The following is a 115343-nucleotide window of genomic DNA, read 5'->3' as shown; positions in this document are numbered from 1 at the left end:
CAATGCCAGCCGGGCGGCCTCACCAATAGGCGCAATTCGGCTGGGCAGCTCATCAATATCAATAATCGAGCCGTCGATACCGAAACGGATGGGGCCTTCCTCGGCATCGGCATACGCCACAGTGCGCAGTGAGGTCACCGGCACCGCAATGGCCGGGTGCCCGTACACCACGGAATGCTCACCGATGAGGATGGCCTTGGCGTGGGCTTCACCGACGGCGTGACTGCAATCCGTCGTACAGTCATCGGCGGTATCGCCATGCACGGGGGGTTCGACAGTAGTCACTGGGCACCACCGGACTGGGACGGAGACTTCACATCAGCACGGCGGGCGGCGACGACTGCTTCCTCGGGCCCATCAATGCCATCAACACCGGAGATATCGAACCCGTAGCGGGCGAATTTTTCCGAACCGATCGCCCAGACGTGATTGAACCAGCGCGTAAACGGTTCCGCGGCGCGCAACCGGGCCAGTTCTTCCGGGTCGGCGAAGACAATCTCATCGACCTCAGCCGGGTCCGGGTCAAGCGTGTCGACGTCAACATAACCGGCGTAGACGTGGTTGTACTCGTGCTCGCTGAGGCCTGTTCGATCATCGTGGACCTGGTAGATCACAATGCCCAATTCGGCGAGGTCGCTGACAGCGCAACCAAGTTCCTCCTTGGCGCGACGACGCACCGAATCCACCACCGGCTCCCCAGGCCGCGGGTGCGAACAGGTGGAGTTCGTCAGCAGCAACGGCGAATGGTACTTCTCCTTCGCACGTCGCTGCAGCAACATTCGCCCCTGCTTATCGAAAAGGAACAGGGAGAACGCGCGGTGCAGGATGCCGGGCGGCATATGTGCCTGCAGTTTGCTGATGGTGCCTTTCACATTGCCGTCGCGGTCGACTGTTTCAACCTGAATATCGGCTTCGCCGGGGGCGAAGCGCTGTTGAAAATCAGGGGAATCCGGCATCTGGCACCTCTACTGCACAAAACGGGACGGTGGGGCTTCTGTCGGCCCTTAGTTTACGGAACCGGCAATCACGCCGAGGCGACCACCGCAGCCAGGCGGCCCGCAATACGCCGGGCGGTCTCCGCATCGGCGGCCTCAACCATGACGCGGAAAAGCTCCTCAGTGCCCGACGGGCGCAGCAGCACCCGACCAGTATCGCCGAGTTCCTGCTCAGCTTCAGCGATAGCACTGGTCACATCAGGGTTCGACGTGATGGTCGTCTTATCAGAAACCGGCACGTTAATCAGGGTCTGTGGCAGCACATTCATCACAGAGGCCAGCTCGGCGAGACTATTGCCGGTCACTGCCATCCGGGCCATCAGGTTCAGGCCGGTCAAAGTGCCATCACCAGTGGTGGCGAAGTCGGGGATCACAACATGGCCAGACTGCTCGCCGCCCAGGGAGTAGCCACCGGCGGCAAGGTCAGCTAGCACATAGCGGTCACCAACCTTGGTGGTGCGCAGTTTGATGTCGTGGGCGTCCATCGCCAGCTTCAGGCCAAGGTTAGACATCACAGTGGCCACGAGAGTGTTGTGATGCAGCAAGCCCTCTTCCTTCATCGCCACCGCCAGGATCGCCATGATCTGGTCGCCGTCGATGATGGCACCGGAGCTATCGACTGCCAGGCAGCGGTCCGCATCACCATCGTGGGCCAGGCCCAGGTCCGCGCCGTGTTCCAGAACGGCCTGCTGCAGCACGTCGATATGGGTGGAGCCGCAGCCGTCATTGATGTTGTAGGCGTTGGGATGATTGTGGATGGCGATCACATCGGCACCGGCGGCCGCGTACGCCATTGGGGCGGCCTCGGAGGCGGCACCGTTGGCGCAGTCAACAACTACCCGGATGCCGTCGAGCTTGCGGGGCACAGCCCGGGATAGGTGGAATAGGTAGCGGTCCAGGCCGTCGGGAGCTTCCTCAATAATGCGGCCAACGCCGGTGCCGGTCGGGCCGGTTTCATCAAGATTGTCCAGCTCAAGCTCGATCTCTTTCTCTACCGCGTCATCGAGCTTGGTGCCGCCGGCAGAGAAGAACTTAATGCCGTTATCGGGCATTGGGTTATGCGAAGCCGAGACCATCACCCCGAGTTCGGCGCCGTAATCGTCGGTAAGGAAAGCCACCGCCGGGGTGGGCAGCACGCCGACGCGCAGCACGTCGACGCCCTTTGCGGCCAGGCCTGCAGACAGTGCTGCGGCCAACATCTCTCCGGACACGCGCGGGTCGCGGCCGACCACGGCAAGCGGGCGGCGTTGGGACGGGCTGGAACCGCGGGTGAGCACCGTCGCAGCGGCAGCACCCAAGCGCATTGCCAGCGGTGCGGTGAGGGTCCGGTTCGCCAGACCGCGAACACCATCAGTTCCGAATAAACGGGCCATCAGTGGCTGCGCCTCCTAGGGCAGGTAGTGCCATTCATTGCTAATTTAAGGATCTATTGTGCCACTGCTGCGGGCACTCTTCGCACTATCGGGTTAGAGCAATTCACCATTGATGTGTCCCAGGCCACAAATCAAGGATCTGGTGATAACCCTCACGAGCGACTTTTATAGAGTGTTGAGAAGTTTCTTACGCTCCTAGCCCGCTAAGGGGGACCCAGCATGGCGGATTCTCTGGCTCACCGCACGCGGCGAACGCGCCACACATCCCGGCGCATTCTCGCAGCTATATGCGCTGTTTTGCTACCAGCAATGGCGCTGACCGCTTGCTCGACAAACCAACAAAATGTCGCTGAGGGCGTTATCGTCGCTTACGGCTCCGAACCACAAAACCCGCTGGTGACCACCAACACCAACGAAACTGGTGGTGGCGAAATCCTCAAGACGCTCTACTCCGGCTTGGTTCGTTATAAGGCCGATGGCGAAATCGTCAATGATCACGCAGAGTCCATTGAAGCCAATGACGACTCCACCGAATTCCGCATCAAGCTCAAGCCGGGCTGGACGTTCACCAATGGTGAGCCGGTCACCGCGCAGAGCTACGTCGACGCGTGGAATTTCGGCGCCTACGGGCCCAATGCCCAGTTCCAGCAGTCCTTCTTCGACATCATTAAGGGCTTCGACGAGGTTTCGGCTGTTGACGCCACAGACTCGACCATGTCGGGCCTGAAGGTCATCAATGACCGCGAATTCGTCGTCCAGCTCTCCCGGCCCGAGTCAACCTTCCCACTCCGGCTGGGCCATTCCACCTACATGCCGCTGCCTAAGGTGGCCTTTGAGGACATCGAGGCTTTCGGCGAACACCCCATTGGCAATGGCCCGTACAAGCTGATCGACGGCAAGGCGTGGCTGCACAACAACTCGCTCACCGTGACCCGTAACGACGACTACGCCGGTGAAGTAAAGGCTCAGAACAACGGGGTGAAGTTCCAGTTCTACTCAGACCTGGATACCGCCTATGCGGACCTGCTTTCGGGCCGTCTCGACACCATCGGCAACACGGTGTCCCCCAACGCACTGGCCAGCTTCCAGACGGACTTCCCAGAGTCGTCCCAGAACGACCCGACCGCCTCTAACCAGGCATTCATCATCCCGGAATGGTTGCCGCACTTCAGTGGTGAAGAAGGCCGTCTCCGCCGCGCCGCCATTTCACAGTCCTTCGACCGTGACCTCATTACCGAAAAGATCTTCTTCGGTACCCGCACCCCGGCAGTGGAGTTCACGGCCCTGACGCTGGGCGATGTGGAAACGGACATCCCGGGCAAAGAAGTCCTGACCTATAACCCCAAGCGCGCCAAAGAGCTCTGGGAGCAGGCTAATGAGATCGCGCCGTGGGAAGGCGACTTCATCATCGCGTACAACGCCGATGGTGGGCACCAGACCTGGGTGGAGGCAGTGACCAATATGATCGGCGCCACCCTGGGTATTGAGTCACACGGCAAGGCCTACCCGACCTTCAAGCAACTGCGCGACGAGGTCACCAACGAAACCATCACCACCGCATTCCGTTCCGGCTGGTTGGGTGACTGGCCCAGTGTGAACAACTTCCTCGACCCGCTGTATTCCAGCAATGGGGCCTCCAATGACGGCAACTACCAAAACGAGGAGTTCGACCAGCTGCTGCAGGACGCCGCCGCGGCACCTAATGAGAAGGAAGCGGCCGAGATCTACCGCCAAGCCCAGGCCATTTTGATGCGCGACCTGCCCGCCATCCCGCTGTGGTACCCCAACGCCTCAACGGCGTGGAACCCGGAAGTCGGTGGCGTGGAAATCAGGTGGGATGGCTACCCCTCCTACCAAAAGATCACGAAGGACTAGGCCTCATGCTGTGGTACATCGGACGACGAATAATGCAGATGGTGCCGGTTTTCTTCGGTGCCACCCTCCTCATCTATGCGATGGTCTTCGCCATGCCCGGAGACCCCATCGCCGCCTTGGCAGGCGATAAACCCCTGCCGCCAGAACAGGTCGCGGCCCTTCGGGCGCAATATCACCTCGACGACCCGTTCTTCACCCAGTACTTGGAGTACCTGAAGGGCGTGTTCACCCTCGATCTTGGTAACACGTTCTCGGGCCGCCCGGTCTCCGAAGAGATTGCGCTGGCCTTCCCAGTGACATTCAAGCTGGCGATTATGGCGATCATTATTGAAACCGTGCTCGGCATCGGTATCGGTGTTGTCGCCGGTATGCGCAAGGGCGGCTTCTTCGACTCCACCGTCCTGGTGGTCTCCCTGCTGGTTATCGCCACCCCGACCTTCGTGCTGGGCTTCGTTGCCCGCTACCTGTTCGGTGTGCGCTGGGAACTGGTCTCCCCCACCGTCGGCGGTGACGCCACCGTGGCCAAGCTCATCCTGCCGGCCTTCGTGCTGGGCTTGGTGTCGGTCGCCTACGTGCTGCGACTGACCCGCTCTGAGGTTGCCACGGCTCGCCACGCGGATTTTGTGCGCACCGCCCGCGCTAAGGGAATGCCCGCCGGCGAGGTCACCACAAAGCACATCCTGCGTAACTCCCTCATCCCGGTTGTCACCTTCATTGGTGCCGACCTGGCCGCACTGATGGGCGGCGCCATCGTGACCGAGGGCATCTTCAATATTCCCGGTATTGGTGGCCTGGTCTTCCATGCCGTTCAGATTGGTGAAGCCCCCACTGTGGTCAGCGTGGTGACCATCCTGGTGATTTTGTACATGCTGGCCAACCTGATTATTGACCTGCTCTACGCCGCTCTTGACCCGAGGATTCGCTATGCCTGATAACACCACTGGAAACGCTTATCCCCGCACGGGCCGCTACGTCGCCCCGATTGATGACCGCGACAACGCCATCGCGGCAGAACGCGCCGGCCAGGCCATGCCAGAAGACGCACCCCCAGCCGGCCTGTGGCGCAGTGCATGGCGTGACCTGCGACGACGCCCACTGTTCTGGGTCTCGGCGGCCATCATTGTGCTCGTGGTCCTCGTCGCCGCCTTCCCCGGCTTGTTCACCAGCACCGACCCCACAGAAGCGGACCTGGTGCGCTCCCTGGACCCGGCTAGCCCCGGGCACCCGATGGGCTTCACCCAGCAGGGTTATGACGTCTATTCCCGAGTAATCTACGGCGCCCGCGCTTCGGTGATTACCGGCATCGGCGTCACCTTATTGGTGACCCTGTTCGGTGTGATTATCGGTTCTATAGCCGGGTTCCTCGGCGGCTGGTTCGACACCATCCTGTCCCGCATTACCGACGTATTCTTCGCCATCCCGCTGATCCTGGCCGGCATTGTGCTGATGCAGCTGTTCACCGACCGCACGACCGGTTCGGTGGTGCTCGTGCTAGCGGCCTTCGGTTGGCCGCAGATGGCGCGCGTGGTGCGCGGCGCGGTTATGAGCGTGAAGAACGAGGAGTACGTCACTGCCTCCCGCGCCTTGGGGCTCAGCCAATTCGGCATCCTGGTCAAGCACGTACTGCCCAACTGCTTAGCCCCGGTCATTGTTATGGCCACCACGTCGCTAGGCATCTACATCGTCGCCGAAGCCACCCTGTCGTACCTGGGTATCGGCCTGCCCCCAACCACTGTTTCGTGGGGCAATGACATCTCCGTGGCGCAGCAGGTGCTGCGACAAGCCCCGCACAACCTGTTCTGGCCGGCAGCAGCGCTGGCATTAACCGTGTTGGGATTCATCCTGATGGGTGACGCCCTGAAGGATTCCCTCGACCCGAAGGAGCGTCGTCGATGAGCGTGCCACTCAGCACACAATCAGCCACCGACACCAATGAGCCGCTGCTGAGCATGCGCGATGTCAGCATCGCCTTCCCCGGTGAGCGCGGCAAACCAGCCACCGAAGTGGTCAGCCACGCAGACCTTGAGGTCTACCCCGGGGAAACGGTTGCCATCGTCGGCGAGTCCGGTTCCGGTAAGTCCACCATCGTTTCCGCGGCAATGGGCCTACTGCCGCCAGGTGGCGCTGTGACCAGCGGCACCATCCGCTTCGATGGTTCAGACATCACCCACGCCAGCGAACGCGAATTCCAAAATATTCGCGGCAACGGCATCGGCCTGGTCCCCCAGGACCCGATGACCAACCTCAACCCGGTGTGGACCATCGGCGCCCAGGTCCGCGAGTCCCTGCGGGCCAATAACATCGCCAGCGGCTCCGCCGCCCACGACAAGGCCGTCGAACTGCTCGAGCAGGCAGGCCTGGAAGACGCGAAAAGCCGCGAAGGCCAGTACCCGCACCAGTTCTCCGGCGGTATGCGCCAGCGTGCACTGATCGCGATGGGCCTGGCTGCCCGCCCGAAGTTGCTGATCGCCGATGAGCCCACCTCCGCGCTCGACGTCACCGTCGCTAAGCGCATCCTGGACCACCTCAGTGGCCTCACCAAGGAACTGGGCACCTCTGTGGTGCTGATTACCCACGACCTTGGTTTAGCTGCCGACCGTGCCGACCGCCTGGTCGTCATGGAACGTGGCCGCATCGTCGAATCCGGCCCTGCCGCCGACATCCTCTACGACCCACGGCACCCCTACACCAAACGCCTCATTGCGGCCGCGCCGTCCTTGGCGGCCCGACGTGGCGACCGGGTGGTGAGCACCCCGACCCGGCCGGATGAAGAATGCGCCAAGATGGTGGTGGCCAAGGACCTGCGCCGCGAGTTCTCCGTGCCGGGCGATAAGCCGTGGCGCAAGGACACGTTCGTCGCCGTTGATGGCGTGAGCTTCACACTGCGCCAGGGCCGCACCATCGGCATCGTCGGCGAGTCCGGTTCCGGTAAATCCACGGTGGCCAATATGGCCCTTGGCCTGCTTGAGCCGACCGCCGGTGAAGTGCTTTTCGACGGCGAACCGGTCCACGGCCGCAACCGCAAGCAGGAACTGGAACTGCGCCGCCGGATTCAGCCGATCTTCCAGAACCCGTACGCGACGCTGGACCCGATGCGCTCAGTCCACGCTGCGATCGAAGAACCGCTGAAGATTCACGGTGTCGGTAACCGTAAGGAACGCGCCGAACGGGTCGCCGAGATGCTCGACCGAGTGGCGCTGCCGAAGGCAATGGCCCGCCGGTTCCCGGTGGAACTATCTGGCGGCCAGCGCCAGCGTGTGGCTATCGCCCGCGCCTTGGCCCTCAACCCCGAGGTTGTGGTGTGTGATGAGGCGGTGTCTGCACTGGACGTGATTGTGCAGGCCCAGGTGTTGGAGTTGCTGGCCGAACTCCAGGAGGAGCTTGACCTGGCCTACCTGTTCATCACCCACGACCTGGCGGTGGTGCGTCAGGTCGCCGATGAGGTCATTGTGATGGAGGCCGGCAAGGTCGTCGAGCACCGCGAGACCGACGCTCTCTTCGACGCCCCGGAGCAGGAATACACCCGCAAGCTGCTGGATGCTATTCCTGGTGCCGAGTTCGACCCGGGTCGTTAAACCCCGCACACACCCGGGTCGGTGTAGTCCCCCTCAACCCACTGGTCAAGGGCGTCGCGAATGGCCCCGACATAGGCCAGCGCCCCCGGTGGGGTGGGGTGGACAAGGTCTGCGCGCAGCCGGGTCACGTCTGCTTTGGCGGCGTGGCACCAGTCTGCGATAAAAACATTGTCGTATTTCTTCCCGGCGGCGAGGATTTCCTCCTCAGCCTCAGGCATGTACCACCGGTCCCCATAGGGCAGCACCAGCACAATGACCCGGTCCGGGCCGAGTTGCTCAATGATGTCATCCAGCAAGCCCTCGTACGCCCCTGATGATGGTCCATTGGTGCCAAAACCCAGCACCACAAACGGGTCTAGGGTGCCGTTGGCTTCCATTGCTTGGGCAATAGCAGGCACTGATTCCCAGTGCCGGGAGACATCACCGTCAACATAAATGCCAGGAAACTCGGTTTGTAGCGCGTCCAGACTGGCCAACATCACCGAGTCGCCGATGGCTGTGATCTGGTCGCCGTCGGGGAACTCCCGGTCCTCGGTGACCGCAAGGTCATCGGCCTTATCTGCGTTTTGTTGTTGTGCTGCCGCCGCGGCAAGGTCGCGTTCCAGCGTGGTCTGCTGCGGGGCAGTCAGGATCGACGCCCCGGTGGCCAGCACCGCAAGGGTGGCAACAGCGGGGACGGCGAACCGGATCTGGGGCCGCGCGGCACACAGCTGAGCCAGCACAGCGCGGTAGCCATGCCGACGAATCGGGGTTTCGATCCACCGGTACGACCATGCCGACAGCGGCAGCGAGATCACCAGCGATGCCACACCAGCAAGGGCCGGAACATCACGAAGCGGGCTGCGCACCAGCACCGCTGAGACCAACACCATGACCGGCCAGTGCCACAGGTAGAGGCTGAATGAGCGCTCCCCCAACCAGCGCAGCGGGGCGAGAGCGAATAACCCAGCCGTGGGGCCAGCACCACGAACAACGGCAAGCAACAAACCGGCGGTGCATACCGACGCGAGGAACAGGCCACCCCGGTAGGTGATGGTGGCGGTGTCTGGCAGCACAAAAAACAGGGCGATAAGTCCGAGCAGCCCCAGGATGCCCACTACTGCTGCAAGGGCCTGGTTTTGGGCTGGGCCGCGGTCGAATGGCCAACTGTCCGCAATGGGCGATGGCGCCCGCGTCGTTAACGCAAAAGCAAGGGCCGCGCCGAGACCAAGGCCGAAGATATGCGTATCGGTGCCGTAGTAGACGCGGGTGGGGTCTTCGCCGGGGATGTGGAGCCAGGCCATCCATAGCGCAGCTGCCACAGAAAGCACCACGGCGAATACGACAGGTGCCCGGTCTGGGTTGGCCCCACGGCGCCGGATAATGGCGTAGAGCGCGATCAGGGCTAGTGGCCAGATGATGTAGAACTGCTCTTCTACCGCCAGTGACCAGTAGTGGGCGAAAACTTGCACACCCTGGTCAGCGAAATAGGACTGAGATTGGGCGATCTGGGTCCAGTTGTTGACGAAGAATAGTGAGCCGAAGAACTGGGCCCCCAGGCCCACTGCGGGGTCACCGCCGACGAGCCGGGCCGCAATGACACCCACAATAAGGACGAAGGCTGCGGCTGGCAGGATGCGGCGCACCCGTCGTTTCCAGAAGGTGGCCAGGTTAATGCGGCCGGTGGTGGCGTGTTCGCGCACCAGCAGTGAGGTGATGAGGAACCCGGACAGCACGAAAAACACATCGACGCCGAGATAACCGCCGGGCAGTAGGCGACCAAAGAAGTGGTACAGCACGACGGCGGCGACGGCGAGTCCGCGCAGTCCATCGATAGCTGGGACGCGCCTAATGCGACCAGGGCGGACTGCTGCGGTAGGTGTCGTCTGCGCAGACGTCAATGTAGCCAAAGTGGGTACCTCTTGGTGGGCTCGGCAGGGATTCCCTCAATATAGAACCGGTGTGAATTTGTTGTAGCTGCGGCTCCTAGAAAGGCCAAAACGCCCCATCCACAATGAAGTGGACGGGGCGTTTTCGCAGTAAATCGAGGATTAACGCTTCGAGTACTGCGGTGCGCGACGGGCCTTGTGCAGACCGGCCTTCTTGCGCTCGACGGCGCGGGCGTCGCGGGTGAGGAAGCCGGCCTTCTTGAGCTGGCTGCGCTCCTCGGGGTTGTACTCGTTAAGAGCACGGGCGATAGCCAGGCGCAGGGCGCCGGCCTGGCCGGAGGGGCCACCGCCGTGAATACGAGCACGGATGTCGAACTGGTTCTCGCGCTCCAGCAGGACCAGCGGGTCCTTGATCTCCTGCTGGTGCAGCTTGGACGGGAAGTATTCGTCCAGGGCGCGACCATTGCATTCGATCTTGCCGGTGCCGGCGGTCAGGATGACGCGAGCGACGGCGCGCTTACGACGACCGACGGTCTGGATGGGGTTTTCCAGGGTGGCCGGCTGAACCTGGGCGATGGACTCCTCGGCGGGAGCCTCTTCCTCGGCGACAACATCGCCGATGGTCGAGGTCAGGTCCTCGGTGGCGGAGGCGGCAGCGGCCTGCACGTCATCGAAGGTGGCCTCGGTGTTCTCTTCGGCGCCGGCGCCGTTGTTCTCGGGGTTGGTCACTGGGACACCGCCTTGATCTCGTAGTTCTCGGGCTGCTGACCGGCGTAGGGGTGCTCGCTACCGGTGTAGATGTGCAGCTTCTTGATGGAGGCACGGGACAGCTTATTGTGCGGCATCATGCCTTCAATGGCTTCGAAGATGACGCGCTGCGGGTGAACATCAAGGGAACGACCGAGGGTCATGGACTTCAGACCACCCGGGAAACCGGAGTGGCGGTAGCGCATTTCCTTAGCGCGCTTGGAGGCCGGGACGTCGACCTTATCGGCGTTGATGATGATGACGTGGTCACCGCAGTCAACATTGGGGGCGAAGTAGGGCTTGCGCTTACCGCGCAGCAAAGAGGCGGCGTGCGTAGCCAGACGGCCGAGGCGCACATCAGTGGCGTCGATGACGTACCACTTGCGCTCGATGTCACCGTCCTTGGGGTGGAAAGTAGTCACATTGACTCCTTCTTTTGCAGGTACTGCCGGCCAGGCATACAGTCCAACCTCACCCCGGCGGCCGGTGGAGACCCGAGAAAAGGCGTGCGCAATGACCGGTACCGGCCATCGCTTCCTGTACGCAACTCCACCAAGGTACACCGCCTGCCCGGATGTACCAAAGTCTGGGCGGATTGGGCTACGAAGCGACAGAGACGGAATCACGCCACCGCGGGGCTACGTATAGCTTCCGTCCCGAGGCGCACTTCACGACTACTGCACCAACTCCCCCGACCAATTCCCAGCCCCTGGGGTAAACGCGGACTTTTCGGGCGCCTGCGCTCGACATGGTTAGTGCTATGAACACACCGACAGGAATGATAAAGCTGTTATAAGCGCGTGTGACAGCCGACTGAGGCAGGAGATGCGACTGGTGTGCACAAGGGTCTATCCCCATCGATGAGATCCGCGCCGTTTCACCTGCCTCGTAACGGCTAACAAGCCGTAGTTGCCTTCCACGCCAGGAATTACGTGCCGTTCTCTACTAACTACAGCGAGGAAGGACATCTCCGAGCGCATGGATAGAAAACCCGCAACGGCCCTACTCATTGCTGGCGTTATCGCTACCGTCATCAGCTTCATCCCATGGCCTGATGTCGACTACGAGACACTGCCGGTATTCCACATGATCGCGCTGCACCTAGGTGTTGGCGCGATACTGGGGGCGCTGTTCGACGTCGTCCTGCGAAAAGTACCCACCAAGTACTTCCTGTTCGCACTCCCAGTTGTCATCATCACCGGTTTTTATCTGGTGTACTGGTATCTCGAGCACATGGCTGAGCCCTATATCTTTGCGCCATCGTTACTGCTGTACCCGTTGGTTGGTTTAGCGCTGGTGCCGCTCGCACGAGCAGCCACGCAGTCGAACTAATTACCTAGCTGCCCCACAACAAAGCGGCAGAGCGGTGAAACCGCTCTGCCGCTTCAGCACTAACGCTAGGCCCAGCTTGCTGCGGCCTGGCGGTTGATATCGGCCATGCGGTCATTGCCCTCGCCGACGACGCGGGCGATGGATTCCAGGATCAGGTTCAGTTCAGCTGCTGCAGTATCCCAGCGGTGCTGGGCGTCCTGGTAGGCGGTGGCGGACTCGCCTTCCCAGGTGGCCACCATGGGCTGGATGCGGGCCTTGAGTTCATCAAGCAGGCCCTGGATGCGGGCTGAGGTGCCGCGGATATCGTCGACGCCAGCGGCAATGCCGCCGAAGTTATAGCGGATGGTGTCAGACATTATTATTCTCCCCCGATTTTTGTGACTGGTGCTTAGAGGTTGAGCAGACCGGCCCCGCCGGCTGCGACTTGATTGACATCGGCAACACCGGCGTCTTCACCGGCGTCGAAGGACCGTGAGTTCGCCCGGATGGTTTCTGAGATATCCCCCAATGCCCCGGAGAGCTGCTGGGCTGCCATATCCCACCGCACCATCAGGTCATCGAAGGCGGTCTTGGCTTGGCCCTGCCACTGACCGGCGAGACCGTCGACAGTGCCGCGCAGGCGGTTAAGTTCCCCCTGGACCTCGGCGTTGACGCCGTCGACGGCCCCGGCGGTGGTGACCATAGTGCTGGTTTCGCTGGCAAAGATTGCGTTGCTCACGCGTTCCCCCCTTTCTTCCCGGAGTCTGCCCCCGGGCTCGTGTCAGCGCCGGCTTTTCCGGGCTGTCACTTCTTTGACGCCACGAGTGGGGTCAACGGTTCCGTCTTTTTCCCGCCACTACCCCTGGGCTACCCCCGGCGTGCTGAGCGTGCCGCCTCGGCGCAGACGGTGCGTTGTTCCGGGCGCACTGCCCCGCGCACCTGGCAACCCACGCTGACCTGCACCCCATCGGAGATGTGGTTATGCCACAGCACCACGGTGTCATCGCCGGGCCGTTGGTCGTAGAGCACCATCGGCATCCCGGTTACTGTCGCTGCCCGTACCGCCGAGACCTCCGGGTCACTATCGGCGCGTCGTGAAAGCTCACTGCGCAGCACATCGAGGTCCACATCAGGCTCAATATCGGCGACTGAGACAGCAATGCGCATATCCCCGCCGTCGTGGACTACCAGCATTGCGTCGATCGCCCCGGGAACAACATCCCAGCCCTTCGGCATGGTGATCACTGCCCCGGCCCCACGCAATTCCACGGTGCGTGGCGGCACTGGAGTGGGTTTTTGGGTGGTGAATGTGCTTGCCGACGTTGTGGGCTCCGGTGCGGCTTCGGCCACAGCAGCATCGATGGCTCTATCGGGTACTCCCGACAGCACCGCCCACACCCCAATAGCTGCCACAACCACGACTGCGCCGACAGTAGCCGCCACCGCGATAGTTGTGTCGCCCCGCTCTGTTTGGTGCTTGCCGGCGTTTTCAGCGCGCCGGCGCAGTTGGTCAATATGTTCATCCGGATCGGCCGGTTGCAGATCATCTTCCAGATCCTCTTCAGCGATGGTGGCAATCTCGTTGACACAGCCCACAGCGTCGGCAAGCACATCTGTGGGCACGGCATAGACCAGCAGATTCCGCCTGCGCAGCTCGTCGACCACCTGGGGCGGACCAGCGATGATGTACTCCGCGTCGGCATCGTCGACGAACTGCCGAATAATATCGGCGGGCCGGCCGGTGTGGTGCAGCAGTGTGGACTGGTTGGTCCCACCGTCGTAGTCGAGCTCAGTGATACAGATGCGGTGCGGCTCCACCTCGGCGAGCACGCTGCGCTTCGCGATAGGTGCTTCCAGCCTGCTCAGCGCCTCGGCCAGGGGCACACACGGCACCTCGTCAGCGTCGATGTGCTCATGTAATGCAGCCTGCAGCAGCTCGGTGCGGTGTCGGCCCCAATACGACGGGGTGATGACCACCCGCACAGCACCACAGCTGCGCAGCGCACGGGCGATGGCCTCGTCGTCCCCATCCGGGTCGCTGGTGTGTGGCCCCCAATAATGCAGCACACCGGGTGCGGTGCCGGTCATGATTTCTCCTCCGCGGCAGGCTCATCAGTAGCGACCTGAACCACCACCGGCGGGCGGCCATGGGCGACCCACCGCCCCCGGCCCGGCGGGCGGGCATCTGGGTTCACACCGAAGATCGGGCCATCCTCCCGGGTGCCGTCCAGCACCAGCGCCACAGCACCCTGGTTGCGCACCCCGCCGAGCACCTGGTCATGCAGCGCACGCACCGCGCCACCAATCCGGCGGGCAATGATGAGGTGCAGCCCAATATCGGCAGCGTGGGCAATGCACTCCGCTAGTGGGGCGAGCGGGTTGCGGCCAAAACCACTGACCAGGTCATAGTCATCCACCACCACGGCGATCTCGGGGCCGTCCCACCAGTCCCGGGCCGCCAACTGGGCTGGGGTGATATCCGGGCCAGGCAACCGATCCCGCAGCACCTGGGCGAGCTCAGCGATCATCGGCTCGGCCACGGCAGCTGAGCCGGCGTACCCGGCCAGGCGGTCGGCGGGCACGGTCTCCAGCAGGCCGCGGCGATAATCGACAACCACGCACTTCACCGATGGTGTGGCCTCGAGCAGGCCAGCAATCACCGTACGCAGAGTGCTGGTGCGGCCAGACCCGGCGGAGCCGACAATAATAAGGTGTCGGTCCGAATCGGGGCGGAAGAACACCGGGGCCAGGGCCGCCTCATCCAAGCCGATGGGTACCACTGCCGTCGTCTCGGCCACGTCGGCCACGTCGGCATGCCCACGCACCTCCACGAGACCCACATACTCAGGCAACATCCGCAGCTGTTCGACATCCTGGTCACCGCGGTCGCGGCAGGCCTGCGCGGTCTGTTGGCTATCCGACGGGGTGGTCTCGGCGACGAGCATCGCCAAACCACCCTCGGCCAAGCCCCGGCCCGGCGACTGCGGCACCGCGCGGGCCCGCTTGCGGTCGTAGATGGAGTCGATCGCCTCGGCCTGGCGCAGCTCAAGCCGGGTTCCCAGCAGGTCGCGGATTGCTGGGCGCAGCTCTGTCCACCTGTGCGCGGACACCGCAATATGGATGCCGACCGCCAACCCGTCGGCAATGATCCGCTGCACCCGGTCAGCCAGGTCCTGGTGGTCCGTGCGCAGTGCCGGGAAATTATCGATGACCAGCACAATGTCACTGACCCCGGCGGCGCGGGCAGCTGCAGCGCTATGCCACCCGTTCTGCCTATTGTGGCTCTCCCGCTGGGCGATGCGGGCATCGATGGCGGCGATGGTGCGGGTGATGCGGTCGGTATCACCGCGGTGGGCAACAGAACTGACATGCGGCAGGGCCTGCAGGTCCGCCAGCCCGCCCGCACCGTAGTCAACGATGTGCATCTCAAGGGCATCAGCGCTGGTCGTTCTGGCCATTGCGAGCATGAGTGTGCGCAAGGTGGTGGTTTTGCCGCTGCGGGGCGCACCGACGACGGCAACGTGGCCACCGGCACCGCGCAGGTCCACAATCCGGGGATCTTGGCGCTGCTGCAGTGGGTTGTCGATCATGCCGATAGTGGCGGTCAGCGGCGCCTCATTCGGGTCCGCGGGCAGTTCGTCGAGACTGACCGAGTCCGGCAGCGGCGGCAGCCACACCTGGTGGGCACGGTCCTGGTAGTGCTGCATGGCGGCCACTGCGGCACTGAGGGTGGTGGTGTCGTCCTTTGCTGCGTTGCCGGGCGCGACCGGCGCGGGCGGTGCGGGCGTGGTGTCCGGCGTATCAGCGGTAGGCAGCACGAAGGGCACCACCCCGACTGTGCCGTCGGCATCGCCACCGCCGCGTGGCCGCACCCCCACCGGCGGCGGGCCGGAGACATAGGCGGCCCGGAACCGCACTGGGTTATCGGCATCGGTTTTGAGGAAGCCCGCACCTGGTTGGCTGGGCAGCGTGTGCGCATCCGGCACGCCTAAGACGGTGCGGGATTCCGCTGCGGAGAAAGTTTTCAAACCAATGCGGTACGACAGGTGCGAGTCAAGACCACGCAGCCGCCCCTCCTCCAGGCGCTGTGAGGCCAACAATAAGTGCATATGCAGCGAACGGCCCAGTCGGCCAACGGCGACGAAAAGTTCGGCAAACTCTGGGCGGTGGCCCAAAAGTTCGGAGAACTCATCGACCACAATGACCAGGGCGGGTAGTGGCTCAAGATCGGTGCGCCCGGCGCGTCGGGCTGCCTCGTATTCAGCCACACCTGCAAAGCCACCGGCGGCGCGGAGCACTTCTTGGCGCCGGGTCATCTCACCGGTAATGGCGTCGTGCATGCGGTCTACCAGGTCGAGTTCATCGGCCAGGTTTGTTATCAGCGCGCTGACATGCGGCAGGTGTTCAACGCCAAGGAAGGTGGCGCCGCCTTTGAAATCGACGAGCACAAAATTGAGTTGTTCGGGCGGATGTGTGCTGGCCAGAGCAATAACAACGGTGCGCAGGATCTCGGACTTGCCGCTGCCGGTAGCTCCGATACACAGCCCGTGCGGCCCGACGCCGCCTTCGGCCGCTTCCTTCATGTCCAGGTGCACCACTGAACCCTCGGGTGTGACACCAATGGGGATGCGCAGCCGGTCGCGGCCAAGGCGTGCGGGCGCATCGATCTGCGGCGGCGGTGGGTCGAGGCCCAGTTCGGCAAGTACGGGTTCGCGCCTGGGGCCTTCATCGGTATCGGTCGTGGTGTGCCGGCCGCATAGCCTGCGAGCGAGAGCTTCCGCGCTGGCTGGCCCGAGGGTATCGGCGGCGGCGATATCTTCATCGCCGGTTGCGGTGGCGACGATGATGCGGCCGTCGGCAAGCGTGATTGCCAGGCCCCGGTCGATGGCGGCATCCCAGAGTGCACCGCCGCTGGCGCTGGTGTGGATTATCACCCACCCGGGGCGGTTCAAGGTAGCGCTCAGCAGGGCGTCGGCGTCGGCATCGCCATCGACAATAACCACCGTGAGCTGCGGCGCGGCACCTTTGCGCACGAGTTCCACACCAGCCTTGGTCGGCCGCAACGGGTGGTAGTGCGGCGCCCATTTCAGCCACTGCCAGTGTTCAGAACCACCCCAGGTACTCACCGCACAATCATCGGGGTGGTGGAAGGTGAGCAGGTGCGCGATGACAGCATTGGCCACCTCCCGGGTATCGGCCGGGGCGCCGGCGAAAGCGATGACCGGAAAGTCCGGCAGAGCAACAGCAATCGGCAGGTCCGGCACTGAACGTGAGGACCGGATGATGCGGCGCAGCGCCACCGCGCCAACCGGGTCGAGTGTGTCCGGGGCAGCAATATCCGGGGCGACAACCGGGGTGGCCGGGGACATCACACCGCGACCGACACGCACCTGGCCGAAGCGATCATCGCCGGCCCTGCGTTCCCACAGCCGCTGGGTGCCAGTAAGACTCCACAAGTCCCCCGGGTCTGGGTGGACATGTGCCATATGGGTGCGCTGCGCGTTGACGGCCTGCACAATTGCGCGCCGCACGGACACCAGATGCCGCTGGTAGTCGCGCCGGATCGCCGATAAGTCAGTGCCGCGCTGCGCTCCACCTGCGAGCATGCCGACGGTGGATACCACCATGAGCACGGGAAACAGGAAGGTCATGGGGTTGCGCGCCGCCCCGGAGACCACCATCACCGCAACCATGCCGCCCACACCGACGAGCATCACGATGGGCAGCAGAATCCGCACCAACGGGGTGCGTTGCGGCTCTGGTGCCTCCGGTGGCGGCTCAGGCCGGATCTCCCCATCGACAAGCGGTGGTGGTTGTGGGCTCAGTGGTGCTGGTCGGCGTAATTCGGCCGCGCCGGAGTCGGCGCCCCGCTCCCCTTCGCCGAGTCGCGCGTGTTGCTGCTGACTGACCGCCACGGTGTACCCCCCATATATGCCCCGGTGGACGTCGCAGACAGCATAAGTCAGCATGGTGGGGTGTGCGCGCCATAAGGCAGGCACCGGGGGAGGCAGGTCTGTACCGCAGACCATTGATAACGGGGGATCTTCGGGGGATTTTTCACCATGCTGGAACACGCTGTGCGCGTCCGTATTGACGTATGTATCAAGCCAGGGCATACCCGCCGCGCCGATGCGGTGGTACCCACCGATAGTGCGGTGGCTGATGTGGTCCCAGAGCTGCTGGACGTAGTCGGGGTGGGTGGCGCTGACCGGCCTGCGGGCGCGCGGTGGCGGCTGCGGCTTCCCGACGGCAGCATCGCCGATCCCGAACGCAGTCTCACAGCAGCTGGTGTGCGCGACGGGGACCGACTCATTATCGTCGACGACCCGGTGGCAGTACCTGCTCCCCTGGTCACCGATGTTGCCGACGCCCTCGCCGATGCGGCCCCGGGCATAGGTGCCGCTGACGCACCAGTGGCCCGGGTCATTGCGGTGGTGGCTTTATTACCGGCACTGGCCGCAGTGCTGTCAGTATCGCCCCAGTATCCCCTGGCAGCTAGTGGCCTGGCCATGCTGATTGCGCTGGTATGCGCGGCCGGGGTGCGCATTTGTGTGGCCCGGCAGGCTAGCCCGGCCACGGCGCTGGCGCTGTGTACTCAGGTCATTGCTGCTGCCGCGGTTGCCGGGGTGGCAGTGGCCGGTACCCGGGAGTTGGTGTGGCCGGTTGCTGCTGGTGGGCTGATCGGTTTCGCTGTGGCAGCAGTGCTTATCAGCATTGCTGGTATTGGTGCTGATGGGGCGATAGCTAGGGTGGTGCGCGCTAGTGTGGCCGCGCCCATTGGGGTTGCTGCCGTGCTGTGCGTTGGCGCCGGTGTGCTGGGGCTCACCGATGATCTGCGCACCGCTGCGGCCACGGCGTTGACTGTGGCCGTGGTTGCTCTCATCGCTGCCCCAGCTCTCAGTGTGGCCGCAGCCGGGGTGCGTGTCCCTGCAGTCCCTGCCGCTGGTGAACCATTTGTCGATGATGCGCCCACAGCGCCTCCGCACACAGCCGCAGCGAAAGCCGAAGCACTGCTCGACGGTGCGGTCCTCGGGATCAGCGCGGCCACGGTGGGCGCGGTCGGCTGCCTGGTGATTGCTGGGCCAACCGGGTGGGGGTATGGCCTCATCGCCGCTGTTGGGGTGGTGTTGCTCATCCAGTCTCGCGGCCACGCCCATGTGGTGCCCTCGGCGGCGACCGCGTCGGCAGCTGCGGCTTTACCCCTGTTGGTGGGCTGGGCGTTGTGGAATGACGGGTCGGCCATATGGGCTGCGGCCTTGGTGCTTCCGGTGGTCGCGGCCACGGCGCTGGTGGCCGTGCCGGTGGGCCGAATAACCCCCACTGCACGCCGGGTGGTGGAGTTCACTGAGGCGGTGGCTATTGCCGTGGTGCCGGCCCTGGCGGCGGTGGTGTCTGGTGTGGTCACGGCGGTGCAGGCGGTCACCCAATGACGCACGCGCACCGCATTGCCGCCGTCGGCTGTCTGTGTGCGGTACACGCACTGTTCGTGCCTGCCCCTGGGGCTTGGGCCCAGGGGCACCAATGCCCGGACACCGCCCTGAGCACACCGGCGGCCGCCGAGGCCGATGATCCTGCTGCGCTGCGGTTGGGGTGGCGCAGCGCGTGGCCGCTTGCCGACGGCTCCGGCGTGACTGTTGCTGTTATTGACACCGGGGTGGCCCCGCACCCACGCCTGGGGCAGGTCATTGATGGTGGTGACCTCATCAGCGGCGGCAGCGCTTTTGCTGATTGCGCAGCACACGGCACTGTGGTTGCTGGCCGGATCGCTGCCCGACCAGGTGGGGACGCTATTGCCGGGGTCGCCCCAGGTGCTGAGATTTTGGCGATCCGGCAAACCGACGGTGAATCCGGCAACCTGCACACCCTGGCTGCCGCCATTGACCAGGCAGTTGCCGCCGGTGCACGGGTGATCAACATGTCGGTGACCGCCTGCGCCCAAGCCGGTGTGCGCCCCGACGGCGCCGATGCGGTTGGTCGGGCCGCCGCGGATGCTGTTGCCGCCGGCGTGGTTTTAGTAGCTGCGGCAGGCAATGCCGGGGCAGAGTGCACCGAAGACGCAGTGGCCTGGCCCGCCGTCGTGGACGGCGTTATTGCGGTGACTGCGGTGGCGACAGCGGAGGCAGCTGAGACTGCGGCTGAGCCGTGGGCGCTGCGCGGCAGCTGGGTGGACTTGGCCGCCCCTGGCGGGCCGGTGGTGGGGCTTGACCCACGTGGCGATGGGGTGGTGGATACCCTGGTCCAGGGCCAATCTGAGCAGCCGATTATGGGCACGAGTTTCGCAGCGCCGGTGGTGTCCGGGACCGCGGCTTTAGTGCTGTCTCGGTACCCACACCTGGGCGCCACACAGGTGCGCAAGGCACTGATGGACAGCGCCTCGCCGATCGCTGGTGCAGAAAACGTCGGTGTGGGCGTGGTCGACCCGGTCGCCGCGGTGAGCTGGCCGCAACGCAGCGCCACATTCTCCGCTAGCCCGGTGCCCACACCCGCCCCTACTGCCGCACCGGATCGTGGCCCGGTGCGGCGAATCACGGTGGTCGCGATGGTTGGTGTCGCCGCGCTCGTGATCGGTGTGCTGGTGGCCAGCGGATGGCGTCGGCACGCACCCGAGACTGAAGCGGCTAGTCAGTAGCCAGGGCGGCGGCGCGAGTAAGTTCTGGTCCTTCACGCAGGGCTACCAGCACTGACCAGGGCAACGTTGTGGCCTCCGGGTACCCCAGGGCGGCAGCACTACGACTGGTGTGTACGCGGTGGCGGATACCAGTAGCGCTAATCAGGTGCACCCCATCGTTGGTTCGCGCCGCGATGGTGCTGCGCGGGCCGATATACCCATCCAGACCAGGGCGCGCGCCGTCAGCACTGGGGGTTGCCACAATTGCGGATTCTCGTGGCGCGGTGGTGCTCAGGCGCACGGTCGTGGCCCCAGTATCAGCACATAACCACCCCTCACCAGCCACCCACTGGGGTGTTTTCGCAGGCAGCGAACCAATACCGAGAGGTTTCGCCACCGGGATGGTCGACAGGCTAGTCTCTGGCGCTTCCGCACTACCGGCAACTGCGGCCAGGGCCCGGGCCACCACGGGTGGCACATCAACTGCTCCTTCAGGCAACGCCACCACGTCACGATCCCCGACGTGCACCACCCGACCAATCCGGTCATACGGGGCCGGCAGTCCTGTGGGTTTACCCAGATCCGGGATACCCGGCACTGCCACCGCGGCGCGCTCCGGGATGGCCCGCAGCAGGTCTGCGCCGATCGGGCGCACCGGGGCTTGGCCGAGCTGCAGTGCCCTGGCCAGTACCGGGTCGGCAGGGTCGATCCGGGCCCGGGTGCCGGCAGTAATAAGCCAATGCCAGTCACCGTCAAAACCCAGTACCGCCGCGCTATCGCCAATATCGAGCCGTTGCGGCGGCAACGAGCCCAGGCGCACAATACTGCGCTGCACCCGGTGCGCACTGTGCGCCGAGTTCGCGTCGGCAGCTACCTCTTCACACACCCCGGCCGCTGGTGGAGTCGGGGTTGGTTGTTCGGCGGCAACGTCGGGAGCACCAGCAATCCCAATCCGGGGCCCCATCGGCGCACCGCGCAGCGCCTCCTGCCCTACCCGGGCAGGCACCACCGCCCGGCCCAACGCCAACCGTGCCGACGCCAGGTTCGCCGCGGGGTGCATCGTGCCATCGAGGCGCACGTACACCGCGCCACTATCGCGGACCAGCACAATATCCTTATCGGCGGCTGCAGTTGCCGCGGGGCGCACCAACCCCAACACCGCAGCGCCCGCCACCACCAGTACTGCCAATACGGCGCCGGTGGCCAGTGCCCGCACCCGGGTGCGTAGTGGGTCATGCAGCATTCGCGCATCGGCGCGCATCAAGGCGTGTTCGACTTGGCGGACCAAAAACCGGTGCCCACTGACTTGGGCTGGTGTTGTTGGTGTCCGTGGCATGGTGTCCCCCTTCACCGTTATTACCGGGCAGCCTAAACGCAAGGCTGCTAGCCTGCGCGGCAGATGCCAGGCGGGGGCTTGGGCATCGTGGAAAACCAACACGGGGGGATATCTGGTGGATCCTGCATGGGCAATTATTGGTGCAACACTCGCAGCACTCGCGGCGGCGCATATTCCAGTGCGCGGGGTGAGCCTGCGGCAGCGCTGGCACACCGATGACCAGCAACCACACCTGGGCCTGCGTCTACTGCCGGATACGGATTGCACGCTGACTCGCGCCGATCTGGAGGCCCTGGCGGCGGACTGCCCAGTGCGGATTAGTGCCATCTCGGTGCACCAGCAGTACGCCGATATCCCCGGCGAGTTCGCCTACCTGTATCGCACTATCGCCACCCGCTTGGGGCTGGGGGTGGGTACGTGGGCCAGTGTGGTGGTCCGACTCGACACCAACACCGAAACCAATCGGAGTACTGCCACGGGTTTTCTGCGCCACCGCCTGGGCTGTCTCGGTGTGGCCAGCAGGGCGCTGAGCCATCCCGAATGCGCAGCCGCTGTGCAGCTGCCGCCGCTGGCCCAGTTGGCCAGGCGCCGGTCGGGGCATCATCAGCGCAGGCCCTTGGTGTGGGTTTGTGGTGGCGATTGCGCGATTACTGCGGTGGTGGACCAGATCATTGGGGTGCGCACTGATGGTTCGGCCGTAACGGTCTGCCTGCCGACATCTGAGCAGCTCAGCATTGCCGGCAACCCCGAACAGTTAGTGGGTTTGATCGGGCATTGTGTGGTCACCGGGGCGACAGTGGCGGTGCGCACCCACCGGCCCCGCCAGTTCGCCGCATTGCTTGAACTCGGCGTTCATCTCATCGGTGCTGATACAGAAGTGCGTGCCGACGTTGTCCTCGTCGACCACGGCGGTGCCCCCAGCGTCGGCACGCTGCCAGGACCGCACCCAGCGATGGTGCGACAACCCGCCGATACCGGGTCGGCGGTGGTTGCCCTTGTGCCGCCTGGTTCGCCACGCAGGCGTGGTACCCAGATCAGTCTTGGTACGCACACGTGGGTCATCGCTGATGGTGCACAGCGCACCCGGATTCGGCCTGTGCAACCAACGGATTCGCAGTCGATGGCTGGTGCCGGTGCTGCAATGAATAAACCCCGGCCCTAAGAACGAGGGCCGGGGCACAAAGCCCAGGTGCGGACTATTCTTCCGCTTCGGACGGCTGCGCGCCCGCTTCCGGCGGCGGTACCTCAGCGCCAGTGACCGTGCCATTATCAATCGACGCGGTGCCCTGCGGGCCGGTGCAGGCCACCGAGGCGGCACCATTGGCGGTGCAGGAGAACCCGAAGGACTCCAGGGTCTCGCCGGCATTGAGGGTCTTCGGCTGGTACCCGGTATCCGGGAAGACCAAGGACTGGTAGTAAATGCCGTCCGGGGTAAAGGAAATGGCATTAGCCGGGACTTCGTCCCCGTCGGGGCCAACCACGTTCGGCGGGTTAGTGAAATTGCTCCGGCAGCTTAAGTAATTCTCCGCACCGAGCTGGTTGTAGAAGCAGGAGGTGTAGCCGTCGGCAAGCACGAAAAGACGTGCATTCGGGCCATCCGGCGGGGTGAAATCAGCCTCGTCGACAACGCTCGGGCCGGCCGGTTCGGCCGTGGTCGACGATGTTTCGGTCTCGGTCTTCGTCGTCACCGTCGTGGTGGTCGACGGCGGCAGAGACTGGTCATTCGACGTCGGTTCATTGGGCTCTTGGTCACCGGAGCAGCCGGAAAGAGCGGTCAGGGCCGCTACGGCGACGACGAAACTAATGCGCATGCCCAATGACTCTACTACGCCTAATTCCGGTCCTTTTTCAACGCCGCGGGGCTGTCTTCATCCACCGCATAGATCGGCGGGCGCGGCGCTGCCGGTGGCGGCAATTCCTTACGCAACCCCGGCACCGGCGGGTTATTTTTCGGGGGCTCACCAGGCATGAACACGTACGACATGGCGGCATCAGGGGCACCGGGCTCAGCCACTGACGCCTCTTCGCGGGTGGGCAGGGCCGGCATCGGTTCGGGGGATTCGGCCCGCATCCGCACAATGGCCTCACGTCCCACCATCCGGTTGACGGCAACAATGCCCACCGGCCCGTCCTTATACACCGGGGTGGTTCCCGGCGCCCACCACACACCATCCAGCATTGGCCAGATGTAGTCAGTGTCCTCCCAGTAATTCGGTGGGGAGATGTAGTAGAACGCCACATCGAGGTGTTCGACGGCCTCATCAAGTTTATTCAGCGCCCAGGGGTCCCCCGGCACCCCGGCACCGATCTTGTCGGCATGCCAGAACAGCAAGGTGAGGTCAGATTTTTTCCGATCCACCGGGGGCCACAGGTTATGCCGGAACGCACTATTGAGGTTATTGCGCGGGTACATCCACCCAGATCCCTCATTGGGATTGATGAAGATGGTGTGCTCGGTAGCTTCAGGCTGCTTCGCCAACCAGTCGAAGGCCCGCAGGTCAGCTTCCCCCACAACCCGGCCGTCGTATTGGGCACTGATACTGAAGTCTCTGGCCACAGTGGTGCGCTCCAGGGACCACCAAATACCGGCGCTGCCGACGATGAGGGTCAACACCGCGAGAACACTTGCCCCCACCCCCGTGCGGTGCTTGCCGACGTAGCACACGACCAGCCCCATAATGGCGGCGACGGCCACGCCACAACCAGCGGCGTAGAGCAATGCCTCAGGCATGACGAGGCGGTGCGGAGTGGCATAGTGCAAACCGGTGTACGCGGAAATAATCGTGCCCCCAATACCGCTGAACGGCACCAGGCCATGCACCACTGTGATGACACACACCAACCAGGCCAGCGGCGCCCATACCGAACGCCACCACACCGCGGCGATAATCAGCCCCACCCCGCCGATGAGCAGCAGCGGCCACACCGGGTTGAGTTCCAGGGCATGCCGGGTGAGCATGAGCACCGCCTGCCGCCACGATTCGGTACGACTTACCGCAACAGTGGCGTCAACGCCCTGAATTTCCTCACTCTGTTTAGCGGTGAACAGCACATACCACTGCGGGATGACGAAAACCGCAACGAAGAGGAACGGCGCGGCCAACAGCGCCATATCGCGCAGGCGAGCCCGCACTGCCCCAAGCTCTGGGCGGGCCGGGGACCACAGCATGGCGAATAGCCAGTAAATACCGGACAGCATCGCCACCAGCGGCAGCGCAGAGGGGTGCACCACAGTTGCGCCGAGTAGTGCACCAGCGGTGGCCAATAGTCGGGAGGGGTGCCGGGGCACACTGACCACAAGCGTGAAAACAATGACCGCCAGGGCCACCGCAACCTGGTACGGCCACGCCCCCACCCCAATACCAATGGGGTACAGCGTTGGGGCGGCCACCGTGGCCACGGCGGCAATAGCTGCGGCCACACCACGCAGCAGGCCAGGCCGGTCGCAGATCCGCCACGCGAGGCACCCGGCAGCAAGCGGCGTCAGCACCGCCGGCAATAACAACCCGCCGGTATTGACCGCCTCGACGGGGTTGGCGCCACTTATCTGGGCGGCCAGGCCCACCAGGGCATGCCAACCCGTCGGGTAGAACAGCGCGAACCCGTTCTCAATATCGTTGAGCTCCCCCATCCGCGTCGGCGAGACCACCTCGGTGTTATCGAGGAAACGCAGCACGGAGGCATGCCAGAGCACATCCCATTGCTGCGGTACTGACTCCGGCCCGCCAATGGCCGCAAGCCTGCGCCAGGCCGGCACGAACAGCGCTAGCGCGGCACCGGTCACACCGGCCGCCGCAATCGCCCAGGACTGCCACTGCTGGCGGCGTTGCTGTTGTTGCAGCTCGGCGACATCAGCGTCGGCAAGCGTGTCAGCCGAAGCGACAACGTCTGCTTTCCGACGGGATAAGCGCCGGGCTAGGAACCGGGCGGCGGCCAGCACGATGGCCAGCAACACAAAACACAGCAGCACCGTGGTGGGGGTAAACGGCAAACCGAAACCGAGCACCCAGGCCGCAGTGCCGACCAAGCCGATGGACATGGCTGGGGCCGCTGCGATGGACCAGTCCCACCCCATCCCGGCAATGCGGGCGAGAATAAGGCCAGGCACAAACAGAACAAGGAGTAAAACCGCGGCGGTGGCGCTCATAGGCGGAAAGCCTCCCTGGGGATAGTGCGGGACAACAAATGCGATTAGGACATCGTAATGCCCACGATCGTAGCCCCGATATAGCTACCTTGCGGGTTAATCCCCCGTGGGTATTTCCCGCAAACCCCGTGTCTGCTCAGCGCGTGCCGCCAGGTCCGCATCCGCCGGATAATCCACACCGGTCAGAGTGAGCCCATGAGCCGGGGCCACCGGAACCATCGGGGACCGTTGGGTCTCCCCCAGCATCTCAGCGGTGAAGGAAGCGGCGCGCTTGCCTTCGGCTGTGGCCAAACACGCGCCCACCATAGAGCGCACCATATTCCAGCAAAAAGCGTCGGCGACGACGGTGGCCTCATAAGTCGCTGGTTCTTCATCGGTGGAGACATCTGCCCAGCTAAATACTTGCAGGTCACGCACCGTCGTCGAGTGCGGGCGGGGCCGGCAAAACGCTGCGAAATCATTGAGCCCAATCAGTGCCTCAGCTGATGACTGCAGCAGGTCGACATCGACTGCTCGGCGGTGGTGGGCGGTATCTCGGGCCCGGGTGGGCAGCGGTCCAGCTTCGGCGGTGGTGACCCGGTAGCGGTAGCGGCGCCGCAGCGCCGAAAAACGGGCATCGAACCCGTCCGGGGCTTCGGTGACGCTGCGCACGGAAATATCGTCGGGAAGCAATCGGGATAACCGCCGCACCAACCTGGTGGGGTCCCCGGCAATGGAGCGCTGGTCGAGGGCTTCTTCGGCAATATCGAGGTGGGCGACCTGGCCGGTGGCGTGCACGCCGGCGTCGGTACGCCCCGCCACTGTCAGACGGGCCTCATCGCGCAACACCATGGACAGGGCTTCTTCGACGGTGGCCTGTACGGTGCGCAGGCCCTGGGTGGGTTGGGCGGCCCAACCATGAAAGTCGGTGCCGTCATAGGCGAGGTCTAGGCGGAGGCGCATCACGCCGGTTAACAATACCGGGCGCAGGAAAAGGCCCCGCACACTCACAGTGATGAGAGTGTGCGGGGCCTTTTCAGCATTGCACCAGCGGGCTAGTGCGAGGGTGGGGGCAGAATTACTTCTGCTCCTCCTCGGCGTCAGCCTGCTCAGCCTCAGCGGTGGCCTCGGCGTCGGTGGCCTCGTCGGCCTCGACCTCGGGGGCTTCCTCCTCGGCTTCCTGCTCCGCGGCGGCCTCTTCGGCCTGGCGGGAAGCAGCAGCGCGGGTGGCGCGGGTGGCTTCGGTGGAGACGGTGTCCTCGGTGACCAGGGCGATCATCGAGATGGGGGCGTTGTCGCCCTTGCGGTTACCCAGCTTGATGATGCGGGTGTAGCCACCGTCGCGGTTGGCGAACTTGGGGCCGATCTCGTCGAACAGCTGCTGGACGGCGAAGTTGTCATTAAGCAGCTTCGCGGCGTTGCGGCGGTCGGCGAGGGTGCCTCGCTTGGCCTTGGTGATCAGCTTCTCTGCGTAGGGGCGCAGCAGCTTGGCCTTGGTGTCGGTGGTCTTGATCTGGCCGTGCTCGAACAGCTGCTTGGCCAGGTTGGCCAAGATCTTCCGCTGGTGGGAAGCGGAGCCGCCGAGACGGGCGCCCTTCTTGGGCTTAGGCATTATTTCTCCTCGTTGATTCTGAAGTCGCGGGTCTACTCGGGGCGGCCCGGGCTACTCGGTGTAGCCCTCTTCGTTCCCGCCGGACCATTCGACGCCACCGAAGTCTTCAGTGGCATTGGGGTCGAAGGAGTCCGGGGAATCCTTCAGGGACAGGCCCAGTTCTGCCAGCTTCTCCTTGATTTCGGTGATCGACTTCTCGCCGAAGTTACGGATATCGAGCAGGTCGGACTCAGTGCGTGCGGCCAGCTGGCCGACGGTGTCGATCTGCTCACGCTTGAGGCAGTTGTAGGAGCGCATGGAGAATTCCAGGTCCTCGATCGGGGTGGAGAACGCAGCAACGTCCTCCTGCTCCGTCGGCGAGGGGCCGAGCTCGAGGCCTTCGGACTGCTCATTGAGCTCACGCGCCAGACCAAACAGCTCGACCAGGGTCTTGCCTGCCGACGCCAGGGCGTCGCGGGCGGTGATCGAGTTCTTGGTCTCAACGTCGATGATCAGCTTGTCGAAGTCGGTGCGCTGACGCACACGGGTGGCCTCGACCTTGTAGCTGACCTTGAGCACCGGGGAGTAAATCTGGTCGACCGGGATACGGCCGATCTCATCACCGTCAACAGCCTGGGCGGGCACGTAGCCACGACCGGGCTCGACGACCATCTCAATCTCGAGACGGCCCTGTTCGTTGAGGCTGGCGATGTGGTGATCCGGGTTGTGGATCTCCACACCGGCCGGGCACTCGATATCGGCGGCGGTCACCTCGCCTGCACCTTCGCGGCGCAGGTAGATGGTGGCCGGCTCGTCGAAATCAGTGCTCAGCACCAGGCCCTTGATGTTCAGGACGATATCGGAGACGTCTTCCTTCACACCGGTGATGGTGGTGAACTCGTGCAGCACGCCGTCGATACGCAAGCTGGTCACGGCTGCGCCCGGGATGGACGACAGCAGGGTGCGACGCAGCGAGTTGCCGAGGGTGTAGCCGAAACCCGGCTCCAGCGGCTCGATGGTGAAGCGCGAGCGCGAGGAGTCGATGTAATCCTCGGTCAGCGTGGGGCGCTCGGTAATGAGCATTCGGGATAATCCTCCAGGTGGCGACCGCTATATGACGCCATAGGGAACGAATGGGGACGAGCCCGAAAAGGTGGGCTCGGGTTGTCTACTTCGAGTAGAACTCGACGATGAGCTGCTCCTGCAGCGGCACGTCGATCTGAGCGCGCTCGGGCAGCTGGTGCACGAGGATGCGCAGGTTTTCCGGAACGACCTGCAGCCATGCCGGCACAACAGCGTCGGTCAGGTTTTCCTGAGCCTCTTCGAACCAGATCATCTTCTTCGACTTCTCACGAACGTCGATGATGTCGTACTGCTTGACCTGGTAAGAGGGCACGGTGACCTTCTTGCCGTTGACGATGAAGTGACCGTGCGAGACCAGCTGGCGGGCCTGACGACGGGTACGTGCCAGACCAGCGCGGTAGACAACGTTGTCGAGGCGGGACTCCAGCAGAATCATGAGGTTGTCGCCGGTCTTGCCGTCGCGGCGGTTAGCCTCGGCGTAGTAGCGGCGGAACTGCTTCTCCATGATGCCGTAGGTGAAGCGAGCCTTCTGCTTCTCCTGCAGCTGAAGCAGGTACTCAGATTCCTTGATGCGAGCGCGACCTGCCTGCCCCGGGGGGTAGGGGCGACGCTCGAAGTTCATGTCGCCACCGACAAGGTCGACGCGCAGTCGACGGGACTTTCGGGTTACGGGACCGGTGTAACGGGCCATTTTTCTCTCCTAGCCTTCCTCTTAGACGCGACGACGCTTCGGCGGACGGCAGCCGTTGTGCGGCTGCGGAGTCACGTCGGAGATCGAGCTGACCTCGAGGCCGGCGGCCTGGAGGGAACGGATGGCGGTCTCGCGGCCCGAACCCGGGCCCTTAACGAATACGTCAACCTTCTTCATGCCGTGCTCCTGCGCCTTACGCGCAGCGTTCTCGGCGGCCATCTGGGCTGCGAACGGGGTGGACTTACGAGAGCCCTTGAACCCGACGTGACCGGAGGATGCCCAAGAAATAACGGCACCCTTCGGGTCCGTGATGGACACGATGGTGTTGTTAAAGGTGGACTTGATGTAGGCGTGGCCCTGGGCCACGTTCTTCTTTGCGACGCGGCGGCCAGTACGGCGGCTGCGAGTCGGCTTCTGAGCTGCCATGGTTTACTTCTTCTTTCCGGCGATCGTCTTCTTCGGGCCCTTACGCGTACGCGCATTGGTCTTGGTGCGTTGACCACGCACGGGAAGACCACGGCGGTGACGCAGACCCTGGTAGCAACCAATCTCAATCTTGCGACGGATATCGGCCTGGACTTCGCGGCGCAGATCGCCTTCGACCTTCCAGGAACCTTCAATCACGTCACGAAGAGCGGAGACCTGCTCATCGGACAGTTCGTCGGTGCGGAGATCCGGGGAGATTCCGGTCTTCTCCAGCAGCTCAGCGGAACGGGCGGGGCCAATTCCGTAGATGTAAGTGAGAGCGACCTCCATGCGCTTATTGCGCGGCAGGTCAACTCCAGCAAGGCGTGCCATACGGCAGTTTCCTTCCGGTTGGTGCGGTGGTGTCCTCCCCTACCTTCCACGCCGGATCTGTCTGCGCCCGGTCGGGTGCCGGGCCGAACTGATCCATTGGCGAGGCTTCGGCCACCGTTGCCGAAGGTGAGCTCACACGAAGGACCCGATCAGATTGCCGGGCGACCGCCGCATAAGGCGGTGCCCGACGAAGGTCCTCCGCGCCAGGTCAGAGGAGGTGATGTCTTATTTACTTGTAGCGGTAGACGATTCGCCCACGTTCCAGGTCGTAGGGAGAAAGCTCCACGACGACCCGGTCTTCGGGGAGGATGCGGATGTAGTGCTGACGCATTTTGCCGCTGATATGGGCGAGCACCTTGTGCCCGTTGTCCAACTCCACACGGAACATTGCGTTGGGTAGGGGCTCGACGACGCGGCCCTCAACCTCGATTGCGCCTTCCTTCTTAGCCATATCCTCCACGTTTCCCCGGCTGCTCTAGCCGGATGGGTGATGTCTTGCTACTGGCGCTGCAGACAGGTGTCCCGCGCCAACGGCTAATACTACACGCAACCTGCAACAACCCAAAACGGCGCGGGATGTACCCGCGCCGCTTCAGTGTGGTTGAGCTCTTAGGCCTTCGCCATGATGTCCGGCGACTTCTCATTATTGATATCGCCCTTGGCGAAGCGGTTAATCACCATAGCGATGGCGCCGTCACCAGTGACGTTGCAGGCAGTACCGAAGGAGTCGATGGCGATATAGGCCGCGATCATCAGCGCCACCTGGCCTTCGTCGAAACCAAGCTGGGTCTGCAGCAAACCAACAGCTGCCATAATCGCGCCGCCGGGCACGCCGGGGGCGGCGACCATCATGATGCCCAGCAGCAGCACAAAGCCGGCTGCCTGCCCGAATGTTGCCCCACCGGTGGTCATGTACATCACGGCGAAAGCGAATAGGCCGATCTTCATCATCGAACCCGACAGGTGCACGGTGGCACACAACGGCACCACGAAGCCGGCCACAGATTCAGTAACCCCGTTATTGCGCACGCTGCGCAGGGTGACCGGGATTGTCGCGGCCGACGAGGAAGTGCCCAGGGCGGTGAAGTATGCGGGCAGCATATTCTTCAGCGCGGTGAACGGGTTCTTCTTCGCGATTGCACCAGCGATGAGGTACTGCATGAGCAGGATGACGACGGTCATGATGGTGGCCAGCAGCAGCACCTTGAGGAACATCGACAGGGTGAGCTTGAGGTTGCCGTTCATGCCCATCGCCAGGAAGATGCCGAAAATGTAGACCGGCAGCAGCGGGATGATGAATTTCTCAATGACGCGCATAATGACCGAGCGCAGTTCGTCGGCACCGGCCCGCAGCGTCGGGGTGCCAATAGCGGCCATCGCCAGGCCCACGGTGAAGGCCAGCAACAGCCCGGACATCACGTCGAACGGCGGGTTCATCTCCACCTCGAAGAACGGCTCGAGGGCGCCTTCACTGATATCGACGGCCTCGCCGACCTTCTCCGACTGCAGTAGCGAGGGGTATGCCAACGAGGCGACGAGGAAGGCAAGACCACCAGAGACGATGGTCGAACCGTAGGCGATGCCGACGGTGGCGCCGAGCCACTTACCGGCACCTTGGCCGAGGCTTGCGATGGCCGGGGTGATGAGAGCGAAAATCAACACCGGCACAAAGAAGCTCAAGAAGCCGCCGAAGAGACCAGTGAAGGTCACAAATACTCGCGCTAGCCAGTCTGGGAAGAAGAAACTGCACACAATACCCAGCACGATGGCGAGGATGATGCGCGGCAGCAGCGACGAAAAAAGGCGCTTGAGGTTCATGGCAGGTCCATTCATGGAGCAGGTGGCGTTGCGATGCTCGCGACATCGAAACAACATGTCCCTATTAACCTAAGGCACGAACCTTATTCAGTGGTAGTTAACCCACAAATAATTCAGCAGGCCTATGAATCGTGGTCGACTGACTAGGCCTGCTCATTGCGGTCGGTAAGAATCTGCGGACCATGCTCGGTAGCAGCAACGGTGTGCTCCCAGTGCGCCGCAGGCTGCCCATCGACAGACACCACGGTCCAATCGTCGTCAAGCACCTTCGTGTCGACCTCGCCACCGAGGATGAGCATCGGCTCAATCGCCAACACGGAGCCTTCCACAATCTGCGGTCCCTTATTCGCAGCGCCCTCATTGGGCAGGAAGGGGTCCATGTGCATTTCGCGGCCGATCGCGTGACCGCCATAGCCGTCGACAATGCCAAGCTCGATGCCGTGCCGGCGCTCTGCCTGGCGGGTGGCTACCTCAAGAGCGTGGCTAATGTCGGTGAGTCGGTTGCCGGGGATCATCGCGGCGATACCTGCGGCGAGCACCTCTGCGGTGGCGTTATTGAGCTTATGCACATCGGGGGCGAGCTCGCCGACGCCAAAGGAAATGGCGGAGTCCCCATGCCAGCCGTCGAGGATGGCGCCACAATCGACGGAAACCAGGTCACCTTCAGACAACACAATGTCCTCGGTGGGGATGCCGTGGACAACGACATCATTGACGCTGAAGCACACGCTAGCGGGAAAACCGTGGTAGCCGAGGAAAGAAGGGGTCGCCCCTGCGGCACGAATGGTGTCGTAGGCGATGGCGTCGAGTTCCGTGGCGTTCACTCCGGGCTTGGCCGCGGCACGCACCTTCTTCAGGGCTTCGCCGACGACCGCGCCCGCTGCGGCCATGGCGTCGAGCTCATCGGCGGTGCGGGCAGGAACTACAGATCGCTTGCTACGGAAATTGAACACTGCGCGGAGTCTACGCCCTGCTCTGGAAAACTTAAAGAGAACCTGAAGGCAGTGCACAACGCCCCCGAACCGAAGTCCGGGGGCGTGCCAAAAGAAGCGTGGTGTAACGCCTAATTGAGCTTGTCCAGCTCTGCCATGGTGCGCTCGTTGATCTCTTCAACGGTGCCCTCGGCGGTGATGGTGATGAGCTTATCGGAGTAGTAGTCCAGCAGCGGGGCTGTTTCCTTCTCGTAGACGTGCATGCGGTTGCGGATGACGTCCTCGGTGTCGTCGGCACGGCCACGGGCAAGCATGCGCTCAACGACGACGTCTTCGCTGACGTCGAACTGAACGACTGCGTCAAGCTTCTGGTCGAGGTCGCCGAGGATGCGGGCGAGCTCGTCGCCCTGTGAGGTGTTGCGCGGGAAACCGTCAAGCAGGAAGCCGTTCTTGGCGTCGTCTTCCTGAATACGCGATTCGACCATGCGCACGGTCACGTCGTCGGGCACGAGATTGCCGGCATCGATATACGACTTAGCTTCAAGACCAAGCGGGGTGCCTTCGCCGATATTGGCGCGGAACAGGTCGCCAGTGGAGATATGAGGCACGCCGAGCTTGTCGGAGAGGATGGCAGCCTGGGTGCCTTTGCCGGCACCGGGAGGACCAAGGAGTACGAGACGCGTCACTTGAGGAACCCTTCGTAGTTACGTTGCATCATCTGGCTTTCGATCTGCTTGACCGTGGTGAGGGCCACGCTGACAAGAATCAGCAGGGCGGTACCACCAAACATGCCGCCGCCAGAGCTGCCGGTTGCGCCGCCAACACCCAGATCCAGGGCGATATTAGGAACAACGGCAATAAGTCCAAGGTACAACGAACCAACCGTCAGCAAGCGCGTAATGACATATCCGAGGTATTCCGCAGTGGGACGTCCCGGACGGTAGCCGGGGATGAAGCCGCCGTACTTCTTCATATTTTCCGCCTGCTCGTTCGGGTCGTACTGCACCGAGACGTAGAAGAACGAGAAGAACACGATGAGCAGGAAGAAGAACAGGATGTACTGCCAGCTCGAAGGGTTGAGCAGATAAGCGATGACATTGCGCTGCCACCAGTTATCGAGATTCGGGTTGTCCTGGCTGGACTGAATGATCTGGGTGATGAGCACCGGAACGTAGATCAGCGAGGAAGCGAAAATCACCGGGATAACGCCGGCCTGGTTGACCTTCAACGGCAGGTAGGTGGAGGTGCCGCCGTACTGGCGGCGGCCCACCATACGCTTGGCGTACTGCACCGGGATACGGCGCTGACCCTGCTCAATGAAGATGACGCCCACGATGAGCACCAGCACCGCCAGCATGACAAGGCTGAACACGAGCGGACCGGACTGCTGGTAGACGTTGAAACCAGTCGCTGGCATCTGCGCAGCGATACCGGCGAAAATCATCAGCGACATGCCATTGCCGACGCCACGGTCAGTGATGAGCTCACCGAACCACATCACCAGCACGGCACCACTGGTCAGGACAACGACCATGACAAACATGTCCCAGATGCCGGCGTTTTCCACCAGCAAGGACTGTCCACCACCAAGCAGCGCACCGCGGTCAGCCATAGCAACAATGCCGGAGGACTGCAGCAGAGCCAACGCCACGGTGAGGTAACGCGTGTACTGCGTCATCTTCGTCTGGCCGGTCTGCCCCTCCTTCTTGAGCTGTTCGAAGTGTGGGATCACCACAGTGAGCAGCTGCACAATAATGGAGGCGGTGATGTAGGGCATGATGCCGATGCCAAAAATGGCGATCTGCAACAGCGCACCACCAGAGAACAAGTTGATCAGGTTGTACACGCTGGACTGATCCTGCGTGACGGCCTCCAACTTCGCTGTCACAAGTTGGTAGTCAACGCCAGGGGTCGGGATTTGCGCGCCGATCCGGTACAGGATGATCATGCCCAAGGTGAACATGATCTTCTTGCGAAGATCGGGGTCGCGCAATGCCGCCAGAAAGCCGGTTGGCACGTGCATCCTCCTAGGAGCCCCACCCGGGGCGGGGTTCAGGAACAGTTAGGTCGGTCGTATTCGATGCGAGTCTAGCAGCGTACACCGTAACAGTCCGGCAACGGGCGCATTGTCAGAGCCACCCCAGAATGAGCCCCCACTTACCAAATCATAGAAGGTATCGGTAACCTACATATGGAGAGTGATTTCTTCTCCACAACCATCCGCTACGCAGAGGAATTTTCCATGACCAGAACGCTTTCCCGCATGGCCCTTGCGGTCACGGCCGCCACCGCCCTGATCCTTACCGGATGCTCTGGCGAGGACGGATCGGACGGGGCCGCATCCGAGAACGAAACCCGCACCGTCACCCACGAGGTAGGTGAGGCCACGGTACCGGTAACGCCTACCAAGCTCGTCGCCTTCGACGAAAACGCCGGTATCGCCGCACTCGCTGCCGGGCTAGAACCCGCTATCGTCTACACCTCATCGTCGGACGAGGGGACCGCTGGCATTCTCGAGGCCGCCGGGGTCGAACTACGGGAGGCCGGCGCCGTGGAGCTACCTCCTCTAGAGGAGGTCGAGTCTCTGGAGCCCGACATGTTGCTGGGCACTGGCCCGGAGGGTCCGACCGGAATGGAATTCGACAAGCTCTCCGATATTGCCCCCACCGTAGTGCTCCCGATCACGGGAAGCTGGCGTGAGCTGACCGAGAAGAATGGCGAGCTCCTGGGCACCGAGGAGGGACGCATCGAGCGGCAGATCACAGCCATCGAAAAACGCCTGGAGGCAGCGTCCCGCGACGCCGATGACCGCACGCTCTCCCTGCTCGGCAACACCTTCGGGTCGATGAACTTCACCATGCCGCCGAATGCTCCCAGTTCAACGCTGATCGCGGACGCCGGCTTCGAACGCCCCGAGTTTCAGCAAAAGGATGCCGACACCGCGTGGGTGGATCTTTCCCCGGAATTAATCCCGGAACAGGATGCAGATTTGATCGTGCTACCCGAGGGAGCTTTCTATACCCCGGATTCACTGCTGGAACTGCCCACAGCCAAGGAACTCACCGGCGAGCAGATTCGTACGCTTGGTGAGCTGTGGTTCGTCTCGACCCCATTCTCCTTCTTCGGTACTGCGACCGACCTGGAAGCAATCGCTAAGGGCACGGAAACCACCACCAAGGAGACCATCGGCGATCTCTGGAAGACCTTCCTCTCTGAAATCGAAGGCTGATCCGGTTCCCACTTCACTTGTGGCTCCGAAAGTGAATGATCCCGCACCACCGTCGTTTGGTGCGGGATCATTCATTTCCGAGTTCTCATACGGGATGGTCCTCTCCCAAAGCGCGAAGAATCACCTTCAAAGTCTCAGCACGACGCTCCAAATAGCCGAGGTGTCCCGCGTCCGCGATCTGGTGGTAGTGGGCCGAGCGAAGCCGCGCGGCTAGAGAGGCCACCCGCTCGGGTGGGGCGATGATGTCATCGACGTAACCGATTACCCACACGGGGCAGCCGATCTTCCCGAGCATCGCGCACGTGTCTGATGCATCCTCTGCCATGTCGAAATGGGCAGTCGATCCTCGTGGAGGATTCGAGATGCTGAGCATGTCAATGAAATCCCGGCTCCGTATCGGGTTCGACAACGTAGCTGGGGACAACGCCAACGCTTGGACTGCCGCCCATACATCGGGGGCGATCACCGTTTCGACACAGCCACGCACCGCACGTGCGTACAGCTCTCCGGCGGGGGTCACCCGATCACCAAGTGCGAGCAGGACGAGCATGGAGATCGCCTCAGGTCGGCGGGCTGCCAAGTGCAATGCGACCCGAGCCCCCATCGACGTGCCGACGATCGCAACTGGAGCCTGTCCCATCGTGTCCAGCACGGACAACGCATCCTCCACGCACGACGTCCAGGATTCTCCCGGGTTCCAGGCGGCACTGGCGCCCGTGCCGCGCCAGTCGAGGACCCAGGTCGTGTACCCAGAGGACCGCAGGGTAGAGGCGTAATCGACCTCCCACACCTTCCCAGGTGCCCCGGCTCCCATTAACATCAGCACCGCCGGACCAGTGCCGCCCACCGCGACGTGAAGATCCCCTCGAGGTGTGGACACAATCATGACGTCTCCTCGATATCGGCTAGAAGCCGCAATGCTGTGAAAAAGACCTCGCGCAGCTCCCGTACCTCCTCATCGGTGACCTGCTCCTGCCATCGCCAGATCGCCGATACCTCCCCCTCAGAGCCTGCACCGACGCGGTCCATCCCAGACAGGTCTACTCCGATGCTGACCTCCACGAGATGGGGGCAACGCATCGCAGGAGCAGTCACGGTCGGCAGAGAGAGGATCATTTCCGGGTCCACGACTGGCGCGATGGGTCCGGTAGTGCGCAAGGCAGAGGAGGTTCGGCCTAAGAACACAACCAGAGATTGCGCCGGAGCCCAGCCGTCTCGCTCCTTCAATATTCCCGAAGACCACGCACCAGGGACCTTCGACTCAGCCAGGTCCCGGGACCGTCGTACCTGGTTGAGCCACTCCCGGGCCATCGTTCGATCTTGGAGATCTGCAATGGTCGGGGGCTGACCGTCCCCAATGATGTGCGGGAACATCGTGCTCAGCCACCCGACGGTACGACCGACATCTAATCGCGTTACATCCGCGTCGGCCAGACCGGATCTCCCGTGTGTCTCCAGGATAACCGGGACGCCGCCTTCCGAAGCTCCCATGACGCTGGCCCAAGCGCAGGCGTAGGCCCCCAAAACGATAGCTTCATCGCAGCGCATAGCCGCTTTCAGCGGTAAACGTTGTCGGTCTGCGTACTCCGGGAGTTGTCCATAACAGACGGGCTCCTGATCCGGCGTTGAGTCTGGTAGGTCTGCACCGACGGCGTCCCAGTACCCCTGCATCATTTCGAGCTCATCCGCCGAGGGGGTGGTGTCCGCTGCCCACTGGAAGGGCGTCACTTCCTCCATTGGCACCGGTGCTGCCGGATCCAACCAGGCCATCCGTAAATCTTCTAAGAGGACCCGGAGGGAATAGATATCGCAGGCGAGGTGGTGAACACCCAGGATCAACAGCAGTTCTCCCCGAACCCGAACGAGACAACCAGCCAGCATGATTCCGGACTCGGGATCGAGTTCCGCGAGCGCGGCTTCCACTCTCCTCCCCAATTCGTCTAGCCCCACTTGGCCCGCGTTATGCACAGGTACATGCGGTTCTATGGAACGAACACGCCAACCACCATCGTCCAGCGGCTCCCAGCGAACAGCCAGCCCAGGATGAGCCCGGGCGACGACGGCGAGTCTGTGCTGCACCTGCTCCTTGTCAACATCTGCGCGGATGCGCAGAGGAAGCAGCATCGCGTAGCTCCTCCAATCACCCCGATTTCGCAGCCAACGGAGCATCGGCCCATCGATCTGCCCAGCGAGCGCAGCTGTCGACGTATTCGAGGCCTCCGACTCACCGAAGGTGAGTTCCTCAGCTATCTCCTCCACCGTCTCCGCCTCCCACGCCTGCCGGATGGTGATAACTGCACCGTGGCTGCGTAATGCCGCGATGAGGGTTGCCACCGAGATGCTGTCGATGCCAAGTCCCCGCAGATCATCATCCAGGCCGATGTCCGGTATCCCGGTCACATCACTGATGGCATTGGCCACCAGGCATTGAGCGGCGGTACGCGGTTCCCGCCGATTCCGGGGCTGTTCCTTCGAAGTTTCGATGATTTCGGTTAGGCGAGTCTTCCCGTTGCCGTCAACAGGAATTTCGCTAACCGGAATCAGTCGGTCCGGAACAAGGTAAGCAGGCAACCTGGCGGCAGCAGATTCATGGACGCGGTCGACAGGCACGTCAGCCACAACCACGCCGACAACTCTGCTGCCCAACCGGTCCTCGACTGTGGTCACCGCCGCGTCACGCACACCTGGGCATCGCCGCAACCCAGCCTCTACCTCCCCCAGCTCGATCCGGTACCCCCTCACTTTGACCTGCCGATCGGCGCGCCCGAGGTAGGACAGACTGCCGTCCGCGTCGATCTGACGGACGATGTCCCCGGTCCGATACATACGGCATCCGGGGTATCCGGGCTCCGCAACGAAGTGCCCAGCAGTTCGTGAGCCATCATCGAGATAACCGGAAGTCACCTGCGGACCACCGATATAGAGTTCCCCGGGCCAGCCAGCTGGCACCGATGCAAGGTCAGGACCGAGTACGTATGTGCGTGTACCAATCCCTGGTCTCCCGATATTCGGTCGAGTACCGCGTTCGAGGCGAGCGGAAGTCACTTCGACGGTGGTTTCGGTCGGACCATAGAAATTATGTACAGTGACCGATTCCCGCTCAACCAGCTCATCCCACACATCCGGCGGGATGTCCTCGCTTCCGAGAGCCAGAATCCGGAGACCACCGCTATCGAGCAACCCCGCAGTATGCAAAGCCTTGAGCATCGACGGGGAGGTATCGATCATGTCCACGTCCAGCTCCCGCAAAGCCGCTACGACCAGTTCGGGATTTCGGCGTGTTGTGTCATCAAGGAGCACCATTTCGTGTCCCGCTAGAAGGGCGAGCTGGGGCTGCCAGGCGGCGTCAAAGGCGAAAGACCAGCCGTGGGCCACCCTCAAGTGCTCTCCGTGTACCAAGGCAGGTCCGTAGATTCGGCGTACGTGGTTAGCGAAGTAGACAAGTACGCCGCCATGGGTGGCGACAACCCCCTTCGGGGTCCCGGTGGATCCGGAGGTGAATACCACGTAGGCAGGATCCTCAGCGGTGACCCAGGTGCAGGCTTCCCCGATAGTCGCAGCGGGCGAAACGTCGCCAATCCGGAGGCACGGAACCCGGCCATTCGCCAACCCGTTATCTCCGGATCCTAGGTCTCCATCGTCGATGATCACAGCCCGTGCCGCGCTCCTAGAGAGAATCAGATCCCGACGTGCCAAAGGAGCCTCGGGATCCACCGGGACGGCGACTGCCCCCAAGTGCAAGACACCGAACAACGCGGCGAAGTACTCTGCGTGCCGGGGCAACTGAAGCAGCACTCGCTCTCCGGCCGAGACACCGTGGGCGTTGAGGTGCAGGGCAATACCCCGGGCCAGCAGAACAATCTCCCGGTAAGTCCACCAGCGTCCCGAGTCCCATACCGCTCGCGCCTCCGGCTGCGCCACGGCCTTTTCCCAGAGCAAAGCGGCTATATTTCCGGTAATCTCGCCGACTCCGGAGGGCTCACTGGTGATCTCTCGAATCTGGCCTCGGCCACGGTAATCACCTCTCGGGTCTGCACAGATGCTGGCAATCAGGTCCCGCAGCTGGCCCAAAACCTCTTCCGGGTTGAATCCGTCAGGCAGTAAATCGGCCCGGTCGTCGAGGGCCAGGTACCACCGCCCTCCGATCTTTCCGGGAGCGCAGACCAGCGGATAGTGAGCGTAAGTGTCATGCTCCACGGAGTTCCACCGAGTTCCGTCGGGCAACACGATCTCGCCATCGTCGAAACGCGGTGCGTTGTGCATGATGATTGCGGTGTCGAAGAGGGGGCCCGCGCCACCCGTCTTCTCTATGTGATGCAGGGGCAGCGTCGCATGCTCAGCAACCTCAGCCAGATCTGCGTGTGCACGCTGGCACGCCTCGGCGAGGGACTCACCCGGATTTAGCCGGATCCGAAGAGGAACGGTAGTGGTGAAGGCGCCCACCATCCGGTCGATGTCCGTAACCTCGGCGGGTCGACCGGATACGGACACCCCAACTATCACGTCGGATTCGCCGGTCATCCGCGCCAGCAACAGCCCCCATGCCACCGAAATCAAGGCTGCAGAGGTGATTCCCAGGGAGGCTGCAGTGGCAGTAAGATGCTCCCCCTCCGCCGCGTCAAGAAACTGCACCGTAGTGCGCGGGATAACCTCCCGATCCGCGGCACGCAGGCCGACTAGCGTCGGGCCAGAAATTCCATCCAGATAATGCTCCCACCACGCCCACTCCCGCTCCATCGAACGCGTACCCAACCAAAATGCGTAGGACCGCAGCGCCGGAGGTGGGGTAAGGTCCTTGGTGCCATCTGCGTATATGGAGAGAACCTCCTCCACGAGGACGGCCAAAGACCACGCGTCGATGACGGCATGATGGAAGCTGAGAATCAAGCGATGCGTAGAGTCGTCCACCCGCAACAGATCGAAGCGGTGGGTAACTCCGTTTCGCAGGTTCCAGTCCCCCTTCGCACACCGGGAGCTGATCTCGGCCAAGTTGCTCGGGTCGACGCCCATGCAATGCCAGTTCAGTACTGGGGTGGACGGGACCAGCAGCACCGGGTTGTCTCCAGCCGGACGCCGGAAACGGGCACAAATCTGGGGGTGGCGCCGGAGAACGGTGCTGCAGGCGGTCTGCAACCGCATGCTATCGAGCGGGCCGGCCACATCGACCATGGTCGCTACCGTGTAACCGTCCTCCCCTCCCATGATCTCATGGAGGGCGACAAGACCGACCTGGAGAGGGCTAGCACGCAGAACCTCCGGGCGTTCACTCATCTGAGCCGTCACCGCCCACCGCGACGCTACCCGGCGGATCCGTCCACTCATCCTCTACCAGCGCCAGGGCATCGTCCCTGGAAAGGTCGCGACCGCGAACCAGCCACCCTCGGGGCACCTCCGCGAAATCGGGCCACAGAGAGTATTCACCGCGGTCGTTGCGCAGAACCAGGAAACGACCATCGGGATCGTCGAAGGGGTTCATCGTCCGTCCTTTTCATCGGTGATCGGGTTATCTTCGGCAATGCTGGCGCCCTCCGCGGCCGCGATATCTTCTGGGGTGGGCGCTGGCAGTCCCCTGAATGCGAACCATAGAAGCACCAGACCCACGGCGGATAGCGCCGCACCAGCCAGAGGCAACGCTCCCACCGGAACCACAGCGAGCAATGCCCCGCCAAGTGCTGCACCGGCGGCGACACCGACCGCCCCCAGAGAACTGTTCAAAGCCAATGCCTGGGAGGTGTACGGGCCAGCAAGCTGGTGTAGTCGCACCTGGATCGCCGGAGCCGACCAATAAGTGAACACGCCCCAGAGCACGACCAGGGGAATAAAAACGACCAACCCAATGGGCCGCATCCACCAGGCGGCGGAGAACCCGAGAAGTACCGCGATATAGGCCCCGAGTCCCAAAAGAATCGTGCGATTCGGTCCGAGGGAGTCGCTCACCCAGCCGCCAATCAGGGTGCCCACAGTCGCCGCGATCCCGAAGACCAGGAAAGCCAATGGGCGCATGTCCCCGCGACCGAGGGTCTGCTCAAGGTAGGGGGCAACGTAGGTCACCACGGTAAGCGCGCCCATGATGGCCACCGCACCACCGACGAGAGCCAGCGATATTCTCCGCTGGCCGAGGATCTTCAACTGCACACGCAAAGGCGTCGGCGGCTGCGTCGGGGCGCCCCGGAAAGTCATCGCCACCAGCACAAGGCTGAGCGCACCCAGCCCAGCCATTGCAACAAAGGTCGCATGCCAGCTGAGCTGGGAGGCGATCCAGACACCAAGCGGCACCGCGAAGGCCATCGCGGCGGTCGCGGCCATTGAGAGCACTGCGAGATAGCGTCCGCGCTCCTTGTCTGGGGATAAGTCGGCGGCGGCCGCGAAAATAGCTGGCATCGCCGAGGCCGCAGCAACGGCGCTGACAACGCGGAGGAGCACCGCGACAGCGTAGGTGGTCGTCACCGCCATGGCGAGGTTGGCCACCACGAACACCGCCAGCGCGGCCGGGAAAAGCACCCGCCGGGACGTACGGGCGAAAACGACTGCGGCCACCGGGGTTGCCAGCGCCATAGTCAGGGAGAAAACAGTCACAAGCTGTCCGGCGGCTGCCTCGGAAACCTGCAGCCCCTCGGCGACCTCGGGCAGGATGCCGGCGATGATGTAGTCGTCAGTGAAGAAGGTCAATAGGGCTATCGTCAACCCCAGCAGCCACCAGGGCCGCCCGGGTGCTTCACGTGCGTCATGATTCGTCATGTGGTTCTCCTTATTCTCTTTCGGTGAATGGAACCGTCCTACCCGACAGACACCGGATCAGTGTTTCCGTCAGCGGCGTAGTCCGCGGCAAGCGCCTCAAATTCCTCGGCATCTGCGGTCTCCCGCAACAACACGGCACAATCTGCGGGAGTGGCGCCAGACAGCAGGACTCGTATCCCGATTGGTTGGTCCGGGGCGAATATCTCGCGCAGCACGGCCACAACGCGCAACGCACCAAGCGAATCGCCCCCGGCCTGCAGGAAGGAACTGTCGGGTGTAGCATCCTCGAGTCCCGCAGCTTCGGCCCAGATATCAACAATGAGACCGGTGAGAGGATCCGGCGGCATTATGATCTTCCCGGCATCTGTGGCTCGGGCGAGCAATCGTCCGATTTCGGTACGGTCTATCTTTCCACTGGGAGTCCTGGGCAGCTCCGCCAGCTGGAGAAATCGCCTAGGAACCGCGTGGGCAGGCAGCATCTCCTCAGCTGCTGCGCGAATCCTCGCCATATCGGGACCTCCCACATAAGCTGCGGCTAGTGCCCGTACCCGAAGTTCCTCTACTAGTGGCACAACAGCCGCGGAACGCACTCCGGGAACGGTAAGCAAGGCAGCCTCAATCTCAGCGGGCTCAACGCGGTAACCCCGGATCTCGACCTGGCGGTCGGCGCGGCCGAGGAATTCAATAAGACCGGGTACACGCCATGTGCCGCGATCTCCGGTGGCGTACCTGCGGAGGACCGTGCGCTCAGCCGACTGTATATCCGGCAAATCCTCGTCAAGATAACCGAGCATGACCCCGGGCCCGTCGACGACCAGTTCTCCTTCGACACCAGTCGGCCGATCATCACCACGCTCATCAACGATCCGGTAACGGGTACCGGGCAGGGGCTGACCGTACGGTACAGAGCCCCATCCCTCCGGAAAGGCTTCGCCAGGAACCTCATAGGCGATATTCCACGCGGTGGTCTCGGTCGGACCTCCAATGCTCCAGATCCGAACCCCAGGGGAATGCTCACGCAACCTCCGCACCAGTTCGGGCGGTACCCAGTCCCCGCCGGTCAGCACGATCCGCAGGGATGTGAGAGAGGCACCGCTGAGTCGTGCACCCTCCAGGAGTAACTCCACCGCAGCTGGTACCCCGCAGACGACCGTGGCACCGTTCCGTACCACTGCCTCGGCCCAGCCCTGACCGTCCGACGTAGGTGGGGAAAGAACCGTGCCTCCTACTAGTCCCATCAGGTAGACGTCCAAGCTCGCCATGTCGTGGTGCGGAGGGGATATGAAGAGAGAGCGATCTGTGGCGGTGATCCCGCACATCCGGATGGTTTCGGCGATGCATATTTCCAGGCCCTCCCGAGGCACCCGGACTCCCTTCGGCTCACCCGTTGTGCCTCCGGTGAACAGGATGGTCGCACAGGGCCCTTGGGGCGTCTGCGGCATCCCTAATCTGAGGCTTTCGGCCCCTTCTTCGCAGAAGAAGTCTCGAGGACGAATACAGGATACGGGCAGATCCGACCCCTTCGGAAAGTCCCCGATAAGCAGGTCTGCTCCGCAGCGGCGGATTAACTGCACCAGCCGCGTTCGGGGGACATCCGGGTCAATAGGTACAACCACCCGGCCGGAGTGCACGACAGCGAGGATAACCGTGATGGCTTCAGCACGGTCGGACACAGCCACCGCAACCGGGGCCGCTGCATCAGGCCCTTCTTCCGCCAGGTACTTCACGCCCGCAGCGACACGCTCAGCCAGGTCTCGATAGGTGATCTCTCGCTCCTCAACGATGCACCAGATATCCCTGGAGTCGGCTCGCTCGGCAATCCACCCGGTCAAAGGCTTTCTGGGAGCCACGGGCGCACCTCCGTCGGCACGTTCCATCAGTGCGAGGCACGTCGTAGCTGGCGGTGGGGACAGCAGCCATCCAGATGGGTCACCGAGACCGTGGATGATGTCCAGCAACGTCCCCCACAGGCCTTCCACGACGGCATCGGGCAGTCTCGCATCGAGGATATCGAGGCGCAGCGCCACCGAGCCTCGATGATCGGCAACCTGAAGATCCAGATCTACCTGGGGTGTCTGACTAATTGCCCAGATCTGCCGCAAAGCACCGCCGGCTAGGTCCGCAAGATCAGCTCCGATACCCAGTTCGCTGGTGAAAACGCAGGGGGCAACCGGCTCCCCCGATGAGCCGCGCTGACGGAAAAGCTCGCGAAGCACTTCCATACCGGACACCGAACCATGGGCAAGATCCTCATGCAGCCGTCGTTGCAGCGTGCGGGCGGCAGCGACGAAAGTACCTGGATCGCGAACGTCGGTGTCGAGAAGAGTGAAAGAAGCAAATTCCCCAATTACCCGATCCAGATCGGGGTGACTTCCCGCCCTTCCGAAGCGGGGCACGTTGAGGGTGAACCTACGCTGCCCCGACCAGTTAGCCAGTGCGCAGGCGTAGGCGGTAAGCAGAATCGTTGAGGGCGTGAGCTTATGAGCCCGACCGTACTTGGTTATCTGCCTCCACAAGTCAGCTGGAACCTCATACCGACGATGCCGGAACCCCGCAGTCCTAGACACCCCGGACGTCCGCGGCAGCGCGGGGGGCGGCGGCAGTTCCGCAACCACCCGCGTCCAATAATCGAGATCTCGGCGCCGCGTCCGCTCCCCGGCGCCCATGCACCAGCGACGATGTGATTCCACATAGTCTTTGAAACCGATGGCAGGCGGCGGTGCAGCGACGTCGCCCGACGCGTATGCCTCATTCCACTCCAGTACTAGAGTATGGATACTCCTGGCGTCGGCGATCAAAGCATCGACGTCGATACAGACCCGCAATTCCGATTCGTCGCGGACGACGACCACATCCAATAAGGGAGCGTGCCGAGGATCCCGGACCTTGGTGGCAAGCTTGCCGCGAACCTGCGTCGCCGCCTGCTCTGCGCACGGTGAGTCCAAGATCTGAACTTCGAACCCAGCGAGATCGGGGTCCGGCTCCTGTAAACCACGATCTGGATCAATGCGGATTCCAAAGATCGGATGCCGGCTCATAACCATTCGCAATGCCTGAATTAGCGTCGTCACATCCACGCTGGATCTCGGCCCCGCGTACTCCAGGTAAAGGTGGCAAGCTACGCTGCCGCCGTCGAGGGCATCGTCTCTACCGATTAGGTACGCCTGCTGTTGGTCCAGGAGTGGATAGGGAGCATCAGGGCTGCCGACTGCGGGGAGGATCTCCAGGACTTCACCGCAGTCGTCTGTTCCCACGCTGAGATGCTCTTCCACCGCGTCGACTCCACCAAGGCTGAGTACCTCGGAGATACTGATCTCCTTGCCGGTAAGCATCCGAAGCCGCAAAACAAGGCGCATCGCAGTCAGTGAGTCACCACCGAGTTCGAGGAATCCTCGCGAATCCTCGGGATCACAGCCGAGCGCCTCCGCCCAGGCCTGGCGGACCGCGGAGTGCTTCGTACCAATTGGTTCCGCTGTGTCGCTTCGGGGTTGGGGCTGCGCTCTCCGGTCGAGTTTCCCCGTAGCGGTTCTGGGGATCCGTTCCATAATCACGATCTCCCGTGGCACCGCGTAGTCAGGCAACCGTTCTGCCAGGTATTCCCGCACCCGCTCCTCTGTCACCGTCGCAGGTGCCTCAACAAGCGTCCGCAGCCCAAGGGAACCAGCACCGTCGCCAGTTCGCCGCACTGCGGTAACCACCTGCCGCACTCCAGGAATTTCGTCTACAACAGCACTGACCTCGCCGAGCTCCACCCGATGCCCACGGATTTTCACCTGGTCATCGTCACGACCCACGATCTCCAAAACCCCGTCGGCACGGCGCCGGGCCAGATCCCCGGTGCGGTACATCCGACCACCAGGTACCTCCGGATCTGCGACAAAGGCGGTCGCCGTCCGCGCAGCGTCCCTCCAGTACCCGGCGGCGGCATGCCCACCACGAAGGTAGATCTCGCCCACGACTCCAGGCGGGACCGGCCGCAGTTGCTCATCGAGGAGGTACCCCCAATCTTCGCCGAGAAAGTCGCCCAGGGGTACCGCCCCGGGTACTAGTCGATTACTAGAATCGACGATCATGTCCGTAACGACGTGAGTCTCCGTAGGGCCGTACTGGTTACGCAACACTATCCCCGGATTCGCCTCGAGGAGGCTGATCAAGCTCTCATTGAGGATCAGCGGCTCGCCGGCATGAATTAGCCGACGCAGCGACCTCAGTGGCCGCCCCTCTGCCACAGCTGTGGCCGCCAGTTCTCGCAATACAACCGCTGGGCTGTACACCGTGTCGATTTCGTTCTGGGTGATCCAGTCGCAGAACCTTCCGGGATCCCGCCGGATGTCCTCCGGAACCACATGGATGACGCCCCCTTCGGCGAGGGTGCACATGATCTCCTGGTAAGCGACATCAAATCCTGAGGCCGCGAACTGCGCGACGTTTGGCTGGGGTACCACGCCCGGCTGTCCGCAATGCCAGCCGACGAGCCCCTCGATGCACCCATAACGCATCGCAACCCCCTTGGGCTCGCCCGTCGATCCGGAGGTAAAGAGGATAAACAGGCAATCGTCCGGCCTCCACTGATACCAGTCGTCATCGGGAACCGTTGATGCGTCCGGGTTCCGTACAGCAACGGCCATTGCATCCTGCAGGTTGGGGATCGGATCACCGAGGATGTGGCGGGCTCCACTGATCTGGGCGATCCTCCGGATTCGGTGCTTGGGTAGAACAGGATCGACGGGAACGTACACAGCCCCCAGCCGAAACAAGGCGAGTACCGCAATGACCAGGGGTACCCCTCTGGGCAGGTGTACTAGTACCGGTACCCCGGGATGCACTCCGGCTATGCGCAACCGGGCCACTAGGTCTCCGACTGCTTGATCAAGCTCCGACGCTGAGCACGATTCCGCCTCGTCGACGACGACGAGACCATCCCCGCCCTGTGCGATCCGAGCCTGGATACGCTCCCGAAAATCCACTACCGGCGGCTTATCAGCGCCCTCCTCAGTGAGGACGCAAGCCCATTGGAGGGCCTGTCGCCGGGTTAAATAAGACCGCGAATACTCCAGCACCCACTGTCCGCGACTATCGCGGCGAATAACGGCAGGTGTCCCGGACACGGGACCGAAAGAACAATGCAAGATGGCATCATCCCCAAATCCGAGGCCCCAACGCGCGTCGACTACCGAGAGCCCGGTCTCTCCAGCGCCACGTACCCAATCCAGCCGACGACGCAACTCATAAGCAGTCACCGATTCCGATAGTGGAAGTGGTAGGACATCCCGCCTAGTACTACCCCGTACCTGCTTCAAGACCTCTGTTCCGGGCTCTCCAGGCATGGCTGGCAGTACGGTGCGGGCCTTCTCCCAGACCTGCGCGGGCGTATCCGCAACGAAAATGAGCACACCATCGCTCGAAACCTCGCTGTGGTTCGCGTGCTTCATCTCGTCTGTTGAGATGCGCCATCGAGTGATTTCCGACCGCATCCGGTCCTGCCATGACTCAAGTTCACCACGTATTTTTCGGGTCTCTGGGTCTACTGCGACTACCAGGACGGCAGGATCAAGGACCTGTCCCGCCATCAGTCCTCCTCGGCGAGCAAGGCTTCTAACTGCTCTGGGTCCAGTCCCGAAGCGCTCGAATCATCCGTCTCCGTCAAGACCTGGTCCGCTGACTCTCCCTCAACGAAGGAAACCGCCAAAGCAGCCACCGTCGGATTGAGCAGTATCTGCTTGGGACTGAGCGGAAATCCCTTGTTCCGCAGTGCGGAAGCCATGGAGATGGCACGGACGCTATCCAGGCCTAACGCGAATAGGTTGTCACGGCGTCCAATCCGATAGACCCCGGTGCATTCCGTGGCGGCCGCTGCAATAGCCTCCTCCACCTCACCAGTCGGCGCGTCAATGGTCCCCGTAGGTATCCCGGAAGGTTCTGGGAGTCCGTCGAGGACCACTTCGCCGGCGCCATCGCGGGGAATCCGGTCTATTGGAAGCAATACGGCGGGGCAATCGGCAGGGTTATTCCACTGGATCGCGTATACCTCATCGGCGATGTCGACGGCCGCGGCGCTATCGGCCACCACTACCCAAGCGACGATAACCTGCCCAGCATCGGTATCGCGGTATTCGACGAGAGCCTCGGCTACTCCCGGGCATTCGCAAAGCCTTTGTTGGATCCGTGCCTTGTCCTCGATGGGCATCGTAGTCATGGGAAAACCTCCGGTTTTTCGTTGGTCTGGGACAGCCGGGTGAAGACCACATCGTGCATCTCCTGTGCTGCACGGTCGCTGACATTGCGGCGGTCGTAGATGAGCTCGAGTACTGCGCCGTCCGGGGATAGCTCGAGATCCCATGCGGTGTCATAAGCCGCATCCTGCGGGGGCAAGGGAATCATTCGCCAGGAGAGGCCGCCAGTGTTTCGCGGCGGCTGGGATGCCCGGGTTTGGGCAATATGCCGGACCAGGGGGCGCTCCCCGGCTACACGCCCCGAGCCATGAGCCCGAACTATGGAGTCAAAGCCACAGCGGCCATGCTCAATAGCCTCAGCCAAGGCTCGGAACACGGTCCGCCTGCCCGCAGGATCATGCCGATGCGGCTCCCGGAGTCGCACCGGCACCAGATCGGTGTCCAGCGCAACCATCGAATCGTCCGCTCGGGAAACGGGAACCCCGACGACAAGCTCCGAACGGTCAAGATATCCGGCAAGCACCGCGCCCACCTCGGCCAGAAGGGTGGCGAAGGGGGTCACCCCCTCGGCGGAGCATGTCGCCTGCAGAACGGCGACCTCCTCCGGGGAGATCAGCTTGCGGATCACTCCGGCACAAGGAGTCGCGGTCAGATCCCGCTCCCCGGGCTCACACAGATCCTGATACCCGGAGAGCTCCTCCGCCCACCAGCGCTCATCGGAAGTGAACCAGCCTTCACGCCGCAACCGGCGCTCCAGGATTGCGCGCTCCCGCGGCTGCCGCACATGGTCGGACACTAATTTGCTGCCGACACATCGCTGTGCATACGCCTCTGCAATGTCATCGAGGAGCCGTTCCAGGGCAGCGTGATCCGCCACGATATGATGCATACTCACCACGAGCAGCGTGCGTTCTTCAGGAGTCGCCAGGGCCTCAAAGCGCACCGGAGGGCCTGCGGAGAGGTCCCACCGACCACCCAGACTCCGCGCCAATTCGCGAGACAGATCCTCGGCTGTGCACCGCCGGTACCGCAAACCCGGCCCCCGGGAATGAATTCGCTGCACCGGGGCCCCGTCAACCACAGGAAACGACGTCCGCAGCCCTTCGTGCCGTGCTACTACATCATCTACAGCGTCGGTTAGCGCCCTCGGCTCAAGCTCCCCGCGTAACATCACCGCGATACCTATTCGGTAAGGATCGTCGGTGACCTGGTCGATAACCCACATCCGCCGTTGTGCCTCGGTCAGTGGGATTTCTCCGGAAGCTTCAGATACCTCTGACTCTGGCTCTGGCTCTGGCTCGAGAGTCCTAGGGACGGTATCGCCTTCGGCATCAAGTCTCGATTGGAGCAGCTCAGCCAATCCAACCGGCGTGGGATTGTCCACTACGTCCCGCATTGTCACCCGGACCCCGATGTCCTCGAGCTTCCGGACCAGTCGAAAAACAAGCAGTGAGTGTCCCCCGAGAGCGAAGAAGGAATCCTCCTCCGAAACCGGGCCACCTAGGCAGTCGGACATCATCGCAGCAATCGGTGCGGCCAGACCTTCTCCTTCAGCATTACGCCGAGGGTTCGCCACGTTCCTTCGAGCCAACGCCTCCCGATCTGGTTTTCCATTCCGAGTAAGAGGAAACTCGGTCAACGCCTCGACGGTGGCTGGGACGATGGCCTCTGGAAGCCGTCGGGCGGCATACTCACGTAGATCAACGCGAGGCCCGTACCTCCCCGAGCTGACGACGAAGGCCCGCACCACGTCATCATTCAGGATGATCGCGACGTCCCGGACGTCCGGGTGATCAAGCAGCGCCGCGGCAACATCATCAGGCTCGAAGCGCACTCCCCGAATCTTCATCTGGTCGTCAACCCGGCCGTGACAAACGAGTCCGGCGTCGGTCCAAGAGGCACGGTCGCCAGTACGATACCTACGCCCTCCTCCCGGAGCCGCAACGAATCGATTCGCGGTTTCCGCGGGCATGCCGCGGTATCCGCGGGCCAGGCTGTCTCCAGAAAGATAGAGTTCACCGATTTCCCCCCTGCTCACCGGTTGCAGGCGCTCATCGAGAATCTCTGCCGTAAGTTCGGGCCGTGGCTGTCCGATAACGATAGCCATCGAGGGGTTTCCCCGGGACAGGGGAGCCATCGTTGCGGCGAGGGTTGTCTCCGTCGGGCCGTAGCAGTTAGCAACGGACACGTCGGGAGCCAGACGGCGCAGCCGACGAAGCAACGGGCTGGGGAAGCGGTCACCGCCAACGAGGATGCAGCGTATCCCCGACAGTGAGTCCGTGGGCCGGAACTCCGCCTCCCGGACAAGTCCATCAACCACTGCAGGAACGCCATGCAGGACGGTCGCGTCGGCCGACGTGGCCTCATCCAGGAGGAGATCCGGTGAGAACTCCACCCCGGGTCGGGCGCAGCAGACCTCACCACCAGCAGCGAGGGTCATAACGACTTCGCCGACGGAGGCGTCGAAACCGGGCGGGGCAGCGTGCAACAGACGTATCCCGTCATCAGGGAACCTTCCGCGGAGCGCCCATTCAGCATGTCGGGCGAGACCTCGATGAGTTATTTCGACCGGTTTCGGCACGCCCGTAGTACCAGAGGTATGCACGATGATCGCAGTTTCCGAACCAGCTGCTGACTGCACCGTGACCGCTTCTCGGTTGGCCGCGGCGGTGGTAATTTCGTCGAGATCCCAGAGTGGTACGAAATCCCGACACGCTGCAGATACCTCTTCCGGTAGCTCCCCACCGTGGATCACGGCTCCGACTTCTGCTGATTCAAGCATCTGACGCAATCGCGCATCCGGAACGCGGTAGCTCAGCTCGACCACGGGGATGCCGGCGTACAGGCAGGCGAGCAGTACCAGCACCGCATCTCCTCCGCGAGGAACCGCGTAGGCCAACGGCTTATATTTGGGATTGCGGCGCAATAGCTCACCGGCAATCCCCCTGGACTCTTCCACCAGTCGCCGATAGGTCCAGTGCCTACTTTGATCCCGCAGCGCGGGGCGCTCTGGATGGGTCAATGCCCACCGATCGATGAGTTCAACCGGGGAGTCTGCCGATTCCTCAGATACGGGAACACTAGACTCGATGACCAGCGCTGCGGGTTCTGTGTCTTCGTATCGGACCAGTCGGCTGATGCCACGTTCGATTCTCCGGGCGAAAGAGTGCGCAACCCCAGCAGCAACCCGCTCCGGCTGGTAAGCCACAGTCATCACCACAGCACCGGACACAGCCGAAACCCGGACCGTGATGGGTTCGGCGGTGATACCAGTACGGAGTGCTGTTCCCTGTGCCCCGCACGGACCCACCGTCTCCATATCTTCGACCACCAGTGATATCTCGGGCGGTGCCTGCACCCAGTGGCTTAGAACTTCTGCGATATCGATGTCCGCAGTTTCCAACGCCCCGGCGATAGCATCGGCGGCAAGATGCATCGAAGACTCGCTAAGTGGGGCTGGATCCACCTGCACGATGACACTGTTCCCGAAGTAGCCGAACCCGGCTTCGACGGAGTCTGTCCCGGCGCGCAGCAGTACTGGCATAACGACCGGCACCGGAGTGTCCCCGGCAGGCACCGCCCCAGCAATTGCGGCGAGCACCAGAGCACTGATCCCCACGTTGTTGTCCTTGCACCAACGCTCAATCCGAGTGGCGATGGCGGTGTCACTGAATAGGGGGATTTCAATCGAAGATGAGGGACCCCATTCCGGAACATCTGCGAGCCCCAGCGGGCGAGCTATCTCAGGCTCCGGTCTCTCCAGTTCGGCGATCTCCTCGGTTCCGGGTGCTCGGGTAGGCTCCTCCCGGGGAATCTCGCGTCGCGGTAATTCGGCGCCAGCGAGAGCTCGATCAAGGTCCCGGGCGAACAGGTCCCAGCAAGAGTCATCCCACCAGAGGTGGTGGGCGATGACTGCGAACCGTCGCACATGCCCGTTTCTCGCCCCGAGTACCAGGCGAAGCGGAGCGTCCTGGTCAAGTCTCCATTCCGTGCGGAGCACCCGGGCACATGCGTCCTCAAAATCACCGTCATCGACAGTTTCCGACACTGCCATCTGACTGTTGCGGACGACAACCCCTATGGGATCAGAGTCCAATTCGCTGGAAGTTCGCAAGGTGGACCTCAAACACGGGTTGGCTGTAATGACCATCCCGACTGCGTCATCGAAGGCAGTCACATCAGGACCATCGTCGATGACGTAGCTCATCCCCACAGTCAAGGCGCGTCCGGTGGGATCCGTCTGGTGTGCTGCAAACAGTCGTCGTTGTGCCCGAGAAAGCTGCACTGCCCGGGTTTGACTATCGCTCCCACCTCGCCGCCGGCGTAACCGGGACAGGCGCTCCGCTCGTGTTAGGTTCGCCATGCCACACCAAATTAGAGGAAGGCAAGGCAACCCTCAAGAGAAAATCTTGAAGTAGCAGCCATGCTCTAGAATCCGGAGCAAACCCAACAACGAGAGGGAGAGACCATGCCGGAGCGCGGGCTCCACGCGGCTCACGTGACCGTCACATATGGAAAAGAAGCGGTCCTGACAGACGTGACGACCACGTTCCCCGAGGGCAAGCTCACCGCAGTGGTTGGGCCGAATGGCTGCGGGAAATCCACGCTGCTGAAGGCCTGCAGCAGGCTGCTGCCAGCAAGGAGCGGGCAGGTGCTCCTGAACGGCGACGACCTTCACCGACTCCCCACCCGGCGGGTTGCGCAGCTGCTGGGTATGCTCCCGCAATCCCCGGTCGCACCGGAAGGCCTGTCGGTCCGAGATCTCGTGGCACTCGGCAGGCACCCCCACCATACGGTCACTCGACAATGGTCCAGTGCGGACGATGACGCCATCGCTGACGCCCTAATGCTCACACACCTGAGCGAGCTAGCAGATGCCCCTGTCGATGAGCTGTCTGGAGGGCAACGTCAGAGAGCTTGGATAGCGATGGCTCTGGCGCAGGACACCCCGACACTGCTTTTGGACGAGCCCACGACGTACCTAGATCTCGCCACCTGTATCGAGGTGCTTGAACTCATCGTCATGTTAAGCCGCGTCCGCGGAAAAACCGTCATCGTTGTCCTCCACGATCTCTTACTCACTGCGCGCTACGCCGACGAAGTGCTAGTGATGCATGAGGGGCGCGTCGTAGCCAAGGGGCATCCGCGGGAGGTCTTCACCGTGGAACTGCTACGCCAGGTATTCCGCCTCGAGGCTGTTCTCCTCGACGATCCGGCCGGAGACCGACCCCTCATCGTCCCTCTCGGTCGCGCCTAGCCGTACACGGCCACGCGCCTTAGATGCTCCAGCCAGCCGCAGACTCTGTGGACTCCAGGAACCGCCGGTAAACGGCACTGCCCTCCCTCAGGGTCTCGTCATCGCCTACGGCGTCGATACCGCCTTCACCGTCGAAAACAATGAACCGGTCACAGTGCCGCAGAGCCGAGGCCCGGTGAGCGATCATGATCACCGTGCGGGAGCGCGCCAGCTCGGCGATGCCATCGAGAATGAACTGCTCATTGAATGCGTCGAGGGAGGCCGTCGCCTCGTCGAGCAGCACGATAGGCGCATCTTTAAGTAATGCACGCGCAATAGAGATACGCTGGCGTTCACCACCGGAGAGCATCCCTCCCCCTTCACCCACGGGGGCGTCAAAGCCCCCGTCGAGCCGCCCAGCGATTTCGTCCACTCCAGCGGCATGCGCCGCAGCCAGAATCTCCGTCTCAGATGCATCAGGACGTCCGACAGCAATATTGTCCCGCAGTGTCCCCTCAAACAAGTACACGTCCTGGAACACGACCGACAACTGCGCCATCAGAGTATCCGCATTGTAGTGGCGGACATCATGACCAGCGACCCGCACCGAACCGCTCTCGACGTCAACGAACCTTGCGATCAGCTTCAGCGCTGTGGTCTTCCCGCATCCGGAAGGCCCGACGATGCCGACAACTTCACCGGGTGCGATGCGAAAGTCGACTCCCTCCAGAACAGGCAGTCCCGAGTGGTATCCGAAGGTCACATCGCGGAATTCGACCGTGCCCTCCTGCTCAGGCACGGCGGATTCTACGGGGTCGGGCAGGGAGGGAGCATCGAGAATTTCCCGCACCCCGCGAAGTTTGCTCGCAGAGACCCGTAGCGCGCTGGAGAGCCCAACGAGCTCGGTGATGGGCCCAGTGAACCTCGCAGCCAGTGCAATGACTGCGAAAGCCGTCGGACCATCAATGCGGTTTCCCGAAAATCCATGGATTGCGAGCACAATGACTGCCGACAGTGTCGTCTGCACGAGCACCCCGCTGAGGACGGCAGCAACCGTCGCCCGGCCACCCTCGCCCCTACTAACCCGTAGCTCCTCATCGAGGGACTCCGCGACCGGAGTGAAGGCCCGAGCGTCGACCCCGGCCGAGCGCAGCACCGGTTGATGCCGGGCGAAATCAAGCACAGCCTCCTGCACCGCGAGCTGTCGGGTATGGGTAGCCTGCTCGCCGGAGTCGATCACCGCCGTCGACCACCGAGCGGCACCCCAGACCACTAGCGCACCGATCACCAGGGCGACCGCCAGACCGGCATCAGCGAAGGCAACAACAATCGCCACCGTTGCTGTCGCCGCGAAAGTCGACAGCACAGGAGACAACAAATGAGCTACGGACATGCCGACCACGGTGGTCCCTGAGATCATGGTGTCTGCCACCGAGGCCGCCCGCTCCCTCGTACACCACTCGAGGGGGACGTCTACCAAAGCATCGGCCGCTCGCCGATGCATGCCCGCCACGATCTCTAACGAGGCCGCGTTCATTGCAAGCGTCTGCACATAATGGAGTACAGCCGCCCCTGCGACCACTCCAGACAACGCCGCAAGCCACCCTCCGGCGGTACCGTCATCGGCGGCAAACGATCGAGTCAGGGGGAGCAACAGTCCCATAGCTGCCCCGGCCAGTACCCCGTAGACCACTGCGGCGAATAGATAAAACGCAAGCCGCACGCGCCGTCGACTCTCGACGATCCCAAACAATTCCCGAATCATCGAATTCCCTCTTCCCTGCCGATGGTCGATCTTTGCCATAGGTCCGCGTAAATACCCCTCATCTCGAGGAGTTCATCATGGGTGCCCACCTCAGCGACTTCGCCACCATCGAGGACGACGATTCGATCACAGTCGACTACGGTACGTAAACGGTGCGCTATGAGGATCACCGTGGCTTCTTCGGTGAGCTCATCCAGGGCGGCCTGTACCCGGGCCTCTGAATCAGGGTCAGCGAACGAGGTAGCCTCATCCAGGACGACGATCGGCGCGTCGCGCAGGATCGCCCGCGCAACCGCAATCCGCTGTTGTTGTCCTCCGGAGAGCCCGTGATCGCTGGTGACAAGCGTGTCGAAGCCCTCAGGAAGCGCGAAGATATCTTCTGCGACCTGGGCGCGACGGGCTGCTTCCACGACCTCGTCATCACTGGCCCTAGGGCGGCCGAGCCTGATGTTGTCCGCAATGGATATGCCCACCAGACCGGTGTCCTGCAGCACGAACGAGACAGTGTCGTATAGCTGACGCGGTGGGATCTCCCGGACATCGACTCCGCCGATCCGAACCTGACCACGCGTTGGATCGTCAAACCGTGCAACTAGGCCGGCCAACGTGGACTTCCCGGCACCGGAGGCCCCCACCAGTGCGGTAGTGGTGCCAGCTGGGAAGTCGAGCGAAATCCCCTTTACAGCCAAATCACCGTTGCTGTAGGCGTAATCGACGTCGGCAAGCTCGACATCGGTACCGGTGAGCTCAACCTCCTCGGCCGCTGCGGGCAGCCCAGGGATGTCCAGGATGTCCGTGATCCGCTCGGCAGCAGCCTCCGCCTGACGCCGGAATTGCGCGCTAAAACCAAGGGATACGACGGTTGAGGGAATCACCATAGCGATCAGCGCAGCCGCGATTACTTCAACCGGGTGACACCAGCCGGCCCCAATGAACCAGAACCCGAACCCCAGGGTGAGCAGAAGGATAACCGGCGCTGATAGCAGGACCCCAGCCAGCGCGGAACCCCGGGTCAAGGTTCGTGCCCAGGCTCCGTAGGTGTCCTGATAATCTTCAGCAGCCCGGATGAACCTATCGTGGGCTGTCCTCCGAGTGCCAAACACTTTTACCACGGCGATGCCGTGGACGAATTCCGTGATGGCCGCGCTCATCCGACCAAGCGCGGCGGCGATTTCCTCCATGACTGAACCGGCGCTGCGCATAGCAATCCAGGACAGAAGGCCGTAGGCGACTAACGGCAGGGCCGCAACGATAGCCAACCGCCAGTCAAGGAGGGCGCACCAAACCAATCCAGCTATAGGAGTAACTACCCCGGCTACCTGCTCCACTTTTGCGTGTGCAACCAAAAAATGTAGTTCAGCGACATCATCGTTCACCGCCCGGCGAACGGTACCGGACGGGGTCGCACTGAACCAGCGCAGTGGAACCCGAGAGAGCACATCGACAATACGCCACCTGAGGTGATGCTGCAGTCTGACATCTGCATCATGGGATATCGCCAAGGCCGCGGCCTCTGCAAGCACTCGAAGGATCAGGGCCCCGGCCACAGCCGCAACCAAGCCGCCTCCCGGTGGACGCTCTTCGAGAAGATCGCTTCCTATCATCCCAATCAAAGCCAAGGGCGCGATGGCCGCCACCGACGCGACGACCTGGAGCGCGGCTGCGGCGCGGAGAGAGCCCGATACCGGACGGATCAACTCGGCCAGCCTAGCTGCAGATGTCGTATTCACGGCGTCGCCGGCTTGATCCGAACTATTGTCCAGCATGCACTTTCCTCCCCGTCCAGCTTCATCGCCACATGGTAGCTTTGCTTACGCTACCCTAAACGATTGTGCGGATGACGAAAAGGGACCCATGCCCGACTGCCGACGAACCTGGTTGAGACAACTCTCCGCAGCCTCTCTAGCAGAGGCACCACATCTTCTTCTTTGCCCACATGCTGGTGCCGGGGCAGCGAGCCAGCGTGCCCTCGGCGAAGCCTGCGCATCATGGTCGACCCCATGGTCAATCCAATATCCGGGACGGCAGGATCGCGCCGGGGAGGCCCCCGCATCCAATATCCGCGATATCGCTGAGACCACGGCAGCGGAAATGGCGAAAGAGGCGGTGTCAGATACCCGCCCAGTAGACGTTTTCGGTCACAGTATGGGTGCACTGGTTGCCTTTGAAGTAACGCGCAGTTTGGAGCAACTGGGGGTCCCGGTGCGCTCCCTCACCATCTCCGCCGCTGTACCAGCACACACGGTGGCTGGACAACCAGACCATCCAAAGACTGATGAAGGCATCGTAGACCGGATAGTAGGACTAGCTGGCACAGATGACGCGATTCTGGCGGATCCGGAATTGGTTGCGCTGGCGGTTGAGGCATTGCGCGCTGACTACACGATGATCGACTCATATTCTTGCCCCGACACCGCCCAGGTGTCCTGCCCTATCACAGTTTTCGGCGGTGACGCGGATCCCGTAGCGCCATTGGCAACACTCTGGGGTTGGGGCACGCACACCTCCTCGTCCTGCACAGTCCTAGCGTTCCGGGGAGGTCATTTCTACCTGTCCACACGGCTTGCGGAAGTCGCGAAGCAGATCGAGGACATTCACAAGACAACCGAGACGGAGCTGACATGACGTACGGGGCCGAGATAGTTATTAGCGGTATAGCTCTCGAAGCCCCTGGCGGGGCGACATCGGTACCTGCTCTCTGGGACTGCCTCACCGGCCCGACGGACGTGCTGGTACCAATGCCCCGGGATCGGGGCTGGGATATCGATGAATTACTTACCATCGGCGAGCGTCCCGGGTGGCAGGCTATCCCCGACTCGTGTGGATTGATGCCGGCTGCTGCCACCTGGGATGGACCAGCCTTCGGGGTTTCCCCACGCGAGGCGATGCTCATCGATCCACATCAGCGAGTCGCGGCCCGGTGTGCGGTTCGTACCGCACATTCGGCAGGTCTGCAATGGGGCAACCATGACCTCCACGAGGCAGGTACCGTCATCGCGACCCTGCGTGACGACTACGGTCCGCCATTCGGCCGCCCAACCGACCTGCATGGTGACCTCCTGGTCGGTGGTTCGCTGAGCGCCGTCGCAGGCCGAGTGAGCCACGTTCTCGACCTGAGAGGCCCGTCGATGACCATCGACGTCGGCTGCGCAGGATTCCTTACCGCACTAGACCAGGCCGCAACGCTGGTACGCGGCGGCACGGCCCCAGCGATGTTCGCGGGCGGCGTAAGCGTACTTTGCTCACCGGGAATGTTCCTGGAGTTTTCCCGGTTGGGTGCGCTCGCCGCAGACGGGCACTGCCGTCCATTCCATCCCGATCATCCAGGCACCGCATGGGCAGAAGGATGCGTCATCGCTCTAGTGGAGACTGCGGATTCCGCTCGGCAAGCCGGGCGCACACCACTCGCCGTGCTCCGGGCCAGTGCCACCACCCATGGCGGTGCCCGTTCCTCGATGCAGGTTCCCAGCGGCGCTGCACAAGAGGAGGCGATCCAAGCCTGTTTCGCGGCAATGGACGTGCCCATATCGGAAATCGGTGTAGTCGAGGCCCACGGTACCGGGACCCCTACAGGGGACCCCATCGAACTCGGCGCGTTGGCAGCCACCTACGGAGAGGCCGCCGTAGCGGCCGGTACCGAAGTCATCGTGCACTCATCGAAGGGGCATCTAGGACACGCGCAGGCTGCAGCTTCCGGGCTCGGGTTATGCGGCCTAATGGCAGCCGCCGAACACGGATGGATCCCGAGTCACCTCGAAAGTGACTCCCCAGCCTTGACCCCGGGTCCAGGACTACGACTAGCTACCGGCTGCCCCTGGCCGAAGTATTCCGGATGGTGCCACGCTGGGGTGACTGCACTGGGCATCAACGGAACCGTCACACATGCGGTATTCGGCTTTCCTATGGAGGAATCATCATGACCGCTGTCGTAGTCCTGCCTGCCCGCAACCCTGAGCTACTGCGCAGGGATGCCCGCCGGTTGCTGGTTCACCTATCGCGCAATCCCGGTTGGTCCCCTGCCGACATTGCCGCCCAGATCCAGGCCACCTGGCCACCCGGCCCTACACGGGCTGCAATCACCGCCGACACTCCAAGGGAAGTGCTCGACGCACTGCACGCGCTGGCGTTGGGGAAGGACCATCCCGCATTAAGCACGGCCTCCGCTGCCAGAGATAGGGGCCGGGTCATCGCGGTCTTTCCTGGCCAGGGACAACAGCGCCCCGGTCTACTGCGTCCCCTGTACGACGGATTTAACCAGGTGCGAATGGTCGCCGATGAGCAGGCGGAGTGCTTCCGCGCCGAACATGGGATCGACATCGCCGGTTATCTCCTCGATCCCTCTTTCTCCGACACCGTTGACGAGACAATAATCCAACCAGCCCTGTTCACACAGATGCTCGCTATCGCAGAATTGTGGCGCGACCATGGATTACAGCCGGATGCGACACTTGGTCACTCCCAGGGTGAGATCGCCGCCGCGGCCTTCGCGAAGTTAATCACTGCGAAGGATGCTCGAATGGTCGTGGCTACTCGCGCCCGCATGGTCAGCGATCTGCCTGGCGGCCCGTATGGCATGGCCGTGCTAGGGGTGGACGACCGGAGTTGCCGAACCCTTATCGCTCCGTGGGCTGGTGACGTCGATATCGCTGTACACAACGCCCCGACGCTGAAAGCGATCGCCGGTACGGCCAAAGCGGTGGGGTCCATCGTGGACAAGGTAGTCCGGGACGGCGGATTCGCCCGCTATCTACCGGTGGGGTATGCGGCACACACGTCCGCGGTCGATGCAGTGCGAGAACGTTTTACCGGGGTACTGCACAATGGTCTGGCCCATTCCACCTTTGCCTCTGGGGAGCTCGATTGCCTGAGCAGTGCGTTGTGTGGCGCGCCGATCCACGCTGGGGCTGATCAGACCACTCACTGGTACGCCAACCTACGTAATCCAGTCCGCTTTGATGACGCGATCACTGGTATCGGCGCGGCGACGTTCATTGAGATGTCGGCGATGCGAACCCTTGATCGGGCCATTACAGCCACACTCAATTCCGCCAGGGAACATATCGACGCGGAGGTCATCGTGACTTCTCCTCGCAGTGAACCGGCGAGCACCACTGACTGGAGTGCAGCCTATCGAGTCGCAATTGCGGAAGGACTGTGCCCCTGTCCGCAATCCCCGGCTCTTTCCCCCGCCAACACCCGGGACTTCCCTGCGCCCAGTTTCAATGAGGATCACCTGTGGTGGACAGGGTCACTACAAGCACCAGATGCGACGCCCTCGCACGAAAACGAATCCAATACAGCACCGAAAATCCTGCAGCATACGTGGTTGCCACTTCCAGCGCTCCCACAGAGTCCGCCCCGGCCAGTGATCGTGGACCCCTCCACACGATGGGCCTCCAGCCTTATCCAGGCCTGCCACGAACAGGGACTCGAGATCATCACCACCGCGGATGGAAACACCCCAGTAACCATACTGTGCTCTGTTCCCCCTGAGGCGCGAGAAACTGCAGATGCGATTGATTTGCTCACCAGCACCCTCGAAATGCTGCCGAAAGTTTCACCAGGTTCACAGCTGACGCTCCTCACCACGGGTGCCACGTCCGCTAGCGCAGGCCCCCGCATCCCTGGGCACGCCGCATGTGTACCCATCGCCGCGAGCTTCGCTGCCTCCAGCGGCTACCGGTTCCGGCACATCGATATACCCGACCCAGAGCCAACGTCCACCGTAGCCCGAGCTGCGGCCGCCGCAGTGCAAGCACGCGATAGTGCACAAATCAGCATTGGGAAAGACGCGACGTTCGTTCCCCGATTGACGCTCCTGGATGTCGAGTCTCCGTCTGTACCTGCGGAAGCACTGCGTCACGTCCTGGTCACAGGGGGAAGGGGGCAAGTTGCAGGCCACGTAGTGGCATCTCTCATCTCACTTGGAGCGGAGCGAATCACCGTGGTCTCCCGCGACCCCAGTGCCTTCTCTCCCGAGTTGGCAGCGATGGCTCGAAGTGCCGAAATCCCTTTGCAGCGGGTCTATATGGATCTGATGTCAGACTCGCAACTCCCCACGGAGATGCCGGATACTCCTGTATCGGCGGTTATTCACACTGCGGCGACTTATCCTGGGGATACGCGCGGAGAGACTATCGAGCAGTCGACACGCCTGCGGGCCAAGGCTCTTGAGCACCTTCTAACCCGCATCGCGACCACCTCCGATTGCACAGTGATATTCAGCTCGTCGATCGCTGTGACACTCTCACACCCGGACACCGCATCCTATGCTGCGGCAGTGGCCGCGGCAGAGACCCTTGCTGAATTGCACCCGAACTGGCGCATCATCCGGTGGGGGATTTGGCCGGGTACTAGCAATTCGACGGGGTTTTCTTCGGTACGCGCAGCTGACGCGGGAACTGGCCTCCTGGCGATGGATCCGGAGGAGGCCCTGTCGTGCGCTCTCCGGGCTCCGACCGGAATTACAGCCGTACTGACCGCGGATTGGGCGCTCCTGGACGCCGCCTACGCGGCCAGCGGATCTCCCAACATCCTCGACCCCACCCTGCTAAATTCACAGCTCGAACAGGAGAGTCCGGCGGAGGAACTCCGGTCCGGAGCACCCACCGCGATAGCCGATTCTTCGCCGAAGTCTGCGGATGAAGTCGAGGAGACTCCTGCGGCCCTGTGTGCTCGGGTGCTGGGATACCCGGCTACGCGAACACTTGATCTTGACACTCCACTACCTGCTTTGGGACTGACGTCATTGCAGGCGATCGAATTGCGAGGACTACTCGCGAATCGGGGCATCAAGGTTCTCATCGCCGATCTTTTATCGACAACAACCATCCGCGATATCGAGGCGCTGGGCTAGCAATTGCCCCTAGCTCTACATTCCGAAAAGCTACATCTAACGCGACCACTGCAAACGAAGAAGAAGCCAGAAGAAGTAAGCGCCGCCGAGGATCATCGTCACGACTCCTGCGGGAAGCTCGATCCCACCGAGACGCGCGAGCGTGTCCGCAGCGAGCAGCAGCAGCGCACCGACCACAGCGGTACAGCCCAATGCCAAACCAGGTGAACCGGTGATGCCCCGAGCGATATGGGGTGCAGCTAAGGCGATGAACATCACTGGGCCCACCACGGAAGTGACTACCGCTGTCACGGCCACACCAAGGATGACGAAGAGGACCCTATGCCGGGTTACCGAACTGCCGATGGCTACGGCTAGGTCGTCACTACAGCGCAGCGCAGCCCCAACATGAGCAGCCCAGGGGCAAACGACCGCGGCTACACCGAGACAGCAGGCGACGAACACTGCATCCGGGGTACGCATCCCATTTAATGCGCCAAAACTCCAGGAGGTCATCGCCGACGCATAGTTCACGTCAGTCTTCATAATGATGAATACATTCGCGGCGGTGAGCGTAGCACTAACTGCGATACCTATCACCACCAGGCGATTTGCCGTACCTCCGACTCGTGCCCGGGAAAGCCCAAGTACCAAAATGGCACACACCACACCCCCCGCAAACGCACCCGCAGCAGGTACGTAGTCTCCGAGGTATAACGTGATGCCGCCGATACGGAGCTCCCGACCACCAGTGGGTGGCATCAGCAGCGTGGCCAGAAGAGCACCGGTGTATGCCCCCGTATTGAACCCGATGATGTCTGGGCTTCCGAGCGGATTGCGAGTGAGAACCTGAAAAAAGGCACCACCAAGCGCCAACAGAGCACCACCGGCAACCGCGACGCCAATTCTCGGCAGGCGCCACTTCATTACTGTATCGAGGTCCGGTGGCGAACCGCCGGCCAGCACGGTCCCCCAAAATTCCTTCGCTCCGCTTGACGCTGGCCCCACTGCGGCGCTGACGGCCGCCAGCAGCCCGGTGAGTAGAACAAGGATCCAGAATATGATGACATCGCGGAAGTGCAGGCGCACGCTGTATTTCCCCATGCGCACAACCCGGACGTCAGTGGTGGCTGACAGTGCGGCGGTCATCGGACTCCCTTCCTCAGGACAAGCATGACAAGCAGGGGTCCCCCCAGGAAGGCAACCATGAGTCCCGCAGGCATTTCTGCGGGCTGCACAATAAACCGGCCGATTATATCTGCTAACAGCAGCAGGATAGGTCCACCCACAATGGCGACGGGCATCATCCTGCGGGGATCTGGACCGACCAGCGCCCGCGCTAGATGCGCCATGAGCAGTCCGAGAAAAGCTACCGGACCGGCAGCAGCGGTAGCTCCACCCGCTAGCAGCGCTACCGAGGTCACAACGAGAAAGCGGGTCCTCCGGACGCGTACTCCCAGGGAAACCGCGGAGTCCTCGCCAAGCTGCAATGCGGCCAGCCCACGGGCGCTAATCCATGCCAGGACCATACCCAGCGCGACGGCTACACCAGTGACACCGATGACCTCCGTTCCCCGGCTATCTAACGCACCGACGACCCATCCGCGCATCAGGTCAAAAGCTCGCGGAACGATGAGCGTAAGCGCGGTGGTGATACCGGTCAGTATCGCCGTGATAGCTACTCCTACCAGCAGAAGCTGCACCGGGGACAGTGATCCCAGCCAAACAACTAAAGCGGAAACCAGGAAGGCGCCGATGAGCGACCACCACACCTGGCGCCCAGGATCTGCGACACCGACTGCCGCCGCGGCGGCAACTGCACAGGAGGCTCCCGCGTTAACGCCGAGCAGACCAGGATCAGCGAGCGGATTGCGGATCAACGCTTGGAGGATCACTCCGGCCATCGCGAGCGCTGAACCGGTGATAGCCGCGATGATGGTCCTGGGCAAGCGCATTTCCAGCACTATTACCTGCTCTACGCCGCCGGGGGCAGTATCCAGAAATACCCGCCAAACTGTCTGCAGCGACACTGGAGCCGCACCGAACATCAAGCTCAACAGGACGACTACCACGACCCCTACCAATAAAAAACCGAATACGAGCACATCGCGCAAACCAAAAACACGCCCGTGCCATTTAGGCAAGCTTGCCCTAAACTTACCGGTCATAATGTCTCCTGGGTGAACGAGAGATCAATAAGATGCACATACTCCAGACCTTGCCCCGGCTCCGGACGGATTTGCCTCCGGATTCGATCCTGGATACTCCACCCCCGATTCCGCCCTTGGTCGGAGGTATGACACTTCGTCGCGTCAACCCGGAGGGTACCGATCCTCAGCTCATATCGGAGTGGATGCAACGACCACATCTGGCAGAGTCCTGGGAACAGCCCTGGTCGGAGGAACGCTGGCGGGAGGACGCCCGGGCCAGGATTGCGGGAACCTACTCCAGTCCCTGCATCCTAGGCTATGCAGGACGGGAAGTGGGCTACCTCGAAATCTACCGATCCCACCGGGACGAAATCGGCGCTTTCTATCCCTCTAAACCGCATGACCTCGCCTGTCATATTGCGGTCGCAGAGCTGGATCTCCTTGGCCGCGGATTGTTCCCTCCCTTCATTAAGGATCTCATCGACAAGCTGTTCGCCGCCGATCCGCAGTGCAATACTCTCGCCGCCGATCCAGACCACCGAAACCCTCGGGTCCATCGAGCCCTAGAGAAGGCGGGGGTAACCACCAGGCGCACCGTAGCCGTACGTAATAATCGAACAATCATTCTCTGGCTCGTCAACCGCGATAGCTGGAATGACGACGACACTTAATTACGAAGGACAGAAGCAGTCCTTCGGTACGCTCTCCCTCACCGAGCCGCATGCACTACAAACAGGAACCACCTGAAAGAACTCGCCACCGGGCCTGGTTTCTGGGGGCGGACACGCACCAACTCATCCTCTGGGCCAGCCCCCGCATTCCTCCACGCGGAAGCCAAAGCTAGGCCCTCAGCAGAACAACACTTACTTTGAGCTGCTCAACTCACACCAGCAACACCAACCGCCGAGATTTTTGAGCCAGCTTCGATGATTGCCAGATTTTATGTATCCGCCGTACTGGAAGGCACCGATAAGGTGCGATGCCTCGGTAGTGCATACCGTGAAGTCACAGTTACAACGAAGGCGAAGCGCTCATATAGCCCACGTATCGAACGCTTTGTAGTTAGCCTCACCTAATATTCATGTTATTCTCCGAACATGCACTTCAGCTACCGACTTCGATTCACCGCAGCAGCACTGGCGTTTATGTCGATACTGCCGACAGCATCCTGCTCGATCGGCGACAGGGACGGGGAACCGGTCACCGCAACAACCCCAGAGGGCATAACTTTGACAGTAGAGCGCTCTGAGGGCCTCAGTGAGGGCGAAGAGATTAGCGTGAAGGCCACCGGACTTGACCCAAATTCTGGCTATTACCTTGGAATTTGTCGTGCAAAGATGAACCCGGATAAACCCTGCGCTGAGTGTGCGGGGCGCCAGGACGGCAAGACGCAGAAGTGGTTCCGTAATGACGGCGCTCCGGAGGGCATCTCCGAGGACGGAACGATTTCGTCGACACTTACAGTCAGCTCGAGTGGGCGCTCCGTCGACTGTACTTCCGATGCTTGTGTGATAAAGCTGTTCGGCGACCATGTCGAAGGTTTCGGCAACATTGTGGAGATTCCGGTGGTGGTGGAATAGCCACTATACGACGGTTCTCATTCGACGACTGCATGGTCTCCGCCTGCAGGTTTCCCGACTAGCCCGCAAAGGATGAACTCACCATGGATAAAGGGATTAACGCCACACCCCGCTCAGTAACACTTGGGCTTTCCATTGCCGTTGCGGCAGTTACTCTCTTCGGCGCCCTGTACTGGGGTCCAACGCATGACCAGTCCACCGGCCTCTACTGGGCTATTTTCGCGCTAATGGCAGTGCAGTCCTGCTCGCTTTATCAGGAAGGTAAGCAGTCCTAGCGGGCACTCAAGACACACAAAACCCGCTGTCTCCCATATCGGGAGACAGCGGGTTTTCGCACAGCCGCGTGAATAGCGACCGTTTGAGACTTTAGGCCTCGGTGGCGGAACCGCCGGCGGCCTCAATCTTCGACTTCGCGGAGCCGGAGAACTTATTGGCGGTGACATTGACAGCAACGTCGATTTCGCCGTTGCCGAGAATCTTCACCGGCTGGTTCTTGCGCACAGCGCCCTTGGCAACGAGGTCCTCGATGGTGACGTCGCCACCTTCGGGGAACAGCTTGCCCAGGTCGCCGACGTTGACGACCGCGAAGGTCACCTTGGCCGGGTTCTTGAAGCCCTTGAGCTTCGGCAGGCGCATGTGCAGCGGCATCTGGCCGCCTTCGAATGCGGCCGAAACCTGCTTGCGGGCCTTGGTGCCCTTGGTACCGCGACCGGCGGTCTTACCCTTGGACGCTTCACCGCGGCCAACGCGGGTCTTGTCCTTCTTAGAGCCCGGGGCCGGTGCGAGATTATGCAGCTTGATGGGATCGCTCATATTTACCTACTCCCCCGCTACTTCTTCGACCTCGACCATGTGGCGCACAACCAGGAGCTGGCCGCGCACTGCCGGAGTATCCGGGTGCTCGACAGTCTGGTGAATACGCTTCAGGCCGAGGGAGCGCAGCGAGTCCTTCTGCTTCTGCTTGCAGCCCGCGGTGCCACGGGTCTGGGTGATCTTCAGAGCCATTACTCTCACGCTCCCTGTCCAGCCGCGCGTGCGCGCAGCATACCGGCCGGGGCGACCTCTTCGACGGTCTTACCGCGACGAGCGGCGACCTCTTCGGGGCGCACCAGCTGCTTGAGGGCATCCACGGTGGCGTGGACGACGTTGATCGCATTGTCGGAGCCGAGGGACTTCGACAGCACGTCCTGCAGGCCGGCGCACTCAAGCACCGGGCGGACGGCGCCACCAGCGATAACACCGGTACCGGGGGCGGCCGGACGCAGCATGACAACGCCAGCTGCGGCTTCGCCCTGGACCGGGTGGGTGATGGTGCCGGCGATCATCGGGACGCGGAAGAAGTTCTTGCGAGCCTCTTCGGCACCCTTCTGGATAGCGGCGGGAACTTCCTTGGCCTTGCCGTAGCCGACGCCGACCATGCCTTCGCCGTCGCCAACGATGACGAGAGCGGTGAAGCTGAAGCGGCGGCCGCCCTTGACGACCTTGGAAACTCGGTTGATGGTGACGACACGCTCGATGTACTGCGAGCGCTCGTCCTGCTGGCGGCGGTTATCGCGGCCGCCGCCACGGCGGTTGTTGTTACCGGCGGAGCCACGTCCGCCATCGCGCTGTTCGCGTTCAGACATTACGCGTTCCTTCCGTTGGAGTTCTCAGTGCGGATCATTAGAACTTCAGACCACCTTCACGGGCGGCCTCAGCCAGAGCGGCGACGCGGCCGTGGTACTGGTAGCCACCACGGTCGAAGACGACCTGCTCGATACCGGCTTCCTTGGCGCGGGTGGCGATAGCTTCGCCGACCTTGGCGCCGCGGGTCTTCTTGTCACCGTCGAGATCCCGGAAGGCCGGCTCCACAGTGGAGGCGGCAACCAGGGTACGACCGACGGTGTCGTCGATGATCTGCGCGGAGATGTGGCGGGAGGAACGGTGCACGACGAGGCGCGGGACCTCGGCGGTGCCACGGATACGCTTGCGCAGACGCGCGTGCCGACGGGCACGAGCGACGCGACGACGCGTGGAGATGTCCCGACCGACCGGAAGTCGCTTGTTTTCGTTGTTGCTCATTACTTACCCGTCTTTCCGACCTTGCGGCGGATCTGCTCGCCTTCGTAGCGGATGCCCTTGCCCTTGTAGGGGTCGTCCTTCCGCAGACGACGAATATTGGCGGCGATCTGCCCAACCTGCTGCTTGTCGATGCCTTCGATGGACAGCTTGGTGGTGCCGTCAACCTCGAAGGTGATTCCCTCAGGAGCCTTAATCAGGATGGGGTGGGAGTAACCCAGAGCGAACTCAAGGTCCGAGCCCTTCTTCTGGACGCGGTAGCCCACGCCGAAGATTTCCATCTTGATCTTGTAGCCCTCGGTGACGCCGACAACGCAGTTGTTGATCAGCGACCGGGACAGACCATGCAGGGAACGGTTCTTGCGGTTGTCGTCCGGGCGGACGACAACAACCTGGTTGTCCTCAACCGACGCCGTAATCGGAGCCGGAATGGAGGTGGACAGTTCGCCCTTGGGACCCTTGACTGCAACATCCTGGCCGTCGATATTGACGGTGACGTTGTTCGGGATCGTGATGGGGTTATTGCCGATACGCGACATGTGTGCTCCCCCTTACCAGACGTAGGCGAGGACTTCCCCGCCCACCTTCTTCTCGGTGGCCTGACGGTCAGTCAGCAGGCCCTGGGACGTGGAAATAATGGCCACGCCCAGGCCGCCAAGGACCTTCGGCAGGTTGGTGGACTTGGCGTACACGCGCAGACCCGGCTTGGAGACGCGGCGCACGCCAGCGATGGAACGCTCCCGGGAAGGGCCGTACTTCAGGGTGAGGCTCAAGGTCTTGCCGACCTTGGCGTCTTCGACGGTGTAGTCCTCGATGTAGCCCTCCTGCTTGAGGATCTCGGCGATATTCGCCTTGAGCTTCGAGGACGGCATCGACACGCTGTCGTGGAACGCGTTATTAGCGTTACGCACGCGCGACAGCATGTCGGCGATGGGGTCAGTCATGGTCATGTGTGTGACCGTTTCCTTTCTCGCTACGGTTCCCTACCCACCAAAGGCGTGATCCGCTCGATTTGTGGGCTGCTTAGCGCCACCACGGTTCAATAGCCGTGGCGGCTCGCCACCCTGTTACGTACGGGACGCTGTCAGGCGGGGGGCCTGTAACAAAGTTTGTGCAAATGACTCCCACAGCAATACGGACATGGCTGACCACGCCCCCTTGTGTGGGACCTGACTACGCTAGCAAAATCGCAGGCTCTACACCAAATAAGTGTGCCGCCGGCTCGCCTGCGCTCCCTATCGCCAACGCCCGGTGCGCCCCAGATTTTCTGGGACACACCGGGCGTGACGGGCCTCGTGGCGCGAAAACTACTACCGCTTAGCGGCAGAGCGCTTCGCTGCGTTCGTCGAGTTCTGCCAGGGTCTGGCTGCTGAGCTTGCCCTCGGTAGTGATCTCGGTGACGATAATGCGAAGAATATCGGCACCATTGACTGCCTCCGGGTTGGCGAACAGATTCGGCAGCGGCAGCGGAGCCGCATTATCGCTCGGGTCCTCAATCGGGACCTCAAGATCGTTCAGGCACGACACGACGCGGGTGAAGGCGGGGATGCCCTCTTCGCCGTCTTCGAGCACTGCGGCCAGTTCAGCCTGGGTCGGCTGGGTCTCCCGCCCGGAGCTGCCGAAGGGGCCTGGGCCGTTGCCGCCTCCGTTATTGCCGGGGGCATCGCCGCCGGGCTTACCGCCATCGGCAATACCGTTCTGGATCAGGTCGATCAGGCCCTTGATGAGGGCGACGATATCGCCGATCACCGGGATATTGTCGATACCGCCAGCAATACCGCCACCGGGGCCGTTACCACCGGGATTATTGACTGGTGGGGCCGGCGGGCGACCGCCCCGCGACGGCGACGGCCGCGAGGGGCGACCAGAGGAGCGGGACGACGAACCTGACGAGCGGTTGGACGGACGGGCTGAGGCCTGCCGCACCGAGCCACGCTTATTATTCGCCGAGCTGTTGGACCGGCGATTGCCGGAAGTGGCCCGTCCACGGTCACTGCTGCGGGCAGCGCTGCGGTTGGCCGGGGCTTCCCCGGGGCCAGCGGATCGTTCGGAGACCTGCTGCACCAGCATCGACATCGCCTGCGGGTCGGGGCCAGCATCGCGGGCGGCGGTAGCAACGACACCGACCGAAACAACGAGGGAGGACACGACGGCAGAGGCGCCACCGGCCATCAGCACGACCGGCCAAGCAATCTTGCCTTTATCTCCCCGGGCAGCGCGACGCTCAGCGCGACGTTGGGCACGCTCACGCCGGCGGATAGCGCGAGGGCTTTCCTCTTCGAAGTTGGTGGCTTCGTTCTGTGCAAACTCGCTCATGAGTTATTTCCCTATGTGTGGCGAATAACCGGTTTATACCGGGCAGTCGGTGCGGGCTGACTCGGCTAGCTTACAAAGGCTCTCATTGGAGAGCTTCCAAGTCGCGTCAATATCGTAGAACTGCAGGTCGAGATTCTTCGAGCCATAACCGGACAAGGTCAGGATGAGGTCACCGAAGAGGGTGTCGCCATCGATGTAGACACTGTCGTAGTCAAGTTCCCAGGAGTAGACCAGACGGAAGGCGTTCAGTCGGGTCTGGACACTGCGGATGACCGGGACACCAGCATTACCGGCTTCCAGGCCATTAGCGATTTCCTGGTCAGAGGTGGACTGCGCCATCATGCGCTGCAGGTGAGCATCCAGGTTGCCCGGGCCCCAGTTCGGGGCAAGTTCCTGGCCGCCGGTGGAGCCACCGTCGTCGTAGTTGCCTTCATCGACGACATCGTTGTCAGCGGGCTGGGCCGGCTGGTCCTGCTGAGCAGACTGAGCACCCTGGGAACCACCACGGGCCGGGTTGGTGCCGCTAGCAGCATTATTGCTGCGGCCCTGGTTGGAGCTACGGCCCGAGCTGCGGTTGCTCTTACGGTCGCGGTCAGCGCGATCGGAGGGGCCGCGGTTGGCGGAGCCGGAATTATTGGTGCTGTTATCAGCATTCTGCGAGGCGAGCATCTGCTCGTACATCGCGATGGTGGCGTCCTTACCGGAATCGCCCCCGCGGATAGCGCCCACCACACCGATGGTGGTGATAAGGGCTGCGACGAGCACTGCGATACCGGCGGCCGCAGCGACGGTGGGCCAATTCAGGCCGTTGCCGTTATCTTTGGGCTCTTCTGCCAGCTCGGCTTCTGGGACGTAATCGTCGTTGTACTCATTGTCGTAGGCGGAGACAAGATCGTCCCCAACGCCTGCTGCCTCGTTATCGAAGTTCTTACTACTCATGTGGTGTGGTTCCCTATTTCGTTCAGTCCGACGGGCGGTAAAGAATGCATAACGCGGGTTAGGCTTCTCGGATTATGCGACAAAGTGATGCTGAGGGCACATCGGTGCTGCCCCCGGGGGCAGCACCGTTACAGCCTCTGTAATTAGCCCAATTACTTCTGCTTCGCAACCTTCTCCAGCAGTGGAGTTAGCTGCTCAAGGGCCCACTTACGGTTCAGCGGCGAGGGCACATTCAAAGCTGCGGAGACAGGTTCGTTGTGCTCCATTGCAGTGCCTTTTTCTACCTCAGGTAGCTCGTCATAACCGGGAACCTTGCGCACTGCGTCCATGCCATCAGCTGCGTAGAGCACCAGCAGATTGGCCTTGAGGTCCTCCACATTTTCCGGGGACACTGCTGCGCGCCCCAGGGTGGCCGGGATCTCACCGGAGGCGAAAAGCTCCGGCAGTTCCATGCCCAGCTGGCTGAAGAAGTCATTCGAGGGGTTCTGCGGGTCAGCGATGACGTAGAACTGGCCACCTCGGTGCTGTGCGATGAGCGCGGTCTTGCCGGCCAGGCCGGGCAGTCGCTGCTTCAATTCTTCGAAGCGCTGCTCATCTTCTTCGATGATCTTCTGAGCCTTTTTCTCTTCACCGAAAATACGGCCCAGGGCAACAAGCTGCGGCTTCCAGCCGAGGCCTTCGCCGTCGGTGCCGATACCACCGAGCACCGGGGCGACCGGGCTCATCATCTCGTAGATCGGCTGGGAGACTCGGTACGAGTCACCAACGATAAGGTCCGGCTTGAGTTCGGCGATTTCTTCCACCGGAACGGCGGTGACGTCGGCAGACTCAATCTTCTTGACGTCCTTGAGCTCGTCCTTCTTCCACACTGCGGATTCATCATCGGGGCGAACCACGATGGCTTCCGGAGTAATACCCAGGGCCAGCAGATTATCGACACCGGTGCCGATGGCGACGACCTTCTTGGGTTTATACGGATATTCGTCGGTACCCCAGGCGTGGGTGACGGTGACGGTCCGACCTTCAGAACCGGTGATGTTATCAACGGCCGAGCAGGCGGCTAGTCCCATCACGGTTGCCAGGGCCAGGAGCGCTGCAAGCAGACGCCGGCGGATATCAGCCAAAGCCACGAGAGACCTCTTTCGGGTTAGTTTGTGTACTGCGCAGATCCTAGCGGATGAAGGGCCGCCTTTCCTACCCCAATATTCTTGCGGTGGCCTGAACCACACTGGGTAGGCATGGGCTTATCGACGCCATCATCTATATTCCAATACAGATCAGTGCCCGCGCCCCACTGCATCCGGGTGAAAAATCTTCCCCTGTTTCCGGGCGTGCCCTACTGTTCACCAGCACTGATTGCGTACCCGCGCAATAACGCCACAACCTCAAGGAGTCCGCTGTGCCGGATCACAACCAGGTGCCCGGGGAGTTCAATAACCCGGCACTCCCCCGCGAGCGCACCGACGCCGCCCAGGAATTTATCGACGCCGGCGCCCCGGTAGTCCCCCCATTGGGAGGCGATTACCACCTCGCCCGGATCGAAGACGGCTCACCGTATATATCCGTCGTCACCGAATGGATGAACCGCCCGCACCTGGCCAAGGCCTGGGAATACCCCAACCCCGAATCGTGGTGGCGCGAACATATCGAGGCCCAGAACGCCGGCACCTACTCCGTGCCGGTAATGCTCACAGTCAAGGGCGAACCGACTGCTTATATTGAGCTCTACCGCCCGGGACGCGATGTTATTGGCTTGACCTACGAAGCCCACCCGCAAGATATTGGCGTGCATATTGGTGTCGGTAACCCCAACGCCACCGGCCACGGTCTTGCTGGGGCACTGCTTCTCCAGGGGGTGCCGCAGGGCATGGAGCTCAACCCTGGTTTTGAGCGTGTGATCTTCGAGCCGGATTGGCGCAACCGCTCTGCCCGCGTCGCCGCCCTGCGCGCCGGCTCCTTCGACGGTGGTTGGCACAAACTACCCACCCGCACCGTGCACCTACTCATGTTGTGCAAGGACGGTATCGACGAGCCGGTCATCCGGGAAGACCTGCTAGTGGAGGCCAAACCCGGCGAGAGCCGGGCCCCGGATTACGCCTTCGAGAACTAAGGCCGGTGCTGGGCAAGGATGGGCACAATCTCCGCCCAGCCTTGCTCGGTGACCAACCCACCGTGGTCAAAGTCGAGCTCATAGCCGTGCACATGCTCAGCACCTAGCTCCTTGCGCCACGCGGCGACCGGGTCCCAGGACTCCGGCGCCGGCGCGCCGGGGGTCATCTTCGTCGCGGTCAGCACCACCACATCACCCTGGTAGTTCTGCGGCTTCGCGGATTGCATGAGCGAACCGCAGTAGCGGATATTGGCCTCAATATCGATACCGGCGGCACTGGCCTGGGCGAGCACTTCTGGCGGCAGGCCCGCCACTGCGCCCACCGTTTTCCGGTCAGCAGAGACCATTTCCTGCACCTCCTCCGGGGGTTTCGGCGCACGGCCAGCAGGGTAGGCATCCATAATGCCGAGGAAGTCCACCTCACGGCCCTGCGCTTGCAGCCGGGCGGCCATCGCCTGGGCCATCATGCCGCCGAAGCTGTAGCCCAGCAGCCGGCACGGGCCGTCGGGAAGCTCCGCAACGAACCGCTCCACGTAGAAATCGGCGAGTTCATCGAGGTTTTCGGCATCAGGAATCGGGCTTGGCAGGGCAATCCCCGATACTGGGGTGGGCCAGGTGAGTGTCTCTGCAAGCCGCTGGAACGGCAGGGTGGCCCCACCTGCTGGGTGGATGCACACCAGAGGCGCACCGAAACCGCCGCGCATTGGCAGCACCAGTTCAGTCGGCCCATTGCCGCTGAGCCGTTCCGCGATGGCCTGCGGGGAGCCGCCTTCCACAATGTGCATCACGGTCAGGTTCGGCAGGCTGCGGCGCAGGCGGCCCAGCAGTCGCATAGCGCCGAGGGAATCACCGCCGATGGTGAAGAAATTCTCCTCCAGCCCCACATCGCGGCCCAGTAAATTCTGCATGCCTTCGGCGATGGTGCGCGCTGCGTCATCAATATCAATATCGGCGGCTACCCCGTCGCCCTCGCCCGAGCCCGCACCGGCGGTGACGCCGCCGTCGGCAAGCCCACTAACTACCGGCTCCGGCTCCCCAAGGAGCTCTGCCACCGGAGTGTGCGGCGCATTGACCAGGGCCGTTAATGCCGCGCCGAGGCGCTGCACCAGGGCGATGGCAAGCTCACCGTCGAGCAGCTCGGGGTGATAGGCCGCACCCAGGCGGAACTGCTCCCCTGGGGGAACGACCACAGACATCGGAAGATTAGTGCGACCAGTGGTGGCCACATCGGTGATGCGTAGCTCGTCGGGATCGCCGCTCTGGCTGGCCAGCGGGAAATTGTCATAGACCACAATGCTGTCGAATAGCGGGCCTACCCCACCGATCTTCTCAACCTCGGTGATCGCACTGTGCTGCAGGCCAGTGACCTGGCGCTGAGCGGCCGCCGCAGCCTCAATAAGCGTGCCGACGGTGGCGTCGGCGGGCACGCGCATCCGCATCGGGACGGTGTTAATGAACATGCCGACGGCGTTTTCTACCCCGTCGACCTCAGCATCACGCCCGGCAAGGGTCACGCCGAAGATGACATCATCAGTGCCCAACGCCCCCGCGATAGCCAATGTCCACGCGGCTTGGATGAGGGAGTTAGGGGTGACGCCGTGTTCAGCGGCGACGTCGGTGACCCGCTCGGCCACGCGCACCGACATCGGCACCGGCAGCACCACCTCGGGCCCACCGGAGGTCATCGACGCCACGGCTTCGGCGACCTGTTCGGGGTCGGGGGCATCCGTGGGCCACTGCAGCGCCTCGGCGGTGATCGGGTCCTCGCCGGTGGGTGGGGCGGTCATGGACAACACGGTGCCGGTCTGCACCCCGTCGAGGATTTCTTCCCACAGGGCTGTATCGGCCGCGTGGTCGCGATTATTAAGGAATGCGACGTGGTCGGCGAACTGGGTGGGCTGTGCTGGTTGTGGCTGCTGACCGCGGTAGTAGGCGAGCATATCGCGCAGCATTACCGGGGTGGACCAGCCATCGGTCAGCAGATGGTGGTTGCCCAGCACAAGACGCGATTCGGTATCAGTAAAGCGCACCAGGGCGGCACTGAGCAGCGGGGCGCGGGTGAGGTCAATATCGCGGGCGGCGAATTCCCGCTGGATGGTATCGGCACCGGCCTCGGCGGCGGCGCGGGGAAGGTGCCGCAGATCGACCACACGCCACGGGATAGTGACCTCCCGGGGGATGATGTGCACCGGCCCGACGGGGCTGGAGGGATCGAATGCGGCCTTGAGGATCTGGTGCCTATCGCACACGGCAGCAAATGCGGCCCGTAGTCGCTCTGGGTCGATCGGCCCGCTGAGATCGATACCGGCGGCGACCACGTAGCCGCCTGCCGCACCCTGGGAGATCTGCTGGTAGAGCAGGCCTTCTTGGAGTGAGGACAGCCCGACGACATCAGCAAGCGGGCCGTAGGTGTTCTCCCATTCGGTAATAGCGCTCATCGGCACCTCTGGCACCGACAGGTCTGATGGGGTGGCACCAGCGGCAACCTCGGCGGCAACAGCGATACTGCTCAGCGCAGCGGCGACGCGGTCGGCGAGGTCATCAGCACCGGTGGCGTGCACAATGACCGCGCCGGGGCCGTGGTGTGGCAGCGCAATGGTGATGCAATCTGCGTCATGCCCCTTAGGGGCAGCGGCGAGACTGGTGTTGGTGACAACCAGCTCAATGGCCGCAGCGGGCTCATCATTGCTGGCGCCTGCGGCGAGGAACTCTTTAGTGTCCACCAGCGCTGCCCGGGCTGCCGCGATATCGCCCACCTCGCAAATATCGAGGCTGGGCAAGCCGACGCGGCTGGTCAGCGCACCGACGATAGCGTGATCAGTATCGGCCGGGCGGGTCCACCAATGCACATGTGCTTCAGTAGCCAGCCGGCAGGCGGCAACAGCAGCCAGATCTGCTGCGACGCCAAACCCGCGCTGCGGTGCGCGGTGCAGGGCGGCGATAACCCCGGCGCTCAGCGGCACAGTCGCAGTCTCAGTCTCAGTCGGCGCGGGATTCTGCTGCGGCTCAGCCGCGCCTGCTAGTGAATCGGTGCTGCGCTGCGCAATCGCGGCCGGGCGCCACGCTGGTGTGTTGTCGACGTCGTTATAGTCGGTGCCGCCACTGCGGGCGCGGCGCAATTCCGCACCGAAAGCGGCGACAACCACACCCCAGGCGGGACCGTCGACGACCTCAGCACTAGCAGCAATGGCGATCCCGTCCGGGCACCCAGCCGCAGCGAAAACACAACCCCGCGCCGGGTCAATTGCGCTGCTAGCGGCGTCGACAAGGTCGTCGGCACGCTCGACCGTGCGGTAGACACAACCGAAGGTGGTGTCATCGAAATTGGCCATCTCCTCGGCGGTGACCCGTGGCGGCACCGGGCTGCGCGGAATAAACACCGCACCGGGGGTATCAACGCTGCTCGGCACGATAGCGCGCAAGGCGCTGAACCGGGAGGCAATAGCGCGGGTGACAGCGGGGCCGATATCGGCCTGCCAGCTCTGCCCGTCATCACCGGTGAGCTGCACCGGCTCATTATTGTCGGCGACGATGGTGGCGAATACTCCCCGTGGGCGGGGTGCTGCGGGGATACGGCCCAGCGGACTCACCGCACAAGCGGCCTCCCCTGCGGTATCGGATTGCGCGGCGGGGTCCTGGGCCTCGGGCAGCTCGGCGGCGATCTCGCGCAATGGCGTTGCCCCTAGTAGGTCCACCGGGTTGAGCCGTCGGCCAGCCCGGCCTGCGGCGGCAGCGACCTGCAGTGCGGAAATACTGTCCCCACCGCCGGCGATGAAGTCCAGGTCCATTGGCACCGCGGCGGGTTGAGTGCCCAATACCTCGGCGATAATGCCGGCGAGGATGTTCTCATTATCGGTGCGTTCGCTGACATTTTCTTCCACACCGGTGGCGTCCTGCCGGGAAACGAGGTCAGAAATCGCTGCCCGGTCGACCTTGCCTTGGTGTGTGACTGGGAATTCATCAACCACGATAATGCGCGCGGGCACGAGCCAGGCCGGGGCGTCGGCGGCGAGCTCGGTGGTGACGGTGCGGGCGAAGCCGGTGCGGTCGCGCGTGGGGGCCTCAGCGCGCACCGCGGCAACGAGACGCACTCCCCCACCGGGGAGGTCCTGGGGCGCAACATAGGCGGCCGCTACGCCAGCAACGCGGCGCAGCAGCGCCTCTACTTCCCCGGGTTCGACGCGGTGGCCGCGGATTTCTAACTGGTCATCAATACGGCCACCGAATTCGTACCCGCGCCCGGGCACCATCCGCACCCGATCCCCGGTGCGGTAGGCCGGCACCCACTGCGGCTCGGCGCTATCGGCGGTGGTGGACAGGACACCGAAATTATCCTGCGGGTGCTCACCTAGGTACCCATTGGCCACCTGGGGTCCACCGATGACCAGTTCGCCCCATTCCCCGGTATCGACCGGGCGGTTGGTGATGTCAACGACGGCGGCCGTCACATTGGGCAGTGCGGTGCCGACGGTGACAGGCCCGTGCGTGATCGGCGCGGCGAGCACATCGACGGTGGTTTCGGTGGGGCCGTACATATTCCACGCGGCGATATCGGCCTCGGCGAGGCCGTCCCATAGTGACTGCGGGATGGGTTCACCACCGCAGAAGATCGCGCGCAAGCTGGCGGCGGTACGCAGCAGCCCGAAATCCAGCATCGGGGCGAGCAGCGATGGGGTGATATCCAGCACAGTCACGCCCAGCTGGTGCATGCGCTGAGCTGCGGCGGTGGGTTGTACCAGTAGTTCTGCGGGCAGCAGGTGCACCCGCGCCCCGGCGAAAAGCCAGCTCAACTGGTCCAGTGCGGCGTCGAAGACAAATGGTGCGGTATGTGCGACCACCGGGCGGTCGCCACCCAGGAGCCGGTCGACGTCAGCGAACATGGTCTGCGCATGGCCTTGCAGCAGCGCTTCAAAGGCCCGGTTGGGGATGCGCACTCCCTTTGGGGTTCCGGTGGAACCAGAGGTGAACAGCAAATATGCGGGTTGTTCGGCAGTGCTTTCCGACGGTGTGGGCTGCTGGCCAGCGCTGCTGAGCTCAGTATCCGCGTAGGCCCGGATCTGGTCGGTATCGAGGGTCAAGGCCGGGTTCGCGGCGGCGCGGATAGCTTCGGCACGGCTGGCCTGATCGGGGTCGATGACGGTGAAGGTGCGCTGTGCGTACAGGCAGGCCAAAACTGCACAAGCCTGGGCGATAGAGCGCGGGGCTTCAATGGCGACCACATCACCGGCGCCGGTAGCGCGAGCGATATGGCCAGCCAGGTGGCGCACCGAGGCCACTAATTCAGCAGCGGTGACGGCCTGCGTGGCACCCTCGGCCAGATCGGCTTCGTCGGTTAACACAATGCGCTGCGGGTCAGTATGCGCAATGGCGTCAATGCGCTGGGCGAAGCGAGGCGCGAAAGTGTCGCTATCCAGCACTGGGCGGGCCGTATCGGGCACACCCGAAGCGCGGAAACCACCTGGGTGGGCATGCCCAAGGTCATCGACTGCGGTGTCCGGGGCGGTGATGAACCGCTGCAGCATCTGCTCTAGCGAAGCCAGGCGGCGGTGGATGAGCTGTGGTGCGGAATTGTGCGGATCATGCTCAAAAGCCAGATTGAGGCAACCATCGCCTACTGGGGTGACCACGAGCACCCCGTCCTCGGGCGGGCCGCCAGCGACATTGCGCAGCACTGCTTTGGGGCCACCGAAATTAAACGCCGCGTCGAAAGCCTTGATATTCGCGCCGATACCGTGCAGCAGCGTTGAGGTTTCCGGCCGCCCCGTCGCGCGGGGCACATCAGAGCCGGGGAACCGAGTGTGCGGGCGTTGTTCGGCTAGCTCACCGCGGATGGTGCGGGCCAGCTCAACGAGAGTTTCCTGCCCGCTGAACGTTATCGTCAGCGGCAACATATTGACCGCCATAATCGGGGTGCGCAGGGCAGCTTTGGTCTGCCGGGCCATCATCGGCATCGCGATGGTGACCTCATTATGGTTGGTGACCCGCCGCATTAAGGCAGCGTGGGCGGCCATGACCACATCGGTCCAGCCCACCGACTGGGATTTCGCCGCCTCCTGCAAAGCAGTGAAGGTCTGTGCGTCGATCGTGCGCACTGTGGTCATTGCGGCATCGCAATCACCAATCAGGTCCTCGCGGCCCGGCGCGATATCCACATCACCTACTCGGCGGGCCCAGAATTCCTGGTCCTCGACATAGGCCTGAGAGGCCCGGTATTCCTCGTCGTCGGCGACCACGTCGGCAAGCGGATGGAAGCGGCAGGTCTTGGGCTGGCGGTCCTCCACAATGGCGCGGTAATGCTCGGCGCAGCGGCGGGTGAGCAGATAAGCGCTGTACCCGTCGACGGTGACGTGGTGGTAGAGCTGCACCGCCCACACGTGGCCACCGCCGAGGTCCAGCACCCGGTAGCGGTTCAGATCAGCTCCGGCAAGGTTGCGGGTTTGCTCACCAAGGGCAGTGCGCTCGGCATCAATGATGGCATTGGCTACCCGGCGGGGGTCCGCCTCAGCGCTGAGATCGGTGACCTCCGGGATGTTGTGGTCCCCGGCGGGTTCGACAATCTGGGACCACTGTTGGCCCTCCGGGGCATCGGGGTCACAATGCAGGCGCACCCGAAGCGTTTCGGCTTCTGCGATGGTTGCGGCAATAGCGCGGGCCAGAGTGTGCGCGCACGCACCGTCGGAAAGCTCCAGGACCTCACCTACGACGAAGTACGCGGGGTTCGGAGCAAGCCCACAGGCAGTGATAATGGCCTGCTGAGCGGCGGTGAGGGACACGGTTGTGGCCTGCTCTGTGGGGTCTTGATGGGTCATCGCAGTGGTGCCTCGTCCAGGGGTAGCGGTGCCCACGGTCACGTCCGCGGGCAGTATTACATTCAGTGGGGTGCTGGTCGCCTAGGCTAGCACCAGCCGATTAGGTAACACTAAGACCAACTACGTCATTGTCGACTACGCCAAGGAGCCCACTATGGCCGCAGAAATTGAACAGCTCCGCACCAAAATCGCCAATATGCTCGACCTGTCCCCCGATGAGATCAGCGACGACGCCGATTTGCAGGACCTCGGCATGGATTCAGTGCAGCTGATGGAGATCGAGACCTACCTGCAGGACCGCGATATCGATATTGATATCGCCGACTTGAGCGAGGACCCGCGCCTGGAGGCCTGGCGCGAACTCCTCGACTCCTAGCGCAACTACGGGGTGGGCAGCTTGGCCCGGTCGAGTTTGCCGTTATCGCCCAGGGGCAGCTCATCGATCACCATGATGGTGCCCGGCACCATATAGCCCGGCACCTGGGTGGCCATCTGCTTTTGGAGCTTGCCGACGTCCACAGCGGCGCCGTCTTCGGCCACCACATACCCAATAAGTGACTGCACATCGGTGCCGTGCGCTTTGGCGGCAGCGTGGCGCACCCCGTCGAGACCGCGCAGCGCCGCCTCGACCTCACCGAGTTCGACGCGGTTGCCGCGGATCTTCACCTGGTCGCCGATCCGCCCCAAAAACTGCAGCTGGTTGTGTTCATTCCAGCGCACAATATCGCCGGTGCGGTACATCCGGCCGCCATCCCACTCGGGGTTGAGGCTCGGCAGGAAGGCCTCCTCGGTGAGCTCGGGGCGCCGGAAATAGCCTTCGGCAAGCTGCTCACCGGCCAGATACAGCTCACCGGATTCGTTCTCGCCGACCTCTTTGCCGTCCGCGTCGAGGACGTAGACCACCACGTTGTCCTCGGGGTAGCCAATGAGGTGCTCGCCATCGTTGAGTTCCATGCCTTCGGCGAACTCAATCCAGGTCACATCCATTGATGCCTCGCTGGGGCCATAGAGCCCCCAGACGCGGCAACCGATTTCCTTGCGCGCCCGGGTCACCAGGTCGCCGGGGACTGCTTCGCCGCCGAGGATGAGTTCCTCAATGCCGGAGAAAATAGTCGGCGGCATACCTAGCCCGTCGAGGATGTCGAAGATTGTGCGCAGCAGGCTCGGCACCAGCGACATCACGGTGACCTTATGGTCCAGCATGAGCCGCAGGAAGGTCTCCAGGTCATCGGTGCGCCACGACGGCGGTGGGGCAACCACAGTGCCGCCGGTGGCCAGCGGGATCAGAATCTCACCGACGCCGACATCGAAACCGACCGGGGCTTTCATGAGCACGCGCACATCAGTGCTGCCCATCGCCCGAGCCATGGTCTGCAAGTGCGCGGCAACTGCCCGGTGCCCGTTGACCACGCCCTTCGGGGTGCCCGTCGTGCCAGAGGTGTAGATGAGGTAGACGGGGTCGTCGGCGGCGATCTCGCGGTCGAGGGCATCGTCGGCAAGCGGGCCCTTATCATCGTCAGCCAAGGCGGCACGGACCTCATCGGAGTCCGCATCGAGCACGTCGACACCAGCGTCGGCAGCTAAGCCCTGCGGCACCGTCACCGCACCGACGGTGACGATGAGGCGGGGGTCCGCGTCCTTGGTGATAAACCGGATGCGCTCTTCGGGGTAGTCGCCATCAACGGGCACGTACACCGCACCGGCGACGATGAGGCCCGCGGCGATTTCACACAGCGGCGCGCAGCGGTGGGCGAGCACCACAACACGGTCGCCGACGCGCACCCCACGGTCAATGAGCAGGCGCGCCACGGCCCCAACGCGGGCACCGAAATCAGCGTAGGAGACGGTGCCGTCGTCACTGACTACGGCATCACGGTCAGGGCAGTTAGACCAGGCGGCCTGGAACATCGCAGCGATATTGCCGGGGTCAACGTCGTAGGACGGCCCGCGACGGCGGTCATCGTGGGCGATACCTCCGTGCACGGCCGGGTCGGCGGGGGTGGGCACTGTAGAGGTCATAAGAGCGCATTCTCCTTGAAAACACCCCACCCACATGTGGCAGGGGGTAGTTTGCCTTTATCTTTCTATGTCAGGGTTGCATTGGCTATCGTAGCCTCGCACTTCATTGTTGTAGTCAGCCCGTTTATTGGAGACACCACCATCAGCATGACTGCTACCACGCTTTCGGCCCCACGCACCGCGTCCGGCCGCCGCAGCCGACGCCTCGTGGGCCTCATCACGCTTCTCGTGACAACACTTATCGTGGCCTGCGCTTCCATGCTGTACGGCGCCCGTGATATCGCTGTCACCGACAGCGTGTCCTATATCCCCGACGTATGGGCGGCCATTACCGGCGCTGTCCCCCTAGAAAGCCAGAACCCCGATGTACGCGTCCTCGCCGGGCTGCGTTTCCCACGCACCCTCGTCGGCCTCGTCGTCGGCTCCGCCCTGGGGGTAGCCGGCGGGCTTATCCAGGGACATACCCGCAACCCACTGGCCGACCCCGGCATTATCGGCATTTCCGCCGGCGCGGCACTTGCCGTGGTGGTGGGATTCGCGTTCTTCGGTGTGGTCGCGCCGCTGGCCACCGCCCTTTCGGCCTTCGCCGGGGCAATCGCAGCCACCGTGCTGGTCTTCGGGCTGACGTCGGTGGGCAGTGGCCAATCCAACCCATTGATGCTCATCATCGCTGGTGCCGCACTGACCGCAGTGCTCTCAGCGTGCACGACTGCCCTGGTGCTCACCAGCGAAGCGAACCTGGACCGGATGCGATTCTGGACCGTGGGTTCGCTGGCCGGACGCGACCTGTCAGTGTTCTGGGCGGCACTACCTATCGCCCTGGTGGGGCTGGTGGCCGCATTCGCTACTGCACCGATACTCAACGCCCTCAACCTCGGTGATGATGTCGCCGCGGGGTTGGGCATTAATGTCACCCGCGCTCGCCTGATGGGCATGGGCCTGATTGCCCTTCTCGCCGGCTCGGCGACCGCGGCGGCCGGCCCGATTGGTTTCGTCGGGTTGGTCGTGCCCCACCTTGTGCGCCCGTATTCGGGGCCCGACCACCGCTGGTTATTGCCTTATGCGGCGCTGGCGGGGGCGATTCTCACCCTCGGCGCGGATGTCGTCGGCAGGCTGATTCTGCCGTCGGGTGAATTACAGGTCGGCATTGTGCTGGCTGTCGTGGGCGCCCCGTTCTTCCTGTACCTGCTGCAGCGCGACAAGGTGGTGCGACTGTGAGTTACCCAGCTTCCTCATCAGCTTCCGGGGGCCGCTTCGCCACCCAATCGGCTGTCACCGCCAACCGCGCCCGGGTGGGCCCATTCCACGTAGTGCGCCGGCCACGCAATGTGCTGGTGTGCATATCCCTTTTCGTGACCGCGTTCGTGCTGTTTGTGCTGTCCCTGGGGTTGGGTGACTATTCCCTCAACCCCAGTGAAGTGCTGCGCATCCTGTTCGTGCGGGCCTCCCAGGTGGAGTTCCACATCATCTTCGGTTGGCGAATGCCGCGCGCTATTGCCGGCATTGCGGTCGGTTGTGCGCTGGGGTTGGCCGGTGCGATTACCCAGTCCATTGCCCGCAACCCCCTGGCTAGCCCCGATGTGCTTGGTATTACCTCTGGTGCCTCGGCTTTTGCGGTCACCGTGATTGGTTTCGCCGGTTTCGGTGGTGTGGCCACCGCCGCAGCTGGTTTCGGTGTGCCGCTCGCAGCACTGACCGGCGCGGGGTTGACCTCTATCGTGGTGTACTTCCTGGCGTGGCGGAAGCACAGTGACCCGTTCCGGCTGGTGCTTACCGGTGTCATCATCACCGCCTTATTCCAGGCCTATATTCACTGGCTGATTACCAGCGCTGAGATCCGCGATGCTGCCCAGGCCCAGTTCTGGCTGACCGGTTCGCTGTCCGGCGCGACCTGGCTGCGCACCATCCCGGTGGTAGTGCTGGTGCTGGCGTTCATCCCGATGATTCCGGCACTGTCATTCAAACTTAAACCGCTGCCGCTTACCGACGATGCGGCCAGTTCGCTGGGTACTGAACTGGCGCGGTCGCGACTGGTGCTGCTGGCAACGGCGATTGTGCTTGCGGCGATGGCTGTGGCGGCCGCTGGGCCAATCGGGTTTGTGTCATTCGTTGCCCCGCAGTTAGCGCTGCGCCTGGCGGGTACGGCTACCCCGCCGCTGACGGCATCGATGCTCACTGGCGCGGTATTGCTTACCGGCGCTGATTTATTTAGCCGTACTGTGCTGCCGGCCGAGTTACCAGTTGGCCTGGTAACCGCCGCGTTCGGCGGCATTTTCCTTATCGCTTTGCTGATCAAGCTCAATCGGAGGCCCGGATGACCAACAACACGACCTCAACGGCCGCCCTACGGGCAACCAATCTCAGCGCCAATTATGGCGGGGCGGACATCCTGCATGACCTAGATGTCACCATCCCTGCGGGCAAGGTCACCTCCATTATTGGGCCCAATGGTTGTGGCAAGTCCACGCTATTGCGCACCCTGGCTGGCCTACTGGATCCGCGGACCGGTGAAGTGACGGTGGCGGGGCGCCCATTGGGTGATTACCGCCGCCGGGAGCTGGCTCAGCACATCGCAATGCTGCCGCAGATGCCCTCGGCCCCCGAGGGCATGCTGGTGGGCGACCTGGTTGCCCTGGGCCGCCACCCGCACCAGTCGTGGATTCGGCAGTGGACCGCAGATGATGCCGAACAGGTGATGCAGGCGCTGAACCTGACGAATTCGGGCGAGTTCGCCGACCGTCCGCTCGATTCTCTTTCGGGCGGGCAGCGGCAGCGGGCGTGGTTGTCGATGGCCTTGGCTCAGGATGCGGAACTGTTGCTCTTGGACGAGCCGACCACGTACCTCGATATCGCACATGCCATCGATATTTTGAACCTGGTATCGGGCTTGCCGCAGGAGACCGGGTCGACCGTGCTGATGGTGTTGCATGACCTCAACCTGGCGATTCGCTATTCGGATCATCTGGTGGTGATGGGCCAGGGCCGGGTGGCGGCGACGGGCAACCCCGATGACATCATTACCGCCGAGTTGTTGCGCGATGTTTTCCGCTTGGACGCCATCGTCATTGAGGACCCAGAGACCGGCGACCCGATGATTGTGCCGAAGGCGCCGAAGGCACAGCGGTCCTAGAAGTTCCCCGGTTGTGTGCTTTTCACACAACCGGGGTATTTTTCTTGACTAGGTGTAAAGGATTCTTTACATTATGGGTATGGGAAATGACATTCCGCCCAATATGGTTCGCAAGTTGCGACGCTGGCATGACTTATCCCAGGCCGAGCTTGCCGACGCCGTCGGCGTGACCCGGCAAACCATCGCCAATATCGAACGCGGCAACTACTCCCCCTCAGTGCACCTAGCGCTGGCCATTTGCCGAGTACTCGGCAACAGCGTCGAAGAAGTCTTCGGACAACAACACAGCGACAAAGCCCCCACCCCTTCCACTTCCAAGGAGGCCTAACCACAATGTCGTACCTGGATACTGAGCTACAGCGCACAGATAAGCTTCTCGATGACGAGTACCAGCGCGACCGCTTCTACCGGTCGCAGTACCTGGCTTTTTATGTTTCCTACTGGGCAAGTTTGCTTTTCGGTGTGGTCCTCGCGTGGACACTGCCCGGCGACTACGTGTTCCTGTCCTTCCTGGCGTTCATTCCCGTACTCGTCGGCCAGACCGTCGGCGTGCTGTGGATGCGTAAGTATGCGCCCCGCCCGCGCACCTTCAACCTGTTCACCCGCGTGCCCTACCTCGTCGCAGGCATCCTCATCGTGATCGCATGGGCCAGTGGCATCATCACCAGTGACAGCGAGATGTATTCATCCGGCAGCGGCAGCATCGGCGTGTTTATCGGAGCCTTCGCCGGCTTTATCGGCGCAGCACTATTCATTGGCCCGATCAACCGTCTCCAGCGAAAGCGTGACGCACAGCGCCTCGACGACGAACTCGGCGAGGACTAACCCTGCTGCACTGCCTCCAGCACGAGCTTGCGCAGCTCCCGACGCGAGACTTTCCCCACACCAGTCAGCGGAAATTCGCGGCGCACCTCAACGATATCCGGCACCTTATAGGCGGCCACACCACGATCGCGGACGAAAGCACGGATGTCCTTGGTACTGAGATCAGCGTCGGTAATCACCACCGCACACGACCGCTCCCCCAGGCTCTTATCGGGCACACCGACCACCACAGCGTCGGAAACGTCCGGGTGGGCAATGAGGTGATTCTCGACCTCCTCGGCGGAGAATTTCTCGCCACCACGGTTGATCTGATCTTTCACGCGCCCCTCTACCACCAGGTGCCCGCTGGGTAGCTGGCGCACCAGGTCACCGGAGCCATAGAAGCCGTCCTCAGTAAAGGAATCGGCGTCGACACCGCCGAGGTAGCCGTGGATGGTGTACGGCCCACGGGTGAACAGGCGGCCCACCTCGCCCGCAGCGACCTGGGCGTCATCGTCGGCAAGCACCCGCACCTCATCAGCATCGGAGATGGGGCGCCCCTGCGTGGTGAGCACGATATCGAGCGGGTCCTCATCGCGGGTGTAGTTCACCAGCCCCTCGGCCATGCCGAAGACCTGTTGCAGACGCACATCAAAAGCATCGATGAACTGTCGGGCCGCGGACTCGGTGAATTTAGCGCCACCGACCTGCACCACCTGCAAGCTCGACAAGTCAGACGTGGTGGTGCGAGCAGCCCGCAACCACGCCATCGCCATCGGCGGAACCAGCGGGGCGATGGTGACCCCCTCGGCCTCAATGAGCTCGAAGGAGCGACGCGGAGAGGCATTGGGCGCTAGCACGACGGTGCCACCAGCCCACAGCACCCCCAGGATGCCTGGGGAGCTCATGGTGAAGTTGTGCGCAGCAGGCAGCACCGCTAGCAAGCGACTGTCCTCATCGAGGCCACAAATCTCCGCCGAGGCCCGCACAGAGTAGTGGTAGGCCGCATGAGAGCGCGGGATGAGCTTCGGTACACCCGTGGTCCCGCCAGATAGTTGAATAAGCGCCAGGTTTTCAGGGTGCACCTCCGCCGGGACAGACCCAGCGGGGGCCGGGTTGTGCACGTCGACGATATCGCCGATATTCACCCACTGCTTGGAGTCATTATCTGCGATAACGACGGTGACGCGGTCATCGACCTCAGCAGCGATCTCCCGGTAGTCAAAGCCACCCACCTTGCCTGCGGTGATATAGCCACAGGCGCCTGAGACCTCAATAAAGTGCGTAATTTCGGCACGACGATGCGCTGGCAGGGCGAAAATGGGCACCGCCCCAATCCGGAATAAGCCGAGAATAACCACGACGTATTCGACGATATTGGGTAGCTGCACCACAACAGCATCACCGGCGGAGATCCCCTGATCGGCAAACCCCGATCCTGCGGCGGCGGCTGCGTCGGCAAGCTGCTGGTAGCTCAACGCCACACGGCGCCCGGCTTTGTCGGTACCGACCACTGCGGTGTTCTCTGCGAAACGGGCTGCGGTGTCGTCGGCGAAACGGGCGAAGGTATCGGTGGTCCAATACCCCTGTTCCCAATAGGTACGGCCCAGTTCAAGGGGGTAGAGCGGTTTGCCGTTCAGCAGGGGGTTTGCCTCGTACTCACCGCTGAGCGGCGGTTCGGGGGCGGCGGCTGGGATCATTTTCGCTGCAGTGGACACATAGGTGAACCTACCGAAAATAAGGCAGACATGCCGAAGCCCCGCTACCCGGTGAGCGGGTAGCGGGGCTTCGGATCTCCTCGCGAGTATCTGCGGCTACCTATATGGGTAGCGCAGCAAAGCTCAGGCTAGAACAGCTGGCTGGCGATGATATCGCCCATAGCCTTCTCACCGACGACGGTCGGGTGGTTCGGCATGGGGCCAATGGCCGGGTCGACGAAACCGGCGGTGTAACGCTGGTTCGGGTCCGGGTTACAGGTGCCGTGGCCGATAGTGGCCTCGTAGACGTCAATGAACTTGGCGCCGTTGGCCTCAGCGGCCAGGCGGATGGAGTCACGCAGAGCCTGCTGGATCTGGGTGCCACCCGGGGCCGGAATCGGGTTGATCTGGTCGGGGAAGTTCACCAGGCACAGCTGGTCATTCATGGCGTACTCCGGGTAGGAGGCCAGTACGACCTCGGCACCGGGGGCGACCTGATTGACGCGGGTGACCACATCACCGATCAAGGCGCGGTACATGGTGGGGTTGGTGTTGACCTGGCCGGTCATGACGCCCGCAACATCCATCCACTGCACGGCATCCATGCCGCCGTACATCAGGACGACCTTCTCAGTACCGGGGCCGAGGTCACCGTAGGCAATGGCGGACTCGACATAGGCCTTGAGCTGGACAATCGGCATGCCGCCGGTGCCGTTACAGGACCAGTCACCGATGGACTTATTCAGCTTGGCAGCAGCGACCTTGGGCCAGTTCTCCATGTCGGTGGCGCAGTTAGCAACCCACGGAACCTGACCGGCTTCGAGGCCACGGGGGCCACCCTTGCCGGCATTGGCGGTGAAGGAGTCGCCGAAGGCAACAATCTGCTTGGCGCCATCCGGGTTCTCCGGCATGTTAATCGGCGGCAAGCCCGGGACGGCGGGCGGTGCCGGCAGGGGCGGCAGCGGCGGCTGAGCAGCAGCAGTGGCCGCACCAAGGCTTAGGCCAATAACAGAGAGGGCAGCGACAGCAGTCGCGCGCGCGGAAGCGAGGAGATTTTTCTTCATGAGGCCAAAGGCTGCCTTGTATTACGACTGATGTCAAGTTGGCAACGACTCGGACTCAAACCGTCACATGCGTCACTTGCGTCACATGCCTCTCGCGCTTGTAATGGTTTCGTTACTCTCTGCCGGTCAAAGCGTTTTTGAGGGGCTACATAAATCGCCTATGAGCCGCCCACCCACCAAACCAACCCCTCCATTTGGGGGCCTCTACCCACACCACTTCCTGCGCCACGGCAACACTGATTGAAAGTTCACCGGCCGACCCCGCAGGGCATCTGCCACACCAGCCCATACACCAGACAACTGATCCAATCCTTGATGCAGAATCGGTTCGCCCGGTAGCTGATCCTGGATGAGGATATTGTCGTACTCCCCCGGGCCACTGAGGAAGTTGATCTCATAGGGTGCAGCATCAATCTCGTACCGGGTGGTGATGCATACATAGCGCACGCCTTCTACCGCCTCCTGCGGCGTATTTAGGCCTTTTATCTCATCACCGCCGCGGGCTACCTCGGATACGGAATCCCCCGTCGGCAGCCAACCGCGTTCTTCTAGCCACTGCTCCACCGGGCTGCCCTGCACCACACCAGAGAGCAACACAGCAGTGCGCACCACCTCGGCGCCACCGAACTCCTTCAGCCAGTAGCGCACCACGAGACCACCGAGTGAGTAGGCGACCACATCAACCTGGCTGGCCCCGGTTTTCGTGAGCACCTCGTCGACGAAGGCAGGCAGTTTTTCGGATATGTCCCGCACAGTGCGGGTGACCAAGGTGCGGGGGCGTTCTGGGTCGTGCAGCGTGCACGGGTACACATCAAAACCCCGGCGGCGCAGACTATTGGCGGCGCGCTGGGCGAGCCACTCTGGCTGCCACGAGCCGGCGACGTAGACCACCGGCAGTGGTTCGTGGGGGCCGTGTTCACGCCCCTGGGGGCCGTTATTTACTCGACTGATCCATACCCACCGACCGACGGCGGCGGCGGTGATGGCACCAAAAGCAACGCTGAGTGCGCACGTGCGGGACATGGTGTGAATATAGTCCCGTCACACGCAGAAAGCCCGCCACCGGAACGCATCCGGGGGCGGGCTTTTCTAGGCCGCGTTGTGCAGCGTGGGACTGTTATTAGTCCTTGTGCTGAGCGGTCTTGAACGGGAAGCCGAGCTCGCGCAGCAGCGCGCGGCCTTCCTCGTTGTTGGTCGCGGTGGTGACGACGGTGATGTCCATACCGCGGGGCCGGTCCATCTCGTCGATGTCGATTTCGTAGAACATCGACTGCTCGGACAGGCCGAAGGTGTAGTTGCCGTGGCCGTCGAACTGACGGTCAGACAGGCCACGGAAGTCGCGAATACGCGGCAGGGCCACGGTCAGCAGGCGGTCGAGGAACTCCCACATGCGGTCGCCACGCAGCGTGACGCGGGCGCCGATGGGCATGCCCTCACGCAGCTTGAAGTTAGCGATCGACTTGCGGGCACGACGCAGCTGCGGCTTCTGACCGGTAATCAGGGTCAGGTCGTGGATGGCGCCGTTGATCTGCTTGGAATCACGTGCAGCTTCGCCAACACCCATGTTGACGACGACCTTGGTGATACCCGGAATCTGCATAACGTTGTCGTAGTTGAACTCGTTCTGCAGGTTCTCGCGGATCTCGGAGCGGTACCGCGTCTTGAGGCGGGGGGTGTAGTTATCGCTCATGATCAGATGTCCTTCCCGGTGCGGCGGGAGATGCGAACCTTGTTGCCCTCATCGTCGAAGCGGAAGCCGACGCGGGTCGGGGTGCCTTCTTCATCCACCAACATGACGTTGGAAACGTGAATCGGGGCTTCCTGGGTGACAATGCCGCCGGAGGAAGCGCCGCGCTCCTGGGCGGAGTCAGCAACGTGCTTCTTGATGCGGTTGACGCCCTCAACGAGGACCTTGTCCCGGGTGGGGTAGGCCTCGATGACAGTGCCCTTAGCGCCCTTATCGGGGCCAGAGATGACGAGGACAGTATCGCCCTTGCGGATCTTCACTTAAATCACCTCCGGGGCGAGGGACACGATCTTCATGAACTTCTTATCGCGCAGCTCACGGGCGACCGGCCCGAAGATGCGGGTGCCGCGGGGTTCGCCGTCCGGCTTGATGAGCACAGCGGCGTTCTCGTCGAACGCGATGTACGAACCATCGGGGCGGCGGGTTTCCTTCTTGGCACGCACGATGACGGCCTTGACGATCTCGCCAGACTTCACGTTGCCGCCGGGGGTGGCTTCCTTCACGGTCGCCACGATGACGTCACCGATACCGGCGAAGCGTCGAGTCGAGCCTCCGAGAACGCGGATGCACAGGATTTCCCTGGCACCAGTGTTATCGGCGACCCGCAGACGCGATTCTTGCTGAATCACTGCGGTTCTCCTTGACCTGGTTTGCTTTGTGCGCCGGATTTCCGTCCCGAGCGCACGCGGTCTATGCCCACCTCGCGGCAGGCAACTGGCAAATTATTGCATGAGGTGCCACTGAGACAAAATTGCTTGCCGACGGCGGCGCCCCTAGTTAGCTCGCCACCCGCTGATCGAGCGCGGACACAACTGCATCGGCGTCATCGGCGCTGAAGTGCAGTATTGATTCGCCGAAGTGGACGGTGACGACCTCGTCGGATCCGCACACCATGCCCCATTCTTTGTGGCCGACGAACCTGATACCTACGCCTTGCTTCCATCTGGCATCGCGGATGATGGAGTAATCGTCGATTCGGCCCAACGAGATTTTTCGTGTGAACCCGAGTTGCCTGACGACGAGTGTGTCGTCGGTAATGCGCCACCGCACTCCGCATAGCGCGCAGAGCAGCCCCACCAAACCACTCACTGTAGATACGAAGATGGCAGTGGCATTCTCTTCCACCCCCGACAAAATCGCCCACAGCGACGACGCGAGGCAGAGGAAAAATGCGAACAAAACGCATGCCTGCGTAAAACCGCCAATGGATCCTTTTCCACGCATGCCTCTACCTCTCATTCGTTGCGCTTTGATAGTTAAGGTCGAACGATTTGCGAACAACCTTATCGGGGTTTCAGCTCTGCGAGCGTTCCCCTTGCTCAAAAGGAAAGCAACGCACGATAAGGCTAGCGAACACGGCTAACTGAAAACTGGACACCCCAAGCAACCGCCAGACTCAATATGGGCACATTCAAAATTGAGTGATAGGCAACATCGAAAATAACTTCAGCAGGAGCGTACCTGCCTAAACCGGAATGTCGACAGCCAACAAGTTCGCTGCGGAGTTACCCGGGTAGGAATTCGGCGATGCCGACGCGACCGTCCCGAAAGACACCGCCTTTCGAGCACCGGGTTCGACTGTTCGAAGATAGGACAGGTTCTGCGCATTTTTCCTCTCACCGAGCCGCGGACGCGACTCAAGCGAATACGAACCAAAATCGCACTAACCAGATTTAGCCAAACCATCCTCTAAAACAAGAACGATTACCTCACCGAAGCAGATTACTTTTCGCTCTCCCCACGCAGCCCGTAGGTAGCCGCGATACCGGCAACAATCGCCAGAATGCCAAGCCAGACCTCCAGCGCCATCCAACCGAAGTGGCCGAACACAGCGCCGGAGAACCACCCGACGATGGAGGAGCCGGCGTAGTAGGCAAACAGGTACATCGAGGACGCGCCGGCGCGGTCGCGTTCGGCAACCATGCCCACGGCCGAGGATGCAACAGAGTGCGCCGATAAACACGGCCACGCCATTAGTCACGGGGCGAGATTGGGCAGGCCAACCAGAATCAGGCCACAAGAAGCGAATAACACCGACCGGAAGGTGAACCGGAGCGGCCGCCATACCTAACCGAGACGAGGCTCTGCGAAATCATCGACCTAAATGCCGGCAATTCCACCCCCTCGAAAGTTACAAAGGCTGCTCCAAGTTTTGGACAACTTTACACAGTTAAAACTGGCCTACGGACACCCCTGATTGCTCCGTGGAAATTCACAGGAACTGAAGACAATGAGAGCAGAGTTTTAGAGAAGCTTTGATATCCGTTTTAAATTAAACCAGCAGGATTGAGTCGAGTAGCCTATTTACCTAGTTCAAAAGGTCGTGAGACGCACCCACATGCACAGAAAAGTACACAATCTCGCAAAAGTTTCGGAAAGCTCGAGAGTAAGCCAACGAAACCCTCATTAGGCATTAAAGAAAAACTGAAGCATTATCAGTCCGTTAGCACTGAACAACACCCCCGAGACCTTCACAACGAACGTTTACGCCATACCCTCACGCACATGACAAATAAGCCGAACAGCGACGGCTTCCGCAACCTAACCGGGAACTTCTTGACTAAGAATACAAGCCCCCTGCACAGTGCAATCACTGAGGTGGAAGCCTATCTAGACCGTCACTTCCGAAATGCAGATACCCCCTGCGGATCGACACCGCCAGGCGAACTAGAAAAACGAATTGCAAAAGTCAATCTCGACCAACCCCTTGGGGCTTTGCGGACGGCGCTTACCGAGCTAGACGATCTTTGGCTCAATCATGCTGTTTGGTACCACCATCCTCAGTATGTTTCCCATCTAAACTGCCCTATAACGAGTGCCGCATTCGCGGGCGATATGGTTGCTACAGCGTTAAACACCGCGATCGAAAGTTGGGACCAGGCAGGTTCAGCAGCTTCAATAGAACAGCGAATTATGGCATGGTTACACCGTCTTCTGGGATGGACATTAAGTGTAGATACTGGGGCCGCCAAAAGCGAAACCCATGTCAGAGGAGTCTTTACATCTGGAGGCTCTCAATCAAACTTACAAGCTTTACTAATTGCGCGGAACAGGGCACTGAATCACAGTGACCTGGAAGGATTAAGCAAAGCGCAAAAATTAGCACGTCTGAGATTCTTCGTTTCTCCAGATGTCCACTACTCGGTTACTAAGGGTTTGAAAACTCTAGGCGTCGACCCGGAGGCCATCATCACCGTATCGGCTCCACAAGATAAACCCGGGACGATGGATCCTTTACGACTAGCCGACCATATCGAGGAGACGGCCTCAAAAAACATGGTGCCGGCAGCAGTCATAGCGACAGCGGGTTCGACAGACCGAGGCTGCATCGATCCAATCGACGATATAGGCAAAATTTGCGCCGCCCGAAACATATATCTCCATGTAGATGCAGCTTACGGAGGAGGGCTGTTAGTGTCTGCGGACTATCGACACCGACTGAAAGGCATCGAGAGAGCCAACAGCGCAACAATCGATTTCCATAAGACTTTCTTCCAACCGGTGGCCTGTAGCGCGCTCGCCGTCCAAAATCACGACGATTTTGAGCTAATAAAAGAACATGCTGATTACCTAAATCCCACCAACGCTAAACAACGGAATCTTGCTGATTACTCTTTGCAAACAACGCGACGGTTTGATGCCTTAAAACTTTGGTTGACATTAAGGACTCACGGCCCACAGGCGATTGGAGAGGCTTTTGACAGTTGCATAGATCTAGCAAAAGCAATCGCGAAAAAGGTCGAAGCGCACGAGTCCCTGAAGCTCCTTGAGGAACCGCGTCTGACGACAGTACTCTTCACACCGTTCGCGCATTCTTGCGCCACTAAAGAAGAGCAAAAGGAGTTAATCGATAAAGTTAGAGACCACCTTTTCAGCGAAGGAAAGGGCGTAGTCGCGACTACCGTCGTCGACGATCATCCATGCTTTAAATTCACAGTCCTCGACCCGACGTTGAGTCCAAACAGTATCGATGACCTTTTACACGAGATTACTCGAACTTTTTCTCACAACTTAAAAACCCAAGAGCATACAGCCCCGTTAAAGTGAAACTGGAGATAACTCAAATGAAAGATGTGTACGACATCGTAGGTGTAGGTATAGGACCTTTTAACCTAGGTCTTGCAGCGTTAATTCAGCCACTCGTCGATGGCAAGCAAATCACCGCGAAATTTTTAGACAAGAGAACCAAGTTTTGCTGGCATCCAGGAATGATGCTCTCAGAGGCAACGATTCAGGTACCCTTTTTGGCGGATCTCGTAACACTAGCGGATCCTACAAGTCCGTTTAGTTTTTTAAACTTCTGTAAATCTCGGGGAAACATCCACCGTTTTTACATAAAAGAAGACTTTTATCCACTCCGTTCCGAGTATTCCCAGTACTGCGCATGGGTCAGCAAGCAGCTAACTACTTTAAGTTGGTGCTCTAAAGTTAAGAGCGTTAGCAGGCACACACCAGACGTTTGGGAAGTCAAATATGACGATTCTAGCGGCTGCGAACAGGTAGTACTGGCTAGCAACGTCGTAATAGGTGTCGGTACTGTGCCCCACGTCCCAGCAGAACTTTCGGAGAGTTTACGATTCCCGGAGGTGATCCACTCAAGTGAGTATCTAGATCACCGGGAAGAACTTCTGGAGGCAGATAGCGTAACTATCGTCGGCTCCGGCCAATCTGCGGCGGAAATTTATTTAGACCAGATGACTACGCACGCACAAAAGGGGACACGACTTGACTGGATTACGCGCTCTCCTAGGTTTTTTCCAATGGAGTACACAAAATTAACTTTGGAGTTAACTAGTCCAGAGTACGCAGCCCACTTCTATTCTCTCCCCGAAGCTAAGCGGGACAAAATAAACAGGAGTCAACGAAATCTTTACAAGGGCATCTCAGCAGATACTATAAACACGATTTATGACAATCTTTACCGGTTTGATATCGATGACGGTTTGCCTTGTTCTTTTCGCTCTTCGCTCCGCGCCGGATGGAGTGCACGTTGGATCGGCAAGAGTGAAGGTAAATGTCAACTTGAACTTATTTACGGCGAAGACGGGACCAGAATACCACAAGAATCAGACTATGTCGTTTTGGCCACAGGTTACGGGCGGCCTAAGGTCCCTGCCTTCCTTGAAGCTTCCCGCCCACAATTAAATTTTGATGGAAACGAACGCCTTGCCGTTGGTCGGGATTTCTCCGTCGATAAAAGTCGAACCATTTTTGTCCAAAACGCGGAGGAACACACCCATTCACTGAACGCTCCGGATCTTGGCATGGGGCCATGGAGGAACTCCATAATCCTGCGGAGCATTCTTGGCCGCGAAGTTTATCGGATTGAGCGCAGTATCGCGTTTCAAACGTTCGGCGTACACGAAAGGTATGATGAAACTGAACTAAGAGGAGCTCTTTAGGTAATGTTGTTTCCAAATTCTTACGCATCCTTTATCCTCACTAGCTGCGGTACTCTTGAGATCTTCCCGGTCAATGTTGTCCGAGACTCCGATCTTATTCATAGTTGGATTACCCATCCGCAATCGTCTTTTTGGGGCGCTCTTGACTCGTCTCTCGACGAAGTCCGAAATGAATATTCCCGGATTTTCCGCTCGTCGTTCGAAGCGGCCTGGTTAGTAGGTCGGGAAGGCCAACCTTTAGCGTTAGTGGAAACTTACTCCGCGGGAAGTATTCTGAAGGAGTTTCTTTCTAGAGGGATCCCTGCTGATGCAATTGGAATGCATATCCTTGTCAAACCCTTGGATGGCCCTCCTGAACACGGGTTAACAGACTGCATTTTTGCGGCTGTTGTGCGATGGTTATTTGATGTACAAGGGTCCCCCTCTATCGTGGTAGAGCCAGACCGCAGCAATCATCAAATTCTTCGTAAAAATTTCGACGCTGGTTTTACAGACGTCCCTGGACTAACTTCAGTTAAAGGTGAATTCAGCGGTGTCTACAAGACAGCCCGCTTCCAGGTATGTAAGCCCGAGCACTTTCGCTCCTCACGTTTAGCAGGTCACGCTTCTGCTAGAGTCCTCCCCAACACCCTCACCGAAAAGCTACCGGCTAGAGCGCTTTCACCCCTCGACTATGCAGCTTCACACCTTCGACTGCACGGTGAAATGGCTGCCAATAGCCAATTGGCGAAGGCTCTTCGGGAGTTTATCCATGAGAGGCTTCTCGATGCTGTTCCCACAGAGTCCGGTAACTCGGAAGAATATAGCGTCCGTTGGGGGTCGCACACTCTAGCTTTCCGTGCTCGTCGTCACCAGCTTGACCACCTCAGCATCCAACCGGACTCCATCCGTTTTCTTGGGGGTGCTCCCGTCAGCCTGAGTACACTGATCAAAAACTCCGCCTCGGAGCTAGGTATGCCTCAGGAGTTTGTCAATACCTATATTTCGGAAGTTCAGGCCACGGTGGCTACTCAAACAAGAGCGTTGTCAAGGCCTCGGCCATCGTCGGCAGTTTTAGCAGATTGTCCTGCAAAAGAAGACCAAAGTGTTTTCAAAACAGCGAGCTACTTCCAGTTTGTCGAGTCTTCTATGCTCGGTGGGCATCCAGGTTTTGTAGCCAACGCAGGTCGAGGCGGCATGAGTGAGCTGGAACTTGAGTCCTTTGTTCCTGAACTCGGAGAGTCTTTTCAGGTAGTCTGGTTAGCCGCGCGGCGTGAAACATGTGTGACCGCTACGAGTTCGTCGCTGCCCTCTATCGAAGGTGCGCTTCCAAAACTTCTCGGACACGACATGGCAGCGAAGTTTAGAGGATGCCTCGAAGGCCAAGGCTTAAAGGTAGAAGACTACCTGCCTCTCCCGGTTCATCCTTGGCAGTGGGACAACAAAATCGTTAATACATTTGCTGAAGACATAATCGCAAAGCGACTAGTCTTCGTAGGTCCCGGTACTGAACTCTACCATCCACAACAGTCTCTCAGAACTTTGTTCTGTTTGTCTGAACCAAGTCTACCCTACGTCAAAACTGCTACCGCGGTCAGAAACATGGGCTTTACTCGTGGGCTATCACCCGAATATATGAAAACCACACCAGCTATTAACGACTGGCTTGAACAGTTACTTGGGGACGACGTCGTTTTTCGAGAATCAAATGCCCGACTTCTGCCAGAGATAGCCTCTATCGGGTATGTCGGAGACGTTTATCACTCGAATAAGAAGGGGTCCGCGATTTTTGGCAACACCCCTGAGCAAAAGATGCTCGCAGCCTTATGGCGACAGTCCCCTATTCCGCTTTTGCAGCCAGGATGTGTAGCGGTGACGATGGCCAGTATTCTTCATTTAGACGCTTCGGGAATCCCTCTCCTGAGAGAGTTCATCAATAAATCACGACGAACACCTGAGGATTGGGTAGCCGCACTAATGAAGGTCTATTTGAGGCCAATAATTCGAGCTCTAGCCGAGTATTCTGTTGTCTTTATGCCGCATACTGAAAACATAATCCTCGAACTAAACGATGGGTTCCCAGTCGGCAGCTTTTTTAAGGATCTTGGTGAGGAGGTAGCAGTCGTAGATGCAACCCGAAAGCTTCCGCCGACTATCGAAAGAGTGCAGGTTGATGATGGTTCTATGACTGCTGAGCAACGAGCACTTTCCATTCATACCGATGTGATCGATGGCGTTTTTCGTCACGTTGCCGCACTTGCGGACGACTTCGATATCCTACCCGAGGAAACTTTCTGGAATATAACTCGTGACACTATCATGAGGTATGAGGAAGACTTCCCCGGCACCCTCGAACGCCTACCACTTCTAGCTGAGAGCTTTCCCCATTCTTGCCTCAATCGACTACAGTTACGCAATCCTGTCGAAATGGTTAACCTGGGCGATCAAAGTTCATCGCTTCTTTACGCAGGACGAATGAAAAACCCTCTGCATAGAAAGTAAAACTATCCACTAATCACACCTCGTGGCACAACGATCGGTGCACCGTGCCCATCATCTTTCCATACCTCGGCGCGTAGTTTATAGACTTCTGCAAGCACTTCTTCGGTCAGGGTTTCGGCCGGCGGTCCTTCTACTACCTTCCTCCCATTCTTCATTACGACTAATTTGTCACTCACGCTCCCTGCAGATATGAGGTCGTGAAGAACCATGATCACTGCTTTTCCCTCTTCAGCCAGGTGGCGAGCGAGCTGCAAGACCTCAAAAACGTGCTTCGGGTCAAGGAACGTGGTGGGTTCGTCGAGGAGGATTACGGGAGTTTCTTGTGCCACAACCATCGCCATCCAAACACGCTGGCGCTGTCCGCCGGAGAGTTCGGAAACGTATCGGTCGGCCAGTTCTCCGGTTCGAGTAACCGTTAGAGCGCGTTCCAGGGCGTCCATATCCTTTTGGTTCTGCCGGTGCCACGCCTTTCTATGCGGATGTCGGCCACGGGCAACAAGCTCGCCGACTGTCAGACCCGGCGGACAGGATGGGTGCTGTGGAAGCAATGCAACTTTACGTGCCGCTGCTCTTGCGCCGAGAGAGTGAACATTATGGCCTCCGATCGTGACAGTTCCCGAGTCTGGGGTCAGGACTCTACAAAGCACCTTCAGTAGGGTTGATTTTCCGCAACCATTTGGGCCCATCAAAGTAGTTACGGAGCCAGCTTCAGCCTCAATCGAGATCCCCTCAATGACACGTTTCTTCCCGTAGCCCGCCACTAGCTGGTTTGCCACGACGTCGAGTCCCTGAGGTTCGTCCTGAATCATTGTGCGGCCATCTTCCATAGCTAATAACTACTTCGCTTCTCTCACTGAACGCCAAACTAGCCAGACGAGTACTGGCCCTCCGACAATCGCCGTCACGAGACCGACCGGGGCGCTCATAGGCAGTAAAGCCGCGATATTCGCGCAAACGGTAAGCAACGCCGCTCCTGCTGCCGCACCGGACATCGGGGATGGAACTGGCGATCCGGAAACTATACGCGATACCTGCGGAGCCATTAGAGCAATAAAACCAATTGGGCCAACAACTGAAACCACTACTGCTACAACCCCTGTCGCTGCACACAATACTTCGGCTCGAGTTCTTTTAACATTGACCCCTAGAGTCGTCGCGCTTTCGTCATCGTGGGATAGCAGAGTGATTCTTCTGTGTGCGAATATCCCGATAAACAGAAACGGAACCAATCCTAGAAGCATAGGCAAAATTGCGTCCATCCGAACAAAAGCGGTGGACCCAGACAACCAGGTTTGTGCCTCAGCAGCTCTATGCATGTTCGCCCGTGCCATCACGTAATAAATCAATGCGCTTGACATCAACGAGAGAGCTAAACCTACTAGAACGACCCTCTGAGAAACGCCGAATCCCGCCAAAACAACCAATAGAATGATCGCGAAGGTAGCTCCGACTAGCGCTAGCGCTGCGCGATACCAAAATTTGGTTAGGTCTTCTGCGATTTCTGGGCGCGCCAAAACGGTCCCAAATACGACAAAGGCTGCAGCTCCCCCAGAAACACCTAAAATGTCAGGCGAGGCCAATGGGTTCCGAGCCATGATCTGTGTCCACGAACCTGCAGCCCCCAGGGCAGCTCCTACGATAAGTGTTGCTAGAGCCACCGGCAGGCGAAGCTCCCACACGACAGTAATCTCACGCCGATCCCCACCACCTGTTAGAACATCGATGACCTCCAAGGGAGTCAGTTTTAAGGGCCCCTGTCCCAGCAGGGCGCAGTAGGCGATAGCTGCTAGTACAGCAAATCCAAGTGCAGTGAAAATTTCACGACGCATCCGGTGACGCTGGATCTTGCGTATTTTCGCGGAAGAAGAGCTACTCATGCGTCCCTCTACCAATTCGCACGCGATCCGGAGACCACTACAGCAATCATCAAAGGTGCCCCCACCATCGCTAGTACGATTGACATTTCAAGTTCGCCTGGCTGTAGCAAGAACCGGCCTAGGACGTCAGCTACCAACGTCACTGCCGCCCCAGTGAGCGCGCAACCGGGCAAGAGCCGAGTTAGCGATGGGCCAGTGAAACGGCGTGAAACATGGGGAGCGGCGAAACCAATAAACAGCACTAAACCAACTGCTGCGGTAGCTGAACCTGCTAGACAGATAATCGCAAAACCAGCGAGGATACGCGCAGTCCGCGGATTCACGCCGAGACTGCGTGCAGAGTCGTCCCCCATCGATAGAAGATCCATTGGTTTAGCCGCCAGCGCAGCGAAGATTGATCCAAGGAATAGGCCTGCTGCAGCTAGTGCCACGTCATCAAAACCCCGTCCAGAGGTAGATCCAACCGCCCACATTCGAACAGCGTTTAGGGTATAGCTCGAATAAAGAGCTAAGAGGTTCATTACTGCTTGTAGACACAGCATTACACCAATACCTACAAGGATCAGGGTTAGTGGATCCTCAGAGACTCTAGATACAAGTAAGACAATGGCAGCAGCGGCTGCGGCTCCGAAGAGCGCCAGCACTACGCGCTCGGAGTATCCGGAAACCCCAAAGGTAATGCCTACGGCTATCGCACACCCTGCTCCCGCATTAACTCCCAGAATGCCTGGATCTGCCAGCACATTTCCCGTCCAGACCTGCGCTATCGCACCGGCCATGGCGAGAGCTGCACCCACACAGACCGCAAGCATCATACGTGGCATACGGAGTTGCCAGATCACGTCATGCAATGCCTCTAACTGTTCGTTACCGCTACTGAAGGTCGGGCCGACACGCAGAACGCGGTAGATTTCGGTAACGCCAGCGTCGTTCGAGCCAAAGAACAGAGACGCGACTGACAGCACAAACACAAGAACCCCACCGATGGCCAAGTACATCCATCGGTGGGCAGAACGGCACGGGGGCTGCTGTGCTGCTGGAGCGGAGTTCAAAGGAGATCGCTCACCACTACAGCGAATCGTTGATCTTGCCAATGGCCCATGGGATAGTAACCGGATTAGGCATGCTCATTGCATTACCAACATCTTCGGAGATGTACTTGACGCGACCGTCCTTGACTACGTCGAGATTGGTGAAGGTAGGTTCTTTCTTCAGCTCGTCAACAGCACCCTGGTAGTCTAATACAAACAGATGGTCAACATTATTGAAGATGTCATAGTTTTCGGGAGCAACATCTCGATAAAATGATTCACCGTCGCCCTCGATTTCTTCAGGGATCTCAAAACCTAGGGATTCAATGAAAGCACCGCGACCATCACCCGAGGTATAAATACCAATTTTGCCATCGTAAGGCATTACTACTGCGGCAGTCTCACCCTGCAGTTCAGAGTGTTCCTTACGGAATTTTTCGAAGGCAGATTTAGTCTCCTCGATGAGCTTGTCACCCTCTTGTTCTTTGCCTACTGCCTCAGAGATCTGCTCTACCTGGTCTTCCCACGGAACCTGCCAGTCTTCAAACCCCTCAGGCTTAAGAGTGGTCGGCGCAATTTTATTGAGTGAATCTTCAGCCTGCTCATCTACAGCAGCGTTCACAGCAATAATATGGTCGGGGTCAGTAGAGGCGATCTTTTCCAGAATCTCGGGAGTGAAACCGGTTCCTGCTCCGTAGATAACAGTAGGCTTAGCATCACCGAGCAGTTCGCGAGCCCATGGACCTACGCCACTTTCGTCTACATCTCCTTCCTGCCCCCACGCAGAAACGGTAACCGGCTTGATCCCCAGAGCCATGAGCGTGTCTCCGTCGCCCATGCCGACTGCAGCGACACGCTCAACAGCAACGTCACCGTTGGATGCATCGTCAACAGCTGATGTGTCATCGGCACCGCCTTTCGAGCACCCGGTAAGCACCAAGGTCGCGGCGACAGCAGTCGCGAATAGCGACTTAAGACCTTTACGTCGGTCAGTGCCGACCTGCACCGGGTTCGACTGTTCGAAGATAGGACAGGTTCTGCGCATTTTTTCCTCTCATGGAGCCGCGAAAACGGCTCAAGCGAATACGAACCAAACTCGTCCTAACCAGGTTTAGCAAGGCTCCCCTTTAAAAACAAGGCCGATTACCTCACCGACGCGGATTACTTTTCGCTCTCCCCACGCAGCCCGTAGGTAGCCGCGATACCGGCAACAATCGCCAGAATGCCAAGCCAGACCTCCAGCGCCATCCAACCGAAGTGGCCGAACACAGCGCCGGAGAACCACCCGACGATGGAGGAGCCGGCGTAGTAGGCAAACAGGTACATCGAGGACGCCTCGGCGCGGTCGCGTTCGGCAACCATGCCCACGGCCGAGGATGCAACAGAGTGCGCCACGAAGAACGCGGCGGTAAACACGGCCACACCGATAATCACGGCGACGAGATTGGGCAGGCCAACCAGAATCAGGCCACCACATGCGGCCAGCGAGGACAGCGCGATGATGCGCCGTCGGCCAAGCGCATTTGCCCACGTTCCTGCCCGGGCGGAGCTCCAGGTGCCGGCCAGGTAGAGCAGGAAGACAAAACCTGCGATGGCCGGGGAGAGGCCGAAGTCGTCGGCAAGCCGGAAGCCGAGGTAGTTATACAGCGAGACGAACGCGCCCATGAACAAAAAGCCCAGCGCGTACAGGCCCAGCAGGCGGGGATCGCGCAGGTGGTTGGTCAGGGCGGTGAATTCGCTTGCGCCGGTGATGTTCTTAGCCACGAATCGACGCTGTTGTGGCAGCAGCAGCCACACTCCGATTGCGCAGCCTAGTGAGACCACGCCGGTGGCGACTGTCGCCCAGCGCCAGGAGGTGAAGTCGACGACGCTGGAAGAAATAATTCGGCCCAGCAGCCCGCCGACGGTGGTGCCGGAGATATAGATGCCCATGACCTTCGGGATATATTCCGAGTCGACCTCTTCGGAGACGTAGGTCATTGCCACTGCAGGCACGCCCGCGATGAGCACGCCTTGGGCGAATCGCAGGCCCACTAGGCTGAGCGCGCCCGGCGCGGCGGCGACCGCAAAGGTTAGTGCTGTTGCCGCGATGGCAGAGACAACTATTACTTCTCTGCGGCCGAAGCGTTCCGAGAGGATCGATACCGGAACCACGGCCAGGGCGAGGGCCCCGGTGGCCGCGGATACGGTCAGTGCTGCGGTAGCGGGGTTGATACCGAGCTCTTCGTGGAAAGTCGGCAGCAGTGCCTGGGTGTAGTACAGCGCCTGGAAGCTGGCGAGGCCGGCGAGCAGAACAGCGAACAGCATGCGCCGGTAGGCCGGGTCTTTCGGCGTAATTCCGGGCGGGGTACCGCCTTCCGATTGATGGGTCATATGCCCTATGTTGGCCTGTACTCTCACCGGCTACAAACTGCGAGTCACAGCCCACGCCCAGAGAAAATCCAGGCTTACCTTGCCTGGCGCGGGTACCCTTCACTTCGGCGGTGTCGCAAGGGTTTTCACATAGCCTTGTGGCGTGCGCCGTACATTTACAGCCCACCAGGAAGGCCCGGCATGCCGATTCCCGCTATCGCTTCGTATGACTTACCGCGTGACACTACGGCGTATCCGACGGTCCCGCCGTGGCAGCTAGAGGCGGGTCGTGCGGCGCTGCTCGTTCACGATATGCAGCAGTATTTCCTGGCCGCCTATGACCGCTCGGCCGAGCCGATCGCGCCAGTGTTGGCGCATACTCGGGCGCTTATTGATGCCTGCGATGCCGCCGATATTCCGGTGTTTTATTCGATGCAGCCGCCGCAGCAGGCACCGATCCGTCGGGGGCTGCTGTCGGATTTTTGGGGTACTGGGCTATCCACGGATGAGGAGGCTGCGGTGGCACCGGAGCTCACTCCGCGTGCGCACCACCATCTAATTACGAAGTGGCGCTATTCCGCCTTTGAGCGCACTGATTTGCGCCAGGCTCTGGCCTGCGCTGGCCGCGACCAGCTCATTATCACTGGCGTCTATGGGCATATGGGCTGCCAGGTCAGTGCCGCTGATGCGTTTATGAATGATGTGGCCCCGTTTGCGATTGCTGACGCTATTGCCGATTTCTCTGCCGATGATCAGCACCGCACTCTCGACTGGATTGCTCGCCGGTGTGGTGTTGTGCTGTCCACTGATGCCGCACTGGCAGCGCTCAAGGGGTAATTTCTGTGCATTCTTTCCTCTTCCATTACGACGATGCCGCCCTGAACACCGAGGACATCTCGCGCACGTTCAGCTCTGTCGATGATGCGGTAGCTGCCTTGCGCGGTGGGGCGGATCTTGTCGTCGGCGCGCTTCCGTTCCATGTCGAGGACGCGCCTTCGTTATTTACGCCGCGGTTTTATACCTTCGCCCCGAGTCTGCCTAGCTTGCCGACGGCGACGCCGCCGCAGTGCGTGAATTTTGCGGAGGACGATCCTGACCAGCATGCCGAGCGGGTTCGCTCCTGGATTGACCGGATCTCCGGCGGCGAGTTGGAGAAGATTGTGCTGTCGCGGCGAATGCGTTTCCAGATGGGCGACGCCATCAACCCGGAAGCAATGTTGCGGTGGGTGATGAATGACGCCAAGCAGGGCCATATTGCGGCGCTCTCCCCTGCTGGTGGTGAGTATGCCGACGCGTATCTGGTTGGTGCTTCCCCGGAGGTGTTGATCCGCAAACGCGGGGCTTATATCTCGACGCACCCATTGGCGGGGACTGCGCCGCGTGCTGCGGACCCGGATGAGGACGCACGGTTGGCCCGTGGCCTGGCTGAGTCGGAGAAAGACCTCGCCGAGCACGCCTTTGTTACTGAGCAGATTAGGCAGTGCCTGGAGCCGTACTGTGTGGAGCTCAATGTGCCGGACCAGCCGACGCTGACGCAGTCGACGCATACCTGGCACTTGGGTACTCCGATTGTGGGCCGGGTTGCGGATCCGAAATTGCCGTCCCTGGAACTTGCCCGCGCACTGCACCCGACTCCGGCAGTGGGTGGTTACCCCACTGATACTGCGGTGGCTGCTTTGCGTACCGACGAGCCGGATCGTGGTTTTTATGCCGGTTGTGTGGGCTGGTCGGATGCGGCGGGTGATGGTGAATGGCGGGTGACTATTCGCAGCGCTGTGGTGTCTGGTGCAACGGTGACGGCCCATACCGGCAGTGGTGTGGTTGCCGATTCTGACCCTAATGCTGAGGCCAGGGAGACCATCACCAAGCTCGGGCCGGTACGCAGCGCATTGGGGCTGCCCCGGATTAATGCTGATGATGTTGTCTTGCGCAGCCACTAAACTGCATAAATAAGGGCACACTTCCTTTTCTAGCGCGGTAGGCCTAAGTTCAGAACTGTCGTTCTCAGGAAAGGACTATCGCCATTTCTACTCCGGTCGCCCACGCCCAAAACTCCACCAAAAAGCCCTGGCTTGTTGGTGCGATCTGCGGCACAGCCGTGGCTTTCGACGGTTATGACGTCGTCGTGTACGGCGCCACCCTGACCTCCTTGCGTGAGGAATGGGACCTTGACCCCAGCACAGCTGGCCTGGTTGGTTCCGCCGCGCTGGTGGGCATGTTGCTCGGTGCTTTGTGCGTGGGGCCCCTATCGGCCCGGTTCGGGCGGCGGCGCACCTTCATCGCGGCGGTGGCGTGGTTTTCCATTCTCATGGTCGGGTGTGCGGCCGCCCCCACTGCCGCCATCTTCGCGGTCTTGCGCATTCTTTCCGGCATCGGTTTGGGGGCGGTGCTGCCCTTGGCGGCCGCTATGACGGTCGAGCATGCCCCACTGCACCGCCGCAATATTGCGTACGTACTGATGCAGACCGGTTTCCCAGTTGGTGGCCTCGCTGCGGCCCTGGTGTCGATGAATGTGCTGCCGCACCATTCGTGGCATTGGATGTATCTCTTCGCTGGTCTGCCGCTGGTTGTGGTTGTGCTGCCGGCGGTGTTGTTCCTTCCAGAATCACAGGAGGAACCCAATAGCGGCGGCGCAACCGGGATGGCTGCGCTGCGCATGTTGCTCGCACCGGGCACTCGGTTGGCCACGGTGTTGTTCTGGGCGATGAGCTTCTGTTCGTTGCTGTTTGTCTATGGCGCCAATACGTGGCTGCCGACGCTCATGCACGATGCTGGGTCCACGATCACCAAGTCGTTGGGTTTCCTCCTCAGCTTCAACGCGGGCGCGATTGTGGGCGGTATTTTCGCCGGCGCCGCTGCTGACCGGTGGGGTTCGCGCCCTGTGGTGTGTGCGTCGTTTTTGCTGGGCTCGGCTGGTGTGGTGGCTTTTGCCTTCACCGCTGCCCCCGACCTGCTGCTGGCCTTGGCTGCGGTTACTGGCTATGGCGCGGTTGCTACCCAGACGCTGATTAATGGTTGGGTGACCCGCCACTACCCGCCGGAAGCCCGCACCACCGGTATCGGCTGGTCCTTAGGAATTGGCCGACTGGGCGCTATTGCGGGCCCAGCGGTGACTGGTTTTATCGTCGCCGCCACCGGCGGCGGGCAGATGGCGTTTATTCTCTTCGCCTGCCTGGCAGCCGTTGGCGCTGTTCTCGCTTCCCAGGTTCGCCCGCATCCGGAGGTCCAGGCCGCCTAGCAGGCGGGTTATGACACCTTCGGGATGGGTCAAAGATCCTCAGTGATCAATTTTGGGCACAACACGCCCTTTAGCCCTGCGCCACCGGCGCCATGGGAAACAGCTTTGGAAGTCCACCGGCCCGCCACGTAATGCTGCAGCAGTACCGGTTTGAATAGACCGCACCTGATTCATGAACAGGTGAAAGACCGGTTCTCCGGGAAGCTGGTCCTGCACCATAAGATTCTCGTAATCCCCAGGACCATCCATCCAGTTGATAGTCCACGGGGCGGCATCAATCTCAAACATTGTTGTGATGTTGACGTACCGAATACCCGGCAACGCTTCGGACGGGGTATTCAATGCAGTAATCTGCGGACCCCCCTTCGCCATCTCATGGATCGCGTCGCCTTCGGGGCCCCAACCTTTTTTAATCAGCCAGGTCTGGAAGGGGCTGCCCTTAATGATGCCGTCGAGGTTCACCATGGTGCGGACATGACGTGCACCATCGAATTCCTTCAGCCAGTATCGAGCAACTAAGCCGCCCTGGGAGTACGTGACCACATCAACTTTCTCAGCCCCGGTTTTGGAAAGCACGTCCTCAACAAACTCCGGTAACCGGGCAGAGTTTCCGCGAACGGTTCGATACGGGTTGGTCTCCGGGCGACCTGGCACCAAGACTAAGAAAACATGGACGTCGAATCCCTCTCGACGTAGCGAGTCAGCAAACCGCTCTGCCAGCCAAGACGGCTCGGTGGAGCCTGCTACGTACACCACAGGTAACTTCTCTTGAGGCCCATGATTGTGACCCTGGGGCCCCTTATCTTGCGAGGACCACCACAAGAAGCCGGCAAGGGAACCGAATAAAACCATCCTGGAAAGCCGCATGAGAACCTTTTCATCGATGAGATGCAGTCCAAATCGCTGCAGGGTATCGGCCGATATGGCACGGACAGCAAAGACTGGAAATTGAGTATAGGTTTCGCTTACTTTGGCCTCAAGGGTTAGTGAAGGCTGCACATAAAATAGCGTTCTTTGATGTACTCCCCTCCCCCCTCCTTCCCACTACCCACTGAAACAGCGACACACTGGAGCTCATGGATACCGAATCGGCGACACCGGACCGGCACGGCCGGCACCGGCTTCTCCATCGCCTCCTCCTCGACAAACCAAGTGGCCCGCCGCCGCCGCTGCCGGCTATTCCCGCACCGTTTGAGGTTCGGGTCGCCGATGATGACGAAGCTGCCCAAGACGCAGACCTGGTATCTGAGTGGATGTCGCGGCCGCATCTGGTCTCCACCTGGGAGCAGCCATGGACCGCTGATCGATGGCGGGCCGATTGGCGTGCAAAAAAGGAATCCGGCTACGCCGTTCCGCTTATCGTTCATTTCGAGCACACCCCCGCCGCCTACGTTGAGCTCTACCGGCCCCACCGGGACGAAATCGGCCTGTGTTACCTATCCGCCCCATCCGACCTTGGCTTCCACATCGCCGTGGGAAGTAGCCAGCTCACTGGCCGGGGGATTTTTTCGCGGTTTGTAGGGTTACTTGCCCCAGCACTGCTTGCCGCAGATCCGACGTGCGAGTTACTGGTCGCCGACCCTGATTACCGCAACGTGCCGGCACAAACGACACTCAGGAAAACAGGATGGTGCGACTGCGGAGAGATACAACAACGCCCCGGCAGACGCGTCCGACTATTCATGTACCCCGCCGACGGTGTCGACCCGGCACAACGCACCGATATGGCCCCTGAGTAAAAGTCAGGAGGAACACCAGCAGAAGGTGATTCCGCTAGTGGAGGACCGCACGCCCCTAGCCACGGGCAACGACTGCGACCAGAAAATCACTGTGGTCATCCACGGGGTGCAGCTCCCACGAGCGGTACTGCTGCACCACCTGCAATCCGGCACTGGCGCAATCGGTGAAAAAATCGTCGACCTCATAACCGCGGCTGGTACCAAAGCCAATGACGGCGCGGCCATCGTCGGCAAGTAATGCAGCAAAACCCGCTAGCACCTTCTTCCGGTCTGCCGGGTCCACGAAGGTCAGCACATTTCCAGCACAGATGATGAGCGTGAAGCCAGCAACGTCGGCAAGCACCTCGGGCAGATCCGCAAGGTCTGCGACATGCCATGCACCCTCAGGGTGACGGGCACGAGCGACGTCGATGAGGTAGGGATCAATATCCACACCAGTGACCTGGTGGCCCTGGTCAATAAGGTAGCCACCAACACGGCCCTGGCCACAACCAGCGTCGAGGATGCGGGCGGAGCGCGGAACCATCGCGTCGGCAAGCCGCGCCTCGCCGTAGATGTCCTTGCCGTGGGCCTGCATATCATCCCACCGGCGGGCATACCGCGCCGAATGGGTCGGATCGGCAGCCACGATTGCTTGCCAGGTGCGTTGTTCAGCCATGCCACCAGTATGCGTGATCGCCAACACCCCAGCTCCCGGGAGACCCGGAAACTGGGGTGTTGTAGAGCTAACCCGCTCAGCGCGGGCCTGGCACAAGGCCAGGAGTGCTTACTTGGCCTTCTCGACGATGTCGAGCAGACGGAAGTGCTTGTCCTTGGACAGCGGGCGGCACTCCTTGATGCGGACGCGGTCGCCCACACCAGCCTCTTCGTTCTCGTCATGCGCCTTCACCTTGGAGTTGGTGCGCATAATCTTGCCGTAGAGGGCGTGCTGCTTACGGTCCTCAAGCTCGACCACAATGGTCTTCTGCATCTTGTCGGACACGACGTAGCCGGTACGGACCTTGCGGGCGCCGGCCTGAGACTCGGTGTTGTTCATATTTTCCTCGCTCATGCGGCATCACCATCGGTGGGGGCGGCGGACAGGCCGCGCTCGCGCTCGCGCATCACAGTGTAGATGCGGGCGATGTCCTTGCGGACCACGCGAAGCCGGCGGTTGTTGGTCAGCTGACCGGTGGCCATCTGGAAACGGAGGTTGAACAGCTCCTCCTTGGACTCCTTGAGCTTGGCGCTGAGATCCTCGGCGCTAAGCGTGCGGAGCTCGTGGGCGGGAATTCCGTTCGACATCAGTACTGATCCTCCTTCCGGATGACTCGGGTCTTGATCGGCAGCTTGGCGGCTGCACGGTTAAGGGCCTCGAAGGCAACCTTTTCGTCCGGGTAGGACATCTCGAAGATGACGCGACCCGGCTTGACGTTGGCAACCCACTTCTCGACCGGGCCCTTACCGGAACCCATACGCACGCCGAGCGGCTTCTGGGTCAGCGGGCGGTCCGGGAAGATCTGAATCCAGACCTTGCCACCACGCTTGACGTGGCGGTTGATGGCAATACGAGCGGCCTCAATCTGACGGTTGGTGATGTAGGCCGGCTCAAGAGCCTGCAGGCCGTAGTCACCGAAGGTCACTCGGTTGCCGCCCTTGGACAGACCAGTGCGGGTCGGGCGGTGCTGACGGCGGTACTTAACGCGCTTGGGGATAAGCATGTGCTAGCCCTCCTTCTTCTCAGATGCGCGCTGACGACGCTGGCCACCACGACGCGGGCCACCGCGGCGGTCGCCACGACGGTTACGCTCGTTGGCTGCGTTAATCTCGGACTCCTTGCGGCCGCCGATGACGTCGCCCTTGTAGATCCACACCTTGACGCCAATGCGTCCGAAGGTGGTGTGGGCCTCGTGGGTGCCGTAATCGATCTCGGCGCGCAGGGTGTGCAGCGGGACTCGGCCTTCGTGGTAACGCTCGGTGCGGCCCATCTCGGCACCGCCGAGACGACCGGAGCAGACCACCTTGATGCCCTTGACCTGCGGCTGGCGCATGGCGGACTGGATGGCCTTACGCATTGCGCGTCGGAATGCGACGCGGTTTGCGAGCTGCTCGGCGATGGACTGAGCGACCAGCTTGGCATCGGCGTCAATATTCTTGACTTCGAGGATGTTGAGCTGGACCTGCTTGCCGGTCAGCTTCTCCAGCTTGGCGCGGATCTTGTCCGCCTCAGCACCACGGCGACCGATGACAATGCCCGGTCGAGCGGTGTGAATATCGACGCGAACCTTGTCACGGGTGCGCTCGATGACCACGTTGGAGATGCCGGCGCGCTCCAGGCCGGAGGACAGCAGATCACGGATCTTGATGTCCTCGGCGAGGTAATCGGCGTACTGCTTATCGGCGTACCAGCGGGATCGCCAATCGGAGGAGATACCCAGCCGGAGGCCGTGGGGATGAATCTTCTGGCCCACTACTGAGCACTTCCCTTCTGGCTTTCGACGACCACGGTGATGTGGCTGGTGCGCTTGCGGATGTGGAAGGCACGACCCTGCGCACGCGGGCGGAAACGCTTCATGGTGGGGCCTTCGTCGGCCCAGCACTCGGAGACAACCAGCGAACGCGGGTCCATGCCGAAGTTGTTCTCGGCATTGGCCGCGGCGGAGGCAACGACCTTGGCGATCTGGTCTGCAGCCGCCTGCGGGGCGTACTCCAGGGATGCCAGGGCATCGTCGACGGTGACACCGCGGATGGTGTCGAGGACTCGGCGAGCCTTCATCGGAGAGGTGCGGACAAACCGCGCGGTGGCGCGGGCAGAGGTGACGTTATCGCTCATGGCTTATCGACGTCCCTTCTTGTCGTCCTTGATATGACCCTTAAAGGTCTTGGTCGGGGCGAATTCGCCCAGCTTGTGGCCGACCATCGAATCATCGACGAACACCGGGACGTGCTTGCGACCGTCGTGGACGGCGAAAGTGTGACCGATGAAGTCGGGGAGAATCGTGGAACGGCGGGACCAGGTCTTAATGACCTGCTTGGTGCCCTTTTCGTTCTGAGCATCGACCTTCGCAAGGAGGTGCTCATCAACAAACGGGCCCTTCTTCAGGCTGCGTGGCATTAGCTGTTACCTCCTTAGCGCTTCTTGCTCTTATTGGCGCGGCGACGGCGGACAATCATCCGCTCGCTGGGCCGGTTGGGCTTGCGGGTGCGGCCCTCAGGCTGACCCCACGGGGACACCGGGTGGCGGCCACCGGAGGTCTTACCCTCACCACCACCATGCGGGTGGTCGACGGGGTTCATCACGACACCACGCACGGTCGGGCGCCAGCCCTTCCAGCGCATACGGCCGGCCTTGCCCCAACGGATGTTGATCTGGTCCTGGTTACCGACCTCACCGATGGTGGCGCGGCAACGCGCATCCACACGGCGAATCTCGGAGGAGGGCATACGCAGGATTGCGTACTTGCCTTCCTTACCCAGCAGCTGGATGGAAGCACCAGCAGAGCGGGCGAGCTGTGCGCCGCCGCCCGGCTTGAGTTCCACGCAGTGCACGGTGGTACCAGTCGGGATATTGCGCAGCGGGAGGGCGTTGCCCACCTTGATGTCTGCGTTGGCGCCAGCCTCCACGATGGTGCCCTGGGTGAGGTTCTTCGGCGCCACGATGTAGCGCTTCTCACCGTCTGCGTAGTGCAGCAGGGCGATATTGGCGGTGCGGTTCGGGTCGTACTCGATATGTGCGACCTTGGCCGGGATGCCGTCCTTATCGTGACGACGGAAGTCAATCACGCGGTACTGACGCTTGTGTCCGCCACCGCGGTGACGAGTGGTGATGTGGCCGTGAACGTTACGGCCGCCGGTCTTAGGCAGGGGACGCAGCAGCGCCTTCTCGGGGGCGGAGCGAGTGATCTCGCTAAACCCGGAGACGGAGCTCTGGCGGCGGCCCGGCGTAGTCGGCTTGTACTTGCGAATAGCCATAAGTGCTCTTCCTTAAACTTCTTCGTCGGCGCGCCTTAGGCGGCCGAACCGCCGAAGATGTCGATGGGATCGCTGCCAGCCGCGAGGGTCACGTAGGCGCGCTTGGTGGCCTTGCGACGACCGTAACCGTTGCGGAAGCGCTTACGCTTGCCTTCACGGTTAGCGGTGTTGACGCCGGCAACCTTGACGCCGAAGATCTCCTGGACCGCGATCTTGATCTGGGTCTTGTTCGCGTCGGGGTTCACGAGGAACGTGTAGACGTTCTGCTCCATAAGCCCGTAGGACTTCTCCGACACGACCGGGGCGATGATGATGTCCCGGGGATCAGCGATGGTAGCCATTACTTCTCCTTCTTCGAGCCGGTAGCGCGGTCAATGAACGCGGTGAGGGCCTGCACAGAGAACACAACGTCGTCCGAGTTCAGGACGTCGTAGGTGTTGAGCTGGTCCTCGGCGAGCGCTTGCACGTTCGGCAGGTTGTTGACGCTCTTCCAAGCGGCGGCGTCTTCACGGGGAAGAACCACCAGGATGGAGCGACGGTCGGTGAGGCGCTCGAGGAACGAGCGAGCCGACTTCGTGGACGGGACCTGACCGGCAATGAGTTCCTCGACCACATGAATGCGGTCGTGGCGAGCGCGGTCAGACAGTGCGCCGCGCAGTGCTGCGGACTTCATCTTCTTCGGGGTGCGCTGCGAGTAATCGCGGGGCACGCGGCCGAAGACAACGCCGCCACCAGTCCAGTGCGGGGCACGGATGGAACCCTGACGGGCACGGCCGGTGCCCTTCTGACGCCAAGGCTTACGACCGCCGCCGCGAACCTCGCCGCGGGTCTTGGTCTTATGAGTGCCCTGTCGTGCGGCGGCCAGCTGGCCGACGACGACCTGATGCATCAGAGCGTTCGAAACCTCAGCGTCGAAAAGCTCGGCGGGCAGGTCGACGGAGCCATTGGTGCCGCCATCGGCGGTGTGGACATCCAGTTTCAGGTTCGTCATGCGTGCGCACCACCCTTCACAGCGGTCTTGACAACCAGGAGGCCGCCGCGAACACCGGGAACTGCGCCCTTGATGAGCAGCAGGTTGGCGTCTGCGTCGATCTTCTGGATCTTCAGGTTCTGGGTAGTGACGCGGTCATTACCCATACGGCCGGCCATGCGCTTGCCCTTGAACACGCGGGCAGGCGTGGCGCAGGCGCCGATGCCGCCGACGCGGCGGTGAGCAGCCTGGTTACCGTGAGCGGCACCCTGACCGGCGAAGCCGTGACGCTTCATGGCGCCGGCAAAGCCCTTGCCCTTGGAGGTGCCGGTGACGTCGACGTACTCAATCTCGCCGAAGATATCGACACCAACGGTCTGGCCAACCTCGTAGGAGGAGGCGTCGGTGGTGCGAATCTCAGCGACATGGCGTCGAGGAGTCACGCCGGCCTTCTTGAAGTGGCCGGTCTGAGGCTTGTTGGCCTTGCGGGGATCAATCTCACCGAAGGCGATCTGGACGGCGTCGTAGCCGTCGGTTTCCTGCGTACGGACCTGGGTAACAACGCACGGCCCAGCCTCGACGACAGTCACCGGGACAACCCGGTTATCTTCGTCGAAGACCTGGGTCATACCGAGCTTTTTACCCAGAATGCCCTTTACTTCTTTTTCACTCATAATTTAGTCTCCGCTGCCGTAGTCGAGGCCTACTGAATATTGACGTCGACGCTGGCCGGCAGGTCGATGCGCATAAGGGCATCAACCGTCTTCGGCGTCGGGTCGAGGATGTCGATCAGCCGCTTGTGGGTGCGCATCTCGAAGTGCTCGCGCGAGTCCTTGTACTTATGCGGCGAGCGGATGACGCAGTAGACGTTCTTTTCGGTGGGCAACGGCACGGGGCCGACCACGCGGGCACCCGTGCGGGTGACCGTCTCCACGATCTTGCGTGCAGACGCATCGATCGCCTCGTGGTCATAGGCCTTGAGCCTGATGCGGATCTTTTGTCCCGCCACGCTTGTCCTCTCCTTTGGTGCGTTACTCACCCGTGTGGGTGCGCACCTTATGTCTGTCAGCCCTGTCGCCGGTATCTGCCTGATGGCCAGCGCCAGTGCGTATAGCTCGTTGTCACTTGGTGATGTGGGTACCGAATCCGAAAACCATGACGCACGAATCAGCGTCG

The 115343-nt window shown here is 61.6% G+C and carries 102 protein-coding genes (1 of these 102 only partly in view); 30 read left to right on the top strand and 72 right to left on the bottom strand.

Going from position 1 to position 115343, the window contains the following annotated elements; genetic code table 11:
- The 3 genes from mvk to glmM form a co-directional block, all read right to left on the bottom strand.
- Window positions 1–285, bottom strand: partial view of a mevalonate kinase gene (gene mvk / locus KRX51_RS02060; RefSeq protein WP_218361289.1) — the start only. 717 nt of this gene lie to the left of the window's left edge; only the first 285 of its 1002 coding nucleotides appear in the window; it begins with the start codon at window positions 283–285; its stop codon lies beyond the left edge, outside the window.
- Window positions 282–956: an isopentenyl-diphosphate Delta-isomerase gene (gene idi / locus KRX51_RS02055; RefSeq protein ID WP_218361288.1), complete on the bottom strand. Its 675-nt coding sequence runs from the start codon at window positions 954–956 to the stop codon at window positions 282–284. The genes mvk and idi overlap by 4 nt, the downstream gene beginning before the upstream one ends.
- A gap of 68 nt (window positions 957–1024) precedes the next feature.
- Window positions 1025–2368 (bottom strand): phosphoglucosamine mutase, encoded by a 1344-nt coding sequence (gene glmM, locus KRX51_RS02050; protein WP_218361287.1) that lies wholly within the window; start codon window positions 2366–2368, stop codon window positions 1025–1027.
- A 309-nt stretch (window positions 2369–2677) separates the two neighbouring features.
- Between glmM and KRX51_RS02045 the strand changes: the two genes are divergently transcribed.
- Genes KRX51_RS02045 through KRX51_RS02030 form a run of 4 tightly spaced genes read left to right on the top strand, consistent with a single transcriptional unit; the run spans window position 2678 to window position 7818 of the window.
- Window positions 2678–4243 (top strand): ABC transporter substrate-binding protein, encoded by a 1566-nt coding sequence (locus KRX51_RS02045; protein ID WP_255549345.1) that lies wholly within the window; start codon window positions 2678–2680, stop codon window positions 4241–4243.
- Between the two features lie 5 nt (window positions 4244–4248).
- On the top strand, window positions 4249–5175 hold the full coding sequence (locus tag KRX51_RS02040) for an ABC transporter permease (protein WP_218361285.1): 927 nt from the start codon (window positions 4249–4251) through the stop codon (window positions 5173–5175).
- Entirely contained in the window at window positions 5168–6139 is a 972-nt protein-coding gene (locus KRX51_RS02035; RefSeq protein WP_218361284.1) for an ABC transporter permease, read from the top strand. The genes KRX51_RS02040 and KRX51_RS02035 overlap by 8 nt, the downstream gene beginning before the upstream one ends.
- Window positions 6136–7818, top strand: a complete 1683-nt coding sequence (locus tag KRX51_RS02030; protein WP_218361283.1) for an ABC transporter ATP-binding protein — start codon at window positions 6136–6138, stop codon at window positions 7816–7818. The genes KRX51_RS02035 and KRX51_RS02030 overlap by 4 nt, the downstream gene beginning before the upstream one ends.
- On the opposite strand, the gene KRX51_RS02025 is transcribed toward KRX51_RS02030, so the two are convergent.
- From KRX51_RS02025 to rplM, 3 genes are all read right to left on the bottom strand, one after another.
- Window positions 7815–9698, bottom strand: a complete 1884-nt coding sequence (locus KRX51_RS02025; RefSeq protein ID WP_218362222.1) for an acyltransferase family protein — start codon at window positions 9696–9698, stop codon at window positions 7815–7817. The genes KRX51_RS02030 and KRX51_RS02025 overlap by 4 nt on opposite strands.
- A gap of 150 nt (window positions 9699–9848) precedes the next feature.
- Complete coding sequence (gene rpsI / locus KRX51_RS02020; protein ID WP_218361282.1) at window positions 9849–10415, bottom strand: 30S ribosomal protein S9; 567 nt, start codon at window positions 10413–10415, stop codon at window positions 9849–9851.
- The gene (gene rplM, locus KRX51_RS02015; RefSeq protein ID WP_218361281.1) at window positions 10412–10855 is read right to left on the bottom strand and encodes a 50S ribosomal protein L13; all 444 of its coding nucleotides are present in this window, start codon (window positions 10853–10855) and stop codon (window positions 10412–10414) included. The genes rpsI and rplM overlap by 4 nt, the downstream gene beginning before the upstream one ends.
- A 556-nt stretch (window positions 10856–11411) precedes the next feature.
- Here rplM and KRX51_RS02010 point away from each other — a divergent pair.
- Complete coding sequence (locus KRX51_RS02010) at window positions 11412–11765, top strand: hypothetical protein (RefSeq protein ID WP_218361280.1); 354 nt, start codon at window positions 11412–11414, stop codon at window positions 11763–11765.
- Window positions 11766–11830: 65 nt separating this feature from the next.
- Here the strand turns inward: KRX51_RS02010 and KRX51_RS02005 are convergent, their stop codons facing one another.
- The 4 genes from KRX51_RS02005 to eccCa all read right to left on the bottom strand — a co-directional run bounded on the left by KRX51_RS02005 (window position 11831) and on the right by eccCa (window position 17659).
- Complete coding sequence (locus KRX51_RS02005) at window positions 11831–12121, bottom strand: WXG100 family type VII secretion target (RefSeq protein ID WP_218361279.1); 291 nt, start codon at window positions 12119–12121, stop codon at window positions 11831–11833.
- 32 nt (window positions 12122–12153) lie between these two features.
- Window positions 12154–12483: a WXG100 family type VII secretion target gene (locus KRX51_RS02000; RefSeq protein ID WP_370624978.1), complete on the bottom strand. Its 330-nt coding sequence runs from the start codon at window positions 12481–12483 to the stop codon at window positions 12154–12156.
- A 128-nt stretch (window positions 12484–12611) separates the two neighbouring features.
- Window positions 12612–13832 (bottom strand): type VII secretion-associated protein, encoded by a 1221-nt coding sequence (locus tag KRX51_RS01995; RefSeq protein ID WP_218361278.1) that lies wholly within the window; start codon window positions 13830–13832, stop codon window positions 12612–12614.
- Complete coding sequence (gene eccCa, locus KRX51_RS01990) at window positions 13829–17659, bottom strand: type VII secretion protein EccCa (protein WP_218361277.1); 3831 nt, start codon at window positions 17657–17659, stop codon at window positions 13829–13831. The genes KRX51_RS01995 and eccCa overlap by 4 nt, the downstream gene beginning before the upstream one ends.
- Window positions 17660–17806: 147 nt before the next feature.
- On the opposite strand from eccCa, the gene eccD reads away from it, so the two are divergent.
- Both eccD and mycP read left to right on the top strand, forming a co-directional pair.
- Window positions 17807–19174, top strand: coding sequence for a type VII secretion integral membrane protein EccD (eccD, locus tag KRX51_RS01985; RefSeq protein WP_218361276.1), 1368 nt, complete (start codon window positions 17807–17809; stop codon window positions 19172–19174).
- The gene (gene mycP, locus KRX51_RS01980) at window positions 19171–20373 is read left to right on the top strand and encodes a type VII secretion-associated serine protease mycosin (protein WP_218361275.1); all 1203 of its coding nucleotides are present in this window, start codon (window positions 19171–19173) and stop codon (window positions 20371–20373) included. Before eccD ends, mycP begins: the two co-directional genes overlap by 4 nt.
- On the opposite strand, the gene eccB is transcribed toward mycP, so the two are convergent.
- Window positions 20363–21688, bottom strand: a complete 1326-nt coding sequence (gene eccB, locus KRX51_RS01975; RefSeq protein ID WP_218361274.1) for a type VII secretion protein EccB — start codon at window positions 21686–21688, stop codon at window positions 20363–20365. The two genes, mycP and eccB, sit on opposite strands and share 11 nt — an antisense overlap.
- 115 nt (window positions 21689–21803) lie before the next feature.
- On the opposite strand from eccB, the gene KRX51_RS01970 reads away from it, so the two are divergent.
- Window positions 21804–22850, top strand: coding sequence for a hypothetical protein (locus KRX51_RS01970; protein ID WP_218361273.1), 1047 nt, complete (start codon window positions 21804–21806; stop codon window positions 22848–22850).
- Window positions 22851–22884: 34 nt separating this feature from the next.
- On the opposite strand, the gene KRX51_RS01965 is transcribed toward KRX51_RS01970, so the two are convergent.
- The 13 genes from KRX51_RS01965 to secY all read right to left on the bottom strand — a co-directional run bounded on the left by KRX51_RS01965 (window position 22885) and on the right by secY (window position 34690).
- A complete protein-coding gene (locus tag KRX51_RS01965; protein WP_218361272.1) occupies window positions 22885–23499 on the bottom strand; it encodes a hypothetical protein in 615 nt (204 codons plus the stop codon).
- Window positions 23500–23519: 20 nt separating this feature from the next.
- On the bottom strand, window positions 23520–25835 hold the full coding sequence (locus KRX51_RS01960; RefSeq protein ID WP_218361271.1) for a DUF6541 family protein: 2316 nt from the start codon (window positions 25833–25835) through the stop codon (window positions 23520–23522).
- A gap of 96 nt (window positions 25836–25931) precedes the next feature.
- A complete protein-coding gene (gene truA / locus KRX51_RS01955) occupies window positions 25932–26777 on the bottom strand; it encodes a tRNA pseudouridine(38-40) synthase TruA (protein ID WP_218362218.1) in 846 nt (281 codons plus the stop codon).
- Window positions 26778–26892: 115 nt separating this feature from the next.
- Window positions 26893–27426: a 50S ribosomal protein L17 gene (rplQ, locus tag KRX51_RS01950; RefSeq protein ID WP_218361270.1), complete on the bottom strand. Its 534-nt coding sequence runs from the start codon at window positions 27424–27426 to the stop codon at window positions 26893–26895.
- A gap of 51 nt (window positions 27427–27477) precedes the next feature.
- Window positions 27478–28488, bottom strand: coding sequence for a DNA-directed RNA polymerase subunit alpha (locus KRX51_RS01945; RefSeq protein ID WP_218361269.1), 1011 nt, complete (start codon window positions 28486–28488; stop codon window positions 27478–27480).
- An 85-nt stretch (window positions 28489–28573) separates the two neighbouring features.
- The gene (gene rpsD / locus KRX51_RS01940; RefSeq protein ID WP_218361268.1) at window positions 28574–29179 is read right to left on the bottom strand and encodes a 30S ribosomal protein S4; all 606 of its coding nucleotides are present in this window, start codon (window positions 29177–29179) and stop codon (window positions 28574–28576) included.
- Between the two features lie 21 nt (window positions 29180–29200).
- Window positions 29201–29605 (bottom strand): 30S ribosomal protein S11, encoded by a 405-nt coding sequence (gene rpsK, locus KRX51_RS01935; protein WP_218361267.1) that lies wholly within the window; start codon window positions 29603–29605, stop codon window positions 29201–29203.
- Window positions 29606–29608: 3 nt separating this feature from the next.
- Window positions 29609–29977: a 30S ribosomal protein S13 gene (gene rpsM / locus KRX51_RS01930; RefSeq protein ID WP_218361266.1), complete on the bottom strand. Its 369-nt coding sequence runs from the start codon at window positions 29975–29977 to the stop codon at window positions 29609–29611.
- A gap of 229 nt (window positions 29978–30206) precedes the next feature.
- The gene (gene infA, locus KRX51_RS01925; protein WP_016422077.1) at window positions 30207–30428 is read right to left on the bottom strand and encodes a translation initiation factor IF-1; all 222 of its coding nucleotides are present in this window, start codon (window positions 30426–30428) and stop codon (window positions 30207–30209) included.
- 158 nt (window positions 30429–30586) lie between these two features.
- Entirely contained in the window at window positions 30587–31795 is a 1209-nt protein-coding gene (locus tag KRX51_RS01920; protein ID WP_218361265.1) for a dicarboxylate/amino acid:cation symporter, read from the bottom strand.
- 143 nt (window positions 31796–31938) lie between these two features.
- The gene (gene map, locus KRX51_RS01915) at window positions 31939–32748 is read right to left on the bottom strand and encodes a type I methionyl aminopeptidase (protein WP_218361264.1); all 810 of its coding nucleotides are present in this window, start codon (window positions 32746–32748) and stop codon (window positions 31939–31941) included.
- A gap of 110 nt (window positions 32749–32858) precedes the next feature.
- Window positions 32859–33413, bottom strand: coding sequence for an adenylate kinase (locus KRX51_RS01910; RefSeq protein WP_218361263.1), 555 nt, complete (start codon window positions 33411–33413; stop codon window positions 32859–32861).
- On the bottom strand, window positions 33410–34690 hold the full coding sequence (gene secY / locus KRX51_RS01905) for a preprotein translocase subunit SecY (protein WP_370625043.1): 1281 nt from the start codon (window positions 34688–34690) through the stop codon (window positions 33410–33412). Before secY ends, KRX51_RS01910 begins: the two co-directional genes overlap by 4 nt.
- Window positions 34691–34969: 279 nt before the next feature.
- On the opposite strand from secY, the gene KRX51_RS01900 reads away from it, so the two are divergent.
- Window positions 34970–35956: an ABC transporter substrate-binding protein gene (locus tag KRX51_RS01900; RefSeq protein WP_218361261.1), complete on the top strand. Its 987-nt coding sequence runs from the start codon at window positions 34970–34972 to the stop codon at window positions 35954–35956.
- Window positions 35957–36041: 85 nt separating this feature from the next.
- Here the strand turns inward: KRX51_RS01900 and KRX51_RS01895 are convergent, their stop codons facing one another.
- From KRX51_RS01895 to KRX51_RS01865, 7 genes are read right to left on the bottom strand one after another with little or no spacing between them, the layout of a single operon-like run.
- On the bottom strand, window positions 36042–36836 hold the full coding sequence (locus KRX51_RS01895; protein WP_218361260.1) for an alpha/beta fold hydrolase: 795 nt from the start codon (window positions 36834–36836) through the stop codon (window positions 36042–36044).
- Between the two features lie 2 nt (window positions 36837–36838).
- Window positions 36839–41227 (bottom strand): non-ribosomal peptide synthetase, encoded by a 4389-nt coding sequence (locus KRX51_RS01890; RefSeq protein WP_218361259.1) that lies wholly within the window; start codon window positions 41225–41227, stop codon window positions 36839–36841.
- A complete protein-coding gene (locus tag KRX51_RS01885) occupies window positions 41220–41432 on the bottom strand; it encodes an MbtH family protein (RefSeq protein WP_218361258.1) in 213 nt (70 codons plus the stop codon). Before KRX51_RS01885 ends, KRX51_RS01890 begins: the two co-directional genes overlap by 8 nt.
- The gene (locus tag KRX51_RS01880; protein ID WP_218361257.1) at window positions 41429–42694 is read right to left on the bottom strand and encodes an MFS transporter; all 1266 of its coding nucleotides are present in this window, start codon (window positions 42692–42694) and stop codon (window positions 41429–41431) included. The genes KRX51_RS01885 and KRX51_RS01880 overlap by 4 nt, the downstream gene beginning before the upstream one ends.
- A gap of 38 nt (window positions 42695–42732) precedes the next feature.
- On the bottom strand, window positions 42733–48264 hold the full coding sequence (locus tag KRX51_RS01875; protein ID WP_218361256.1) for a non-ribosomal peptide synthetase: 5532 nt from the start codon (window positions 48262–48264) through the stop codon (window positions 42733–42735).
- Window positions 48264–48890: a phosphopantetheine-binding protein gene (locus KRX51_RS01870; RefSeq protein WP_218361255.1), complete on the bottom strand. Its 627-nt coding sequence runs from the start codon at window positions 48888–48890 to the stop codon at window positions 48264–48266. The genes KRX51_RS01875 and KRX51_RS01870 overlap by 1 nt, the downstream gene beginning before the upstream one ends.
- Window positions 48887–53074: an AMP-binding protein gene (locus KRX51_RS01865; protein WP_218361254.1), complete on the bottom strand. Its 4188-nt coding sequence runs from the start codon at window positions 53072–53074 to the stop codon at window positions 48887–48889. The genes KRX51_RS01870 and KRX51_RS01865 overlap by 4 nt, the downstream gene beginning before the upstream one ends.
- Before the next feature lie 261 nt (window positions 53075–53335).
- Here KRX51_RS01865 and KRX51_RS01860 point away from each other — a divergent pair, with 261 nt between their 5' ends.
- The gene (locus KRX51_RS01860) at window positions 53336–54124 is read left to right on the top strand and encodes an ABC transporter ATP-binding protein (protein ID WP_218361253.1); all 789 of its coding nucleotides are present in this window, start codon (window positions 53336–53338) and stop codon (window positions 54122–54124) included.
- 19 nt (window positions 54125–54143) lie between these two features.
- On the opposite strand, the gene KRX51_RS01855 is transcribed toward KRX51_RS01860, so the two are convergent.
- Together KRX51_RS01855 and KRX51_RS01850 are read right to left on the bottom strand one after the other, a co-directional pair.
- A complete protein-coding gene (locus KRX51_RS01855) occupies window positions 54144–55868 on the bottom strand; it encodes an ABC transporter ATP-binding protein (RefSeq protein WP_218361252.1) in 1725 nt (574 codons plus the stop codon).
- Window positions 55865–57634: an ABC transporter ATP-binding protein gene (locus KRX51_RS01850; RefSeq protein WP_218361251.1), complete on the bottom strand. Its 1770-nt coding sequence runs from the start codon at window positions 57632–57634 to the stop codon at window positions 55865–55867. Before KRX51_RS01850 ends, KRX51_RS01855 begins: the two co-directional genes overlap by 4 nt.
- On the opposite strand from KRX51_RS01850, the gene KRX51_RS10295 reads away from it, so the two are divergent.
- The 3 genes from KRX51_RS10295 to KRX51_RS01835 are packed head-to-tail and all read left to right on the top strand — an operon-like array spanning window position 57633 to window position 62724.
- On the top strand, window positions 57633–58493 hold the full coding sequence (locus KRX51_RS10295; RefSeq protein WP_370624975.1) for a thioesterase II family protein: 861 nt from the start codon (window positions 57633–57635) through the stop codon (window positions 58491–58493). The two genes, KRX51_RS01850 and KRX51_RS10295, sit on opposite strands and share 2 nt — an antisense overlap.
- A complete protein-coding gene (locus KRX51_RS01840; protein WP_218361249.1) occupies window positions 58490–59788 on the top strand; it encodes a polyketide synthase in 1299 nt (432 codons plus the stop codon). Before KRX51_RS10295 ends, KRX51_RS01840 begins: the two co-directional genes overlap by 4 nt.
- Window positions 59785–62724, top strand: coding sequence for an acyltransferase domain-containing protein (locus tag KRX51_RS01835; protein ID WP_218361248.1), 2940 nt, complete (start codon window positions 59785–59787; stop codon window positions 62722–62724). Before KRX51_RS01840 ends, KRX51_RS01835 begins: the two co-directional genes overlap by 4 nt.
- 36 nt (window positions 62725–62760) lie before the next feature.
- Here the strand turns inward: KRX51_RS01835 and KRX51_RS01830 are convergent, their stop codons facing one another.
- Both KRX51_RS01830 and KRX51_RS01825 read right to left on the bottom strand, forming a co-directional pair.
- A complete protein-coding gene (locus KRX51_RS01830) occupies window positions 62761–63852 on the bottom strand; it encodes an iron chelate uptake ABC transporter family permease subunit (protein ID WP_218361247.1) in 1092 nt (363 codons plus the stop codon).
- Window positions 63849–64871, bottom strand: a complete 1023-nt coding sequence (locus tag KRX51_RS01825) for an iron ABC transporter permease (protein WP_218361246.1) — start codon at window positions 64869–64871, stop codon at window positions 63849–63851. Before KRX51_RS01825 ends, KRX51_RS01830 begins: the two co-directional genes overlap by 4 nt.
- Before the next feature lie 128 nt (window positions 64872–64999).
- Between KRX51_RS01825 and KRX51_RS01820 the strand changes: the two genes are divergently transcribed.
- The 3 genes from KRX51_RS01820 (at window position 65000) to KRX51_RS01810 (ending at window position 66708) form a co-directional block, all read left to right on the top strand.
- Window positions 65000–65524 carry a GNAT family N-acetyltransferase gene (locus KRX51_RS01820; protein ID WP_218361245.1) on the top strand — a complete coding sequence of 175 codons (525 nt, stop codon included), beginning with the start codon at window positions 65000–65002 and terminating at the stop codon, window positions 65522–65524.
- Between the two features lie 558 nt (window positions 65525–66082).
- Complete coding sequence (locus tag KRX51_RS01815) at window positions 66083–66433, top strand: neocarzinostatin apoprotein domain-containing protein (RefSeq protein ID WP_218361244.1); 351 nt, start codon at window positions 66083–66085, stop codon at window positions 66431–66433.
- An 83-nt stretch (window positions 66434–66516) separates the two neighbouring features.
- Window positions 66517–66708, top strand: coding sequence for a hypothetical protein (locus KRX51_RS01810; protein WP_218361243.1), 192 nt, complete (start codon window positions 66517–66519; stop codon window positions 66706–66708).
- Window positions 66709–66799: 91 nt separating this feature from the next.
- Here the strand turns inward: KRX51_RS01810 and rplO are convergent, their stop codons facing one another.
- The 9 genes from rplO to KRX51_RS01765 all read right to left on the bottom strand — a co-directional run bounded on the left by rplO (window position 66800) and on the right by KRX51_RS01765 (window position 72876).
- Window positions 66800–67246: a 50S ribosomal protein L15 gene (gene rplO / locus KRX51_RS01805; protein WP_218361242.1), complete on the bottom strand. Its 447-nt coding sequence runs from the start codon at window positions 67244–67246 to the stop codon at window positions 66800–66802.
- Window positions 67247–67252: 6 nt separating this feature from the next.
- Window positions 67253–67438 (bottom strand): 50S ribosomal protein L30, encoded by a 186-nt coding sequence (gene rpmD / locus KRX51_RS01800; RefSeq protein WP_218361241.1) that lies wholly within the window; start codon window positions 67436–67438, stop codon window positions 67253–67255.
- A gap of 5 nt (window positions 67439–67443) precedes the next feature.
- A complete protein-coding gene (gene rpsE / locus KRX51_RS01795) occupies window positions 67444–68058 on the bottom strand; it encodes a 30S ribosomal protein S5 (RefSeq protein WP_218361240.1) in 615 nt (204 codons plus the stop codon).
- A 37-nt stretch (window positions 68059–68095) separates the two neighbouring features.
- Window positions 68096–68494: a 50S ribosomal protein L18 gene (gene rplR, locus KRX51_RS01790; RefSeq protein WP_218361239.1), complete on the bottom strand. Its 399-nt coding sequence runs from the start codon at window positions 68492–68494 to the stop codon at window positions 68096–68098.
- Window positions 68494–69030: a 50S ribosomal protein L6 gene (gene rplF / locus KRX51_RS01785; RefSeq protein ID WP_218361238.1), complete on the bottom strand. Its 537-nt coding sequence runs from the start codon at window positions 69028–69030 to the stop codon at window positions 68494–68496. The genes rplR and rplF overlap by 1 nt, the downstream gene beginning before the upstream one ends.
- Before the next feature lie 12 nt (window positions 69031–69042).
- Window positions 69043–69441: a 30S ribosomal protein S8 gene (rpsH, locus tag KRX51_RS01780; RefSeq protein WP_218361237.1), complete on the bottom strand. Its 399-nt coding sequence runs from the start codon at window positions 69439–69441 to the stop codon at window positions 69043–69045.
- Window positions 69442–69808: 367 nt separating this feature from the next.
- Window positions 69809–70807 carry a hypothetical protein gene (locus KRX51_RS01775; protein WP_218361236.1) on the bottom strand — a complete coding sequence of 333 codons (999 nt, stop codon included), beginning with the start codon at window positions 70805–70807 and terminating at the stop codon, window positions 69809–69811.
- A 33-nt stretch (window positions 70808–70840) separates the two neighbouring features.
- On the bottom strand, window positions 70841–71746 hold the full coding sequence (locus KRX51_RS01770) for a hypothetical protein (RefSeq protein WP_218361235.1): 906 nt from the start codon (window positions 71744–71746) through the stop codon (window positions 70841–70843).
- Between the two features lie 152 nt (window positions 71747–71898).
- On the bottom strand, window positions 71899–72876 hold the full coding sequence (locus KRX51_RS01765) for an ABC transporter substrate-binding protein (protein WP_370624974.1): 978 nt from the start codon (window positions 72874–72876) through the stop codon (window positions 71899–71901).
- Between the two features lie 269 nt (window positions 72877–73145).
- Here KRX51_RS01765 and KRX51_RS01760 point away from each other — a divergent pair, with 269 nt between their 5' ends.
- The gene (locus KRX51_RS01760) at window positions 73146–73856 is read left to right on the top strand and encodes a GNAT family N-acetyltransferase (RefSeq protein ID WP_218361234.1); all 711 of its coding nucleotides are present in this window, start codon (window positions 73146–73148) and stop codon (window positions 73854–73856) included.
- Here the strand turns inward: KRX51_RS01760 and KRX51_RS01755 are convergent.
- Window positions 73853–80665: a condensation domain-containing protein gene (locus KRX51_RS01755; RefSeq protein ID WP_218361233.1), complete on the bottom strand. Its 6813-nt coding sequence runs from the start codon at window positions 80663–80665 to the stop codon at window positions 73853–73855. The genes KRX51_RS01760 and KRX51_RS01755 overlap by 4 nt on opposite strands.
- A 154-nt stretch (window positions 80666–80819) precedes the next feature.
- Between KRX51_RS01755 and KRX51_RS01750 the strand changes: the two genes are divergently transcribed.
- Window positions 80820–81041 carry a phosphopantetheine-binding protein gene (locus tag KRX51_RS01750; RefSeq protein ID WP_218361232.1) on the top strand — a complete coding sequence of 74 codons (222 nt, stop codon included), beginning with the start codon at window positions 80820–80822 and terminating at the stop codon, window positions 81039–81041.
- Between the two features lie 5 nt (window positions 81042–81046).
- Here the strand turns inward: KRX51_RS01750 and KRX51_RS01745 are convergent, their stop codons facing one another.
- A complete protein-coding gene (locus KRX51_RS01745; protein ID WP_218361231.1) occupies window positions 81047–82684 on the bottom strand; it encodes an amino acid adenylation domain-containing protein in 1638 nt (545 codons plus the stop codon).
- A gap of 147 nt (window positions 82685–82831) precedes the next feature.
- Between KRX51_RS01745 and KRX51_RS01740 the strand changes: the two genes are divergently transcribed.
- The 5 genes from KRX51_RS01740 (at window position 82832) to KRX51_RS01720 (ending at window position 86639) form a co-directional block, all read left to right on the top strand.
- Window positions 82832–83902, top strand: coding sequence for an iron ABC transporter permease (locus tag KRX51_RS01740; protein ID WP_218361230.1), 1071 nt, complete (start codon window positions 82832–82834; stop codon window positions 83900–83902).
- Complete coding sequence (locus tag KRX51_RS01735) at window positions 83899–85002, top strand: iron chelate uptake ABC transporter family permease subunit (protein ID WP_218361229.1); 1104 nt, start codon at window positions 83899–83901, stop codon at window positions 85000–85002. Before KRX51_RS01740 ends, KRX51_RS01735 begins: the two co-directional genes overlap by 4 nt.
- The gene (locus KRX51_RS01730) at window positions 84999–85814 is read left to right on the top strand and encodes an ABC transporter ATP-binding protein (RefSeq protein ID WP_218361228.1); all 816 of its coding nucleotides are present in this window, start codon (window positions 84999–85001) and stop codon (window positions 85812–85814) included. The genes KRX51_RS01735 and KRX51_RS01730 overlap by 4 nt, the downstream gene beginning before the upstream one ends.
- A gap of 79 nt (window positions 85815–85893) precedes the next feature.
- Window positions 85894–86142, top strand: coding sequence for a helix-turn-helix transcriptional regulator (locus tag KRX51_RS01725; protein ID WP_218361227.1), 249 nt, complete (start codon window positions 85894–85896; stop codon window positions 86140–86142).
- Window positions 86143–86147: 5 nt separating this feature from the next.
- Window positions 86148–86639 carry a hypothetical protein gene (locus tag KRX51_RS01720; protein WP_218361226.1) on the top strand — a complete coding sequence of 164 codons (492 nt, stop codon included), beginning with the start codon at window positions 86148–86150 and terminating at the stop codon, window positions 86637–86639.
- Here KRX51_RS01720 and KRX51_RS01715 read toward each other — a convergent pair.
- The 8 genes from KRX51_RS01715 to KRX51_RS01680 form a co-directional block, all read right to left on the bottom strand.
- Window positions 86636–88318: a (2,3-dihydroxybenzoyl)adenylate synthase gene (locus KRX51_RS01715; RefSeq protein ID WP_218362214.1), complete on the bottom strand. Its 1683-nt coding sequence runs from the start codon at window positions 88316–88318 to the stop codon at window positions 86636–86638. The genes KRX51_RS01720 and KRX51_RS01715 overlap by 4 nt on opposite strands.
- 146 nt (window positions 88319–88464) lie before the next feature.
- Window positions 88465–89379 carry a GDSL-type esterase/lipase family protein gene (locus KRX51_RS01710; protein WP_218361225.1) on the bottom strand — a complete coding sequence of 305 codons (915 nt, stop codon included), beginning with the start codon at window positions 89377–89379 and terminating at the stop codon, window positions 88465–88467.
- A 204-nt stretch (window positions 89380–89583) separates the two neighbouring features.
- Window positions 89584–90402: a triacylglycerol lipase gene (locus KRX51_RS01705; RefSeq protein WP_218361224.1), complete on the bottom strand. Its 819-nt coding sequence runs from the start codon at window positions 90400–90402 to the stop codon at window positions 89584–89586.
- Window positions 90403–90499: 97 nt separating this feature from the next.
- Window positions 90500–91069: a 50S ribosomal protein L5 gene (gene rplE, locus KRX51_RS01700; RefSeq protein ID WP_218361223.1), complete on the bottom strand. Its 570-nt coding sequence runs from the start codon at window positions 91067–91069 to the stop codon at window positions 90500–90502.
- A 2-nt stretch (window positions 91070–91071) separates the two neighbouring features.
- On the bottom strand, window positions 91072–91386 hold the full coding sequence (gene rplX / locus KRX51_RS01695; RefSeq protein WP_218361222.1) for a 50S ribosomal protein L24: 315 nt from the start codon (window positions 91384–91386) through the stop codon (window positions 91072–91074).
- On the bottom strand, window positions 91387–91755 hold the full coding sequence (rplN, locus tag KRX51_RS01690) for a 50S ribosomal protein L14 (protein WP_218361221.1): 369 nt from the start codon (window positions 91753–91755) through the stop codon (window positions 91387–91389).
- Between the two features lie 148 nt (window positions 91756–91903).
- On the bottom strand, window positions 91904–92350 hold the full coding sequence (locus tag KRX51_RS01685) for a hypothetical protein (RefSeq protein ID WP_218361220.1): 447 nt from the start codon (window positions 92348–92350) through the stop codon (window positions 91904–91906).
- Window positions 92351–92848: 498 nt separating this feature from the next.
- Complete coding sequence (locus KRX51_RS01680; RefSeq protein ID WP_218361219.1) at window positions 92849–93049, bottom strand: hypothetical protein; 201 nt, start codon at window positions 93047–93049, stop codon at window positions 92849–92851.
- Between the two features lie 582 nt (window positions 93050–93631).
- Here KRX51_RS01680 and KRX51_RS01675 point away from each other — a divergent pair.
- The 3 genes from KRX51_RS01675 to KRX51_RS01665 are packed head-to-tail and all read left to right on the top strand — an operon-like array spanning window position 93632 to window position 99009.
- Window positions 93632–95173 (top strand): pyridoxal-dependent decarboxylase, encoded by a 1542-nt coding sequence (locus KRX51_RS01675; protein WP_218361218.1) that lies wholly within the window; start codon window positions 93632–93634, stop codon window positions 95171–95173.
- Between the two features lie 17 nt (window positions 95174–95190).
- Entirely contained in the window at window positions 95191–96528 is a 1338-nt protein-coding gene (locus KRX51_RS01670) for a lysine N(6)-hydroxylase/L-ornithine N(5)-oxygenase family protein (RefSeq protein WP_218361217.1), read from the top strand.
- 3 nt (window positions 96529–96531) lie between these two features.
- The gene (locus KRX51_RS01665) at window positions 96532–99009 is read left to right on the top strand and encodes a GNAT family N-acetyltransferase (protein ID WP_218361216.1); all 2478 of its coding nucleotides are present in this window, start codon (window positions 96532–96534) and stop codon (window positions 99007–99009) included.
- Between the two features lie 2 nt (window positions 99010–99011).
- Here KRX51_RS01665 and KRX51_RS01660 read toward each other — a convergent pair whose 3' ends face one another.
- The 5 genes from KRX51_RS01660 to KRX51_RS01640 form a co-directional block, all read right to left on the bottom strand.
- Window positions 99012–99818, bottom strand: coding sequence for an ABC transporter ATP-binding protein (locus KRX51_RS01660; RefSeq protein WP_218361215.1), 807 nt, complete (start codon window positions 99816–99818; stop codon window positions 99012–99014).
- Window positions 99819–99845: 27 nt separating this feature from the next.
- Complete coding sequence (locus tag KRX51_RS01655) at window positions 99846–100886, bottom strand: iron chelate uptake ABC transporter family permease subunit (RefSeq protein ID WP_218361214.1); 1041 nt, start codon at window positions 100884–100886, stop codon at window positions 99846–99848.
- A gap of 8 nt (window positions 100887–100894) precedes the next feature.
- A complete protein-coding gene (locus tag KRX51_RS01650; RefSeq protein ID WP_218361213.1) occupies window positions 100895–101884 on the bottom strand; it encodes an iron ABC transporter permease in 990 nt (329 codons plus the stop codon).
- Window positions 101885–101954: 70 nt separating this feature from the next.
- Entirely contained in the window at window positions 101955–102923 is a 969-nt protein-coding gene (locus KRX51_RS01645; protein ID WP_370624970.1) for an iron-siderophore ABC transporter substrate-binding protein, read from the bottom strand.
- Window positions 102924–103078: 155 nt separating this feature from the next.
- On the bottom strand, window positions 103079–104290 hold the full coding sequence (locus KRX51_RS01640; RefSeq protein ID WP_218361211.1) for an MFS transporter: 1212 nt from the start codon (window positions 104288–104290) through the stop codon (window positions 103079–103081).
- A gap of 180 nt (window positions 104291–104470) precedes the next feature.
- Here KRX51_RS01640 and KRX51_RS01635 point away from each other — a divergent pair, with 180 nt between their 5' ends.
- From KRX51_RS01635 to KRX51_RS01625, 3 genes are all read left to right on the top strand, one after another.
- Entirely contained in the window at window positions 104471–105106 is a 636-nt protein-coding gene (locus tag KRX51_RS01635; RefSeq protein ID WP_218361210.1) for an isochorismatase family protein, read from the top strand.
- A gap of 5 nt (window positions 105107–105111) precedes the next feature.
- On the top strand, window positions 105112–106209 hold the full coding sequence (locus tag KRX51_RS01630; protein ID WP_218361209.1) for an isochorismate synthase: 1098 nt from the start codon (window positions 105112–105114) through the stop codon (window positions 106207–106209).
- A gap of 158 nt (window positions 106210–106367) precedes the next feature.
- Window positions 106368–107507 carry an MFS transporter gene (locus KRX51_RS01625; RefSeq protein ID WP_370624969.1) on the top strand — a complete coding sequence of 380 codons (1140 nt, stop codon included), beginning with the start codon at window positions 106368–106370 and terminating at the stop codon, window positions 107505–107507.
- Window positions 107508–107546: 39 nt separating this feature from the next.
- Here KRX51_RS01625 and KRX51_RS01620 read toward each other — a convergent pair whose 3' ends face one another.
- Complete coding sequence (locus tag KRX51_RS01620) at window positions 107547–108506, bottom strand: alpha/beta fold hydrolase (RefSeq protein ID WP_218361208.1); 960 nt, start codon at window positions 108504–108506, stop codon at window positions 107547–107549.
- A gap of 77 nt (window positions 108507–108583) precedes the next feature.
- On the opposite strand from KRX51_RS01620, the gene KRX51_RS01615 reads away from it, so the two are divergent.
- Window positions 108584–109246, top strand: coding sequence for a GNAT family N-acetyltransferase (locus KRX51_RS01615; protein ID WP_218361207.1), 663 nt, complete (start codon window positions 108584–108586; stop codon window positions 109244–109246).
- 55 nt (window positions 109247–109301) lie between these two features.
- On the opposite strand, the gene KRX51_RS01610 is transcribed toward KRX51_RS01615, so the two are convergent.
- The 12 genes from KRX51_RS01610 to rpsJ all read right to left on the bottom strand — a co-directional run bounded on the left by KRX51_RS01610 (window position 109302) and on the right by rpsJ (window position 115176).
- Window positions 109302–109904: a class I SAM-dependent methyltransferase gene (locus tag KRX51_RS01610; RefSeq protein WP_218361206.1), complete on the bottom strand. Its 603-nt coding sequence runs from the start codon at window positions 109902–109904 to the stop codon at window positions 109302–109304.
- Between the two features lie 108 nt (window positions 109905–110012).
- A complete protein-coding gene (gene rpsQ / locus KRX51_RS01605) occupies window positions 110013–110297 on the bottom strand; it encodes a 30S ribosomal protein S17 (protein ID WP_218361205.1) in 285 nt (94 codons plus the stop codon).
- Window positions 110294–110530 (bottom strand): 50S ribosomal protein L29, encoded by a 237-nt coding sequence (gene rpmC, locus KRX51_RS01600; protein WP_218361204.1) that lies wholly within the window; start codon window positions 110528–110530, stop codon window positions 110294–110296. Before rpmC ends, rpsQ begins: the two co-directional genes overlap by 4 nt.
- Window positions 110530–110946 carry a 50S ribosomal protein L16 gene (gene rplP, locus KRX51_RS01595; protein WP_218361203.1) on the bottom strand — a complete coding sequence of 139 codons (417 nt, stop codon included), beginning with the start codon at window positions 110944–110946 and terminating at the stop codon, window positions 110530–110532. Before rplP ends, rpmC begins: the two co-directional genes overlap by 1 nt.
- A gap of 3 nt (window positions 110947–110949) precedes the next feature.
- Window positions 110950–111696 carry a 30S ribosomal protein S3 gene (gene rpsC, locus KRX51_RS01590; protein ID WP_218361202.1) on the bottom strand — a complete coding sequence of 249 codons (747 nt, stop codon included), beginning with the start codon at window positions 111694–111696 and terminating at the stop codon, window positions 110950–110952.
- Window positions 111696–112058: a 50S ribosomal protein L22 gene (gene rplV, locus KRX51_RS01585; RefSeq protein ID WP_218361201.1), complete on the bottom strand. Its 363-nt coding sequence runs from the start codon at window positions 112056–112058 to the stop codon at window positions 111696–111698. The genes rpsC and rplV overlap by 1 nt, the downstream gene beginning before the upstream one ends.
- Before the next feature lie 3 nt (window positions 112059–112061).
- The gene (gene rpsS, locus KRX51_RS01580; protein WP_013241207.1) at window positions 112062–112340 is read right to left on the bottom strand and encodes a 30S ribosomal protein S19; all 279 of its coding nucleotides are present in this window, start codon (window positions 112338–112340) and stop codon (window positions 112062–112064) included.
- A 14-nt stretch (window positions 112341–112354) separates the two neighbouring features.
- Window positions 112355–113197 carry a 50S ribosomal protein L2 gene (gene rplB, locus KRX51_RS01575; RefSeq protein WP_218361200.1) on the bottom strand — a complete coding sequence of 281 codons (843 nt, stop codon included), beginning with the start codon at window positions 113195–113197 and terminating at the stop codon, window positions 112355–112357.
- Between the two features lie 35 nt (window positions 113198–113232).
- A complete protein-coding gene (gene rplW, locus KRX51_RS01570) occupies window positions 113233–113538 on the bottom strand; it encodes a 50S ribosomal protein L23 (protein ID WP_218361199.1) in 306 nt (101 codons plus the stop codon).
- Complete coding sequence (gene rplD / locus KRX51_RS01565) at window positions 113538–114188, bottom strand: 50S ribosomal protein L4 (protein ID WP_218361198.1); 651 nt, start codon at window positions 114186–114188, stop codon at window positions 113538–113540. Before rplD ends, rplW begins: the two co-directional genes overlap by 1 nt.
- The gene (gene rplC, locus KRX51_RS01560) at window positions 114185–114841 is read right to left on the bottom strand and encodes a 50S ribosomal protein L3 (protein ID WP_218361197.1); all 657 of its coding nucleotides are present in this window, start codon (window positions 114839–114841) and stop codon (window positions 114185–114187) included. The genes rplD and rplC overlap by 4 nt, the downstream gene beginning before the upstream one ends.
- 29 nt (window positions 114842–114870) lie before the next feature.
- A complete protein-coding gene (rpsJ, locus tag KRX51_RS01555; RefSeq protein WP_003938093.1) occupies window positions 114871–115176 on the bottom strand; it encodes a 30S ribosomal protein S10 in 306 nt (101 codons plus the stop codon).
- Window positions 115177–115343: the final 167 nt, after the last annotated feature.

This window comes from Corynebacterium sp. TAE3-ERU12 (assembly GCF_019209905.1).
Taxonomy (GTDB): Bacteria; Actinomycetota; Actinomycetes; order Mycobacteriales; family Mycobacteriaceae; genus Corynebacterium.
This window is presented reverse-complemented; position numbering and strand designations above follow the sequence as displayed.

Excerpts from the sequence above, each read along its gene's own strand:
- idi (WP_218361288.1), bottom strand. The coding sequence starts at position 956 with ATGCCGGATTCCCCTGATTTTCAACAGCGCTTCGCCCCCGGCGAAGCC.
- glmM (WP_218361287.1), bottom strand. The coding sequence starts at position 2,368 with ATGGCCCGTTTATTCGGAACTGATGGTGTTCGCGGTCTGGCGAACCGG.
- KRX51_RS02045 (WP_255549345.1), top strand. The coding sequence starts at position 2,678 with ATGGCGCTGACCGCTTGCTCGACAAACCAACAAAATGTCGCTGAGGGC.
- KRX51_RS02040 (WP_218361285.1), top strand. The coding sequence starts at position 4,249 with ATGCTGTGGTACATCGGACGACGAATAATGCAGATGGTGCCGGTTTTC.
- KRX51_RS02035 (WP_218361284.1), top strand. The coding sequence starts at position 5,168 with ATGCCTGATAACACCACTGGAAACGCTTATCCCCGCACGGGCCGCTAC.
- KRX51_RS02030 (WP_218361283.1), top strand. The coding sequence starts at position 6,136 with ATGAGCGTGCCACTCAGCACACAATCAGCCACCGACACCAATGAGCCG.
- KRX51_RS02010 (WP_218361280.1), top strand. The coding sequence starts at position 11,412 with ATGGATAGAAAACCCGCAACGGCCCTACTCATTGCTGGCGTTATCGCT.
- KRX51_RS02005 (WP_218361279.1), bottom strand. The coding sequence starts at position 12,121 with ATGTCTGACACCATCCGCTATAACTTCGGCGGCATTGCCGCTGGCGTC.
- KRX51_RS01995 (WP_218361278.1), bottom strand. The coding sequence starts at position 13,832 with ATGACCGGCACCGCACCCGGTGTGCTGCATTATTGGGGGCCACACACC.
- eccD (WP_218361276.1), top strand. The coding sequence starts at position 17,807 with ATGCTGGAACACGCTGTGCGCGTCCGTATTGACGTATGTATCAAGCCA.
- mycP (WP_218361275.1), top strand. The coding sequence starts at position 19,171 with ATGACGCACGCGCACCGCATTGCCGCCGTCGGCTGTCTGTGTGCGGTA.
- eccB (WP_218361274.1), bottom strand. The coding sequence starts at position 21,688 with ATGCCACGGACACCAACAACACCAGCCCAAGTCAGTGGGCACCGGTTT.
- KRX51_RS01965 (WP_218361272.1), bottom strand. The coding sequence starts at position 23,499 with ATGCGCATTAGTTTCGTCGTCGCCGTAGCGGCCCTGACCGCTCTTTCC.
- KRX51_RS01960 (WP_218361271.1), bottom strand. The coding sequence starts at position 25,835 with ATGAGCGCCACCGCCGCGGTTTTACTCCTTGTTCTGTTTGTGCCTGGC.
- truA (WP_218362218.1), bottom strand. The coding sequence starts at position 26,777 with ATGCGCCTCCGCCTAGACCTCGCCTATGACGGCACCGACTTTCATGGT.
- rplQ (WP_218361270.1), bottom strand. The coding sequence starts at position 27,426 with ATGCCTAAGCCCAAGAAGGGCGCCCGTCTCGGCGGCTCCGCTTCCCAC.
- KRX51_RS01945 (WP_218361269.1), bottom strand. The coding sequence starts at position 28,488 with ATGCTCATTACCGAGCGCCCCACGCTGACCGAGGATTACATCGACTCC.
- rpsD (WP_218361268.1), bottom strand. The coding sequence starts at position 29,179 with ATGGCCCGTTACACCGGTCCCGTAACCCGAAAGTCCCGTCGACTGCGC.
- rpsK (WP_218361267.1), bottom strand. The coding sequence starts at position 29,605 with ATGGCAGCTCAGAAGCCGACTCGCAGCCGCCGTACTGGCCGCCGCGTC.
- rpsM (WP_218361266.1), bottom strand. The coding sequence starts at position 29,977 with ATGGCACGCCTTGCTGGAGTTGACCTGCCGCGCAATAAGCGCATGGAG.
- infA (WP_016422077.1), bottom strand. The coding sequence starts at position 30,428 with ATGGCTAAGAAGGAAGGCGCAATCGAGGTTGAGGGCCGCGTCGTCGAG.
- KRX51_RS01920 (WP_218361265.1), bottom strand. The coding sequence starts at position 31,795 with ATGAACCTCAAGCGCCTTTTTTCGTCGCTGCTGCCGCGCATCATCCTC.
- secY (WP_370625043.1), bottom strand. The coding sequence starts at position 34,690 with ATGTTCACCTTGGGCATGATCATCCTGTACCGGATCGGCGCGCAAATC.
- KRX51_RS01900 (WP_218361261.1), top strand. The coding sequence starts at position 34,970 with ATGACCAGAACGCTTTCCCGCATGGCCCTTGCGGTCACGGCCGCCACC.
- KRX51_RS01890 (WP_218361259.1), bottom strand. The coding sequence starts at position 41,227 with ATGAGTGAACGCCCGGAGGTTCTGCGTGCTAGCCCTCTCCAGGTCGGT.
- KRX51_RS01885 (WP_218361258.1), bottom strand. The coding sequence starts at position 41,432 with ATGAACCCCTTCGACGATCCCGATGGTCGTTTCCTGGTTCTGCGCAAC.
- KRX51_RS01880 (WP_218361257.1), bottom strand. The coding sequence starts at position 42,694 with ATGACGAATCATGACGCACGTGAAGCACCCGGGCGGCCCTGGTGGCTG.
- KRX51_RS01875 (WP_218361256.1), bottom strand. The coding sequence starts at position 48,264 with ATGGCGGGACAGGTCCTTGATCCTGCCGTCCTGGTAGTCGCAGTAGAC.
- KRX51_RS01870 (WP_218361255.1), bottom strand. The coding sequence starts at position 48,890 with ATGACTACGATGCCCATCGAGGACAAGGCACGGATCCAACAAAGGCTT.
- KRX51_RS01865 (WP_218361254.1), bottom strand. The coding sequence starts at position 53,074 with ATGAGCTACGTCATCGACGATGGTCCTGATGTGACTGCCTTCGATGAC.
- KRX51_RS01860 (WP_218361253.1), top strand. The coding sequence starts at position 53,336 with ATGCCGGAGCGCGGGCTCCACGCGGCTCACGTGACCGTCACATATGGA.
- KRX51_RS01855 (WP_218361252.1), bottom strand. The coding sequence starts at position 55,868 with ATGATTCGGGAATTGTTTGGGATCGTCGAGAGTCGACGGCGCGTGCGG.
- KRX51_RS10295 (WP_370624975.1), top strand. The coding sequence starts at position 57,633 with ATGCACTTTCCTCCCCGTCCAGCTTCATCGCCACATGGTAGCTTTGCT.
- KRX51_RS01850 (WP_218361251.1), bottom strand. The coding sequence starts at position 57,634 with ATGCTGGACAATAGTTCGGATCAAGCCGGCGACGCCGTGAATACGACA.
- KRX51_RS01840 (WP_218361249.1), top strand. The coding sequence starts at position 58,490 with ATGACGTACGGGGCCGAGATAGTTATTAGCGGTATAGCTCTCGAAGCC.
- KRX51_RS01835 (WP_218361248.1), top strand. The coding sequence starts at position 59,785 with ATGACCGCTGTCGTAGTCCTGCCTGCCCGCAACCCTGAGCTACTGCGC.
- KRX51_RS01830 (WP_218361247.1), bottom strand. The coding sequence starts at position 63,852 with ATGACCGCCGCACTGTCAGCCACCACTGACGTCCGGGTTGTGCGCATG.
- KRX51_RS01825 (WP_218361246.1), bottom strand. The coding sequence starts at position 64,871 with ATGACCGGTAAGTTTAGGGCAAGCTTGCCTAAATGGCACGGGCGTGTT.
- KRX51_RS01820 (WP_218361245.1), top strand. The coding sequence starts at position 65,000 with ATGACACTTCGTCGCGTCAACCCGGAGGGTACCGATCCTCAGCTCATA.
- KRX51_RS01810 (WP_218361243.1), top strand. The coding sequence starts at position 66,517 with ATGGATAAAGGGATTAACGCCACACCCCGCTCAGTAACACTTGGGCTT.
- rplO (WP_218361242.1), bottom strand. The coding sequence starts at position 67,246 with ATGAGCGATCCCATCAAGCTGCATAATCTCGCACCGGCCCCGGGCTCT.
- rpmD (WP_218361241.1), bottom strand. The coding sequence starts at position 67,438 with ATGGCTCTGAAGATCACCCAGACCCGTGGCACCGCGGGCTGCAAGCAG.
- rpsE (WP_218361240.1), bottom strand. The coding sequence starts at position 68,058 with ATGTCTGAACGCGAACAGCGCGATGGCGGACGTGGCTCCGCCGGTAAC.
- rplR (WP_218361239.1), bottom strand. The coding sequence starts at position 68,494 with ATGAGCAACAACGAAAACAAGCGACTTCCGGTCGGTCGGGACATCTCC.
- rplF (WP_218361238.1), bottom strand. The coding sequence starts at position 69,030 with ATGTCGCGTATCGGCAATAACCCCATCACGATCCCGAACAACGTCACC.
- rpsH (WP_218361237.1), bottom strand. The coding sequence starts at position 69,441 with ATGACCATGACTGACCCCATCGCCGACATGCTGTCGCGCGTGCGTAAC.
- KRX51_RS01775 (WP_218361236.1), bottom strand. The coding sequence starts at position 70,807 with ATGAGCGAGTTTGCACAGAACGAAGCCACCAACTTCGAAGAGGAAAGC.
- KRX51_RS01770 (WP_218361235.1), bottom strand. The coding sequence starts at position 71,746 with ATGAGTAGTAAGAACTTCGATAACGAGGCAGCAGGCGTTGGGGACGAT.
- KRX51_RS01755 (WP_218361233.1), bottom strand. The coding sequence starts at position 80,665 with ATGACCCATCAAGACCCCACAGAGCAGGCCACAACCGTGTCCCTCACC.
- KRX51_RS01750 (WP_218361232.1), top strand. The coding sequence starts at position 80,820 with ATGGCCGCAGAAATTGAACAGCTCCGCACCAAAATCGCCAATATGCTC.
- KRX51_RS01745 (WP_218361231.1), bottom strand. The coding sequence starts at position 82,684 with ATGACCTCTACAGTGCCCACCCCCGCCGACCCGGCCGTGCACGGAGGT.
- KRX51_RS01740 (WP_218361230.1), top strand. The coding sequence starts at position 82,832 with ATGACTGCTACCACGCTTTCGGCCCCACGCACCGCGTCCGGCCGCCGC.
- KRX51_RS01730 (WP_218361228.1), top strand. The coding sequence starts at position 84,999 with ATGACCAACAACACGACCTCAACGGCCGCCCTACGGGCAACCAATCTC.
- KRX51_RS01725 (WP_218361227.1), top strand. The coding sequence starts at position 85,894 with ATGGGAAATGACATTCCGCCCAATATGGTTCGCAAGTTGCGACGCTGG.
- KRX51_RS01720 (WP_218361226.1), top strand. The coding sequence starts at position 86,148 with ATGTCGTACCTGGATACTGAGCTACAGCGCACAGATAAGCTTCTCGAT.
- KRX51_RS01715 (WP_218362214.1), bottom strand. The coding sequence starts at position 88,318 with ATGATCCCAGCCGCCGCCCCCGAACCGCCGCTCAGCGGTGAGTACGAG.
- KRX51_RS01710 (WP_218361225.1), bottom strand. The coding sequence starts at position 89,379 with ATGAAGAAAAATCTCCTCGCTTCCGCGCGCGCGACTGCTGTCGCTGCC.
- KRX51_RS01705 (WP_218361224.1), bottom strand. The coding sequence starts at position 90,402 with ATGTCCCGCACGTGCGCACTCAGCGTTGCTTTTGGTGCCATCACCGCC.
- rplE (WP_218361223.1), bottom strand. The coding sequence starts at position 91,069 with ATGAGCGATAACTACACCCCCCGCCTCAAGACGCGGTACCGCTCCGAG.
- KRX51_RS01685 (WP_218361220.1), bottom strand. The coding sequence starts at position 92,350 with ATGCGTGGAAAAGGATCCATTGGCGGTTTTACGCAGGCATGCGTTTTG.
- KRX51_RS01680 (WP_218361219.1), bottom strand. The coding sequence starts at position 93,049 with ATGGTTGCCGAACGCGACCGCGCCGGCGCGTCCTCGATGTACCTGTTT.
- KRX51_RS01675 (WP_218361218.1), top strand. The coding sequence starts at position 93,632 with ATGACAAATAAGCCGAACAGCGACGGCTTCCGCAACCTAACCGGGAAC.
- KRX51_RS01670 (WP_218361217.1), top strand. The coding sequence starts at position 95,191 with ATGAAAGATGTGTACGACATCGTAGGTGTAGGTATAGGACCTTTTAAC.
- KRX51_RS01665 (WP_218361216.1), top strand. The coding sequence starts at position 96,532 with ATGTTGTTTCCAAATTCTTACGCATCCTTTATCCTCACTAGCTGCGGT.
- KRX51_RS01660 (WP_218361215.1), bottom strand. The coding sequence starts at position 99,818 with ATGATTCAGGACGAACCTCAGGGACTCGACGTCGTGGCAAACCAGCTA.
- KRX51_RS01655 (WP_218361214.1), bottom strand. The coding sequence starts at position 100,886 with ATGAGTAGCTCTTCTTCCGCGAAAATACGCAAGATCCAGCGTCACCGG.
- KRX51_RS01650 (WP_218361213.1), bottom strand. The coding sequence starts at position 101,884 with ATGTACTTGGCCATCGGTGGGGTTCTTGTGTTTGTGCTGTCAGTCGCG.
- KRX51_RS01640 (WP_218361211.1), bottom strand. The coding sequence starts at position 104,290 with ATGACCCATCAATCGGAAGGCGGTACCCCGCCCGGAATTACGCCGAAA.
- KRX51_RS01635 (WP_218361210.1), top strand. The coding sequence starts at position 104,471 with ATGCCGATTCCCGCTATCGCTTCGTATGACTTACCGCGTGACACTACG.
- KRX51_RS01615 (WP_218361207.1), top strand. The coding sequence starts at position 108,584 with ATGGATACCGAATCGGCGACACCGGACCGGCACGGCCGGCACCGGCTT.
- KRX51_RS01610 (WP_218361206.1), bottom strand. The coding sequence starts at position 109,904 with ATGGCTGAACAACGCACCTGGCAAGCAATCGTGGCTGCCGATCCGACC.
- rpsQ (WP_218361205.1), bottom strand. The coding sequence starts at position 110,297 with ATGAGCGAGGAAAATATGAACAACACCGAGTCTCAGGCCGGCGCCCGC.
- rpmC (WP_218361204.1), bottom strand. The coding sequence starts at position 110,530 with ATGTCGAACGGAATTCCCGCCCACGAGCTCCGCACGCTTAGCGCCGAG.
- rplP (WP_218361203.1), bottom strand. The coding sequence starts at position 110,946 with ATGCTTATCCCCAAGCGCGTTAAGTACCGCCGTCAGCACCGCCCGACC.
- rplV (WP_218361201.1), bottom strand. The coding sequence starts at position 112,058 with ATGAGCGATAACGTCACCTCTGCCCGCGCCACCGCGCGGTTTGTCCGC.
- rpsS (WP_013241207.1), bottom strand. The coding sequence starts at position 112,340 with ATGCCACGCAGCCTGAAGAAGGGCCCGTTTGTTGATGAGCACCTCCTT.
- rplB (WP_218361200.1), bottom strand. The coding sequence starts at position 113,197 with ATGGCTATTCGCAAGTACAAGCCGACTACGCCGGGCCGCCGCCAGAGC.
- rplW (WP_218361199.1), bottom strand. The coding sequence starts at position 113,538 with ATGGCTACCATCGCTGATCCCCGGGACATCATCATCGCCCCGGTCGTG.
- rplD (WP_218361198.1), bottom strand. The coding sequence starts at position 114,188 with ATGACGAACCTGAAACTGGATGTCCACACCGCCGATGGCGGCACCAAT.
- rplC (WP_218361197.1), bottom strand. The coding sequence starts at position 114,841 with ATGAGTGAAAAAGAAGTAAAGGGCATTCTGGGTAAAAAGCTCGGTATG.